Here is a 113,031-nt window from a genome sequence, read left to right as displayed (position 1 = left end):
AATATTGGCCCCGCCTTCTTGGAAATTAGAATAGTGGCCATATTGTGTGTCTTCAATAGCAGAAAACAATACGGAAGAAAATTGGTTAAATCCAAAAACGATAAATATAGATCCCAAAATTAGCAGTAATGTTATTTTACTCCAAGCTGGACTGCGAACAATGAAGTAAATAGGAATTAAAACTAAAGCACTTTTGTGAATGGTTGAAGCAATTAATATAATAAAGATGTATTTTTTCCAATCACCATTCATAATGTATTTGGTTGCACCGAAAATTATAGATGCTGCTAAGAATTGTCTTATTCCATTCATTGAGACTAAATATGATCCTGCAGTAATATAGACAAATAAGCTAATTTCAAATAACCTTGAGTATCTATATAAAACCACTACTATTAGCACATTTGTTATTAAAGCAGTAATTAAAACTAAAATTTGAGGATCCCTCGATATTCTTTGTAATATCATTTGATATAAATCAAATCCAAAATCACCTGAAAAATCAATGTCACCTAAAGTAAAATGTTTCAATTTATAAGAATGCATATAAAAAAAAGTGTCCCCAATATTATTTCTTAGTCCAGCAATTACCACTAGGCTAGTCAGTGCAATTGTTGCAGGTATCTTATTGGGAGCAACAACTGAAAAGTTTGAAGTTACCTTCGAAAAATATCTAGCACATAACGAAAATACATACACAACCACAAGATTAAAGTAGAAAATTGTCATTTTAAAACCCTTCCATTTGTAGAAACTAAATATTCTTTAATACTCAAGGTAGGTTTGTATATTTTAAGTAAAAATATAAAATAAAGCCTAAGGGTGTGGTCATTAAGGTAGTAAGTTTCCTTGGTGATTCAAAAATGAATTTACCATTCCCAATCATTAGATTGCTGGAAACATAATGGATGGACTCACGAAATCTATCCTTATAGGTGGGTGAATATTTCATTGCCTCTTTACGAAAAAAAGAAAAACCTCTAGGGTTTTTCTTATATTGACTGATCATATTTAAACTTGAGCCATCCGGCAGATATTCTACTGTACAAAGCACTTCATTTAATATCAATAAGGGAAATTTTTGATCAATCAAAATATATTTATAGCTTAAAGGACAATATTTTTCGCCAGGAAAGATTGGATATGGCGGCGTTTCTTTCATTAATTCTGTCCTATAAACAAGTTTTTTATCTCCTTTCACCTTATGTTTCCCATATAAATTGATTAGTGTCGATTCCTTTACTTCTTCGGGCATTAAAGTACCAATAACATTTCCCTGTCTATCTGCATCTAACCCTACAATTCCCGCAACATGAGCGCCTCCATACTTCTTCCAAAAGGATAAAATTTTCTCAACCGCATCATCTGGCATAAAGTCATCTGAGTCAATGCATACATTTAATTCGGATTCGATCAACTCATATGCTTTATTATGGGCACCATGCATTCCTTGATTTTGTTGATAAACGTATCGAATAGTGATTTTCTTTTCTTTAATCCATTTCTCTACAAGTGAATGAGTGTTATCGGTGGAACCATCATCGATAATCAGCCAAATAAAGTCTTTACAAGTTTGCCTGATTAAGCTTTCATAACACTGATGAAGAGTATAAGCTCTATTAAAGGTTGGTGTGAATACTGTAAGTGTCGGAACCATCCAGCTATTCCTCCATTTTTTATAATCATAATGCATGATCAAAATAATATTTCGTTAACCATTTACTCATTGTAAAAGTATCATAGCCTCTGTTCCGCAGCATGTTAGAGGTATCCAGGTGTTCATATGAAAGTGAAAGTATTTTTTTGGCCCATGTTAATGGCGGCGAGTTTAAACTCATAAATTCAATTCTATCCGTAAGATCGCATTCTTTTGTAATTGAATCTGAAACTACACATCTCAATCCTGCTGCTTGAGCTTCTACCAAAACCACTGGAAGCCCTTCGAATAAGGATGGGAATAAAAAAATGTCCATCGCTTGCAGTAGATTAGGAATATCCGATCGAACTCCTATAAACTTCACTTGATCAATTAATCCCATTTCCTTTACCTTTTTTTCTACCTTAGTTTTTAGATATCCGTCACCAGCAAGTAAAAGAATAGCATCTCCATTCAATGTTAATATCTCTTTAAAAATTTCGATAAGAAATATATGGTTTTTTTGTTTGTTAAATCTTCCAATATGACCTACTACTAGTTGTTCTTCTCTAATTCCAAGATCCTTTCTTAGTTTCAATCGTTTTTTGGGGTCATATGTAAACTCTTGTGTATTAACGGCATTATTAAGAATAGTAACTCGTTCAAGATTCAATTTTTTATTTCTTCCAAACAACCATTTTCCTGCATTTTTAGAACACGCAAAGTAATCACTTGGGTGATCTCTCATTTCATATCTGGCATATAACCGGAAAGGAAGTTTGTAGTCAATCCCTAAATCACTTAAGTGACTGTGGGCTATTCGGCAAGGAATTCCAGCTTTTTTTGCTGCCCTTAACACAAAACTACTATTCTCATTTATGTGTGAATGAACGATTTTATAATATGGGTGTACTTGGAAAAAATCATCGAGTTTAATAAAATATGATTTATAATTCCCTGGTTTTATTTGAGGCATTTTATAAATCTTGCCTCCAAGCTTTATTATTTCCTGGTCGTAGTGACCTTCTTCTTGTCGGTGAACCATAAAATCAAATTGAATTTTATCTCGGTCAATATGACGATAGTAGTTCATTAACATTGTTTCCAGACCCCCACGGTTCATCACCGTAACTACTTGCAGAACACGAAGTGGTTTCAAATCCGCACACTCCTATCTTAGATTCTTTCGCAGTATTTCTATGGCAATTAGCATGAAATATAAACTAGTTGCTGATCGTATTTTTGCACTAAAATAAAACACCTTCCAAATAAGTGGAAATTTTTTTAAGTCTAATTGTTTAAAAGAGTTTTTTAATTGTTCACTCTTAAGGATATGTTTTAAGTGTTTAATCTTTTTAAACGATGAATCTTTGTTTTCTTTACTTATAGTATTTAGTCCGAGACCAAGAGTCCCCAAGCACATGCGATTATTCAGTGCAGAATAATACTCTTCCGATAAAGAATTTTTTTTTATAAACTCTTCTATAAGGTGATACAGGTTTAGCCATTGGTCAAATAATAGTGGTTTAAACCCTGTTGTTACAGAACCGGAATTAGCTCGCCAATAATGATAGTAAGGTTTATTTAAGAAAACAAAGGTTTGTGCAAAATTAATTACTTGAATGTTGAATAATAAGTCCTCATTTGTTCCAATCACATTAAGATCTGTAAACCGAATTTCATTGCTTTTAATAATATCTGCACGAAATAACTTTGACCAAACAGTTCCCCATGCGTCCATTAGCTCTGGATTTGCAACCTCTTCATTAAGTGGTCCAATTAATTTACGCATGATGTTCGACTTAACTGATTGATTTTCAAAAATACTTTTTTCTGGAAAATTAAATTTCTTTTCTTTGGAATGGTTTGAGAACTCGCGAATATAGGAACACATGACAATATCCGCTTTATCAGAAATTGCCGTTTTATAAAGTGAGAGGTACATATCATGGTCAACCCAGTCATCTGGATCAACAAAGCCTATATACTCGCCTCTTGCTGCATCAATTCCGCAATTTCTTGCAGAAGATACTCCCCCATTAACTTTATTGATAATGTTAATCCTTTTATCAATTTCTTCGTATTTTTCTAAGATTGGAAGACTCGCGTCCGATGATCCATCGTTAACACATATTATTTCAATGTCTTTTAGGGTTTGGTTAAGTAAACTGTCCAAACACCTAACCAAGTATTTATCAACATTATAGATAGGAACGACTATACTTACTTTTGGATTCATTTTGATCCACCACCATAAAACTCGAATATATTTCCATTAATTCTCTACTGACCAACTTGAGGGAGTATTTCTTAGAATAGTTCATGAATTTTAATTTCATGTGATCAATAGGGCTAGGGTTTTGATATAGAGCAATTAAGCAATTCTCAAACTGCTCAGGATTATCAACACTGAATAAATAGCCATTTTCCCCATCAACAACCAGCTCCCGATGGCCGCGATTATTCGAGCAGATAACTGGCAGCCCACACGCCATTGCTTCCATGATGTTTACTGGAAGCCCTTCTCGAAGACTTGAAGATACTGCTGCATCACATATTGGGAGCAGTTGATCTACATCATTTCTGTATCCAAGGAAATCGACCATATTCTCAATGCCTAAGTGGACCACTTGTCGTTTGCATTCTTCCATTGTTATGCCTTCGCCGGCAAGCAGCAGTTTAGCATGAGGCATTTTTTCTTTTATATTTGCAAAAGCACGAAGTAGTAAGGAATGATTCTTATTTTGATTAAATTCTGCTCCATAAAATAATAAAAAATCATCAGGTTGATATCCTAATGATTTTCTTATTTTCATTTTCATTTGTTCGGTGATGGGTTTAAATCTTTCTGTATCCACCCCTACACCGTGAACATGCCTGATTTTTTTAGCTTTTAAATGATGCAACGCCCGTGCGTAGTCTTCCATATTGATAGTAATTAGGCAATCTGTATACTGAGCCAGCCATTTCTCTATAGGATAATAGAGAAGCCAATTTTTCAATGGCGCTCCTTTGCAAAAGTGGAAGCCGTGAGCTGTATAGATTAACTTGGATCCTTTTTTTCTTGCTGCACGTGCAGCTAATCGTGCAAGTACACCGCCCATCGGTGTATGGCAATGAATCAATTGATATTTCTCTTGATCAATAACTTTTTTAAGCTGAAAATAGGCTCTAGCATTTTCTGTGTGAACAGGTGACCGCTTAAATGGAATATTGAATTTTCTATCTGTGAATGGCAGTTTCAACTCTCCGGAAGCTGCTACATGAACTTCCCAGCCTTGTTCTTTGAACCATTTCATATATGGTATATGAAAGGCTTTAAAATGGTAATCTACAGTGGCGCAGAACAGTATTTTATTTGCCATCAATCATCTTCCTATCATTTTATCAATTGCTGATCCAATACTTCCTTAAAGTAATCCAGCAGGTGTTTATTTAAATCATCTCTTTTCAAGGCAAATTCCAATGTCGTTTTAATGAAACCCAGCTTTTCTCCAACATCATAACGTGTCCCCTCAAAATCATAGGCATACACCGCTTCATACTTATTTAATTCTGAAATGGCATCTGTCAATTGTATTTCGCCACCAGCTCCAGGCTTTTGACGGGAGAGGATTTCGAAAATTTTCGGACTCAAAATATAACGGCCCATTATGGCTAAATTGGATGGCGCTTCTTCTCTTTTAGGCTTTTCCACCAATTGATCAATCCCGTAGAATCGGTCACCGATTTGACTGCCTCCTACAATCCCGTATCTTGATACTTCATCTTCCGGAACAGTCTGCACACCTAAGATAGAAGATTTATACCGATTGAATTGATCAATCATCTGTTTTAAACAAGGCTTCTCTGCCTGGACTATATCATCCCCAAGGAGTACTGCAAAAGGTTCGTTGCCAATGAATTTTCTTGCACACCATACTGCATGACCCAATCCCTTAGGTTCTTTCTGGCGAATATAATGAATATCCACCATTTTAGATGTTTTTTGCACTTCGCTCAGCAATTCCAGCTTGCCTTTATCTAAGAGATTTTGTTCCAATTCAAAGGAATGGTCAAAGTGATCTTCAATCGCTCTTTTTCCTTTTCCTGTAACAATAATGATGTCTTCGATACCCGATTCAATGGCTTCTTCTACAATGTATTGAATCGTTGGCTTATCCACGATGGGAAGCATTTCCTTTGGCATCGCTTTTGTCGCTGGCAAAAATCTTGTCCCAAGACCGGCTGCTGGAATAATGGCTTTTCTTACTTTCATCTTATCCACCTCTTTAACTTGATAATGACGCTACTATGGATTTTCTCTTTACCCTCAAACGGTGATTGGCTAAGTTCAGCAGTCTTTCACGTAATTCTTCTTTCTCTAAAGAGGAATATTCAGCTATTAGTTCCTCTATCTCTTGTAAATACAGGTTTGTTGATCTACCAATAAAGATTTTGGGATAGATTTGTCTATCAAGGACTTCTTCGTCTTTTAATAATTCTTCATATAATTTTTCCCCTGGCCTGATTCCCGTGAATTCGATCCCAATATCTTCAACTGTATGTCCAGATAATTTTATTAGATTTTCAGCAAGATCAACAATTTTAACCGGCTCACCCATATCTAATACAAAAATCTCTCCGCCATTTGCCAGTGCCCCTGCTTGAATCACTAGCCTTGAAGCTTCAGGAATTGTCATAAAATAACGGATCATTTCAGGATGCGTAACGGTAACCGGCCCCCCATTTGCAATTTGTTTTTTGAACAGCGGAATTACACTTCCTCTGCTTCCGAGGACATTCCCGAAACGAACAACGACGAATTTAGTTTCACTCTCTTTGTTCATTTGTTGTATAACCATTTCCGATAGTCGCTTTGTAGCTCCCATTACACTGGTTGGATTAACAGCTTTATCCGATGAAATCATGACAAATGTATCAACATTATGCCAACTTGCAGCATTCGCAGCATTAATGGTTCCAATTAGATTATTTTTGACAGCCTCCTCTGGATTTCTTTCCATTAGAGGTACATGTTTATGTGCAGCAGCATGATAGACAACATGTGGATGGTATTCTTCCATTACACTCATCATTTTCTTTGAGTCTTGAAGGTCTGCAATTTCCGGAATAATTTCAATCGGTTCATTCTTATACGTTTCTTTCAGCTCCATTTCAATGGAGTAAATGCTATTCTCTCCATGGCCTAAAAGAATTAATTTTGCAGGTTTAAATTTGGCCGCTTGCCTGCAAATTTCAGATCCTATTGAACCGCCTGCACCGGTAACCAATACCACTTTATTTGTTATAGAATCTGCAATACTTGCGGTGTCTAATTCTACAGGCATTCTCCCTAGGAGATCTTCCACTTGTACATCTCTGAATTGATTGACAGATACTTTTCCAGAGACAAGGTCTTCAATCATTGGCAATATTTGCGTTTTAACCTTCGTTTTTAAACATTCCTGAAAAATAGTATTCAGTTCTCTTCTAGAAAGCGATGGAATGGCTATGACTATATGTTCAATTTGAAAAGTTTCAACGATTTTTTCTATATCCATCACGCCGCCAATGACGGGAATGCCTAATATTTGCAGATTTTGTTTTTTGATATTATCATCAATAAATCCAATCGGAAGGAGTTCAGAATCCTTATTATGCAGAAGCTGCCTGGCCACCATCGTACCTGCAGATCCAGCTCCGATTACCAGGGTTCTTTTCTGCGGATTTTGATTAAGAATCACTAAATCTCTATACAGTCTTATACAAAAGCGAGAACCGCTTATGATTAGAAATTGAAGAATTCCAGCAGTGATAATCACACGAATGTTTTTACCACCAAACATTGTTATAGAAAGGAGTGCGGACACGAGAGTGGTTATTGTCACTGTTTTGAAAATAATCATGAGTTCGCCAAGACTGGCGTACTCCCACGCCTTCTTATAAAGTTTGAAATAGTAGAATAAAAATGAGTAGCTAAGAATTATGGCGGATGATGTCACCATGAATGTACTATTCGATACATGAACTCCCCCATTTACTAACAATTGGGCGAATAAAATAGAAAATAAGATTATGAATGAGTCAATACAAATAAAAATGGATAATCGCTGCCAATATTTCATTGGTTCCCTCCTTATTATTGTTTTATAGGATAAATGATGTCTGATTGCATTCCTTTGATAAAAAATAAAGTTCTTAATTATACATTTTTTAACAAAATACATAATTAAGAACTTTATTAAAATTGGGGCATTCAACCCCCCCTCACACCACACTCCTGACGACAAGCGTCTAAGGTCTTTCAACCCACAGCATGATCGAGTGCCTCCATTGATAACGGTAGGGATGGCATCACCATTTTAAAATAGCGCTTTTTGTTCTTTTTAGAGAACGAATTGATTAAAAAAATAATTGCAGTTTTGATATTCAATCATGCAATATTACTCCAATAAATTTTGCTTTTGCAAATTCTAATTCTTTTTTCATTTCAATTGCTTTTTTAATCTTCGTTTTACTTCGATTGATGACCACAATGACCCCATTACTTTGATTGGCCAGCAGCTTTGTATCGGTTACTTCTGAAACAGACGGAGAATCGATTAGTACAATATCATATAATTGCAGAGCCCTATGTAATAAATCCTTAAGCAGCTGCGAGCCTAATAGTTCAACTGGATTATAAGGAATCGTTCCACTTGTCAGTACTTCAAGCCTCCCAATCTCTGTTCTGAACCTTGCTTCTTCTAATGTCACTCTACCTGTCAAAACATCCGTTAAGCCCGTTGTGTTGGGGATATTTAAGATTGTATGTAACATGGGATCTCTTAAATTCCCATCTATTAAAAGAACCTTCTTCTTTTGTTGAGCCATCGATACGGCAAGATTCGCAGCAGAGGTCGATTTCCCTTCCCCTTTTCCTGGGGAAGTGATAACAAAAGCACAGCTTTGTTTTTCAGGCATTGCAAACTTTATATTTGTCAAAATCGTACGATATTGTTCAGATATAATGGAATCAGGATGTAAGTAGGTGATTAATTTACTTTTTGTATTTTCATTTTTTAATTTTTTCTTATTTATGATCAAAGAACTCTCCTCCCCTCATGACTAAATTTAACTTTATATGATTCTTTCTTTTGCTGTTTCGCTTGTTCATTTTCGAAACGTTCCCAAGTATAGGCAGCCCCAGATATTCTTCAATATCGCTTTCTTTATACATCTTCTCATCAAGGGAATCCAGTAAGAAAACCACTCCAATGCCCAAAATTAACCCGATAATAAGATATTTCACATATGAGAGAGTACTCTTTTCATTTATAGGCCAAGCATTAACTTTTGCAGGTGAGAGCGGAATGACATCATTAAAATTAATAATCGTAGGGATTTCGTCCTTAAATACCTCAGCAGTTGTATTGGCAATGTCTGCCGCACGCTTAGGGTCAGTATCAATAACACTGATGCTCATCACTTGGGAGCTGTCGATACTGACTACATTTATCTTTCCTGCCAGGGCTTCAGGTGAAATAGGAAGGTTTAATTTCTTCGCTACTTCTTGAAGGACTCTGGAATCTTTTATGATTACTCTCAAGGTTTTCATATGATCCTCATCTGCTCCGACGATGATTTTTGCCGAAGTTTGATAAAGGGGAGTCGTATAATAGGAAAGCTGGATCCATCCAAGGATTAGCGAAATAAATGTGATTATTCCAATGACCCAAACTCTTTTCTTAATAACCCTATATAAATCTTTTAAATTGATTTCTTTCGCCATATTAGTACGACCACCTTACCTCTTTGTTTTTCCTCAAGAACTTTTCGTTCTAAATAAAGAACAACTTGAACAAAAAAAATACACCAATGGATTTTAGTTACTATCTTGCTATTATATTACCATTTTAGTTCTTTATAAAGAACGAGTCAACTACTTTTTGAATATTTAGTGAAGTTGTTAGTTTATCTATGGAATAAATTCTTCCTTTTACACAGTTGAAAATTTCGCGTATATTTCTTGTTGAACCGCCTTGCCATGATCCAAAACGATTACTTGATCCGCATTTTTAATTGTTGAAAGCCGGTGGGCAATAACTATGATTGTCATTGAACCTTTTAATTGATCAATTGCTTCTTGTATTTTTGATTCATTTTCTGAATCTAAGGCACTTGTTGCTTCATCCAAAACCAGGATGGATGGTTTTCGCAATAACGCTCTTGCCAGGACAATTCGCTGACGCTCTCCTCCCGACAATTTCATCCCTCTATCCCCTATAACTGTATCAAGCCCTCTCGGGAGATCTTCCACAAATTCATCTGCTGCAGCAAAATGCAAGGATTGCCAGATTTCCTCTTCGGATGCAGAAGGAGAAACCAATAACAAGTTTTCTCTAATCGTCCCATTAAATAAAAAAGGATCCTGTGGTACATAGCTAAGTGATTTTCTCAGTGAAAGGATATTTTGACTCGTTAAAGGCATTTGATCAATCAATACCTCTCCTTTTTCTGCTTTATTCAGCCCCATTAGAATATCTATCAATGTACTTTTGCCTGCCCCTGAGTGCCCTATTATTGCAGTCATGGTGTTGACGGGTATTTTAATAGTAATATCTTCTAATGTATAAGATGGAATTTGCGTATTATACCTAAAATAAATGTTTTTTAATTCGAATCCCTGAACAATTTTTAAGTTTTTTAATTCCCCTTCATTTACACCAATTGTTTCCTTGGCAGCAAGACAGTCCTCCTGCAATTTCTGAACAGTCGAAAAAGCAGGCATTGCTGTGAAGATTTGCTCCAAGTTGGCTTGAATGATTGTAAACCTTGGCCATAGCCTTGAAAATATGACTAATATCAGCATTAGTTCCTGGGATGAAGATTGGAATAGAGTAAGGGATATTAAAAGAAAAAAGGATACTAAAATGGCTGATGAAAGTTTATAGAAAGATTGAGAAGATGTTTTTAATGTAATGTATTCAATTTGTTCGTCCATCATTTGTTGTGTCAATAACTTCATCCACTTTAACTGTGTTTTCTCTAGATGGTTGCTTTTAATTTCTTTTATTCCATTGATCTGATCTGTGATTCCAGATAAATAGTTCAAAGAAATTTCAGAGGTTTGTTTTCCAATTGACCTGGATTTTTTTAAAAATCTCTTAGATAAAAAGACAATTAACATGCCAAAGATGACTATTAACAATGTGAGTTTTGCAGATAACATAAATGCAATTCCAACCTGTATTGTAGTGAAAATGACGGCAGAACAAAATTGAAGCAATAAATTAATACCGCTTGTCACTCTGGCGATGTCAGATGTGAGGGAATTCACTAGTTCTGATTTTCTTTTTGAAAGCAAGAATCCCCAATTTACATCGAGTATATCTTTATATAAATCCCGTCTTAATTTAGAACTGAATTCTTGTTGGATTTTTACGCTTCTAATAGTCAGTTTTCTTTGAACTGAACTTTGAAGAAAAACGAGGATGATATAGATTCCCAAAAAAATCGGCAGTCGAAATTGAACTGGAATCGGATGAATGAGTTCATTGAATTTTGCCATATAAAAAGATCCACTGCCATTCAATTGAAGAATCCCGGCTGCATGAATCATGGGAATAAGGAGAATGATGCCTATCCCTTCTAATAAACTAATGAAAACCATCCCTAGGAGATTATAATAAACTATCTTACCTGAAAAATGATGCAGCTTCTTTGCGAATTGAAATAGTGGCTTCAATGATAGTTCTCCCTCCTAAGAAAGTGCCTGTCTTTTTGATTTTCTCCAAATCCATAGAAATGGCCGCAATGGAAAGTAAAGAAAATGAAGACCTTTTGGCAAAGGCATAATCATACTATCTGAATGATACGGATATAGAAAATTTAAGAAGTAGAATATTTTCTGTGTAATGGATTTAATAGAATATAGATAGCGGCTATGGTAATTGGCTATATCTGTTGGGAGTGGCTCTGTATGCAGATTCACCAGCCTTTCTAAGTAAAACATAGTAATTTGGGCTAATTTAGCTGGACGATTTCCCCTAATTATATGCTGCAATTTCGTATTAATTGGTGTATTCAATAGTGATGATGCCAAAGTTAAAGCCTGGCCTGCAAGATGTGTGCAATGATATTTTTCTAAAAGGTTTTTTAACATTTTCCAGTCCAGCTCTTTCAGGAGTATCTGATGAATATCCATTAGCCATCGGAGTCTTGACCAACCGTGCCTTGCACCATGGGAAACCAAAAATAAAAATAAATCTTCTCTCCCCAAAACAAATAAAGGAGAATCAAATTTTTCACAAATTCTTTTACGCGCCCAAAGATCTTCAAATCGTGGTTCAATTCCAGGGCCAGGATTTAATCTCCAATGAATTTCAAGTTTAATCCCTTTTGATTGATCAAAGTATGTAAGATGATGATGCCTCCATTTCCAATCGTTTAAAACGGAAAGAATATAATCATCCTTTTCATACCCTTTTTCTAAAAGCAGCTTATCCACCTTTTCTAAGTCATGAATGGGAACGAGTACATCTAAGTCACTTGAGGTGCGAAGAGAAATGTCTCCATACAAGTCAACTGCTAAAGTTGGACCTTTTAAAAAGAGTAATCGAACATCACTTTGATTGAACAACTCATTAATCGATTCCATTTCTGCGCTTAAATACATCATTTGAAATATATTTTTTTTGTAATCATTCTTTAAAGTCTGTATAACAAATTCAGGGATATTCTCTTGTCCCACATTTTTTATTTTAGGATAAATTACTGGATAGATTCTATGATGCCTTGCCAATTTCAAAAAGGAATCCCAATGGATATTTAATAACGATTCTTGATTGATTTTTTGATCATCCTTCATTTTAAGAATGTCTAATAATAAATTTAATTCCCTCGGCAACCGAGAATAATCCGGTTTAAAGTTATGTATCATTTTTCTTCACCTCCTAAACAATCCCCTTACTTGCACTTATTTGCGAATTTTCCTACTACCGTGAATTCTTTCATCCTTTCAGCACCAGTAATGAACAAATTACCGCTTCGCAGCCATGCATGTGCAATGAAATCTCCATTCAAATCCTTTGCGGTGCCAAGATATAAAGTACTGTCAATTTTTCTTCTTTCCAGCATTTTCATACCAGCAATTGCCTGTACGAGACATTTGCTCTCCCAAAAAGTATGCCTGCTCATAATCTGAATCGCTTCCATAATATTCGTTAACAGTTCCGTTTGATTTGCATTAAGCGCATAAGGTGTTTCCATCATTTTGTCACCCAAGAACTTTGAAGTTTGGGAAAATGGGATGCTTTTAAGGATCCTGGCCCAGGCCAAAGAAAAGTATGCCTCAAATAGTAAAGCCCTTCTAGTACGATCCAACTGTAGGATTCCCCTTAATTTATTCACAATCATCTAGATTCCTTTCAATTAATAGCAGGATACTATTTATACAAAATATAAATTTATACTCTTTTGATTAATCCTTCTTTCATTAAAGTTTCAATAAAAGAAATAACATGTTCCTTACAAGTATTTTCATCAATTTCATAAGTTGAATGCAGCTTTGATAAGATGGTTTCTATTTTAATAGGTGTGTGAATTAGGTCCCATATTTCACCTCCCACTTTCCCTAAGTTGTAATATTTCCCATTCTCAATACTCAACATTACTTTTTCTCCATCCATATCACTTTCGATATAACCGCTGTTTTTCACGACGATCTCGCTCAAAGATATCTCCTTAATCTCAATCACTTTTTATCCTCCTGACCAGTTCCAATTTGTCTTATTACTTTCTCGACAAGCATATTTGCTGTAAAACCTTCCAATGGCCTTTGTAATTGATACATCTCTATTTGATTAATGATTTTGGTTGAAGCATGAAAATGCCAGTCCATTAAACCTAAGGGAGATAGAAAGGAACTTCTAAAAGTATGCTGGAAAAATACCGTTAATTTTGAAAGACTTTGAATTCGATTAAGAGTTATTGCGTCTCCTTCACCTTTTATAAGCTCAAAAACACCACCAAGCGGCAGTACAGAATTGAGAAACTTATCTTGAACGGGAATTGCATATTTTGTTTCCCTTTCAAATAATGGAAGATAGAATTTCTCATCCATACCAAAACCTTTTAAACTTTCTTCCCATAATTTTTGCTGTGGATAGGATGGCATCACGACTGGCGTCTGATTTCTCGAAAAAGCCACTGCAATGACATCATCACTGATCAGTCTGTATCCCTTTTCCAAAAAAGCCGCTGCAAGCGTGGATTTTCCTGCACCCGATTCCCCTACAAAAGCATATGCCTTGCCATTGATCTCAATGGCACTACCATGCAGCGGCATTGTTTTTCTCTGCATTAATATTGCTCCCATGCATGTGCCCAAAATATATAACCTTATTTTGTTTTCATCAGCTCCTGCTATTGGAGAGACGGCTATTAAGTTACCGTCCTGTACTGAGAAGATTGCAGTATCAGTAATGCAGAACATTACAAAGTTTTTTTTAACGACAACTTTTTGTGGAGGATTAGATAATAGGTCATTCCATTGGGATTGAAGATCCTGAAGCTTTATCTCCACATCTACAGAGGTATCCTTAACTTCAGCTGTCAGTAATTCAGGCAAAGGTATTTCACTTCTAATGGTTAGCCCAAATGCTTTATAAATGACTCTCGTTTCAGTATTTATCAATGTTTTCACTCCATTTAATTTTAAAAAAACCCTCATACTCATTTCTGTATAAGGGCGTTTAAGATTGCAATTTTCAGGAAATCAGCTGTAATGAACCGTTTCATCAACATCATCTTGAACAGCATCAGGAGTTGCTTTTCCAGGTCCAGCCATAGTCATCTTTACATCTAATACTTCTAATTTTGGTTCTTCCCAAACTTTTTTCATTCTTTCACCTCCTTTCAAATATTCTTTTTCATAAAACGGTAGAAAATTAAACTTCTCATTAATATCCTGAATTCTGAATCGAATACTTGATTTTCTTTAGGTTCATGACGCAATTTAGCTAATGCTTCTGAGAGTACTGATATATTTAGGTACTCTTTCATCTCTTCATCTAGCATCAACTTTTCAATTTCATGAATGAATTCAGCCCAGAAAGGCTTCATCCGATGGATGCCATCCGTTCCTTGAATCCCACGGGTACGCTGATTTAATCGAATATTATCAGGCAGGTAATTTTTTGTTGCTCTTCTTATGAGAGAACGATCTAGTCCATTTTGAACATATTGATGTTCTGGAACGGATAAACAAAATCGAATGACATCCAAATCATTTGTGGGATCACGTTCCCAGACCGAATATCTTAGGGACATTTTGGATCCAATTACACCGTTTAAATTCCAAAAGAATGATTTCTCAAATTGATGATTCCTCACTTCATAAGCACTACTTAAGTTCCCGGAAACTTTGATTCCTTCGTTTTCAATTTTTTCAATAACATTTGATCTTGATGCAAAATCAGGATTAATCATCATGGAGTTTTCATATTCGGCCACTTTTGAAAAATGCTGTGCGACTTGTGGATAGGCCTTCTTACCGACAAAAGATAATACTCTTGATTTCGTTACACCCACATTAGCAGCGTATAATCTAACTTCTTTATATAGTTTCAGCAAATGCATCCTTTTTAAGAGAATGGCATTATAGTCAAGGACCGGCCCCCAAGAAATAGTCCAATTTCCTCTTTGTCCATTTAACAATACACCTATATCTTGATTTCGAACTTTTTCATAGATTCCTTTAATCCAAAATGAGTTCTCAAAACTCTTATAGGGCATTTCCAGTAATTCTAGCCAATCATCAATTTCTGTAAATGAATTTTGATCTGCAAAATTTAAATAATTATCTTCTATATTTCCAACATAATTTACAGTTGACTTAATTAATGGCCTCTCATCAGCCACTCGATATCGGGGTGTCCAATCCACAAAATCATCCACTGGTACATAACTGAATGTATGTAGTTTTTTATTTTCTTTTGCCAATGACTTTGCAGCAAAACTGACTACGGATCCTGAATCCAATCCTCCGCTTAAGTGTGCCCCTACACTGCGGTGCGTTCTTAATCTAGCGTCTACAGCTCTTTGGAACACTTCTCGGAACGCTTCTTCATATTCTCCGTTTGACTTTAACTTTATTTTCGATTCACAATTTAACTTGCAATATCTATTAAACGAAATTTTTCCATTCTCGACTGTGACACTATGTGAAGGAGGAATTTGATTTACACGTTTATAAACAGTTGAAGACGTATCTACCGAATCTGCTCTCACAGGTATCGCCAAAAACTCCGCAATCCATTGTTCATTCAACTCTTTCTCTACATACGGCAATGTCAGCAGCGGCTTGATTGTGGTGCAAAACGCCATTCTCTGATAGTCCTTATAGTAATAAAGCGTTCTCGTTCCTGAAAAATCCCTTGCCCCAAAGAGCTTTTGATTCTTTTCGTCCCAAATCATGAATGCAAAATCACCGATGAGATGTTTAGGAGTTTCTTCTCCCCATTTAGAATAGGCGAGCAGAATCAATTTGCTGTCCGGCATTGATTTTCTTTCATCCTTATCAATTTGCAGCATTTCAAATAGTTCTGCTCGGTTATCGATGATGGCATCTGATGTGATAGCCAGCTGTCTTTCATAATCATAGTAGGGAACCACTTCACCAATCGATTCTGGAGTAATCCATTGGGCGTGGCATCCAAGAAAGATATTACTGCGACTCATCGCTTTTATATCATTTGCCGGAAAATGTTTTAGCGCATTCATCATTCCACAGCAGTCTTCAGCAGGTATCGGTTCATTATTGAAATGGTATATTCCAGCAATTGCACTCATAATGTTAATGGCCTCCAAAATCTATTTCGTTCTTGTTACAGAACGTTTATCGCATAGAATTCCTGAAAGAAATCAATTAAAAGGCTAATTTCAAATAATCTTATGAGGGACAAAGGTTTTATATGTATTAGCAATAAATTTAATTTCATTTTGTTCTTTATAAAGAACAATACTTTATTTAAAATTATCACTCACAGGAAAACTTGTCAATTGATTTTAGAAAATATTTTGATAATTACTATTTTTTTATCATTAACAAAAAAAGCGAATCCCTTATCTACGGGATTCGCTTTTTTTGATACCGAAAACTACTTCCTCTTAATGAAGGAATGTACGAGTTCGATGATAATGATAATTAAAATGATGAACCAAAATACGCAATAGATCAATCCCAGCACAAGGTTCCAAATTAATTTCTTAGAACGCATTTTGTGGGCGATCAATGGCCTGCGCTTGATTACAGGAATCAGGAAGAATAGGATGACAATGATTAAAATGAATAGGCCGAAGATCATTGTACCTGATCCGCCGCTTTCTTCATCTTTTGCACTTTCTGTCTTGGATGCCTCTTTTTTCACTGTTGCGGAAGGTGCTTGTGCTTTCTTTTCTGTTTTCTTCTCAGTTTTCTTCTCCTGTTTTACAACAGTAGATGTATCTTTTTGGTCTTCCTTTTTCTTCTCTTCATCAGATGATTTTTCTGCAGTCGTGCTTGCTTCTGCCGTTTTTGGCTTTAAGGATGCGTACATGCCGCGGTAGTTCTCTTTTGCATCATCCATGGCTGCACGAATTCGATCTTCGTATTTATACGTTCCATAATCGTAGAAATCCTCTACCAATCCTGCTTCTGTCACAGATTCCTGTTCGAGCTTCCCATTGACGAACACCCATGCAAGCAGGCGTCCATACTTGTCATAAAGGCTGCCGCCATCTGTTTCAAGGGTTATTTTCCCTCGTTTCAAATAACTGCAGGTAAATTCGCTTGCTTCTTTTCCAAAGGCCTCGTGTTCAATCGTGCTTTCTGGCGTGTCGATGAAAAGGAAGCGGGTTTTATAGACTTTGCCGTTCACATTGAAATTGGCGGTGTCGCCGTCAGTACATTTCACAAGTGTCGCATTATATGTATGCCCCATTTGAAGTGCAGGCGCAGTGGTGACTGCGGGCTTTGTGACAGTAGCTTTTGGTGTGCTTGTCTTTGGAGTAGATGCAGGCGGTGTACTTGCAGAATTGCCTGACAACGTGTGGCCTTCTAAATCAATTTTTGAGGCATTAAATCCTGTTGCACATTTGGAATTGCTGTTATTTTGTCTGATCAACGAAACCAACTGATCCATCGTTTTGGCGGTCTTTGCCAAAGGAGTCGGATCATGAAGCAAATAAGAGCAGTCGGCATTGCGGAAATGTCCGCCAAGTTCATCGCGTGCACCGGGATGAGCTTCTGCCGTGGTGGCTAAAATCGTTAACAAGATTAAAAGACTAGTAATTAATACAAATAAATGGCGTTTCAAGTTGATCCCCCTCTAAAATTCACATACTTGTAAATTTTAGCATACAGGAAAGATTTCAAGCATTGGTAAATTACGGATAAATTCAGGCCTGCGAAAACAGATGATGTTTGATACTTTTCGGGAGTTTATCCAGCTTGCCGCTTCTGATAAATAGCTGCTCGCTTCCATTGAAATGATTTGTCTGCCAAGGAAGATCTACGTCTTCAGGAGTAAAATGCAAAATGATTTCATTGACATCCGGTGTGGCAACGATCTTGAAAATCCGTTTATAGGACACAGGAGCTTTGCTCACTAGATCAAACAAATGCAATTCATCTTCATGAATCTGATAAACGGCCATCACATTTTCTTCTTCTATAAAATAAACGTCGCTGCCAAAACCATTTAGATAATAAAACATAAATAATTCTGCGGTACCCCTCGTTCCAAATTGAGAGGAAACCGTATTTCTTTCAGATACAAATTGATAAACAAACGATTCATCCTGCAATGACAGTTTTTTCACTGCCTTGTTACTATCAATACCTTTGAATGGAATATGAAATAGAGATTCTGTCACAGCTTTGAATCCAAACTTCGGGTAAAAATCCAACACACTGTTATTCGCGAATAAGTACATCCAATCCACGTTGGAATCATACTCTTCCAGTACTTTTTCCATCAGCTTTCTGGACAACCCTTCCCCCCGATAATCCGGGTGTGTCATGACCGTCCCGATTTGAATGGTCTTAAATGATTCGCCATTGACCATCCATTCCAAATGGTTGACGGATACATTGGCAACGATCTTTCCATCAACATGAAAAGAAAACGGTTCGTATTTTGAAGTCCAATATCCTTTTTCAAACCAGTATTCAAACTGGATGCCAAATGTCATTTCGGCCAATTGGTTAAATGATTGACGCAAGACCCTATCTTTTTGATAGCCCCTTGCAAATTCTAATTTTTCCATACATTTCTCCTAGTTAAGTCGCTAGCGGAATTTCCAAAAACTTGCGATATTTATTGGTTTCATATTCTTCATAAATTTGCACATGTTGAACTTCGAAAGTTGGGAATGGCGCCAAGACGTCCTTTGCTTTTTGCTCCATTTCTTGCAACTCCTCGTATGACATCCCCCAATAAGTCTGCCCAATAGTTAAATGAGGCGAGTAGTTCTCTCTTTCAAAATAGCGCTTAATCAACTCTTCAGGCGGAGAAATGGCTTCAACCAGCCTTAAGTGAAGATTTGTTAATTGGGGTGATTCCACCCTCAAATACAGGACGTCTTGGGCATAGTAAGCAGGCTCCCCCAATGTAATCTTGAAAGGAGACGTTTGCTGACAAACTTCCTTAATAGATGGCACCCAGGCAAGGTCGGCAGACAACCCGCTTTGAGCCTTGACTGTCACATGAGGCTCCACAACTTCTGGAAGTCTGTTGTTTTTCCAAAGTTTTTGCAGATGAACGATTTTTTCCGCATAGTCCCGCGGAGGCTGTATCCCAATAAAATATTGCAGCTTAATCATCTCCTTTCATTTTATTTTTTAAAATTATCCTAAATGAAAAATCGTCATGATACTTGCCGTTGCAAAAAATAAAGTGCCTAACGAAAACAGAATCATGCTTTTTATTCTAACCGATTCGTAAGACGCTTTTAAAAAGACAGCACAATTAAACGTGCTAAGCAAAAGAAGCCATAACGGACGAGATGCTGTACCAATAAAGAAATAAAGAGATGCCGCATATAGAATCAATACAACAACAGCAATCCAAACGATTTTCCCTTTTGTAAGCTCTCTTTTTACCTCTTTCCTTTCTTCCGTATCCACCGATCGACCTCCTATTCTTCTAATCTAATTTAATCCAATTTTCAAAAAAGGTATTGTCCTTTAATTGAAAATAGGCTTTTAAGAATCGGATGTACTCTTTTGAATCAACGGTCTGGTATGCATATGTTTCATAATACTTCTTCAAGAAAGCTTGTGCTGAGGTGAGATCGCCGGTCAGTTCCCAAAGTTTAAACGATGGAACATCATACGTATTTACAGTCCAATTTCCGTTTAGGAATTCTGTGACAGGCGTGTGGGCTAATAGGATTTCTCTCTTTTTGTCCATTATGACTTGTTCATCTCGATCTTTCGCTGACTGGAAGACACTTTCCGGCGCTTCCTTGGTCTGAGTCATCATAAATAGATAGGTGGCAAAACTGGTCATCCCCTCATCGATATATGCATCGATAAAAGGATTATTCGATACTGTTCCATAAAACCATTGATGGGCCATCTCATGTGCAACGACAAAATCGATGCCGTCTAATCCATCTCCTCTGCTGGCAGTGACAATTCCAGGGTATTCCATTCCACCTTCATCAAGGATAATATCGACCTGTTTGTGCTGGTACGGACCGATTTGATTAAAAAAGTGCATTGCTTTTTTAGCTGCTGTTAAAGCTTCATCCACTTTATCTTTATTTTCAGGAAAAGCTGTCACACGGATTTCGATTCCATCCACAGTTGTCGATTTGCTCACCATATTTTTGGTTAAGCCAAGGAAGAATTCTTTACTTTTGTCCAAAGTCAGCGTTCCCTTTTTACTTGATGTTTTAGGATCATTATCTGATGAACTGAAAATGTTATACTCATCCGGAAGGTCGTAAGATATTTGAAAGCTGCTGAAATCTGTGTGGTATGATTCCGACACTGGAGTATAGTTGCCCTTTACCCATCCTGCGTGATAGGTAGCCAGCATCGGATACCATTGCGCCAAATAATAATTATCCTTTTCCTTGGAAAAACGAGCTCCCATCTCGGGAACGGTAAACGAGTATTTTACTGTAACCGCTTTCTTTGTATTTTTCAGAAACGGGCTATCTAACGGTAATAGTAACGTATCGAATGCTAATTGGAATGGAACGGATTTACCATCCAATTCGACTTGTGTAATTTTCACATCACTTGCATGATTCATAAAAACAGGTTTATTCTTTTCTGTAAAAGCATTTGGAATGAAATAAAAAAGAATCTCAGACCAATCTTCTGAAGATAAATTTTCTACTTCAATATTTGCATTTGCTTCAAATTTCCCATCTGGGTTCATTTGAAGCTGAATATCATAAGCTGCTTTATTTTGATTCTGGACAGTATCCGGTTTAAGGGTTTTAATATTCTCAAATGAACTGGTTGTATCAATTGCCCGCTCTTCATAGCGAGGGTACTGGAAATTCGCAGCAGCTTCCAGCTCATTTTTCGACTCCCCTTTTTCGGAAGGCGCTTTTGTATTTTCTTCGGGTTTATCCTTTTTCTCTTCTGTATTTTCAACAGCTGGTTTTGCAGCTTTCGTTGAAATCACTTTTTCTTCACTGCATCCGTACAGCAAGACGGATGCAAGAATCGCCAAAACAACGGACTTATTTCTCAAATAGACCACTCCCCCATTACCAATCATCCCCATTTACACATTCTCTGTATTTAACTGAATATCCTTCATCCTTACATAATTATAGAATATTCTTCCAAAAATGAATAGGATTTTTAAGAAATATACGAACGCTTGTTCTTTACTTGATGAAATAATGGCAGGAATGGTGTATAATAGAAATACTACAGCTAAATAAAGCAGGATGAGCGGCGGCTCAACTCCCTACATGAAAGGGGGTGGTCGCTTAATGATTTCGACTTCAGATACTTTGCAGATCATGATTTTGTTTGCCTCTCTCGTCGTATCAATCATTGCGGTTACGCAAAAAAAGAAGTAACCGGCTCCCTGTAGGCTCTCCGACAAGCGTTAGGGGCTGATTACTTCCTTTTCGATTTGACTCTGGTGAGCCGCTGCACTTCATGCAGTTTATGCTGTAGTGGGACCCTGAGGCCAATCAGGGTTCCTTTTTAGTATCATTTGTTACTCCTATTATATACCTATTTACCCATATTCGTAAAGTAAAGCCCTGAAATCGGCAGGTAAAAAGTGAAAAATTCCTGCACGAGTTTACATAATATTATTATGCCCACCCCCCTTCCACTTTTTCCTCATAATTTTCTCCATTCAGCACATACTACTTTGTAGGAAAAGGAAAGGAGGGCTAAGCGATGACTAACAAAAATGACAATCGTGAGCGTCAAAACAAATACCCAAATAATAAAAATACGGATGCCGAGTTCTCAAAAGAACCAAATATGCGAAGCGAAATTACAAAAAAAGATCAAAAAGAGAAAAAATAAATCGCAATATGTCCTTAGCAGAAAAGCTGAGGACATTTTTTTTGGAAAAAAAGAGGAGAAATTAATCGAATATTGAAATAATATAGGGAGACTTTGTTGAAAGGGTGGTTATGTATTATGGATCGCGTTTGTTGTGTCGCTTACCTCCTCTACCAATCGGACAATGATGATGTGAAGAACATGGCCGTAAACTTAGTCACTGGAGAAATTTCTTTAAACAATGCAAAGAAAATGGATCGTTTCAAAGATGTGATCCTGCTCGCAGAAAAGAAGCTGAAAGAGTCCCCACCGCCACAGGAAAAGGTTTGTGAATTTGTAGAGAACTTTTTATTTACAGTGGTTTCGTAATATAAAGAAGCAGTGCCTTCCATCTCGGAGGCACTGCTTTTCTTTTTTTCATGGGACAATAACGGTACCCTGTTTGGATATCCATTCATCCACAGCCATTTTGGAAAAGTAAATCTGATTCCCGATTTGGATGTATGGCAGTTCACTTGTCACACCAGAAGAATTTGCTATGGGTCCTAACTGCTGAACCTCTTCAGTATTGATACCTAGATAGACGGCTACTTCATCTGCAGTCATGAGCAATTTTGGTTTTTGTACACCACGGTCTAAAACGGAACGGATGGATGCGGCGGCATCCTGTTTAATAAAATGATCCTGTTTCCATTCATTTGCTAACATCCGGCAGCCACAGTAAATCGAAAGTGCCAGCACTAAAATTGATATTGGAGTTAAATAATGCTTCATTAATGGCTCCTTCCTGTATCCCTAATTAACTTCCCTGTATCTCCTTTATGCTTTTACCGCTCAAAAATGCATGTCCGGTGATGATTTCCCCTACAGTTTGAAACCCATACCGCTCATAAACCTTCTCAACACGAGGGGTAATCGGCAAGATCCAAAGCTGTTCAATTCCCCTTGACCTTGCTTCTTTTTGAAGAAAATAAATTAATTCTCCAATCAAGCCTTGTCCCCGGAATTCAGGCACTGTTGCCACACTTTCAATCCTCGCCTGCTTCCCCTCGATAAATAAACACGCAGTGCTGCATGCGGTGCCGTTCACTCTGAGCAAATAATGTGCAAAAGCAGGATGATTGAACTCTTCATAAAACGTATTCCTCCTGCTTTCTCCTCCAAGCTCATCAATTTGACATTCTATCTCAACGGCTACTTCCGCATTCTCTTTTGTCACCAATTCAATTGTGATATCTGTTCTGTGCTCAGTTTCCCGGACCTTTCCATCCCAAATTTGGACAGCACCCGGCAACTCTTCAAATCCGAAGCCTTCTTTTTTTAATTCCGCCACTAATTTCTGCTGTTGTTCTAATTGATATATATAAAATCTAGGAACCAGATGTTTTGACTGATAAAATTCCTTCACCTCAGCAATGACTGCTGTAGGATCTGTACAAGGTTCAATTATCTGTGCATGGTTGGCGCTATAATAATCAGGGCTATTTTCATTTATAAAAAATGCTCCCCAAGATTTCGTTTCTTTTCTCGTAAATGTCTGAAGATAGACATCATCCAATTGAAGGACATCCATCAAATTAACAACTATATTCAATTTTCATCCCTGCTTTCACCAAAAATGGAGGCAATCACACCGGGTACCCGATTCTTAAATAAAAAATAATGATGCTCCCCTTCTTGCACAACTTCATATGTAAAGTTCCGAACCTTTTTCTTCAAAATCTCCGCAACGGCTTGATTGGAGTCGATAAATCCCTGCCAAGTCTCGGGATTTCCGCCTTCTTTCGTTCCCCAGTCCATATAGGCATACTCAATCGGAGACAGGTCAGATCCTTTAATGAATTCTTCTATCTCTCGCTGATTCCGATAAAATCCGGATGAAAAAGCAGCAATCCTGCTGAAAATTTGCGGGTATTTGCATGCTGCATATACAGTGATTAATCCACCAAGTGAAATTCCAGCCATGGCTGATTGATTCGCATCCGTCCGGTACTTTTGATCAATCAACGGCTTCAATTCATCAACAATGAAGGAAAGGTATGCATCCCCTTCGCCGCCTAATTCACTGGGCTCTCCAAGAAGCTTGATTGTATTATCCCCATTCACCCATGGACACGTTTCATTTACCCTTCCATCAAAATCCGGATGACGGTCTATCGTCACCACAATAACCTCTGTCCCGCTGTCATCCAGGTATTTTTTCAAGTTCAGTGAAACGCCGCCAAAAGCACCTTCATCTTCAAAAACGTTCTGACCATCATGCATATAAACGACAGGGTACTTTTTCCTGCCAGCTTCATATCCTTTCGGCAAATAAACCCGAATACTGCGCTCCCTGTTCCCTAGCGCTTTCATACATACCCCAAAAACCTCCAGCATCCTGATCCCCTCAATCCAGCTAAAATTCAATCGACAACAATTTCAGCTCTTCTGTATCATTCGGAAGTGTCACAAACGATTCGAACCGGAGCCCGATTTTCTCAAGTAGCTTTGTGGAACTTTCATTGTCCTTTGTCGTAATGGCAACGATTCGCTTCAATTTCTTTACATCTTTTCCGTATGCAAGTGCAGCCTCTGCCGCTTCAAATGCATAGCCCTGTCCGCGGAACTGCTCCAGGAAAGCAAAACCGATATCAATGTCTTCAAGTCCATCGCGCTTAATCAGACCGCAAATCCCAAGAAGGTCACCATCTTCTTTCATCTCCACCAAATACAAGCCAATTCCATGCTCCTGATACATTTTAATCGGACCATTAAGGAGGAAATTCCGTGCTTCTTCTTCAGTTCTGACGCCGCGGTCTCCAATAAATTGTATGTATCCCGTATCATTCAGAAGCTGCAGCATAAACCCCGCATCCTCTTCTGTTAACCACCTTAAAATCAATCTTTCTGTCTCCACTACTTTCATTCTATATATCTCCTAATCTTGTAAAAATATTATGGCAGCAAACTCCATTTGGAAATAAATTCATCTGATCAATTCCTTTTTATTATAAAGCTTTTCTTCTATTAATAGGTGGTTTTAATTATGAAAAAATCTTGAATAAGAATGATAATTATTATCAATACTATCTTTAAGAAAAGACAGCCACCGACTATGACTGCCTTATCAAAACAATGCTGATTACATACCTGGTTCAAACGTTTTGCAATCCGTTTCTTCACTGTTATGAGCCTGTTCCCCACGGTGGCTGACAACATAAATCTGTTCAGCTCCACACTTTCTTCCATCACGGTTGAACTTGCAGTTGCTCACTTCACATAATACATCCTGTGCCATATGTTTCACCTCCATCCCTTCCTTTTAGGTTTCTCCTTTTGACTTGTCTTCATTCATATTCCTGTCCCCGACTCCATATAATCCTTGTAGAAACAAATCATGCGGGGGAGGAATCAGATTGGAACAACGAAGACTGCATCACATTCAAAACCTTGCCTATGACATCATGGAAAAAATGAACGCGGATTCTAAAGAGCAAGATATGGAGCATATGCAAAAAATTATCGACTACCTATCAAGGGCCATCGGAAGCTTGACCGATCCGACGGGAAAATTTTCAATTGACTACGTAGAAGAAAAAGTTGCTTCTGCCCATTATCTTCTTTTTCAGAACGAGAAAAAACTATACAGGAAGTCATTTCATATATAGCGAAAAAGGGTTCCCGCCACGGGAACCCTTTTTGATTGGAAATTTACATCTTCACAGCTTTTATAATCATCGTTGTGGGAAATTGTCTTGCTTTATATAATGAATAGTACCGATCAGAAACTTCTCCATCGACCCCTTCAAATCTCTCTCCTACATCGCTTTCAATCACCTGTTCAATCGTAAATCCAGCTTTGATCAATTCATTGATATAGGTGCTTAATTTCCGTTTATGAAGCACCATGGGAGCATTTTCTCCCTTGAATCGTTCGATGGTGTATGGCCCTTCTTCCTGGTATGAGCTGTCCAGATAGATGCGGCCATTTTCCATCAGCAAGTGAGGATAAAGCGGATGATCCCAGCTGAAAATAAAGCAGCCGCCCTTTTTTAAATAGGAATGAATCAACTGGAACGTCCCTGGAAGATCGGTCGTCCAACCAATGGCATAAATAGAATAAACGATATCAAAATGTCCTTTAGGAAGACCAATGTCATCTTCCATCGGCGCACAGAACAAGTTGGCATTCAAACCATTAAGCGTCGATTCAGCTGCCGAACGCTGCTCTTCCGATAAATCAACGCCCCATAATTCACTTGCTCCCTGTTCCGCCATATATCGCAGTGAATGTCCGCTTCCATATCCAATTTCCAGAACGTTTTTGTCTTTTATCTCATTGAAAAGATGTAATTCATCTTCCGTTTGTGCAAATGGTCCGTAGCTTGGCAGCGCGTCAACCCCATTGAAATGGTGTGACACTGTATTCCAGCTCTTTTTATTTCCTATCAAAATTTCGTTCATATAAACGTTTCCCCCCCTTCCATTCCAATTCTCTAAGCAGCTCAAAAACTCCTTTAATTAAAAAATCATCCCACAAACGGAAAAATTCAAAAATCAAATTGTGGCTTTCTCCATAACAGATACTTCTCTTCTAAATCGTTCAGGATTCCGTTGGATGTAGAAATGGACCACAATCGCATAAATGGTCAATAGCAGCCCCGATGCGATGAACACAAAACTCATGCTGAACGTGGCTGCAAGAACCCCGCCTGCCATTGGACCGAGAAATACCGATAAATTGATGATGGAATTGGATGCTCCTGATACCCTCCCCATCACTTCTGGCAAAGTCTCCTTTTGCAAAATGTAGCCAAAAGGTACATAAGCACCTGAAGATATAATGCCGGTCAAAAAGAAAATAGAGATCCACATTATTTTCGGGAGAACCAATAAATCAAGGACACCAAGTCCAAATGAGCACACGAAAAAGCCAGTAAGAAAACCTGAAAACAGCATGATTTTCATCGGATTTTTATTCCAAAACGGCCATTTCCCCAATGCAACAGCCCCGATGACCATCCCGAGTCCGCTTGCTGATACAATATAGCCGAATTCCGCTTTTCCAAATCCCATCGTTTTGGCCCAAGGCGTGATCAGCGCTTCCTGGAGAAAAACAATGAACATTCCCGCACTCAAGAAAAAGATAGCAAAAAACAAAATGGAATTGGTACGTATATACCCGAATCCTTCTTTAAATTCATGTAAAAAAGAATTCCCGCTCCTCAGAATTTTACTCTTCTTTTCTTCAAATGTAGGGATGCCGAAGACGAAGAAAGCTGATAGCAAAAATCCTGCAGATTCAAATATAAACAGACTTGAAGGATTTATAAAAAGAAGTAAAGCACTTCCTGCAGCAGGTGCAACAATTTTAACGGAGTTCGTCATGATCTGGCTCATTGTGCTTGCATGAAGCAGATAGTTTTCCGGAACCGTGTATCTGATCGTTGACTGTCTGGCAGGATCAAACATAGCTCCAAAAAGGACTTTAAAGAATACGAGAACAAATAACACATAAATATTCCCAACCCAAACCAAGGATAAAGCAATGACCGCCCGTACGATATCACATGTCAGCATCACTGCTTTCTTAGGAAGGCGGTCCACCCAGACAGCCGTAACAGGCCCAATGAACACCACAGGCAGAGAAAACACGACAAGCAACGCCGCATTATAGGCAGGACCAAGCCCCCAAATATAGCTGATTAATATATTGATGGCAATGATGTCAAAAAAAGCTCCGAAGTCTGAGAAAAACTGTCCAAAAAATAAATGCCGATAACTTTTTATTGAAAGCAGACCCTTCATCACACAATCCCCTATTCATTTTTTAATTGGTTTAATGCCAATTCCTTTCTAGCCTTTTGCTCCGGTGCCATATTAAACCGATCCACACCTGTTGGCAGGTGGTTGGACTCTAACTTCTTAATGCATTTTTCCAGCCAGGCAAGCTCTGATTCCAATCTGTCCTGGCCAAACTCAAAGGCAAGTGCGCCATATTCGTCTACAAAACCATAATCCTCGCGCCACGTATCACAAACATGCAGCAGTTCCCTCGTTTTGACTTCCCTCGCCCGCAAGTGCCGAATCAGGCTTTCCTTATCATTCGGCCTGCTCACACCCCAAAAAATCATTTTTAAAACCAGTTCATCCCTTGAAACAGGATATTCAGGGGTCTCTCCCATCCATTTATCAAGGACAATCCATCCTTTGCCTGTTAAATCATATACCTTTTTATTCCGGTCTCCGCTTTCATCAGAAATATAAATCAATCCATTTTCCTCAAGCTTCTTCAACTTTGGATAAAGGTTACCGTAAGAAATATTTCCCCAAACAAGGATTCCCACCTTTTGTTCGAAATTCGTCTTTATTTCATAGCCTGTCGCCGGCCTCATACTTAAAAAACCTAAAATCAAATAGTCCAAAGACATTTTCAATCCTCCACATATCAAATTGATATATCATAATGATATGTTATTCTGTTATTTTTTTCCTGTCAATCTTTTTTAAAATTTCTTTTGGAAGGGTTTTTCATATCACATCTCGAAATGATACGGAACAAAGGAAAGGAGAGGTGAAATGAAACAATATAGAGTACATACATACGAAGAAGCAAAGGCAGTGATTGATGAATTAGGGATTTTGCCCCTTGCACATGTCATTCCGGATTATCCTTCATTAGACGGGATTACCAAAAAAGAAAATTGGTACACAGGATCGGAAGAAGATCCGTGGGGATGGAGAGCAAGATTTTCCACTGAGGGTGCAGCAGCATACGGGAAATTCCTGAAAAAGAAATCATTTTTGATCTCAACTGAGCTTCTCCCAGCCATACGAGCATTGCTTGGCAGTGAAAGTTCATTGGAAGAAAGGTATGAAAATGGCTTGGTATCCCGTGAAGCCATGAATCTTTTTGAACATATTTCGCAAAATGAAGGAATTGATACGAGAGAACTAAGAAAAATCTCTGGAATGAAGGATAAGGACTTTAAAAAGGACTTTGACCGAGGATTATTGGAACTGCAGGGCACAATGGATATCCTGGTATCTGGCACTGTGGGGAAAATAAATGCAGAAGGTGAAAAGAGTGGTTGGAGCAGCGCTGTTTATGAAACTATGCATCATTGGATGAATAAACATGACCTCATACATAACCCTATAGATAAACAAGACGCAAAAGAAATAATAAGAGAACATTTCAGTAAGTTCTGTTCGGAGCAAGCAATGAAAATGATCACAAAACAGTTTGAGTTAGATAAAACACCGGCAAAAGCATCTCGGTAAGAACAAAGACTGTCATCCTTCATCTGGATGACAGTCTTTTTAACTCTCTCGTAATTATTTTTTAATAATAGGAATGAGAATATCAAATTCAGGATCATTCACATCTCGATCTTTCGGATACCTTTCGTGTTTGATTGGAAGGTGATCAAAGTATTCTTTCCCTTCTTCTCTATAAGGTATGTAGTCATGATCATTGAACCAATTGTACACCTTTGTGTATGCATCATTGATATCGCTACCTTTTGAATGATGCATAAACAAATAAGTCATAGCCGGCACTCTGATTTCTACCATATCCTCCGGTACGTCTTGCTTCTCACTTACTTCATAAGCAGAATAATGCACAAAACCATCTACACGTGTATGATAGGACAAGCCTAATTGCACGTCCGGGTTGACTGCACCCTCCAGTTCATGCACACGTTCGGACATTTTTTGAATGACCGTCCCCAATGTACTTGCTTCAGAGTAAGCTCCATCCCATTTCAAACCAATTGCACGATAGGCAGGCAACTCTAAGATTTCAAATTCTAAATCAACCATTTCCATTCCCCCCTCTATGAATAATGCATACAAAACTGAACCTTGAAAGTTATTCGATCAAGATGTCACCTTTTCCTTTTTTTGTATGAATAATTATTTATCGACTGGAATGGGGAAAGCAATCGTACCTTACTGTTTCATTTCGTCATCATTCAAAAAATCATCTATCTCCTGCATATGTTTTTGATCGTGTTCAATAAGACCCATAAAATAATCATTCAATGTTAACGATCTCGAACCGATTTGATGCATGGAATCAAATCGCTCTTCCGGAATACTGTTGATCATTTGAACAAGTTTACTGCGGATAGAAGTGAATTCATCAATCAATTGCTCTTTGGAAATCCCTGCTCTTGCATAATCGGAAGCATCCTGATTCATCTTCTGTACATCAATTTTGAATGCAGGAAATGGTTCATGATTCATTATATATGGAAGTCTATGTTCTAGAAGAAATTCATCCCAAACGATGAAATGTGAAATGACATCCCCCGTCCCCCATGAACCTTCCTTTAAAGGAGCGAACCATTTATGATTCGATATACTTTTCTTATTCTCTGCCCAATGAGCGACAGACGCTTTTTCAGACAATATGGTTTGTTTATTCATACTTCAACCCTCCCTTTTAATCTAATTATTCATTAAGGACAGATTGATTCCTTCTTTAGTGGATGTGAAATTTTTCTTCTCATGATTCAATAGCCATTCTTTGCGCCAGACACCGCCTGCATAGCCGGTTAACTTTCCATTCGAACCAATGACACGGTGGCAAGGCACTACTATGCTTAATTGGTTTTTGCTGTTGGTGGTCCCGACCGCCCTCACTGCTTTTTCATTGCCTACATGAACGGCAAGGTCCTTGTAAGACCATGTCTGTCCATAAGGAATGATTGTGAGTCCTTTCCACACTGATTTTTGAAAAGGGGTACCTTCCATCCTGTATGGGAAATTGAAATCTTTTAAGTTCCCTTTAAAATATTCGTCCAACTGCAAATAACATTCCCTTACAGGATAGGGTGTATTTTCATCAGGAGGAACCGCCTGCTCCTGCTCTTCATCAAATAAAATGGATAGGACAGCATCCTCTCTGCCGTTTATTGAAAGCATCCCAATCGGTGAATCATAGTAAACCGTAAATATTTCATTCATATAATGACCTCCACAAATAGAAGACCGCATATGCCTGCCAGCCTTCCCAATTTTTTGACCATGATTTTAATTCAGCTAATTCCGGCTTACGGTGCATGTTGTTAATTTTTTTAATTGCATTATGAAGACCTGCATCAGAGATCGGAAATGCTTCCGGCTGGAGCAGGCATTTCATTAGAACGTAGTCTGCTGTCCATGCACCCACCCCACGAATCTTAGTCAATTCTAAATGCATCTTTTCAAATTTTCTTAAGCATAAGAGTTTTTTCTTTGAAAGATTACCCTTTTGCATATGCTTGGCAATCCCAATTATATACTCTGCCTTTCTGGAGGTGAATTGAAGCGCACGAAGCTGCTCAATTTCTAGATTTGCTATGGTTTGAATGCTCGGATAAGTCCAATAATGGCGTCCGTTATATACAACTTTTTGGCCGAATGATTCTACCAATCTTTTTTTGAGAGTATACGCAAATTTTAATGAAATCTGCTGCCCAATCACTGCCCAGGTGAGAGCTTCAAAAAGATCCGGAATTCCAATGATACGCAGGCCGTCATATTTTCCTGAAATGGTTTGAAGAATGGGATCTTGCTTCATTAAATCAAAAAAAACGTCCAAATCCCTGTCTAAATCAAACCACTCGATTACATAATCATTGATATATTGGCACACTTCGTCAGAAACTTTCCCTTCTAATATGACTGCTTCAAGACCATGTGCATTACACGTAATCTTCATTATGTATAATTCTTTATTCCACTCAAAAGCTTTATATATCGCATTCCCCTCGATAACATGCAAAACTTCTGATTCAGATCGGCCAAGAAACACAAGGCATTCTTCATAATTGAAATCATGTGGAACAGGAATACTGATGTTTTCCTTAAAAGTTGTCATTGTATGGTTGTCTCCTGGAATCTTTTTCGATAATCACTTGGAGTGAAGCCCTTTACTTTGCGGAAAGACTTATAGAAATTGGACGGACTTTGAAATCCTGCTTCATAGCAGATTTCCAAATTCGTCTTATCTGTACTCTTTAGCAATGATGCAGCTTTATCAATTCGGATGATTTCAAGCATTTCATTCAATGTCTTTCGCGTTTCCTTTTTAAAGAAGCGCTCCAGATAATACATGCTGACCCCAGCATGATCAGCTATATCTTGAAGCTTGATCCTTTCATTGTAGTGTTTATGAAAATAATCAAATACCGTAGATACCAATGTCAGCTGCGGAGAAAAAGGGGCATCCGGCTGGCACCGTTTGCATGCGCGAAATCCTGCATCTTTAGCTTCTTCACGGGTATCATAGAATTCTACATTTTCTTTTTTGGGCTTTCTTGACCTGCATGAAGGACGACAGTAGATTTTAGTGGTCTTGACAGCTGTATAGAACATACCATCATAATTCCCGTTGCATTGCAGGACCTGTTCCCATTTTTCGTCGAAAGTCATAGTGAGTATTTGCATCAGCCTATCCCCCGCTTCCCATTCACATTTCTTATTTATATTGTAGCAAGCGTGAAAAATAAATGCCTCCTAAATCTTGCCCTTATAGTCTTGAAACAATTGGAATGATTTTTAACCCAATTTCCAATATAATGAAATCAAAAATATAAAAAGTGGTGATTTAGTTGTTTTTAATCTTGGTGAATTATAAAGTACCTTTGGAAAAGATTGATGACTTCCTTCAACTGCATATTGAATTTCTAGACCGGCAATATAAAAATGGGAAGCTTATTTTTTCAGGAAGAAGGACGCCTAGAACCGGGGGAGTGCTGCTGGCAAACCTTGAAAAGAGAACTGATGCGGAAGAAATGGTAAAAGAAGACCCTTTTTATCAGGAAAATCTTGCAGACTATGAAATTATTGAATTTACTCCTACTAAGTATGATTCGCGTTTTCGGGTATTTATTGATAAATGAACAATTCAAAAAATCTTTGTGAATATAAAATATAGGGAGCTCCAAGATAATTCGGAGTTCCCTAAGTCTTATCTTATTAATTTAATAGAAGTTGGAATATTTTTTTCGTTTGTCTCGAATTTATTTTGTAATAACAACTGCACTTGTTACTAGTTATTAAGGTTGTATTCTTGCCGAAGTTCTCGTAAAAATGTAAATTTTCTTTCGTTTTGTCTCTGTATTCTAATTGAATTTTATACTTAGACTTTCCTGCAATTTTATACTTAGTAAAAGTGATTTTATTAGCCCTATTAAGAATTCCCATAATTTCTGCAATTTGCTTTTTATCTGTGGTTTTAATTCCAGCATTATATGATTTATCTGATTCCTGAATCTCTATACTATTAACGCCGAAGAATCCATTAAAAAAGATTGAATAACATATGATACTAAAAATGATCACAAAGATGGAAATGTTCACTTTTCTTTTCAAATCACTCCCCCTCCCTCAATCAATGGATTACAACACTATTTTTTATTCTTGATAGTTAGAAACCTCAATTAAATTCAAATCCGGATCTCTGAAGTAGACTGATTTGATTTTCCCCATGGCCCCCGTACGATCAACTGGTCCTTCTATTACCTCAATGGAACAATTCTTTAAATGATCCATCACCTTGCTTACTGGAACGGAAGTAATAAAACATAAATCAGCAGATCCGGCCGTCGGTTTATCAGCTTTCGGTTCAAATTCTTTTCCTTTTTGATGCAGGTTGATTTTTTGACTGCCAAATTTCAGTGCCTTTCTCCCTTCACCAAAGTCCACGACTTCCATTCCTAATGCCTCCTCATAAAAATTGCAGGTTTCTTCGATATTTTTAACAGTCAGTACAAGGTGATCCAATGAATCTATTTTCATGATTATCACTTCCTATATCACTTTATTCCAAAAATTGTAATAGCTATCGTAAATATTGTATACAACCTAGCCTTCTTATACAACTAAACTATTATAATTTTCAAAAACCTTTTGACTAACAAGAACGAATGTTCTAGTATTAACTTAAGGAGTGAATCAAAATGTTAATCAAAGACGAATTATACGGTGAGTTTCACATAGAGCCTGTTTTGGAGGAATTAATTAGAAGCAAGCCAGTTCAGAGGCTAAAGGGGATCTATCAAGGTGGTGCAAGCTGCTTTGTCAATCCTGAATGGAATGGAACAAGGTATGATCATTCCATCGGAGTTATGCTTCTCATTAAAAAATTCGGGGGTTCTATCGAGGAGCAAATTGCAGGGCTTTTGCATGATGTGTCGCATACCGCCTTTTCACACGTTATTGATTTTGTCTTTAAAATTGACCAAGAAGACTTTCATGAACAAATTTTCAATCAGGTTATTGAGGACTCAGAAATTCCAATGATTCTTCAAAAATACGGATATCACCACCAAGATATACTCAATGATATTGAACAATGGACCTTGCTGGAACAGCCTGCACCCGAATTGTGCGCCGACAGGATTGATTATACATTAAGAGATATGTACAGCTATGGAAAGATTTCAATAGAAGAAGTTCATGCATTTTTAGACAACCTGATAGTTATAAGTGGTTCACTATATATAAAAGACCTAAATATCGCTGAATGGTTTGTAAAAACGTATTATCTGGAAGTCATCGATTATTTCTTAGATCCAATGAACGTCTATGGTTATGAACTCTTGGCTAAAGTCATCAAGAGAGCGCTGGATAAAAAGCTGCTTCCTTTCTCCATTTTACTAAAGGCCGATCAAGAAGCCATGTATGCACTAAAGAATCTTCATGATCCTGAAATTCAAACTCTCCTTAAACAGCTTCATCCGAATGTTGTTGTAAAAGAGGATGATAATCAATATGATATGCACCGTAAAGGAAAAGTCAGACTAATTGATCCTTCTGTATTGATTGGAGCACGCCTTCTTCCTGCCTCTCAAGTATCTGAAAACGTAAAGCACATGAATGCTGAAGCCAAAAGCCGTTCAGAAAAAGGAAGATTTATTAAGGTTATTTCTACATAAGTTTCAAGGATTAGATCCATTACTTGTCGGCAAATTTATCTATATAAACGCTTCCATCAGGCTCCAGTTCCGCATAAAAAACCTCTTCAACAGCACTGATTCCCCTTTTGCGGAGCTGTGCCAGAAGCCATATCTCAGAAGCATTTAATTTTTCCAGATTGGTGAAAATGATTCTTCCGTTTTCAATTAGCTGCATGGCAACAGGATGTTGGCTTGTTTTTGATTGAAACACTCCTGCATCTGCCTTTGTTAAAGGTTCTTTCCCAGACTTTTTCTTAACTGATAGAGATCCGTCCATTTCAAAAATCGCTGTTTCTACATCATTCAAGGCAAACACATCTTTCTTTCTCAACAAGACTTGAAGGGAATCTATATCCAGCCGGCAGCGTTTTAATGCACTTTCGAAAATGTTCCCATCTTTAATCAGGACAACCGGTTCCCCATTAACTACATTTCTGACTCCTTTGGATTTAATATCAACATATCCGATGATAATGGTCAAAACAGACCATCCAACTATGGAGAGAAGCCCCATACCCAAGCTAAGCGAAGAATCTGTTATTAATGCCCCTCCCAAAGTTCCAATGACAATGGCAGAAACAAAATTAAAAAAAGTCATTTGACTGATTTCTTTTCTCCCCATTATGCGGGTAAGGAGAATCAATACAAAAAATGAACACAAAATCCGGACAGTCATCCCTGCTGCATCCAAATTATTCCCCTCCATATTTGAATTTTGTTATTTCTTGCATGAAGCAATGAGATTCAATTGCCCATGTAGAGCAAATAAAATACGGCACGATTATGATAAAAAATGTCGTTTTCACTAGTATTTACAACATTCTCCATCAGATGCAAATTGTTAAAAAATCTTATATAATAAAGTGGAATTCCATATTATTCATTATGCGGAGGTGGATGGAATGGCAAAGCAGCTGCATTTGTCTAAGTCTGCAGCAACTCATGCAAAGCCTATCTTGGAAGAGGCGATCCTTTGCATGGGGTGGACTATTAGTTGATTTGAATCGCCCTTAGAGCATCGATGCTTATTTCATAGATCGGCTTTGCACCTTATTTAGTTAGCGGACCATAAAATAAGGGGCTGAGTTGAGATGAAATATGTAAAAGCAGCGGCAGTGCTGCCTGATGAACTGCTCGTTGAAATACAAAAATATGTCCAAGGGGAAGCAATCTATATCCCTAAACCTGACAAAAAACGCACCCAATGGGGAGCGAAGTCAGGAAGCAGAAGACGTCTGGACCACCGTAATGAAGAAATCAGAAAAGCGTTCCTAACTGGCACGTCCATTGACCATTTGGCTGCGGAATATTTTTTGTCAATTGAATCGATAAAGAAAATTGTCTATACCAAAGCACGGAATTAACCCGTGCTTTTTTATGTAAATATTTTTTCTAATTGTTTATTACATATCCTTAAATCCAATGATTTAATATAATTTACTTATGGCAATTCCAGCTAAAGAAAGAAAAGGAGTTGAAAGCATGGAGCCATTTATCCGAAATGATCAATTTAATTTCATCCGCTATCAAACACAAATATTGATTAACGGCCATTCTACTGTGAATGATTCCTCAGTACTTGATGCCCTCCATTCCCTATCAACGGAAAAAGTTTCAGACCTCTTTCCGGAATGGACGGAAAGTCAAATGCAAGTCTTGAAACCACTAGGGAATTTAAAAAACTCAGATGAGGCAGAATCCTTTCTGGAAAGTTTGAAGCCTTATGTCATCCCTTTCAAGGAAGTCACTGAACATACATTAAAGAAGCTTTTCCCAAAAGCTAAGAAACTGAAAGTCCCCCCTCTTGATTCTATTGATTTTCGAAGTCTTTCCTATCTGAGCTGGATCGACCCGGGAAGCAATAAAAAATATATGGTCGTCCAGCTGGAAAATAAGTTAGTCGGCCTGCACGGGACATTCAGTACTTCCTCCAAAAAAGGGATCTGCACAATCTGCCACTGCCATGAAGAAGTAGGCATGTTTCTAACGGAAACAAAAGGAAAGGTCCAGGGCACCTATACAAAACGCGGCAATTATATTTGCAGTGACCAAACAAAATGTAATGAAAATATCCGCTCTTTGGATAAATTAAATGAATTTGTAAACCTTTTAAGAAAACAAGCTTAAAAGACGGGAAGCGAGTGGAAATTCCACTCGTTTTTTTCTATATAAATGATTCCTACAAATCTATGGTAAAATGGTAAAAAATAGATTAGGAGTATTTATTATGCTTACGATTACTAGACAAACAACACCCCAAGATAAGTCCCGAGTTAATCAAATGCTTTACTTCTTTAACGTAAAGCACTTTCCAGATGATCTTAAAGATCGTTATGAGGAAGTTTCACTCAGTCTAAAAGATGATGAAGGAAATGTCTGTGGCGGCCTACTCGGAGAGATTTGCTGGAACTGGCTTGAAATTCATGTACTTATGGTGAATGAAGATTTCAGGAAGACAGGATACGGATCAAAACTCCTTAAAGAAGCAGAAGCCATTGCCGAACAGAAAAAATGCGATTTTATAAAAGTCGATACGCTAAGCTTCCAGGCATTGGACTTCTACAAGAAACATGGATATGTGGTTTACGGAACACTTGATGGGGTTGGCAGGGAATTTCAACATTATTACCTAAAAAAAGAATTGGAATATAAGGAAGACGAGGTAAATCAGTAAATGACATTCAACTTGATCCCGGATTGCTGGACTACTAAAAATCTTACTATTCAAGACCTAAAGGAATCTGAAATTGAAAATGTTCAAGATTTGTATGAACAAGGGAATTACATTCATGAATGGGATGGGCTTCCTTTAGATAAAATTTATGTTTCCCGATGCTTCTACGAAGGGGATCTCCCTCCAAGCGGACAAAAAGAAAAATTTAAAATCCAAGTCATCCGCTTTAAAGAGAATGAAAATATTGTAGGAATGCTCAATTGCATTCACGGCCACCCTATACCTGATGCCTTTTATATCTGCTATTTTTATATAAATAGTGATTTTCAAACTAAAGGAATGGGCAAGGAAGTCATTCAAGAACTTCTTGAACTTGTTCAAAGAAATGGGTTTTCTGAAATCCGTGCTAACGTGGCATTAAAGAATTGGCCAGCCATTAGATTCTGGATGAAAATGGGAATGACAAATGTGAATGGTATTTACGGAGACAAAGTCCATGGCCCCGACAATTTTGCTGACATAGAACTTAGCAGAACATTAAAATAAATGCTCTTTTCGTAATGATTGTTGTTTTCAATAAGTCATAGGTAAATTTACCTTTTATAGTACTATTGTTATAGGAGATATCCAGCTAATGAACAGGGTATCGAGATTTCTAATTGAGTAAATGAGGTGAAAGTTCTTTGGAATTTAAGATAGAAAAATTAAAGGGGTTTAGCTCCCAAATGGGTCATCTTGTCTCACAAATGAACTATGCTAGAAAAACAACTTTAGAAGCCGTACATGGTTTAACTACTTCCGAATTAGACTATTTACCGAGCAAAGAAAGTAATAGTATCGGGTCCCTTTTATTACATATGGCTGCTGTTGAAAAAGGGTTTCAAATAGAGATTTTTGACGGTAGGAAACCCAATGAACAAGAAATGGAAGAATGGGGTATACCATACAGCCTAGGAGATATAGGAAGAACACATATTAAAGGACATCCGTTAGAGTTTTATATAGTCAAACTAGAAGAAGTGAGAAGTAGAACATTAAGAGAATTTGCTAATCTAGATGATGATTGGTTGTATGAAAACAGAATATGGGATAATCACCCATCTAATAATTATTTCATTTGGTTTCACGTATTTGAAGATGAAATTAACCATAGAGGACAAATAAGAATTATTAGAAAAATGTTGTCTCAGAATTCTTCCTTAACTTAATAACTATTTACAGCCGTTCCCTATTAGAATGGTTTTTTATCTCCCTTAAGAAATTCACTGTAATACTATTTGAGTTTTGGCAAGCACTGATAAGCATTTGGTTTATCTGCTCTTTTTTCGCCAACTTCTTACTTTGTTGAAGGAAACTGAACCAATAGAGGTATTTGTCCAAATACTTCGTCTGGCAAAGATGTCTTTAATCATTGAGAAACCGCCTCCTGATAGGTAATTTATCACTTCTTATAAAGGTGGTTAAAATAGCAACAATCTATCCGAAAAGCGCCAAAATAAAAAACCTCAGAATCCACTCTGAGGTTTTTGTACTTTATTGCCTAATTTTCAATTTAGAATCCATCAGTTCACGAATGGCATTGGCTGCCTCTTCTATGTTGCTTACCTTCAACCTCATTTGCTTTTCTTTTGGATATTGGCTCGCTGTATGTTCATAGCGCGGATCGTAATAATAGGCAAGCAGCATCTGGACGGCAGACTCGTACCGGCCAAGTTCAAGGTCTTTTTCGATCTGCGCAGCAATTGGGGTATGAATGCGCCTCTTAATTTTTTGAAATGATATCATGCACTCTTCTGCATGCTCCCACGGACGGTACTCTTCCAGGATATTTAACGCTCTTATCTCCAGGGGCATATCGATAAAAAATTGAATACCGTTTTCTTTTTTATCCATAATCCATTGAGGCAGCATGATTTTCCCGATTCTTTGACTTTCTGCTTCTATTAAAAAATATGGGCTATTCTCAAGACCCTGCATTTCTTCAATGAGCAGCGCTTCGAACATTTTTTGATTATTTGGCGTCAACCCAATTTGTCCGAAAATCGACCCCCGATGATTAGCCATCTGCTCCAGGTCCAAGACAGGGAAACCTTGTTTTTTCAAACGACGTAAAATGGTGGTTTTTCCTGAACCCGTATATCCATTCAGAACGAATGCATCCTGAGTGAAATTAGATTCTTCAAGTGCCTTCACAACCCATCTGCGGTAGGACCTGACTCCGCCTTGGAGCCGGCTTACAGGTATACCCATCAAATCCACCACTGTTGCTGAGGTTTTGCTCCGCATTCCGCCTCTCCAGCAAAATACCACCCGATCACCCTCCAGCATACTGAATTCTTTTATAAACTGCGGGAGTTTTGCTGATACGATTTCAAGTCCTCTTTCTTTAGCCGCTTCTACATTTACTTGTTTATAAATGGTCCCTATCTCTCCGCGCTCTTCGTCAGTGAAAATGGGAATGTTGATGCTGCCAGGGATGGTGGCAGTCTTGTATTCAGAAGGCGAGCGTACGTCGATCAGGGTTATCTTCTTATTTTTCCTAGCTTCCAATAGCTCTTGAATCGTCAAATCCTTAAACACATTCGTTCGCCTCTCTTACTACTTGTATGATTATATGACTGTGATATGCCCTTTATCTTCCTTAACAACTTCTCCAATTATTGCGGCTTCCACACCTGCTTCTTGCAATTTCTGATGAAGGTCTTCTGCTTGTGCGCCGGAAACGGAAATTAATAACCCGCCGGATGTCACAGCATCACATAGAATCCATTGATCTACTTGATCCATATCCTCTGGGAATGTCACGGATCCTTCCAGGTGAGCAAAGTTGTTCTTTGTTCCTCCAGGGATGACGCCTCTTTCTGCAATTTCTCTTGCCCGAGGCAGCACAGGCACCTTGGAGTGGTCGATCTGCAGAAGTTTGCTGCTTCCCTTTGCCATTTCAGAAGCATGGCCTAAAAGTCCGAAGCCAGTCACATCCGTACATGCATGCACATCAAATGGCTCCATGATTTCTGCAGCCGTTTTATTTAGTGTCGTCATCACTTTCGTCACACGCTCGATTTCTTCATCGCTTAGAAGATTGTTTTTAATGGCGCTCGTTAAAATACCGACGCCGATTGGTTTTGTAAGGATCAGCTTATCCCCTGCTTTGGCACCGGCATTTGTACGGATTTTGTCTGGATGCACGGTACCAGTGACAGCCATTCCGAATTTCGGCTCCTTGTCATCAATGGAATGCCCTCCGACAAGTGATGCTCCTGCTTCTTTCAATTTGTCCCCTGCTCCGCGGAGGATGTCGGCCAGTATTTCTTTATCCAACGAGGCGATCGGAAATGCAACGATATTCAGTGCCGTCAAAGGCTTGCCGCCCATCGCATAAATGTCGCTGATAGCATTGGCCGCAGCCACTTGACCAAAGGAATAAGGATCGTCTACAATCGGTGTGAAAAAATCAAGCGTCTGTACAATCGCCAGATCATCCGTCAGCTTGTACACACCTGCATCGTCACTAGTATCGAGTCCAACCAGGACATTCGGATTTGGAACGGCAGCCGGCAAGGACCGTAGCACCTGTGCTAAATCAGCAGGTCCGATTTTGCAGCCGCAGCCTCCTTTAGAAGATAAAGAAGTCAGTTTCACCGCATGTTTACTTGTCATATGTATCCAACCTTTCCTCCATTACTTACCTTTATTATAAATAAGGAGCTGCTATTATACGAATTTTTCGTCTCTTGAAAAATAGACAAAAAAATTACCCAAAGTAATTGGGCAATCATTCATGGTCCGGATTCAGATTATCCCGCATCATGTTTTGTACTTCTTCTATTTGTGCCACATGGGCAGGCAATACCTTATACCAGCCTTTTTGATTAAGGATATTAAACAATTCACGATGGATATCGAATGCATTATCCAGGCTTTGCCTGTACACGCTGCAAAGTTCTTCATTCGCACACTCTGTCAAGATATCGGTGATGCTGTGGCAGCGCGCCTTTTCAAGCTCCAGGCACAATTGAAGCATCTCCCGTTCGGTCAATCCTCTTTCTTCTATATTATTGGGCATATAAGCACCTCCCTGTTATTGGATCGGACCAGATTCATGAAAATATTTCGATAAGGCAGCAATCCTCAATTGATGCCGTTCCGCCATATCTGCCAGTGCATCCCTGAGTTCAATGTCCAGGCACATGGATGCACACCAGTTGAGAGTCTTCGCGGTAATTTCTTCCGCTCTGATTTCATCTTCGACATAAGATAATTCCTTTTGCGTCATTTCCTTCAAACCTACTCACCTCGGAATTTTTCGTTTCGTCACTTCAAAGCCTCCCTATTAATATGGATACTTTTGCAGTTGACATTCATTATTCTTTCCAAAAAATGCTTTGTCTAAAAAAACCGCTCAGACAAATTGTCCAAGCTGGTTTGTCACAGGCATTCATTTATTGAAAGGATGTTTCGGTCCAGCTCTTTCCTCCATCATCCGTTGTAAATAATGTTGAATGTCCATCTTCAATGGATATAATCTGACCATTTTCAGGTGAGTCAAAATGAATCTCGTGAATAAACGGGAATTTCGGGATATCCGAATAATTTTCCCATGACTCCCCGCCGTTCACTGTATGATAGATGCTGTTTTCCGTAAAGAGCCATCCATTACGCTGATCATAGAAATAGACTTTGTTAATGTAATAATCGGTTTTCAGAACAGGTTTATCTGCACTCCATGTCTGCCCATTATCTTTTGTTTCATATAGAAGGAAGGATTGGTCTCCCCGTACAGGAAATACCCCATTTCCGTTCGAAAAGAAAGTTGGGTTGGCAAGCGGCTGCTGCAGCTCTGGTTCAATTCCAGGATAAATCGGCAGCCCTTTTCGCTCCCATGTCGCCCCACTATCCTCTGTGTGAAAATACTGTGCTCCGGGATAATTGCTTTGAATAGCCATGAATCCGCTTTTCTCATCAACAAATGTAATATCAAGCTTACTTCCGGAAGTTCGCTCCTCATTCACTTTATCCCATGTCTTGCCTCCATCAGAGGAGCGATAGACAATTTGAGCGCTGCTGCCCATTCCTGCATCACCAATGCCAAGCAGCCATATCTCGTTTTCATTGATGGAAGTCATTTTCACACTTGTCATCATTTCTCCAAATGAGGTAGCCGACCACGTTTTTCCACCGTCTTGAGTAGAATATAATTTCACTTTAAAGTTATCAGGATCTTGAACAGCAATGACAGCACGCTCCTTACTTAGGAAAATGGCGCTGCCAGTTTCGGGGGCGTTCATATTATATGAAAATCCGCTAGGCGTCACTCTCGTCCATTTCCTATTACTTAAATGATAGACATCTTTTTCTCCCACAGCCCACAGGCCACCTTCGAAATCCATGAAAACAGGCTGGAAATCCGGATGGTCTTGATAAAGGTCATTGAATGTTTCCGCAGGGGATGGAACCTGTTTGACTGGATGATGCTGTTTGATTTCCCCAAGATCCTTCACATCGTTTTGCTGAAGGGCGAGTACAAGGAAAAGTGAAGCAGCCGCAGCGATCAATACACTGCTGCCAATCCATCTGAATATGGACTTTTTACGATTTAGTTTCTCCATTTTTTCATGCTCGAGCCGCAGTGCCTGAAGTATCTGGCTTTGTTTTTCCTCAGACAATGTTTTTCCCTGTGGCAGGCTGTTGATTTCTTTTACTACTAATTGATCTTCTTTCATAAATCGATCCATTCAGGATATCCCCCCTTTTCAATGAGATGGTCTCGGAGTGTTTTTATGGCCCTGTGATAGGTCACACTGACTTTATTCGTTTTCCAGCCAAGGATTTCTGCCGTTTCTTCAATGGAAAACTCCTTAAGTGCCCGCAGGAAAATGACGTCCTGATAATTTTGCTTCAGCGTTCGGATGGCAGCAATCAGCTCACTTTTGCGCTGATCTAATTCAAACGCCTCCTCAGGCGTAGCGGCATGCACATTTCCCACATCGATTTGATTTTGCAAAGCGGATACTTTTTGAAAATCGCTTTTCTCTTTTCGTTTAACATCCACGGCTATATTCCTGGCGATCGAAAATAGCCACGTTTTCGGATTGCTGTCGCCCCGAAATGTATGGATTCCTTTCAATGCCCGGATGAAAACCTCTTGCAGCATATCTTCTACATCGGTGGATCCCACATAATAAATCAAGAAGTTATAAATATCCTGATGATAGTCATGGAACCAACTCTCAATTTTTTGTATCGACATTCGTTCTATCCCCCTCTATGCCCTTATACATTAGACGGAATAAGCCACTGGAACTTTCACTTTGATTGACTATTTTTTGCGGTGGGTTGGATGTTTTGCGAAAGTCATCTATCTACCTTTGATTCTCTTTACCTTGATACTTCTGTTGAATTTCGATCATTTTTCTCTTTTTTTCTATTAAGATTGGATCTTTTTCCTCCTGCTTGTATTCTTCTTTTTTCTCCAGCCACTCTGGTATTTTTTCTACCCGTACCTTATTCTGCTTTCGCTGAGGAACTCTTTGCTTTTTGCTCTCTCGATGCTTTTTCTGCAAAACTTGTACATCTTCAAGGGACTGGATGTCCTGATCCACCCAGTTGATGAGAATGCACTCGGCGTATTTCCAGTTCTTCACCCCGCGCTCTAAAGCCATTTTCATTGCTTCTACCACAAGCTCTTTCGATAGATCCGTGCACCAATGCGTGATTTTCTCCCGAATATAATGGCCAGGATAGCCAAACCCATTTACCTCGAAAAAATGAAGTGGATCCGCAGCCTGCGCGGCATCTTCTACTTGTTTGGAATTCTCTGCTGGATTCTCTGAAGTACTCTCTGGTAATGGCTTGTCCATATTGACCAGGTCGTCTGTCCGATTTGATTCATCGAGCTGTTCAGTTTGATTCAGTTCGTGGTCAGGCTCGACATCAATGCCTTCCACTTCGGATAGTTTTTCGTAGCAAATGCTGTACCATTTCGTGTTATCCAATTTCGATTTATTATAATTCCTACTCTCGATCCAGCCATCTTTTTCAAGCTTCGCAATCGTCCTTCTTATTGTGCTGATAGACCAAAAAGGGAATTGCTTCTGCCATTGTTCGTAGGTGTTGTACACCCATTTTCTTCCCTCGTGTTCATGCCGGCTTGAAGAAATCCAGTAATGGAACTGCTGGAGGATGATGGCTTCATTCAACCCCGCCTTCACAGCCAATGAGGGCAGAACTAGAATCGGACTTTCGTGGACTAAACATTTCGTCATAAGTAATTCTCCTTTTTTTACCTCCTATATACAAGTCCAAAAGGAAAAAGGACACCCTAAAGTAAAAATTATGGAAAAAATAAAAAAAGGGCCAGCAAAAATGCTTAGCCCAAATCTAATCCCCTATCAATCCGTTCCGATCCTCCATCTGCGGAGGCTCTTCCATCCATCCATTTTTGATCAAAATTCTTATTCCCTCCGCTGCATACATATAAATGTCCTTTGATACCAAAGCATTATTCAAAGCTAAATCGGTTCGCAAGCTGAACATTGCTCCAAAACCGCTGCCCACCAGCCCGAAGCCGTTCAAAAGATACACGCAGTACATCATCAATCTTTGGGAAAACGGCGCGATCGTCGAAGTTGTAACCGTGCACCCGGAAGTTGCAGAAAATTGCACATCACTGTCCAGCAAAGTTTTCTGGAAGAGTTTAATCTGCTGCTTAGCCAAATCAAGCCCCTTCACAAAATATTCTTTGACTTCCTTATCCTCAGAACATTGTGCGAAACCTGTGACAAGCTGCATCCCAATGTTATTCGTTTCGATACCATGATGGAGGATCCCCAGTTCAATATCATTTAACGGCCTTTTTTCACTTAGAGTGAACAAACCTTTTAAATAACTTTTTTCATGGATGAAGTCTGTTGTTTTTGGCATAGTGACATGCGGCGGAACGGTTAGAATTCCTTTATCAAGGAGATAGAGAGTCGATAGTTTATATACACGCTGAGTAATCGTCGTTAACCCTTCATATAGAGACATGACGTCATCCCGATAGGACATATTTAAATTGATTGTATACATCCCCATGCTGACTTCCTTAAGGATTCGGAGAAACATGATGTCAAAACCATTGTCAAAAAGCTTCGGGGCATTGAGGTTAACATCCTTGCTTGTAAAACCGACCGGAATCGCAGCACCTTCTTCTTTAAAGATGTCTTTTATTTTTTTGACATAATAATCGAGCTCCTGCCACAGGCCACCCATGATATTCTTCGCCTGCTGGTCGTCGGCTTTTTCGATAAAATATTCGAGCACTCGTAATATCAGCGTCTTCTCCTGAAATGTTAGCCACAGCATCCCTAATTCAGATGAAGAAATCGGATTTTTTGATGCCAACCTAAAAACCTCAACCTTCTATAACCATTTTAATACTATTAAAATGTGCAGTTCAGGAAAAAATATGCAGGAAAAGGGAAAGTACCTTGATCAGCAAGAAAAAACCGATTCCCCAATGGGAACCGGCTCGTAATTATTTCTTCAAATGGAAAGGGACTGTGGTGACAATGACATCTCTCCGGTACAGAAGGAACGTCCGAATCAAAAGGCTTGATTGGTTGTGAAGGATGTTGTGCCAGCCTTTTTTTGGAATGAACTGCGGGATCACGACCGTTACCCTGTAGTTTCCTTCCTTCGCTTTTTTCTCGACCGTATCAACAAACTTCGTCAATGGGTTGATGATGCTCCGATAGTGTGAATGAAGGGTCACCAAACGAATGTCGGGCTGCCACTTCTTCCATTTTTCCTCGAATTCTTTTTCACTGTCCCTCTCAAATGCAATATACACAGCAATTATTTGATCTGGATGAAGGGATTTCGCATAATTCAGCGAATTCTCTACTACATGGGTCATTCCTGCAACAGGAACGATCATGACATTTCCTTCGATTTTGAATGCCGGTTCACAAGTACTCAATCTGAGCTGATCCCCCACCGCATCGTAATGTCGGCGGATCCTGTGAAACAGCAGCACAATGAGTGGAAGGAAAACCAGGATCGGCCATACCTTTGGAAATTTCGTCAGGAAAAACATGATGGTGACAATCAAACTGATGGCAGCACCAATCGTATTGATGGTAAGCTTCTGCCTCCATCCCTTCGGCTTTTCCCGCATCCATTTCACCATCATCCCTGTCTGTGACAAGGTAAACGGAAGGAAAACCCCCACCGCATAAAGCGGGATAAGATGTTCTGTCTTAGCTTGGAAAGCAAGGATGAGCAGGATGGAGAAGAATCCAAGTATGATGATTCCATTCGAATAGCCAAGCCTGTCGCCGCGGATCAGAAACATCCTAGGAATGAATTTATCTTTGGCCAAGTTCACAGCGAGCAGCGGAAAGGCAGAATAGCCTGTATTGGCTGCAAGAATCAATATCAAGGCAGTTGTCCCTTGAATAAAGTAATAAAACACATTCCTTCCGAAAATTTCTTCCGCCATTTGCGATACAACCGTTACCTTTTCATTCGGCACCGTTCCCAAGTAATAGGCTAAGTACACAATACCGGCAAACAGCGCAGCCAATAATCCCCCCATTGCCAACAATGTTTTTGCCGCATTGTTCGGTGCAGGGTCTTTAAAGTGCGGAATGGCATTGGAGATTGCCTCCACACCGGTCAACGCCGAACATCCTGATGCGAATGTCCTCAGCAAAATGAACAGGCTGATGCCGGCTACCGGTGTCCCGATTGGCGTATGGGCGCTGGCTGAAACGTCGCCCGTCACGATTTTGTAAATCCCCCCGCCAATCAGCAGGATAAAGGCCAGGACAAAAAGATACACAGGATATGCTAAAATAGAAGCAGACTCTGTCAGCCCGCGCAAATTTAAAATGGTGATCAAGATGACGAAAATTACAGCAATTTCCACAGTGTGACTGTGGAGTGCAGGGAATGCCGAGGTTATCGCATCCGTTCCTGCAGATACACTTACTGCAACAGTTAAAATGTAATCCACCAGCAGGGAACCCCCTGCGATCAGCCCTGCGTTGACTCCAAGATTGTTCTTCGAAACAACATATGCCCCGCCGCCATGAGGATAGGCAAAAATAATTTGTCTATAGGATAAGATAAGTGCTGTTAAAAGAATGATGACCCCGACTGCGACCGGTATGGAATACCAGAAAGCCGCAGATCCAATGACCATGAGCGCTATCAAGATTTGCTCCGGACCATAGGCGATAGATGATAGGGCATCTGACGAAAGAATGGCCAGCGCCTTCGTTTTGTTCAGCTTTTGTTCACTTAATTCAGTGGATTTCAACGGACGGCCGATTAAAATCCTTTTCATGATTGACATCAATTTGAATGCACCCGCCTAAGTAGTATGTAGCTTTGAATCTTTCTGAATGTTTGATGCATCGGCTCTCTTTTTTCACAAAAAAATGCCCACAAGCCATCATAAAAGACCTGTGGACATAGTAGAGACCTAGTCACAAGCTTCACCTTCCTTCTCAATCTAACGCTTACGAGGTTAGCTGACGGATTCGGGCCAATGAGTAGCCCTACCTTAAAAGGATTCACCCCATGGATCAACACATCGATCCCTTGAATGGTTCCCCCGCACCTGATGGTTTCAGCGAATTAGAAATTTGAAACTGTGATAATAATACTCCCGTCCTTCGAAAAAGTAAATCATTTTTTTAAGAGGTATAGCAAAAATAAATTTTGTGAAAAATGCTGATCAGAATAGAAAAACAAACCTTAGGAGGAATGACCATGAAAAAAGAAAAAAAGCCCCTTCTATCGGATGAATTTTTAGATGAACTGGCAAATGAAATCAACCGGCCGATAGACCGAGAAGAACGCAGCGATGAGAGTGATGGCAGTGACTGAGATGACAGTTGAATGACGACAGGCGGATTGCATGCAGCGATTCGTCTGTTTTTTCGTGGATATCTGGATGCGTATTCCGTTGCCGGATTGATTCGCATATGCATCAATTTTGGCTGTTGCTCTCTTGCGTGAGAATGATTGAGAACCTATTGTTCCCTTAATTGTAGGAAGTGCTTTCGGAGAGTTACGTATCGGAAGATTTTGTTCCCTTTATCGCTGGATGTACACGTGAACGGTCACGTTCCGGAAGTTTTTGTTCCCTTTACCGTGGAATGTATACTCGCAAGGGCACGTTAAGGTAGTTTTTATCCCCTTTACCGTGGAATACACACGTGCGCGGGCACAAACCAATCATACCTGTCCAAAAAACAATCGGCCGCACGATTTATTCCCCATGCGACCGCTTTAATATATTTCCTACATTAGATTCAATACTTTCCCCGTCTCCAAAAACGTCTTTAAGTTACTGAGGATCGCCGGCCATCCATTGTTGAAGCCGACGAACGTATCTTCATCTTCAATGTAGTCGGTTTCCAGGAGATTCTCATGCTTTAGAGTCAGTTTGACAGCCTCTCCCATCGGCTGAAATTTAAATGTAACAACCGTCGGGCTTGTACGGGGATATTTATCAGACGAATTGATCCACGTGTACGATAGAAGTTTGTATGGATCACACTTCAAAACTGATCCATAGTCGCATACCTGCCCTTCGCGGTAATAGTTGACATCAGATCCTTCTGTCCATTCAGACTCCACCCTTGTTCCAAAGAAATATTGCTCCGTGATGTCTCCATTAGTCAAAGCATCCCAGACCTGTTCTTTCGAAGCTGCTATGTATGTAGCATATACAAATGTTTGTGCAGACATTTTCAATCCCCCTTCTCCCATTTCCGGTCTATTTCTTATTCGACAACCAGATTGGCTAATCCTCTATGGAAATACAACATGGGAAACTCCCTCCAAAATCATTCCACATAGGAAATTGGCAGGATTCAGATCAACAAACATATAGGAAAATACTCCTCCGAAAAATTCAAATTCCGCTCTCTTTCTCCACTTTTCCTCTCTAGAATACATGATTCGACCTTAACCGCACGGCACCTGTCACATCCTGCGCTTTCCTGAGAAATAATGATGACGATATTTCCCCCGTTTTGACATCATTTCCACCGCCCGCAGAAACCCCAATCTATCAAATACAACCCTTTTCACTATATCTTCAATTATTTTAATCATGTTACAACTTGCCCTAACCCCTATCCAAATGATAGACTTTATGGTTAAATTAAACTAAGAAACTAGAAAACTTTTCTAAAGAGAGAAAATCTGCAACATGATAGGGGTAATAATGTGGGCTTCTTTACGAATGAATCAGAGTTGAGACAATTGTGCCTTGCGAAAACGCCTGCTGAAATTTTTCAATATGCCACTGGCAATCAGCCGAAGGGCATCGACATCATTTCGTTCAAGGGCATCGAAACAAGGAAACAGCTCCCGGATATTGTCGTAAACGTCCTGCTGCTGTATTTTTATAACGAATTTGCCGGTAAGGTTTATAACCGGACATACTTAACCAGAGTCTACAACAACTGGGTAAGTAAATTCCCCGTTTCCTATGAAGACGCAAAGTCATTGGCTAATATAGATATAAAGACAATTGTAGATACATTTTAAAAAGACTCACGGATTGATTCCCTGAGTCTTTTCTGTTTCTTATGCAACTTCATCTTCATTATCTGCATCAATCGGTGTTTTTTTATGGATTCCAAATACATAATAACTAATGACAACCAATCCCAGAAAAACAATTCCCGCAATCAAAGAAATGCGTGTATCCTCATTTACCCACATTCCCACCAAAACCACTAGCAGGAAAGCAATCGTTAAATAGTTTGTCAGTGGAGCGAGTGGCATCTTGAACGGATGATTCCCCATTTTATCCGTCTTCAATTTGCGGAAGCGCGTTTGGCTGATCAAGATGACAAACCAAGGAATCATCCCCGGAAGTACGCTTGCACTGTATACGTAGACAAATAGATTTTCAGGTGCAATGTAGCTAAGAATAACACCGATCACCAAACCTGCGAGAACCCCGATTGTCCCAACAAGTGGAACGCCGCTGGACGAAACCTTTTTGAAAAACTTCGGCGCCTGTCCATTGACACCAAGTGTGTAAAGCATCCTTCCAGCACTGTAGATGCCGCTGTTGCAGCCGGAAAGAGCGGCTGTAATGACAACAAAATTAATGAATCCTGCTGCTGCCGTGATGCCGATTTTAGCAAATGTACCGACAAACGGACTTCCAATGGAGCTCAGTTCATTCCATGGATAGACGGTAACGATGATAAAAATCGCCCCGATATAAAAGACAAGGATTCTCCAGATGATGCTTTGAATGGCATTTCTCAACGTTTTCTTCGGATTTTCAGCTTCCCCTGCCGTGATACCGATCAGTTCTACTCCTTGGTAAGCACCGATGACTAGCGACAAGGCGAAGAAGAATCCTTTCCAGCCTCCGGCAAAAAAGCCGCCGTGTGTCCAAAGATTAGAGATGCCGATGGCGTTCCCCCCGTTGCCGATGCCGAAAAAGACAAGTCCAAAGCCAGCAATGATCATCAAAATAATTGTGACAATCTTGATGAGAGCGAACCAAAATTCAAATTCACCGAATGATTTTACCGAGATCAAGTTCGCAGCACCGAGTAGAACCAGTGCAATCAGCCCCGGGATCCATGCAGGCAGATCCGGGAACCAATATTGCATGTAAGCGCCTACAGCAATAATTTCAGACATCCCTACAACCACCCATTGGAACCAATTGCTCCATGCTGTCAGGTAGCCGGCAAGCGGATGGATATACTTGTAGCCGAATGTCGCAAAAGAACCTGTGCTCGGTTCGACATAAAGCATCTCCCCCATCGCGCGCATGATGAAAAAGATGAAGATTCCTGCCAAGGCATACGCCAGCATGACAGATGGTCCTGTCCAGCGAATCGTGCTGGCGGATCCCATAAACAGACCTACCCCTATCGTTCCCCCAAGGGCGATCATTTGAATATGGCGGGATTTCAATCCCCTGTTCAATTCTTTATTTTCCACACCATTTCCTCCCTTTCCTTGCTCGATATGTACTTTTTAAAACAATAGTAAAATAATATTTACTATTTTAATAATAGTAAATATTTAAGGGTTAAACAATCAGAATTTGCAGAAAATCTGATAATAGTAAGATAGTATGAGAGTTTCCTTGTAATCAAATTAATTATTTTAATTTTTCGAATATAATAATAAAAAGCTCCCCGACGTAACAGGGAGCTTCATTTTTATGATAATTCTTTTATTTTTTGGCTGATCGGAGTTCTTGGCTTTGGTTCCGGAATTTCTTCGGGATATCCGGCTGAGATGACGCCGACTACATCATATTCGTCTGAGATATTCAATATGTCGCGGCTGCGCTTTGAAGCAGCTGCAGAAGACCAGAACGTTCCCACTCCTTCAGACCAGGCAGCAAGCATGAAGTTTTGGATAAAGCAGGCTGTGGCAGCCATGTTTTCTTCTCTTTCGACTTCTGTCTTTCCTTTTTTAGAAAGGATAACCATGACGACGGGAGCACCGCCAAAATCTATTTTATGGTTAATCTCTGCTCTAGTTTCAGGTCCGACGAACAGGATTTCCCACGGTTCTGTCATTTTATGATTTGGCGCCCATGACGCTGCATCGAGCCATTCCAATACTTTATTTTTGTCTAGTGGATCTGGCTTGAATTTCTTAATGTTTCTTCTTGATGTAATAAGATCTGCTATTTTCATTGTATTCCTCCTAGGTCAAATCATCTTTTACTATCTTATGCTCAAAACCTTAAGAAATCAACGGATACAGCCATGGCAGGATGATGGCGGTGATCATGGCAGCAAGACCCATGGCCGCACTTGATGCTGCCCCTTCAATCGGTCCTTCCATCCCGGCTTGGCTTGTCCCGATGGCATGGGAGACGGTTCCGATGCCAAGTCCTCTTGAAAAAGGATCCGTAATTTTGCATTTAGATAAGATAAACGGTCCGAACACAGCCCCGATGATGCCGGCAGTGATGACAAAAGCTGCTGCAAGGGATGGGTCTCCTCCAATTAACAACGCAGCCTGGATGGCAACAGGAGTGGAGACTGCTTTGACAGCCGCGGTTGCCTGGATTTTTTCAGGCAGTCCAAGCCAAATAGAAAACCATACAGCTGTCAGGATCGTAGAAATGGTTCCGATCAACAGCCCTGCTGCAGCAGGAAGCATCCGTTTTCTGATCAATTTACGATTCTGATAGATAGGAACTGCTAACGCTACTGTTACGGGTCCAAGCATAGATGATATGATGCGATTGGCTTCACTGTATGCTTTATATGAAATATGACACAATAAGAAAATCAGAATGATGACGGCTGTTGAAGTGAATATCGGTGTCGTCAGAGGCGATTTCACTTTTTGAGATACAAATCTTGCCCCGATATAGACTAAGATGGTTAAAATAATTTCAATCCATGTTAGAAGGTGCATGCTGCTTCCCCTCCTTCTTGGATAAAAAATGAGTCAATCCAGCTGTGATGAGGAGCCCAATGATCGTACTGCCGAAGATCATCAAGAACAATTGGGTGCCCATTTCCCTCACAAGAGTTCCTTCATTCATCAGCCCAACTGCTATAGGAATGAAAAAGAATCCCAAATGCTTATTCAAGAATCCTGCCCCTATAGAAATATATTCTAGCTTAATGATACCCGTTGATAGCAGGGCGAATAATAGGACCATGCCAAAGACCCCCGCAGGAACAGGGATATGCAGTGATTTTACGATAAAAACTGATACGAGATAAATAGCGGATATCAATGCAATTTGCCATAAAAATAAAATGGCTCTTTTCATGATGTCAAACAAATCCTTTCGTTTAAAGCTCCTTTCCCATTATATCGAAAAAAACTTTTTTCAGCTTTAATGAAAATTTCACATTTTTTTATGTTTAAAGGAGGAGAATAAAGGGTAGATGAGAATAGTTAATATATACTATTAAATAGAACCTTTTTTGAGGAGTGTACCTTACATGAACGCAACATTTCAAAATTGTGCAAATATCTCTCAATTTATTATTGAAAACAGGGGAAAATTTCAAGAAAAACTCTTATCTGAAGCGGTTAATGTTGCTTCAAAAATCAATGAGATCCTTTTGAAAGGCAATATAGATCTTTTGAAAAATGCAGAAACACTTGCTTTGAATGTTATCGAGGAAAGAGATGCAGAATTGGCAGCATTTGCACGTCAGGAAGGAATTGCATGGGCTCAGCACAATCTGACACTTGCGTTCAAACTAGAATGGGTCCAGGCGATTCGAAGGACACTCTGGGAATTCAATTATAAATGGGAGACTTTGAACGACATCGTCCCTACCCAAGAAGAATTCTATGCACTTGAGAAAAAAATCAATGATGGCATTGATGATTTCTTGAATGGATTTTTCCTAAATTATTCAACCTATAAAGATGAAATGATCAACGAACAGAGAAAGCTTGTGGAACACCTTTCTGTTCCAATCATTCCTGTCAGCCCAACTGTGGCAGTACTCCCTTTAATCGGCTCCATCGACACTTACCGAATGCAGACAATCGAAGAAAAAGCACTGATGGATATTTCTGCACAGCAGGTACAGACATTGGTTATCGATCTATCCGGGGTAGCCGATATGGAATTGGATGTCATGGACCATTTCCAAAAAGTTCTGACGGGGGTCAATATGATGGGATGCAAAGCCATCATTTCGGGTATGCGTCCAGAACTCACAAGAAAGATGGTCCACGCTGGCATCACGTTCGATAAAAAAGCTGAAACAAAAGGAACACTGCAAGAAACATTGCGCTTATACCTTTCATAATATATTCCTACGAAAAAAATCCTTCGCCCTAGAAAATGGCGAAGGATTTTATTTATACCCCTTTAATTCGTTCAGGCAGATTGACAATTGAGGCAACGATCGCATCCAGCTTAGTCTCAATCCGATAAAGCAGATACACTGTGACCGCAATGGGAAATCCAACCTCACTGATAAATGGGATGAATTGGTCCACTTTTCTCCCTCCTCTCATCTTAATGATGAAAGGCCTGTCCAAATGAACAGGCCCCCATGATTACTCAATCGTGTAGTCCGTGACATTGCGCTCAACTACTCGGGCACCCTTAATGCCTGAATAGGATGACCCTGCATTTGTGAAGAACACATCTGCTGCAATGATAGCCTCCATCGAAGCTTTGACCTGAGCTGTGTCAACAGGCTCGATTGGATTGTCAATCGAAACCTTCGCTGATTTGCCGTCAGCTGTTACAAATTGAAGTTCAAGTGATTTTGCCAAAATGGTTCACCTCCTTCCTGTTTTATTTAGCTTTCATGAACGTTATTACGCCTCAATGTCGTAGCTGTCGTCCCTTTCAACCTCAACAAGAGGAGAGCTGCAAAGAGCTTTTAGGGCCTGCGCCACTTGATCCAATTGATCCGGAGTGGAATCCGTTTTGATGTTATTGAGGGTCTTGTTCTTGAAAACAGGATCTCCATTTTCATCCACCCCTGCTTGGAACATCAACTTCAATTTGGAATCTTTCAATAATGCCTCTGCCATGTCGTATCACCTCCTTTCACACTCTATATACAATCGAAAATGAAAAAAGGACACCCCTAAAATAAAAAAACATCCACTGCCATCGACAGCGGATGTAAATTTTAATGCTATTTATTTATACATATACCCGTTAACAATTCCAATCAAATACTGTTCATTTTCGCCAGATACCTTCTCTGCGAGCCTGGCGCCTGCTATGATTGGTGCCCATTCCTGAATTTCCGTTTTGCTCAAGCCGCTTTTTTCACAATAAATGCTCAGATAGGCTTCAGCTAATTCACTGGAAACTTCTGAGTATAATAGGTAGGAACGATAGACATCTGCACGAACGTCTCCGGAACTTGCATCGACCCAGTCAATGATGGTGAAATTTTCAAGGGATTGAACCACATTATATAGATGGAAGTCCCCATGGCAAAGCTTTGGCTCATAGGTCATGGTGCTTAATTTCTTGATGAGCGCTTCTTTTTGCTCATTTGTCAAAATGGGAGCATTTTCTATTTGACGTCTCAATTTTTCGGACATATCAACAAGTTTATTCGTTTCTTTCTCATGCATGTTCAATTGAAGGTCAATGGAGGTTGAAAGATAGTATTTTGCCTTTTCCTCATTTTTCTGGAGGAGTTGTCCTAACGTCTCCCCTTTCACATACTCCATGATCAGCACTTGCCTTCCATTCACCTTTGCCACATCCCACATTTTTGGAACAGGAAGTCCGGTTGAGTAGGCAGCCATTTGTTTCTCAGCTTCATTCGCTGCTTCATTATCAGGCAAATGTTCTTTATAGAGTTTCACGATTTTATTTTCCCATAGATAGATGTCTGCTGTATTCCCTTTTGCAAAAGGAGTACCTAATTCCATTTCACTTAATCCTTTTGTCATTTAACAATTCCAAGTACAAATCCATCGTAGCCTTTGCTTCCGACAGTTTGAATCGCCGTAGAATCAATGTGGGGATTTCTAGAAAGAAGGTCGATAAACGATTGAACACCTTTAATGACGGCATCTTCTGTGTCTTCATCCACCACTTTTCCATCTCTCACAACATTGTCCCCGATGATGACCGTACCCGGTTTACTTAATTTCAATGCCCATTCCAAATAATGAGGATTGTTCGGTTTATCTGCGTCAATAAAAATAAAATCAAAATCCTTTTCCCCGCGTTCTTCTAACACCGGAAGGGAATCCAAAGCGGCTCCAACCATAATCTCAACCTTATCTGAAATCCCGGCATGCTCAATATTTTTTCTCGCTACATCCGCATGTTTTTCTGCATATTCCAAGGTGATCAATTTTCCGTTCTCAGGCAGCGCTCTCGCCATCCAGATGGTGCTGTAGCCACCAAGTGTACCGATTTCCAGGATTTTTGTGGCCCCTTTCATCTGTACTAAGAGATTCAGCAGCTTCCCTTGGTTCGGTGAAACATCGATGGACGGCAGTCCCGCTTCCTCGTTTGATTTCAATACATTATCCATGATGGATTCGGGTTCGTGCAGCTTCTTTGTAAAATACTCATCGACTTTTTTCCACGTTTCTGTGCTCATGTTCATTCTCCTATCAACATCTAATTAGGTTTGCTTATATTTTCGACACTTTTTGGATTCATTCCTTCATTTGGATAAATGTGTAATTTACTATGGAAGAATATGAAACTTAAAGTCAAAACATACGTACTATTAAATAGAGGATTATTTATCAATAAATAATCGCAAGAAAAATTCTTATTTCCAAATGGAGGTTTATAAAATGAATAAACATTTTTCTCCTACAGAAAGTATTCTTGTCCTATTTTTTAATATGATTTTTCTTTTTTCAGCATTTTCATTTAGGGATTATTCTTTTATTATCATATTCTTTGCATTAATCATCTATATCACTTACTTCAGCATCAAAATGAAATTAAATACATCTTTTCGAAAAACACGCTCTACAAGTTTTTTTATGGCAATATTAATTTGCATGCTGGTATATGTAGGATACAATGTCTTCTATTAATGCTCTTTTATTCGGAAATAATTACTTTAATATAGCCAATATTTTCAAAAATTTAATTCAATAAACAAACAGAATCTAGTAGTAATCATTATTTCAATCTACCACTTCCATTCCATCCGTACATCCGGCAGGTTTTCTTCATTCTCATGTCCTCGTGCAGTGATTTTAAAACCGTTGCGGGCATAAAACTGCTGGGCTTTCTCATTGATTTCAAAAGTATAGAGAGAAAGTGAGCCTGATGAGTTTTTCTTTGCTCTATTTAACAATTCCTTGCCAATCCCTTTTCCTTGATAATCGTTATGGATATAAAGCTGGCTGATTTCACTTTTGTTATAAGCAATGATTCCCACGACCTGCTCACCCAGCGTGGCAATATCAATCTCGAACTCTTTCGGCAGAATTTCATTTAAAAAATACAAATGACTATTAAAACTATGGATTTCCTTTTGTTCAATGGCTGCTTCCTTGCTGTCCCGCCACATTTGAACGGTCTGATCTGCATATTTTTTCTCATATGGAATAATTCGGTAGGTATCCTGCATCTTTCTATTCATTCCTTCACCCATTTATACATCAATATATCGTCGACATACTCGTCATCACCAAATTTGAATTCCCTGACTTTCCGTCCCTCTTCAAGAAAGCCCAATTTTTTATAAAGTGAGATCGCTCGTTCATTGATTGAAAATACGCCTAAACAAACCTTTTCTATATAAGGATTTTTTTCTGCCCAATCCAGCAGCTCTTCCAAAAGCATCCTTCCAAGTCCTAGTCCCCGATATTCAGGGCTAAGAAATAAGCCAAAATCCCCTTTATGAGCTGTTCGTTCTCTACCTGAATTGGTTTGAAAAACAATACAGCCTGCCACTTCTCCTTCCTTTTCAGCAACGAGGAGCGTGTCCCTTTCATTTTGAAGAATCCCTTCAATCCACTCCTTTTGCTGGTCGACTGTCTTTGAAAATTCATGTGATAATGCAATTAAGTACTTTCCTTCAGAAACCACCGTTTTTTGTATGGATAAAAGAACTTCTGCATCATTTAATGTGCCTTCACGAATAACAATTGACATCCTATTCACCATATCCTTTTTAAGAAGTTGTAATTATCTCTTCCAATTGAAAGAAGTGATCAGTAAGCCACATCATCTCTTCCGCAAACCTTATTGGTGGCCCTTTATGGTCAGCCATATCGTCAGTAATCCACCACGTACTTTCCATCAGCCACAATAGTTTTAAAGACTGAACCATTTTCTTTTCATCCATAGGACAGTGGCAATTGTAGCCGTCCATAAATGCACGTACTCGATCCACGTCCAGACGGCCATCGTTTAGAGCACCTGAAATGACAGCCCTTGCTGCATCCAACTGGGGATAGTCATATTTCATTCGGTCAAAATCCAAGATAGCGCAAAGCTTCTTGTCGTCAAATAAGAGATTATCCATCCAGAGATCACGGTGTGACCAGCCTCTCTCCCCCAGCACAAAATCATCCCAGTCGATAGAACTAGTAACAGAATGCAGCTTTTTAAAAATGGCAACCTGATGTTCATTCCCCGCTGATTCTGCAGAGAATTGCAATGTTCTCCAGTGCTTCAATCGGTCAATTTTATCAGGGATTGCGAATTGTGCTTTTTTCCGAATCTCTTGTTCATTTAACAAATGATGCATGAACCCTGTAGTCGTTCCTAGCTCGAACATCTGCTCTTCATTTGTTTTTCCTGGAGCCACAATTTTACCTTCACAGTAATCCATGAGTAAAAATAGTTCGCCATTCTTGGAAGACAGGAAATATAGTCCTTTATATGAGTGAAGCTTTGGACAGGGCAGCCCATTATCATATAGTTTCATTTGTAATTGAAAAGCTTCCAGCAGTGCTTCATGATCATATAGCTGCAGCCTTTTTTGGTTATATTGCTTTAATAGATAGCTGCCGGAATCCGTCGTCAATTTCCACTTTAAATTGAGGTAGCCCCTTTTAATCGGTGATGCATCACGCACTTCCAGGCCAAAATAGCGATCACAAGCCTGCAACAGGTCATCTAGAATCGCATCTTCTGACATCAATGTTTTCCCATAGATGAGAGTCATGGATTCAACAAATTCCGCAGCGATTCAATGACATCAAGTACTATTTCTTGGTTTTCAGCTGTTTTCATGTGATTCCTTGTCAGTGCGCAGCTTAAACATTCCACCTCTACCGTATGTCCATTTGCCAGTGTGATCGTTCTCATCGGTGAACCTCTTTTCCTGTTTCAGTCTCTTAAAACTATATTCTCTAAGGAATTCGAAATCCCCTTCACCTTTTTGAGCAAAAAAAATAGGCCGCTATGAGCCTTTTTGATTAAAAAATTTTTACTTTACGCATCGCTTTTGTGATTTCACTTTTCCATTTCTCCACTTTCCCCATGGCAAACCGATGAATTTCCCCTTTTTTCGTTTGGACAATCAAGCCCTTTGATAGCAAAGGAATTCCAAGAAATCGGCTTTTCATTGGGTAAAGCCCGTGGATGTCCCTGATACCGATCATGATTTCTTCCATTTCCTGATCCCGGTAGACAAGAGATGTACTCGTTAAGCACAATTGGCCGCTTTTTAAGGCTTCTTTTTCTAATCGGTTTGCCGCACCTTCATAGATTGCTTCATTCACTTCCATCCGGTCCACTCCTTTTCAGAACTTTCCATCAATATACCCAAATCCTTTTCCTCTCACACCTAATAAAGAAAAGAAGTATATTTTATACACTTTTTAACAACCTAATTAAGGTGATAGACAAAAGTTGAAAGAAGGTACCATCGTGCATATCGCCATTCTCCTTTGGTTACTCATCCAAAATATACGAAAAAAATCTTGGCTTATGCTCCCTCAAACAATTGGAGGGGTTCTATACACTGTATTTTTTAATTTTCTTTATTATTATCTATGCAAGTACAAACTTCTCTGGGAATATAAATCAAAATTATTTAAAGTAACTACATTGAGAGCCATCCATTTGTTTCTCATCATGCCGCTTTTCATTCAATCCTATCTATCAACATATCCCGAAAAATGGCCGCAAAAATTTTTCTATGTCCTTAAATGGGTAGGTACCTCTTCTTTAGTCGAGTCCATTGCCTATCGAAAGGGATATATTAAATTCTGCCACGGCTGGAATGCATTCTGGTCAGGGGCGATTTATGTTTTTATGTTCACTTTCAGCAGACTGGTCATGATCCGTCCTTATTTCACTTTATTTCTTTCAAGCATCTTTTCTATTGTATTAATGAAAATCTTCCGAATCCCATTAAAAAGGCGTTTTTTCAGGAAGAATGTTTGGGAAAGCTTTTTTGGGAAGTGACACACCGGTCGGATGAAATTAGGGTGATTTAAACAACGAGGTAATTAAACGATTTCCTGTCGGGCCATGCCTGGTGGTGGCGCATAAGCACAGGACTTTCGCGCATAGGGTTTGGACTTCGGCGCATAAAAAAAGTTTCAGGAGCATAAGACCAAGAAAGCAGTGCAAAGGATCCCATATTTGATGCATTGAGCTGTTATTCAGAAGATTTCACCTATATTTCCTTCCACATCTGAAACTCGTTTCCGACGGCAAATTGTTTTCAGACAGCTTTTTTTACCAAATCTAATGATTTTTTCTTACTAAACAACAAAAAAACCGCAAAAACGGCTTTTTCTGTAAAATTATTTGTTGGTTTTAGATATCTCGTTTTCAATTATCTTTTTCATTTCTTCATTTCCGACAATTCCACCACTAAATACATTTGATTTTCTCCAGTACACTTGTCTAAAGGAAGCTCCGTTATTTAATTCAATTCCTATAAAAACAGGATCTCCTTCATAGGCACCTTCTTTATATAGTTCATGATCGTCTTTAAGCTTTAGGGTTTCCCACGTTTTAATAAACTCTTTCATTTTGTTTGGAGTAAAGGTACGCAAGATACTGCCATCATTAGGACTTTCAATATAAATACTTTGAACCAGCCCAGCAAGTGGAAGAAATTCCTTAGCCGTCTTTGCCTTTTTATTTTGATCAGCGATATAGACCTTCTCATCCGCTGCAACCGCTAAATTAGTTGGGTATCCTTTTATTTCATAAATCGGTGTACCTTTTTCAAGATAAGCGGCATCCCCATTTTTGGTTTTATGATTACTGCACGCATTATCAGCCAATTTGTAAGACACTTTGCCGATCTCTTTCCCTTTTTCAATTGTTATTTGTTTTCTATCTGCTGGCGCAATAAAATGATGCTGGTATTTGATATCCTTTACCATTAAAACATCAACCCACTCAATTGCAGCATCTGGACACCCAGTGATTTGATTGTTGCATGAGGATAAAAATATGGTGAGGAAAACAACGCCGAACACAAATTTAAACGATTTCATATCAACCCTCCCACAATTACTCTATTTAATATTTTTCCAAATTATAACATACAACTTTTGGTACATGTCTCTAAAACGGTTATTCTTAATGAAAATTGATAACAAAAAACGCCGCAAAATGCAGCGTTCTTTCAAGAGAGTGAGTGGTTATTAGTAAAGCCTATTGTGCATTTACTGCCTGTTGCAGTATCTTCTCATAAAGCAGGTGCCACTCTGGGTAATAATCTTTTACTTCTTCCTCATTAATGAAGATTCGGCCATCAGACTCATAGGTCCCTTCGAAAGGATAAATTTGATCGATGTTCATCCGGTAAAATACTTGATATCCCACCATTGGATATGGACTGCTTTTGCTCCATAACGGATTTTCCTGATGATTTACTTCGATGCATCCTAACAAGTCTAGACGCCCCGACACATATCCTTCTTCAAAAGCTTCTCGAAGGAAACATTCCTCAGGTGTCTCGCTTCCTTCAATATGTCCACCAGGAAAATCCCATCCTCTATGATTCAGATTCACCAGCAGAACCTTCCCCTCATGAAAACAGAACCCATGAACACTTGTAATCAAATCTCTCGGAGGCAGTTCAAAACCCGAAATCCAAGTAAGCTTAACAATTGCCTTACCCCAGTTTACATATTGGGTTGTCATGCAGGTTCCCTACTTTTCTATTTATAAATGCCTATTTGTTCACGTGAAAATACTCTGTTAATGGAATCTTTCGTCCGTCCTCATGCCAATTTCGATAATCACTAAACAGTGCTAGTGGATTTTTATCTTTCTGTTTATCCACTAAATTTTTCACAGCCAGGTAGCTTCGCCAATAATCAAACATGATACTCGTTAATGTACCTTCATAAGCGCATTTTCCGAACTCATCTAAAGAGTGATTTCCATAATGATCCTTAAAAGTTTCGACTAACGTAGTTTCTACAAGTGTAATTTCATTGAATTCTTTTTCCGACAATAAAATGCGTCGAGGCAAGTAAAAACACATGCCTTCCTCAAACCAAATGCTGTCTCTCCGCTCATTATCAAATTCATCTAAGAATAGATCTGAGTGATGGGTAAGTTCATGTGCCAAAATGACCAATAAATGATTTTCTCCAAAACTCTCGTAGAAATTTTGGATGCTTGGTAAATCCCTCCCGTCCAGCTGCTGCTGGAACAATTTTCGCCAATGGTGCAATTCTGGAGAGATATAGATAAGATCTTTATTTGTAAAAGCAGGGATTGGAATTGAGGAGAATGTATTTACAGCTAATTCATGACTGGTCCAAACAATGCGCCTTGGGAGAATATTTAAATTATATCTTTCTTCTAAATGGTGCTGATATTCCTTTAAATTAAGACTCATTCTCTGAATAATTGGTTCGTACTTTTGGTAATCCTCTTTGTTTTCAAAAGCATATATGTTTTTCATTATAGAATCACCTGCCTTTTACCCTACTGTCGGATAAAATAAATCATTTCCGGGTCCCCTTCATCCAGGTTATGGACGATGCCGCTCTGTTCAAAGCCGAGTGAATCAAATACCTTTTGCATAGGGATGTTGGATTCATTGGTTGATGAAAATACTTTTTCAGTTGGAGACTGTCCTATGAATTCTTTTATCAATCGGCTTGCCAGTCCTTTTCTTCGTGCGGACGGGGAAACGATGACAAGTGAAATGAAACTGCACTCAAAGAAATCTGTATGAAATGTCAGGAACCCTTCAATTTTTCCCGATAGTTCCCCCACTAGACACTTTTGTTCCTGTATTGCTTTTTTCAAGATAAGTTTTCTACTATCATTTTGTATTACAGCACAATCTACAGCTGCAATCTGATCAAGGTCTTCTAAGTTTGCTATTCTAATATTTATCGTGTTCATTGTTTCAAAGCTCCTTCTGCTATTTGACCCTAACTGGGGATATGATGTGCATTTGATTTTCTGTATCAGTGGGCCGGATTAAAATGGGTTTCATCACCCCTCCGAAACTTATCATTACGTGATCTTCCTTTATGGCTTTCAAAGCATCGGACAAATATTGGCTGTCCACCGAAACGCTTATTCCGATTTCACCTTTATGCGATAGAATTTGTTGTGACTCTTCAATTTTTCCGATTTCATTTGAGTGGGAGGTTATTTTTAATAGGGAACCTTCTTTTACACTCAAGGAAATTGTATGATTTTTCGATTCATTGGCCAGCACTGCAGCCCGATCCACTCCCTGCCGAAGCCGCTCTCTATCCATTGTGATTTCCATAATCGCCCCAGATGGAATGAGGCCTCTGATTTCTGGGTATTTTCCTTCTATTAATCTCGTAGTGAGTGATATGTATTGGTTCTGAAAAACAATCTGTCTATCAGAAAAATGGATCAAGACATCCTCTGAATCTGTTCCCATCAGCTTTATGAATTCATTCACAGCTGATACGGGAATGATGGCTGATCGCTGACCAACTTTATCAAATGGCATTTTTCTAACAGCTAGTCGATTGGAATTTGTAGCCCCGACAGTGAGGACTGATTCATTTAACTCCATCAAAACACCGCTAAGAACTGGCCTTGAATTCGTTTTTGCTGCAGCAAAGGCAGTTTGAACAAACATTTCTAAAAGAGACTTTCCATTCATCTTTATCGAAAAATTCGAATCTGATGCCTCAAACTGAGGAAATTCAATCTCTTCATAAGCATTCATGTTGAAGATAACCTCACCTGATTGAATGGTAATGGAATGATTATCTTTTAATGTAAAATGAATATCCTCGGGTAATTTTTTCACCACTTCACTTACGTATTTTGAAAATAAAACACTCTTTCCATTTCGAAGTACTTGAAGGACGCTACTATTCCCTTCTTGAATGGGGATTTTCTTTTTAACCATCAGCTCCGAATTACAGCCGATGATCTCTAGTCCCTCTGCTTCAGCCTTGATCATGATTCCAGATAATGCAGCATGATGAGACTTGGTGGGAACCATTCTACTTACTTCATAAACAGCCTTTGCAAAAACATCATGATTGACGATAAATTCCACAATAATCTCTCTTTTCTAGACTTTTTTATTTAAAATCTGTAAATGGATTTAAACGGAAGCTCACTTTTCCAACAACTTCTTTTTGGTCTACAAATCCGATCCATGGCTTTCTGCTATCCGAACTTTTTAATCGATTATCCCCCATAACCCACAACTTTCCTTTTGGTACACGTGTTTTCCCGGTCAAAGCTTTTAATGTAAAGTCTTCTGTTAGAAATCCGGATTCAATTTCTGTTTTATATTTATCTAAATATGGTTCCGCAACTGGTTTGCCATTTCTATATAATTGGTCGTTCTTATATTCAATCGTGTCTCCCGGCAGCCCAATGACTCGTTTAACGTAATCATCAGTGGGTGTTGCGTGAAAAATGACAATATCCCCATGGCCGGGCTGTGAGAAATCATAGTTCACTTTATTTACAATTAATCGATTCCCGTCTTGGAGTGTCGGCATCATAGATTTCCCTTCTACTATATAGGAGGAGAAGAGAAAAACTTTAACAATCATTGCAATAACCAGTCCCAATACAATAGCTTTCAACCAGCTGTATAATTCATTTTTTAAACGATTTTCCATGCATTTTCACTCCAATTCATTTTTTATTAATTTCATTCTAGCATAATTTTCCTTTTAATCCTGTGAATTGTATGATAATTTAGAAAACACATTGCACAAAAAATGGAGTCCAATAGATACTAACCGGTTCTATTTTGAAAGAGAAACTCGTAATTCACCAAGGTTTTTAGCAGGTGAAATAGCATCTTAATTAGATATAAAAATAACAACAAAAACGACCAGATTTTTGTCTGGTCATTTTCTTATACCATTATTCAATTAAAGCACCCTTGAGTTAAACAACAGAATTTTTTTAACTCAAGATCCGTTTTCTAGGCTCAAAATAAATTCTTCAACAACCTTGCCTCTAGCGTTGGAAAAACCTTCATCTTCAGAGATGATTTTAAACCCGCATTTTTCCAATACCCTGATGGAGGGGAGGTTATCCTTAGCAGCACGCGCATAGAGTGGGCGTACCTTAATGTACTCAAGAAATTCTGACAACGCTTTAGTTGCAATACCTTTACCCCAATATTCCTTCCCAATCCAGTAGCTTACTTCGGGTTCGCCGAACTGTTCAAAGTTCGAGACGTGTCCTGTGACAATGCCATTGAATAATATAGTCTTAATAGTGATGGTCTCGTCAGCGATAATTTTTGTCCAATGGTCAAGAAATGCGTCCATATCGGTGGGGTCTTTAGTTGTAAAGGCAGCCATATAGTTCGCCGTTGAATCTAGTTGTTGTTCGAAAAAGATTGGAAGATCTTCCTCTGTGATATCTCGTAGTTCCACTTCGCATTTACCAATAGATTCCATATGATTCACGAGCTCCTCAACATATTTTGAATATAAATCCTTCCAAGTAAAAAGAAATTCCTTATTCAACTTGCTACGTTTACTGAATAAGAGGGTGTATATATTTATCCTTATTATATATTTATCCTTATTATATATTCCATTAAGCATCTTTGAATCCTTCTTCGTACTTAAAGAAAAAACCGCAACGAAATCCGCTGCGATTTATAGTGCTAATTGCTATGCGATTTAGGTTGTTTTTTCTTGTTTTCACCTTCAAAAGAGAACCCGTAAAATAGAAACTGGATTCCTCTTTTAATCAAATCATCTCCAGCTGCATTTCTTCATCTGCACTAAAAACTTGGTTGCGGCCGCTGTTTTTAGCTCTATAAAGTGCTTTATCTGCCGCCATGAGAAGATTTTCTTTTTTAATATCAGGAAGGGATGCGATTCCCACAGATACCGTGATGGCTGTAGAAATCCGATTAATCATAAGAGGTTCTTCTGCCAAAACGACCCGAATCCGCTCCATTACCTTTATGGCATCCTCCTCCGCGCAGTTTGGCAGGATAACAACGAATTCTTCACCGCCATATCTTGCCACGATATCAATATCCCGGAGATTTTCTGAGATGATGCTGCTTACTTTTTGTAATACTTTATCCCCGAAAATATGGCCATACGTATCATTCACTTTTTTGAAGTGGTCGATATCGATGAATGCCACTGAAAATGGAGGAATTTCCTCTTCAGAATCGGTGTAGTCATTGTAGTACCTCATAAACGCCCGGCGATTATAGAGCTGTGTCAATGGATCGATGCTTGCTTTTTCAATCAATTCAAGTTTGTAGACATATTCCATGGTCAAGTCTTTAACGATCCAAACCAGGAGCAAACTAAGTAAAATGTTGATCGGGAAAACGATCGGCATGATCAGTTTGAGGGTATCCTCTGCCGGAAGGACGCCAAATGCGACAATGAATGCCGTATTAATCACATTCAACCCAATGACCATCCACCACATTTTTTTCTGATAGCTCCAGCTTCTCGATACTAGTGAAAGGATCAATCCCGCCATCGAAATGAGGCAGACATTTAAGAATCCAATCCACGCTGCGTCGGTTACACCAAACGTAAATCTCATGAGGCCGATGCCAAGACCTGTAAAGATTAGCTGTTGTGCATTTCTAGCATACAAGGCAGCCAGGATAATCGGGATAAACCGCAGATCAAATATGACTGAACTCGTTAGATGGATGCCATAAATCATTGAAATCCAGCCTGTAAAAACGGCAATTAATACTAGGATATATTCTTTTAAACGGTCGTTGATTTTTACTAAGAATTGTTTATAGAAAAACCCCGTTAAATAAATGATGGTGATCATAAGTCCGAGATTGACGAAATACTCTTTGACGCTGATCATAGGATCCCTCCTCTTGTCAAAAAAGTATAAGACGAATGAACCATGCTGCTGAAAAAAAACCGTTCATGTTCATGCTGTCATAGTAAATTCTTCCTCAGACAAATATAGCGGCTTTTTCAACAAATTTCTACCATTAATACTCAGGTAGCCACAAAGAGGAAGGAATTCACCTTAATTTTTTCACCCTACTATTTTCCTATATTCCCGAATTCATGAAATTCACTCCTAATTGAGCACCCTTCTCTCAATTTATTTATATTTCAAAAAAATGAGTCGATTTTCATACGATTTTATTGGAATATTTTGAAAAAACACATCCTACGAACCTATGTTTCCCCCTCCTCTTCATGTTACGCTATAATCAACAACACGAGCAGCTTCAAGAAAATAGATGGAGGAGGGGTTTGCATGAAGAAATATGTAAAGCTTGTTCCTAACCAATTGATTGAGCAGCTGTCAGAAGTAAACGAAATTCCAAAAGGGGTCGAACTCATTAAAGCTCCCGAGATTTGGGGCCAGGCTAAGGGGACCGGCATCAAAGTGGCTGTACTGGACACTGGCTGCGACACCAGCCACCCCGATTTGAAAGACCGGATCGCTGGCGGCCGGAATTTCACGGAGGATGACAATGGCGATCCGAACAGCTTCATGGATTACAACGGGCACGGGACCCATGTTTGCGGTACGATTGCTGCCAGCATGAATGGACAAGGCGTTGTAGGAGTAGCGCCTGAGGCAGAAATCCTTATGCTGAAAGTGCTAGGAAAAGATGGATCCGGGCAGTATGAATGGATCACAAACGCCATTCAATACGCCATTGACCAAAAAGTGGACATCATCTCTATGTCGCTCGGTGGTCCAAGCGATGAGAAGGAACTCCACGATGTCATTAAAAAAGCCGTGCTTGAAAACGGCATCCTGGTCGTTTGTGCAGCCGGAAACGAAGGCGATGGACGAAGTGAAACGGATGAATTCGGCTATCCAGGAGGATACAATGAGGTCATCAGCGTCGGTTCGGTTAACTTGGAGCGTGGTTCATCCGATTTTTCCAACTCTAATAATGAGGTCGATGTGGTTGCACCAGGCGAAAAAATCACATCCACTTTCCTTGGCGGCAAATACGCCACTTTCAGCGGGACTTCCATGGCCACTCCACATGTGGCAGGATCACTTGCCCTGCTTAAGGAATTGACACAGAAAACGTTTGAACGCAAATTGACTGAGCCAGAGTTGTACGCCCAACTCGTCAAGAGGACTGTACCGCTCGGCTATTCCCCAAAAGAAGAAGGCAATGGGCTCGTGTATCTGACCCTCGTCGAAGAAATGAAAAAAATATATAACGAAAAGAAAATGGAATTGTTGTTTAATAGATGAACAGAGAACAAAAGCGCAAGCGCCTCGATCAGCATAAGACGGAACTCTAAGGAAATCCTGATTTCCTTAGAGAAGCGGCTTATGACTCGAGGGGCTAGGCGCTGGAGCTGGACGTCGACTACCTTGTATGAACTATCCGCAAGGTAATATTTTTTAATTTCCTAGACAACGAAAAAACCCCGTTTCCTCCTGAATGAGGATGCGGGGTTCTTTTGATTTAAGATTTCTTTATCAGTCATTATCCAAGTCCCTATCAAGAAAAGACGGCTTTCTTTCCACATCTTCTTTGAGACTGTCGCGGTAATCTTTTTCTTTTACTATGAGAGCTATGCCAATAATAACTGCCAGTAAACTCAAATAAAATGTAACATTCGAATACCCATTTCCGGAAATAGAAGCTAGTGCTTGCACAATGGCAAAAGCACTATATAGAATGGCTCCCATCAGGAAAAACATAACAGCAGCAAATGTTCGATTCACTCACTCCAACCCCTTTCTCATCTAGAAAGTTTTAATTCCCACTCCCCTTTAAGGATAGAATAAAGAAGAACATCCTCCAACTTCCCATTGACCATCCAATAGTCGCGTAGATGCCCCTCCTGCTTCATCCCGACCTTTTCCAGCAGCTTCACTGAGCCTGTATTCTCTGGCATCGTCTTGGCCCCGATGCGGTTCAGCTTCATTTTTTTGAATCCAAAGTCAATGACTTCTGTTACGGCTTCTGTCATGATCCCTTTCCCCCAGTATTCAGGCGACAGGGAGTAAGCAAGTTCAATCCGTCCATGATGTTTATGCCAGCGGACAAAACCGCAAAGTCCAATGACTTTCTTTTCTAATTTTAATTCTATAGCCCAGTCGCTTTCGCAGTCCGTCTGGTAGTTCTTTATTAGAAGATTGACGAGCTCCTTCGTTTTCCCCATATTTTCATGGTAATCCCAAGGGGTGTATTTCGAAATCTCCGGTATGGATGCATATTCAAAAATATCTTTGACATCATTCTTTGTCACTTTCCGTAAACGAAGGCGTTCCGTCTCCAATGTCGGCAGCTGCTGAAAAATCCCAATCACTCGAATTCCTCCCTTTTTACCCCATCATACCATAATCAGAAAAATACAAAAATACAGTGGTGCCATGTAAAAGTGACAGCATAAGACGGAACTCGGAGGAAATCCTGATTTCCGTAGAGTTTTGGCTTATGACTTCGAGGGGCTAGGCGCTGGAGCTGGACACCACCCGGGTTTTGTCGAATGATGTTAACAATTAGGGGGTCCGTTTTGTCATTGGCGCATAGGAAGACGGTTTTTGCGCATAAAACTCATCTGGCGGCGCATAAAACTATTTTTTCGCGCATAGGCCCTGACAGTCGGCGCATAGGCGTTTATTTCTGGCGCATAGCCCCCCAGCCGAGGCTGAAGACACCATGAATTTCATGCTTTTTCCGTAATTTGCATGAAGATAACGCGATTAAAAGAGATTCTCTAGCCATTAAATACCTAAACACACGAAAAACCGGACCTGAATCACTCAAGTCCGGCACAAATCATTATTTTACTCCAGGGAACCAGCCCGGTGAGTTCACAATTGCATTCCATAGCGGATCTGGAACAACAAGACGATCCTGTGCTTCCAAGTCCAGCTCCGTTTCGATCTCATTTTCGCGTCCACTTTCTACTTTCTGCACCCAATCAGGCTCAATGATCAATCCACGGCCAATCGCGACCAATGGTACTCCGCTTTCCATTGTCTTAAGAGCATCATCTGCTGTGTAAACGGAACCGACACCTATCACTGGAACTTTTTCACCAACGCGTTCTTGGATAACTTCTAAACGGGAACGGTCGATATCTGCCCCGCGGCGAACCTTGGAATTGTACTCCATGAGTGAAACATGAAGATAGTCTAAATCTTTTTTAGACAATTCATCTAAAAGGGCAAGCGTCTCATCCATAGTGATTCCATTTTCATAAGGCTCTTCAGGAGAGAAGCGGTATCCGACAAGGAAAGGACGATCTGCTTTTTCAGCCGCTTTTTTCACTTCATCCACAACTGCCAACGGGAACTTCATGCGTTTTTCCAAACTTCCGCCCCACTCATCATCGCGAAGATTGGACTCAGCGGAGAAAAATTGCTGAAGAAGATATCCATTCGCACCATGGATTTCAACTCCATCGTATCCGGCTTCAATGGCTCTTCTTGTTGTTTCTCCAAAGCTTTTGATAATTTCATGGATTTCATCAGACGTCAACGGACGAGGAACTTTCCGTTCACCAGCCTGGCTTGATTTCACGTCGCTCGCACTCACTACATCCCCATCTGGTACAAGGTTTGGAGGGCATTCGCGGCCGCCATGGAAAATTTGCAGGACAGCTTTCGCCCCTTTTCCTTTGATCGTGTCAGCGAGGTTTTTCAAACTTGGAATCATTTCGTCCCTGTCTCCGGCAAACTCACCTGGGAATCCTTTTCCATTAGGAACCGTATAGGTACAAGCTGTGATGACCATGCCAGGACCATCAGATCGACGGCCGTAATAGTTCAACTCATTTTCCGTAACTGTTCCATCCGGTTCGGAAAGGAAGTTTGTCATCGGCGCCATGACAATTCGGTTTTTAACCGTCATATTTTTAAAAGAAAACTCTTTAAATAAAGGTTTGAATTTTTCATTCATTCTTGTTGTTCTCCCTTCTTTTGCTCTAATTTTTCAGCATCATTTTCATGCTTACTCATTGTATTACGGGACTCGAAAAAAAAGCGAAACATCTGCTCACTCAATACTCTATTTTGGGTAAAGAATGGTTTGGGTATGTATTTAGCGGCCATTTACAACACAAAAAAACCAGCCCCAATCGGGAACTGGTTCGTTTGCATTATGTAGGAGCCGCCATTGCCGTAAATAATATAAGAAAGTTTTAAACCACCACTCCTCAAAGTGGGTGTTCGCAGAAACGTTCATGTATGTCCTCCTTGTCGTATAGACAGAGGCTTGCCAGTCCGGTTTCAATTAAAACTCCCTATTACAGCTTAAAGGTTAAAACTTTATTATCGTTACGTACAACGCAGCTTGTATTAAGTATATTACTCCCTTTTCGAAAAAATATCAAATATAATTCTCATACATTTTTTGACATATTTCTACGCAGCGAGCGGGAATTTAATCCTGATGCTCGTCCCTTTTCCTGGTTCGCTTTCAACATCGATCTTGCCTTTCATGGCATGGACGAGCTGAAACGTTATCGTCATTCCGACACCAGTCCCTTTTTCTTTCGTGGTATAAAAAGGGACACCAAGCTTCTTCAGCTGCGTGTGGGTCATTCCTTTTCCGCTATCTGAAATCTCGATCATGGCAGCTCCGTGCTTGTTAAAAACTTGGACCTTTAGTGTACCCCCATTATCCATCGCTTCAATGCCATTTTTCATGATATTGACGAGAATTTGCTTCACTTCTCCTTTATTGCCTTTCATATATAAATCGTCCTCAATTTCCGTTTCAATATGGATGTTCTGAATATTGGAATAGGACTTCATCAATTCAATCGTCTTCTCCACTTCCTCCGACACGTTGATGGTTGAAAGTCCTTCAGAACTTGGTTTTGCCAGGGATAAATAGTCATTGATGATAGATTGTGCATGATTTAATTCGTTCAGGGCTATTGAAATATAATGCCGCTGCGAATCCTTTAAATTGTCATCATCCTTCATAAGCTGAAGAAAACCATTTACGGAAGTCATGGGATTGCGGACTTCATGGGCCACTGAAGCTGCGAGCTGGCTGATGATATTCAACTTTTCGGCGTGCTGCATTTCTTCGTTGATCGCATTTTGCTGGTTCACATTTTCGATGATAAAAACAACAATGATCAAACTGATCCATGATGTGAGGTAAAAGAGAATCATAAAATGAATTTGTTCCGTTCTTCCAATTAATAAAAGTGTGGAGCTCATCATGATTGTTTTTATCCAATAGCATAAGCTTACCAGCATGACTTTTGCTCTCAATGTGAACCCTTCGTATTTCACAGATATAAACCACAATAGGGCTGTACTTAATGAATAACTAAGGAGTATGACATAAAAGCCGGTCCCTCCCAAAAAGAAGCGATACGCGAGCATAGTCATGAATATGAGCATCCCCGGCATTCTTCCACAATAGAAAAATGCAATAAAGTAAGGGATGACTCGAAAATCATACAAGTATCCTTTTTCAATTTCTATAGGAAAAGTCATTGTTAAAACAATCATCACTAAAAGAATGAATGTTAATTTGGATTTTATTCTTTTTCTATCAATGGATTTTTCATGAAAAAATAAATGGTAGATCAACATCGGAAAAAGAACAATCAGAAGCTGATTAACAATGGATGGAAAATTAAAATCCATGTTTGGTTCCCCTCAATTCCACAACAATTATATAGGTAATTCGATATATTTTTACATATCCCTTCTGAATTTGAAATCGTTTTCCAATTATTTTTTTCGGGTATAGAAATAAATGTCGAAAAAAGCTGGAAATAATCTGTTGACTTTATCTCGAATTCGAAATATAATTTATCTTGAAGTTGATTATTTTGAATTCGAGATAAAATTAAAAACAAAGGTGGAGAGTAATAATGACAAAACAAAAATGGGCAGTAGACGCAGCACACAGCAGCGTGGATTTTTCAATCAAACATATGATGATCGCAAATGTGAAAGGTGCATTTTTAAACTTTGAAGCAACAGTGGATGCCAATCCTTCTGATCTATCCGATGCAGAAATCGATTTCTCAATTGATTTATCCAGCATTGATACTCGCAATGAAGACCGCGACAACCATTTAAAATCTGCGGATTTCTTTGATGTAGAACAATATCCAAAAATGACATTCAAATCAACGAAAATCGTAAATAAAGGTGACCATGAATATGATGTCACTGGCGACCTTACCCTTCATGGTGTTTCGAAGCAAGAAACCTTCCATGTGGCATTTGAAGGTCAAGGCAAAGATCCTTGGGGCAATGAAAAAGTAGGGTTCAGTGCAGATGGATCTATCAACCGCAGCGACTATGGATTGACTTGGAACTCTGCTCTTGAAACTGGCGGAGTGCTTGTTGGAGACAAAGTCAAAATCAACTTGCAAATCGAAGCAGCAAAAGCAGAATAAGAATACTCGACAATATGAGTGTAAAAAAGCCGGAATCCAAAAAGATTCCGGCTTTTTCTTATCGACAACAACCGACAGAATTCGGGTGGTGCCTGTCACCTGTAGTGTTAGTACTGTGAGAATGATTGAACTGTCTTTTTATCCAGTCCCTGTACGATTGCGATCAAGAGCTTGACCGTGTTCTCAAGGTCCTGCTTACTGGCCATGGATACGTGGCTATGCATATAGCGTGTCGGTACGCCGAGCACGATGCTTGGAATTCCGGATTTGTGCACATGGAATTTACCCGCATCTGTTCCGCCGCCGAGCATCAAATCGATTTGATAAGGGATGTTGTTCTTTTCAGCTGTTTCGATGATAAAATTCCGGAACCGTGTATTCGGAATCATAGACGAATCGAGGAATGTGATCAGTGCACCCTTGCCTAGGGCCACGGTCTTTTCCCCTTTATGGCTAGGATCATCCTTGGATACACCCATATCCAATGCAATCGCAATATCCGGATCCATCACATGCGGAAGCGTTGCAGCCCCGCGAAGTCCTACTTCTTCCTGTACGGTCGCTCCTGCATAGACGGTGTTCGGATGCTCTACGCCCTGGAGCCCTTTCAATGTTTCCAAAGCAAGGTAGCAGCCTGCACGGTTGTCCATTGCTTTTGCCAAAATGGTATCATTGTCCGGCAGGATTTCAAATGGACAGATAGGCAAAACCGGATCTCCCACCTGGATTCCCCACTCTCTCACCATGTCCCTGCTCTTTGCGCCGATATCAATGAACATTTCCTTCATCGGATACACTTTTGAACGTTCTTCGGGAGTCAGGATATGCGGCGGCTTTGAACCGATGACGCCTGTAAATTCCTTTTTATCCGTAATGACCTTCACACGCTGGGCAAGAAGTACCTGATCCCACCAGCCACCGAGCGGGGCAAAATACAAATATCCATCTTTCGTAATTTCCTTTACCATGAACCCAACTTCATCCATGTGGCCTGCAAGCATGATTTTCACATCATTGGCAGTGCCGGACTTCTCACCAACGATGCTGCCCATATGGTCCGTCAATATTTTAGCGCCGGTCTTTTCAATTTCACGGTGCATGATTTTGCGGATAGCCCCTTCAAAACCTGAAGTTCCGTATGCTTCCGTCAATTCTTTCAATAAATCCATTGTTCCACCATCCTTCGATATGTATCAATATTAGAATGAGTAGTGAATGGATTTTTATACCTTCCAGCTTTTCATTTCATTTGATAGCCGATCTGCATTCCGGCAAACGCGAGCAGGATTCCGAATGTATAGCTGATAGCCAGGAACATGGTGACGATTTTCCATTTGCGCTTAAAATGAAGTTCAATGTTTTCCACTTTAAATGTAGAAAACGTTGTAAAAGAGCCCATAAATCCTGTTCCCAACAATAATGCCCACATAGCATCCGGTTCTTTTCCATTAATGATCCCAAGTAAAAAAGAGCCGATTAAATTCACCAGGAGCGTTCCCAATGGAAAGTCGGAAGGATACTTTTTCTTGGAAAAGCTGCTTAATCCAAACCTCGCCATTGCTCCAAAGAACGCCCCGATGGCCACGTACAATCCATTGATGATCATATGGTTTTTCCTCCCTTCGCTCTCAATTGGTTTTTCAAATATGCTTTATCGCCTATTTTGTAGCCGGCCCATGCAAAAAGAAGGCCGCCCCACATACTGAGAATCACATAAAGTAACGCGAGACCGATATGGCTCCCTTTTATCATCTCCACCGTTTCCACACTGAACGTGGAAAAAGTCGTAAAAGACCCTACAAATCCGGTTCCTATGCCTTTAAGCAAAAATGGGTGAAGAATCTTTAATTTGAATAAATGAGCAGTAAAGCCCCCCAGAATGAAACAACCAACTAAATTGGTGATTAGGGTCGCCAGCGGAAATGTGTGGGTCCAGTAATCTCCAATGAATATACCTAAATAATACCGGCAAAGGGCCCCAAGTATGCCGGCTGCACCTACAACGAAATAAACCATGATGTCACCTCTCACTTATTTTTCTCCAAAAAAATAGACTCCTACCAGAGAAAAATTAATCCGGTAGGAGTAATCAGTCTAAAAAAGACAATTATGGCGAACTCCATCGCCTATTTGAATAGTTGTATTATACCGTATTAGGCAGATTTTCAAAAGAAATTGTTTGGTTCTAGCAAATTCAGTGTATCTTCTAGTAAATATTCATGATCTTCTAGTAAAATTGCGCCTTATTCTAGCAAAACGGACAAATCTTCTAGCAAAACATCTTCACGCCAGATGGAAAAACCCCGAAAGAGTCGGGGCCCCTTCTCACAATTTAGCTGAAACACATAAAATTACGGATCTGGTTATAGCGGTAGCTCACTTTTTGCCTGCGTCCGCGGTTCCATGTATATCCGGAAACCCCGTTTTGTCTGATTTCGGTCGGGAAGAACCAGAAGTCGCGGCCTGGACGCCGAAGCCCCATATAGCCCCAGTTGCCTAGGCAGCCGCACATCATTCTTCTGATCTGGTTTCCTTGGACCCCGGATTTGAATTGCGCCGGCGCTTGTGGAATCTGAGCTGGCGGTGGTCCTGGAGGCGCATCTTCTGCGTCATCCGGACGGTAAATTTCTTCTTCCACGTCCCTTTCTGCGTATGGATCCCCATAGGCCGCATAGGGCCAATAGTATTGAGGCGGCAAGTCACTGTAATACGGGTATGGATACATTGGTTGATTGTTCATCATTCCATTCCTCCCTAAGCTAAAAATCACATCTGTGATAGCCTATGAAGAAATTTGAAAAAGGTAGCTAATTTATTTTATTTTCTCAAAGATTCTATTTTACTGGCCTCAACGATAATTCATTCACAATGGAATGGGATTTTAATAGGCTGATGCCTTTTTTAGCCATAAGTCTAAAAGAATTTTCCACCTTTTGATCGGTCCCTCCACCAACTCCATCCATGATCACTGTTGTATGAAAACCTTTTTTGATGGAGCCAAACGCTGTCGCTTTTATACATCCTTCTGCAAATACTCCCATTATAAAAAGGTGTTTCGCTTTATTATTACGCAAATAATTGGTAAGCATTGTATTGGTTAACGCATTTCCCTGTTTTTTTGAAAAATAAATGTCATTCACCCGCGTTAACCGGTCGTCCAGTTCCGCTCCCTGTGAACCTTTTAATGCAGCACCGTTGCGAAAAAAATTGCCGATTATTTGTTTTCTCTCAAATTCATTTCCTATATAGATGACAGGCAGATTGGATAAATGAAATAATTCCGACACTTCATTGATCCGAGATATGATAGGCAACATTTGGTGTTCTGCTATCGGGAAACGACCTGACGGCAGGACAAAATCTTTTTGAATATCTAAAATCAACAGTGCAGACGTCAAATAGATCTCCTCTTTTCAGAAGTACTTACCCTTATCTTCTATAATCCATTTGAAAATCCTGCAACCCTTACACTTTTAATTCTGGATGACTCAGATTGGATTTTTCAATTTGAATGGTACTGTGTTCGATTTTATATTCATCCTTTAGCAATTCAATCAATTTTTGCAGCAAGTCCTGCTCATTGCGTTCTTCTTCTATTTGAACGTGGCAGGTAAAAAGGTCCATGCCGGATGTGATTGTCCAGATGTGGATGTCATGCACTTCAAGCACACCGTCCACTTCTTTCAGCCGCTCGGTCATTTCTTCCTCATTGCAATGATCGGGAGTCCCTTCCATGAGAATATGCACGCTGTTCTGCAGGATGCCCCATGCACTTTTTAGAATCAAGAGGCCGACAATGACCGAGATGATTGGATCGGCTATATACCATTTGAAAAACATGATCAGAAGGCTTGCCCCAATCGCTCCTATGGAACCGAGCGTATCCCCAAGGACATGAAGATAGGCACTTTTTAAATTAAGATTCTCCTTAACATCCCCTTTTTTCATTAAGAACCAAGCGCTCAAAAGGTTAGACAACAACCCTAAAATTGCAATGATAAGCATGGTCCCGCTTGCCACCTCAGGCGGGTGGACAAAACGCTTATAAGCTTCGTAAAAAATGAATGCGGTGATAACAAATAATGTGATGGCATTAAATAAGGCCGCTAATATTTCAAATCGATAGTAACCATAGGTTTTATTAGGCGAAGGCGGCCGGCTGGCAAACCAAATTGCCAAAAGACTCAAGCCAAGCGACGCAGTATCGCTCAGCATATGTCCGCTATCGGAAAGCAATGCAAGACTGTTGGATACTAATCCCCCGATAAACTCGGCGATCATAAAGGCAAGCGTGATAATGAACGCAGCCAAAAGACCCTTACGATTGCCTTCACGTGCGGAATCAAATCCATGGTCATGATGATGGTGATGATGTGACAAAATAAACCCCTCCTCATATAGATTAATCGACAAAATTCGGGTGGTGCCTGTCACTTTGGGTGAGGCGCCTCCGCTTTTCTCCGAGACTGTCACTTAGGGTGTTAGTCAACAAATTCCGGTCCTCTCCTGTCATCTCTTGGATCTTCTTTAGCGATGACGGCATTGAGGATCCCCCCAAGGATGATGATCATCGCCGATAGATAAAACCAGAGCATCAGGACTACGATGCTGCCGACTTGTCCATAAAGGACGGAATAGTTATTTCCTTTCACATAGGACGCAAATCCGAGGGATCCAAGCTGCCAGCAGATGGTCGAAAATATGGCCCCTGGTATCACGTTTTTAAGCCTGAGTTTGATATTCGGCGAGAAATAAAATAAGCCCATGAAAAACAGAAATAAGAACAAGCTTCCCACACCCCATTGAATGATCAGTTGAATGCGGTAAAGCTGGTCGATCGGCAATGCTCCGTTAATCGTATGGCGCAGCATTCGTTCAAAGACCGGAACAAACACTGAGAATAAAATGGCTATCATAAAGCCGATTGTCAATAGAATTCCTTCCAACACTTCCTTCAAGAAATGATGTTTGCCTGTGATCCCATAGGCGGCATTCAACACCCGCTTCATGCTCTGGAATCCCATCGAAGACAGCCAAAGGGTGATGATCAAACTGAGCGGGAGTATATTTCCTTTTTGCTTCATGACGGTATATGTAAGGGTATCTTCAATTAACTGATACGTACTCACCGGCGCATACGGACGCAGCATTTCTAAGACGACATCCGCCCGGATCGGAACAAATGCCAATAATGAATAAATCAGCAGCAAAAATGGAAAGACAGACATCAAAAAATAGTAAGCCATCTGTGCGGATAAATCATACACCCGCAAGCTAAAAAAACGGATGCCCACTTCCTTCACAATATTCACTCTCATAAAACACCCCTCCCATTCTCAGGGCACTGAAAAAATTCAATCATTTCATAGTTTTCCCTGTTTGCATGAAAAATTAAACCAATAATGAGGAAGAGTTATGATTTCAGATCCACACGAACCCTTGAACTTTATCCTATTTTCAAGAAAATTGGACAAATTGTTCATACCTATTTAGGTATAGCTGAATATAATTTAGTAATCTACCGAAAGGAGACATGTTTTATGTCATCTGAACAAAATGAAAAGAAATTAGTGGAAGATCAAGATACACCTTGCGGGTGCGGCGTACCTGCAGCACCTCAACAGCCAAATCAAGAGGGCTGTACAAATGCTGTCAGCCAACAAGTTTGCGTTGAAGCGGTCGTCACCATTACTCCAACAGTAACCCCTGGAACACCTATGGTAGCTTGCGTTGGACTTCCTGCTGTCGGCACAACATGTGCGGACCTTGGATTTACACCAAGTACAACCGTACCTGGATCCTGTACAACTTCTTTTGCACAAGTACTATGCGTCACTATGCCTCTTACATTCAATGCTGATGTTGTCGCAACACCAGGCGGCGTAGGATGCGGGCCTGCATTCAATGCACCGAACTGTCCTGTAGTTTAATAGAAAACTTTTAATACATTTTCACTTAGAAAGGAGTAGAAATATGACAAAAGAAAATATTGTTGTTCAACAAGAACAGGGCTGTACGAATGCCGTCAGCCAGCAAGTCTGCGTTGAAGCGGTCGTCACGATTACGCCATCAGTCACACCGGGCACCCCAATGGTCAGCTGCGTAGGGCTCCCTGCAGTCGGGACAACCTGCGCTGAACTAGGCTTTACACCAAGCACAACTGTACCTGGCTCCTGTACGACATCTTTCGCACAAGTACTCTGCGTCACCATGCCACTTACTTTCAATGCGGATGTCGTTGCAACACCTGGAGCTGTGGGATGCGGGCCTGCTTTTAATCAGCCTAACTGTCCTATATCCACTGCATGTACATTTTCGAAGGGATATTTCGCCAATAATGAAGCAGTGACGAACGCCTTGATTGCATCCAACGGTGGTTCCATCGTTTTAGGTCAAGGAACAAGCGGTTTAAGTTTAACTGCAACTAGTGCCAATGCAAAAAATATTCTATTAGGGAATGCACCTATTCCCCCGACTCCACCAGATTCACCATTAAGAGGTCAATATCAAGCACTTTACGCCCAATTGTTAGCTGCAAGATTAAATCAACTAAACGGTGCAGATTGCACATTTGCGCAGAACACCATTAGTGGTGCAAATAACTTTCTGGCAACCTCACCTGCTGGAGGGAAAACTGGAGCTCCGGCATTTACATCAGCTTTAGATGGATTTAATCTAGGCGATGCAGCGGGTTGCCCAGGTTCATGCGAGGAATAACCACAAAAAAAGACAGTCCAAAGACTGTCTTTCTTCAATAATCATCATCCTCATCATATTCTGGTCTACCTGCATCATCTTCATCATAATGGGAGCATGGTCCAAGACCTGGTTTATCACAGGCCACTTTATCTGGCTTCACAAAAGCATCTGCACTAAAAACCAGCGGAATCGCAATACATAATTCCTGGCTGACAGAAAACGTACAATCATCCTCATGATGACAGTTTAAATCATACGATGTTGCTTTTCTCATCGTCTTAGGACCAGATTGGGACGAATGCGGATCATTATGATTCTTGGATATATGTGTTTTCCCGCATTTAATTTTCACCCTGTCTCCAATGGTCACCCTTGGTTTGATCGTAACGAGAGCTTCCACACAAACATTCTGATGAACAATGGAAACACATGTAGTCGTCTCTCCACCCTCATCCACTTCTATTTCCTCAATCATTTGCTCATCAAGACTTTCATCATGATCGTGGTGATCGGACATTGCCTTCATTCCCTTCTTTCACTATCCATAAAAAAATTCCTAATTTCATTAAATGATTAGAAGTTGGATGCCGGCATAGGCATTAGCGGAATTTTGGGCAAATTGGGCTTGTAAAAACTAATTTACTCCCCCTGGAACACTTCTTTTGCTGTGAAGATGGCATTCAACACTCTTGGAAAGCCAACATATGGGCCACAATGCATTATTGCCTCTACAATTTCTTTTTGCGTGAGCCCTACATTTAATCCTGCCTTTAGATGTACCTTGAGCTGAGGCTCACATCCGCCCAGTACCGTAAGTGCTGTTAATGTTACGAGCTGCCTCTGCTTTAAATCAAGTCCTTCTCGTGAATAAATATCCCCGAAAGCAAATTCCACCACATATTTCCCTAAGTCCGGGGCAATCTCCTTTAAGGACTCAATGACTCTCTGACCGCCTTCCCCATCCACTTCCATTAATACTGCCCAACCTTTTTCAAAGCGATTATCATCCATTTTCATTTCCCCTTTCGTTTAATCCTTTCTCAGAATAAACGTTAGAGTTCACTCTATAGCAAGCACGATTATGTTATAATTTTCCTATGAAGACAAAAATACTTACCATACAAAAAATGGCCGATCAAACAGGTTTATCGGTCCATACACTTCGTTACTATGAAAAAATTGGATTATTAAAAGATGTAAAAAGGGATGAAAATGGCTACCGCCAATACGAGGAAAAAGATGTTCTATGGACTGAGTTTCTGATCAGGTTGAAGGACACTGGCATGTCTATTGAAAACATGAAGATCTTCTCGGCACTACGGAGCACTGGGGATGAAACTATTTCTGCAAGACGGGAGCTTCTAGTATCCCATCAAAAAAATGTACAAAAGGAGATTAAATGGCTGCAAGAAAATCTGAAAAAAATTGAGGAGAAAATTGTTCATTATCAAACATTGGAGGAAAATAGGGATGGAGATACGACAAATTGAAAGTTCAGTTTATAATAATCTAGAACAGTTCTGTGGCCGGGTCAACGATTATGTGGGATATTATTTGCGGATATTTGGAGAGAGAATGGGGATATTCGCTATTATTGGTTTTTCAAAATGCGTTTAAAGTCTTTGATTTCACTTTCTTGTTTAATAGAACGGACTGCTAAAGTATCAATAACTCTTTGCTGGGGATTTAATGATTCTTTAAGTTCATCGGTTTTTACATCAATATGTTTCTCAATTTGTTCAAAATATGGACCAAGACCATTAATAAGATTATTTTTAATATTTGACATATCTACTTTAATATTTGATATATTTCCTTTAACATTCGACAAATCTACTTTAACATCTGATAAATCTCCTTTTACATTGGACATATCTACTTTAACATCTGACAAATCTCCTTTTACATTGGACATATCTACTTTAACATCTGACAAATCTCCTTTTACATTGGACATATCTACTTTAACATCTGATAAATCTCCTTTTACATTGGACATATCTACTTTAACATCTGACAAATCTCCTTTTACATCTGATAAATCTCCTTTTACATTGGACATATCTACTTTAACATCTGACAAATCTCCTTTTACATCTGATAAATCTCCTTTTACATTTATCATATCTACTTTAACATCTGATAAATCTCCTTTTACATTTATCATATCTACTTTAACATCTGATAAATCTCCTTTAACATTCGACATATCTACTTTAACATCTGATATATCTCCTTTAACATTCGACAAATCTCCTTTAACATTCGACAAATCTCCTTTTACATTTATCATATCCACTTTAATACCTGATATATCTACCTTCAGCTCATGTTGTCCTTCTTTAAGTTCTATTAATTCATTGAGAATTAATTTCAAAGTTTTTTCCACTAAAATCACTCCTTTCATTTTTTTAAATAATAACACTTTAGAAGAAACTTTGAAACTTCGATTTCCATTCTATTGTCTATCTATTCGACGGCCAAGCTCCCTGCAATTTTCTAATCTGCATGATCTGCCCTGTGTGATAGGCATCATGAAGAAAGATATCCATTAATTCCCCTTCCAGCTCACTTAGCTCTTCATCTGTTTTTTCCATCAGCAGGCTCTTGAGTTTCAAATGAGCATCTTCTACCCGTTCAATGACTTTTTTCCACTCATTCTCAACATTTGATTGCTTTGTAAAATCGAAATTCTCATTCCCACTGAGTTTGTATGGCCACTCGCTGCCTTCTAAGTTGGCGACAAGTCTCTCTTTATAATACATAATGTGATTCACATTCTGCCAAATCGATTTCGCTGCCTCCCCTGTCGGCTTCCAGCAGGCTTGTTCGGCAGTAGTGCCTTCAATGGAAGGTTTCAAAGGAGCATACCAGCTCTCTTGGTCAAATGTCGAACTCAAAACATTTAATAGCAATTCTTTTCTAGACATAACATCCATCTCCTCATTTATCATGATTTACACTAGAAAAATAATCTCTAATTTCATCTAGTTCCTCTTCAAGAATCAGTCGTCTGGCTTTCAAATCTTCCTCTTGCTTTTTAAGCCCCTCTGCATATTCCTCTAATTGATTAAGGACCTGTTTCAGCAACCCCAAATCCCCGCAGCCTAAAGCTTGTTTCAACTTAAATAATGATTGGATCTCCACGAGAGCTAGGCCAAGATCTTTCATCTCAAGAATCACTCGAAAATCGGCAATCTCTTTTTCCCCATACTTTTTATACGGACCATCCCACTCCGGTGTCAACAGCTCCAATTCCTCATAATGGCGCACCGTATGTTTGGTTGTTTTCATCAATTCTGCAAATTTGCCGATTTTCATGGAACTTCTTCCTTTCAAGGTGTTGACGTAGGGTCTACCCGACGGTGTTAACTGAAAATGAAAACTCTTGTTGGGGGGAATCAGAACATGAAATGGGAATGGATTGGTCTAGGGATGTGCGTAATCTACGGTGTTCTGACCATAGCTGCCTGCTTGGTACAGATGAAGGAGAAGAAAATCCCACTGTCATCTTCTATCATTCTGGGATTAATTGGTGCATCTATAATCGGGCTTAGTTTCTTTTACCGTACCTTTTTCGGGATGGCCACCCTAATTTCCTGCTTTATTGCCATACATTTTCTAGCAATGCTGAACGGATTTCATATGTATGGAAAAATAAATATTAAGCATCATATCATCCGGCTCATAGCAGGGGCATGTATTTTAATACTCTTATTCTATTTGTAAGGCTGTTTTCGTAACCTTTGTTGTTAGATCTTAATGCCGATTTTAACGTGAAAATACCTGTTTTGCGCGTTGAAATGTAGAATCTAGGCTCTTTTCGAGCTAAAGTCTCTGCATAGATTGCTTAAATTACCCTGTTTTATTGCTTAAAGGAACAAACTTTGAGAAAAGAGCCATTTGTATAATCAAAAAAAGCTCTCAGTCTAATTGAGAGCTTGACTTCCATTATATTCAGCAGCTGCAATTTCTTTGAATTCTGATGCCTTCAATCGCCTGGCAATCCAAAATGAGAATGGATCCCGCACACTTTTCTACAAAACTGGCACAGCAGTTTTTCTCATTCAAACAAACAAATACTAATCCCTTGATTTCTTTCGAGCCTTTCAAGAAAATGTCCACTTTTGTCCCTTTATGAAGGTTCTTCAGCAAATCGCAGACACAGCCTTCGCATTTCTTCTTTTTATCCTCATGATGTTCGTGGCACCCGCACTTATCGTACTCATGATAAGTATCCCAACTATCATCACAGCAATACCCATGTTCACCGTATGACATGACCAAATCCTCCTTTCTTGCGCAAAATAAGAGAGAATTCCCTTTCATTGATAGACTATGCGAAAAAAGAGAAAGAGCTTGGACAAATCTATTAGGAATTAAAAATGTGTACTTACAGAACCCCAGGAAAATACAAAAAAGACGCATTTTTAAGATGCGCCTTCAGAACGTGTGTTCGTTTTATGATACAATTCAAATAGAGCTGTTGTTATTCGTGTTCTATAATATTAGTATAGATAATTTATCAATATAAGTCTATATTTATTTGAAAATTTTCCATATAGTGTTGTTACCGGCCCGTTTTTAATTACATAAATAAGGAGAACGCTATGAAGATACGCTATTGGGATACAAATCTAAAAGTGAGGCTGATCGGGGAAGGGTTATTCAATATGCTTTTTTGGATGTATTTCCCGTTCATTACGGTCTATTTCAGCGGGGCTTTTGGAAAAAGTATAGCGGGGATGCTGATGACTGTCCCTCCTCTCTTCAGCCTTTGGGGAAGTTTACTTGGAGGAGCGCTTTCAGACCGGGTGGGAAGAAGGCCGGTTATGTTGTTCGGAGCCCTGCTGCAAACAATCATGTTTGCTTTATTCGCATTGTCGGGATCGCATTGGATTGACTACATTGCGTTCATCGGCATCGGGATTGGGGGTGCGATCTATCGTCCAGCAAGCCAGTCCATGGTGGCAGACCTCGCACCTCCTAAAGAACTTCGTGAGATCTTTGCCACTTTTACAACTGCAAATAACATTGGTGCCATTCTTGGACCACTGCTCGGCGCCATTTTCTTCTTCCATTACCGTCAAGAGCTCCTATGGACATGTGCAGTGGTGATGCTTGGCTATTTCATCGCCATCTACTTAATCGTCCATGAATCTATGCCAATTAGAGTAGATATTCAAGAAAAACGACCGATTTCAACCGAGTTGAAAGAACAATGGAAAGGCTACGGCATCATTTTTCGCGATAAAATATTTTTATTTTATATCATTGCAGGCATATTTTCGCTCGTCGCGATCATGCAGCTCGACCTGTATCTACCCGTCTACATCATCAACCACGTTCCAGGTCAGGCACTTTTCACCTGGAACCATTGGTCATTCCATATCAGCAGCACAGAAGTATTTGGGTGGGTGCTTGGATTCAACGGCCTATTATTTGTCCTGTTCATCCTGCCTGTCACCAAATGGTTCGGGAATTGGAAGGAACGAAATGTATTTATCCTCTCTTCCTTGATGGCGGGCGGCGGAACATTTCTCGTCGGACTGAACACAAACATCTGGTACTTATTTTTCGTGACCATCATCTTTACATTCGGGGAAATGGTCCGCTCCCCTGTCACCCAAAGCTTCATCAGCCGCTATGCACCAGAGCATGCCCGCGGACAGTACATGGGAGCCGACAGCTTACAGTACACAATCGGCAAATTTCTAGCTCCCATCACCGTGTTCCTTTCAAGCTGGATTGCACCAATGGGGATCTTCACACTCATACTCGGCTTTTCACTTGTCAGTATATTGTTTTACCACTTACTATTTCGCTTTTATAAGGAACAGCCATTAGCGTCTAAACTAAATTAGGGAACTTCATATTGAAGAAGTTTCCTTTTAAAATCCTATGTAAAATGGATGGCAGCTTTCATCTAAACATAACTCAATTCTTTGTCTGAAGTTCGCAATGGTCACCATTTCCAATGCTTGCTCAATCGGAAAGTAGCCAACCTCTATACTCTCTGGACTCGTTGTTAGTTCTCCGCCTACTGGTTTTGCCAGGAATAGTGTGTTGCATATCGATTTGTTTACGTTCTGAAAGATTCCACAAAATTTAATTACTTCAACATCGATTCCAGACTCCTCTTTTGTTTCCCGGATAGCTGCGTCTTTTAGAGACTCCCCTTCTTCCACTTGTCCACCCGGCATTTCCCAACCTCTTCTTGGACCTTTGATCAGTAAAATTTCCTTATTGTCATTAATGACAATTGTGGCTGCTGAAACAATATGTTTTGGTGGTGTATAGGTCATCTTATCCCCCATTTCAATCATTTAGTCCATTGTCTTCCCTAATTTTCCATCCAATTTAGTACCATATCTTCAAAATCCTTTTCCTTCCAAGCTGTGACGGCTTCTAATTCTCCTTTACTTTGGATCAAATTCTGAAAGAACATATCAGCGAGAAAATAGCCCAGGCGGTCATATCCAAACGTTTTCCCACCTCTGATAGAAAACCATTCAAGAAACAGGTTTGACGCAGATTCTTTCTTGTAATCTTCGAAAAACCTATTTTTAATCATTTCCTTGTTCGATTCAGCAAAAGAAAGCCATTCGTCTCCTTCGTCATTAAAATGAAAATAAACGGAAGGATATAATCCAGCTGCAATGATCCTCGAAAAATGAATAGCCGCTCCTTCTTGAATAAACCAAGTAAGAGGGCTGGCCCATTTCAATTCTCTCCAATTCATTCCTGCTTGGTCAGAAAGAATATTATGTGCTGCATGACCAAATTCGTGTGCGGCTATTACCTTTAGATGTTCTGAATTTGAAGATAGCCGTTCCAGCGCAAATGATATATTTGGAATCACTTGGCGGTAGGTATAGGCATTTGATCCAAATCCGCCAATGATCAAATTAACTTCAATAGGAAAGTGAACTCCGTAGAATTCCCTGTAGGCTTCTACAACCTCTTCAATAACGGGGACAATCACTTAATGCCCTTCCCTTATGGACTCCAAATGATGCTGGTATTTTTCTATGGAAGCCAGCAGCCTTTCATCTGTATTTTGACAATGATATGAAAAGTATTCATGGAAAATATCAGGGTAGCGAGAATGATAATTTCTAAGAAAATCCAATGAAGGTTCATAGTTTTTAATGAAATACGGCACAGTATCAATGATTTTCATATGAATCCACCTCTACTCGTTCGTTAGCAACTGCTAAAATTTCTTCCATCACTCTATTAACTTCCTCACAATTATTTATAGTAAATAAGTACTCCGCTTCCCCTTCAACTGGAACTTCTTCCCGCTGACTTTGCAGTAATTGTTCAAATGAAATGCTGTCATCTCTAAAAATGTTCGTACTCCTTTTCGTGGATGCCACCCTTTCATTCAAAACTTCTACCGGGAGATCAAAATGAACAAGAATGCGCACAAATTTTTGTCTATCAAACAACTCATTAAGCAAATATTCCCGATCAGTTCTGCTTAAATTGGAATTACAAATAATAAAATCGCACTCCGAATGCTCCTTCGCATAATCGACAATTAGTCTGGAAACAGCATGCTTCAAGGTATTTGCCCCTTGATTTGGCACGAGTGATTGATAATGAGTTTGAATGAATTGAGCATGATTGTCTTGATCTATGACAACACCATTCGCCAGTTTCTTTTCTAATTCCTTGGCAAAAGTTGTTTTCCCGCTATGTGTTTTGCCAACCGTAATAATGACAAGTCTTTTTTTCAATTTCAGTCTCCTTCTTCCCTTAACGGTCATTTGCATATAAAACGAATATTTGGTAAATTTTGATAATAACAGTCTATCATATTTATCAAATTGAAATCTGCTAACGAGGTGAAAAATATGTCCAACATCGGACTTCTGACCGTCACACATGATCCGAACGGCAAAAATATAAATTTTTTTAAAGCATTACAAGAGGATTTGGAAGAAATTTACCCTGCTCTATTTATTACAATCAGCGACCAGTCTTCCTCTGAATTGATAAAGGAAATGGAAAGAAGCAAGTTTAATGTGAAGATTATTCCTAAACTAGGAGCGGCACAAGCACGAAGAGAAGTGGTCAATTTCGGACTCTCAGGAGATAACGATTATTTTCATTACTGTGATTTTGACCGCTTATTAACTTGGGGGAAAACCTACTTGGACGAGTTAAGAACTATTGTTGCCGAAATTCCTCATTATGACTATCAGATCCTTGGCCGCACAGACAGAGCTATGAATACCCACCCTGAGGAATGGATAGAGACGGAGAAAATCAGCAATAAAATTTGTTCCTTGGAATTAGGAAAAACTGTTGATATTACTGCTGGATCTTGCTCTTTTTCCAGACAAAGTGCGGAATTAATAAATGAGCATTCAAAAGAAAAAATGACGGATGCTGAATGGGCTATGATTGTTCGTAGAATTGGACATTTGAGTGTCGAGTATTCTGCTGTCGAAGGGTTGGAATACCATGAAGAAATTAATGGCGTTTCAAGGCAAAATGGCACTTCACACGAATGGCTAGCAAGATTGAAATTGAGTTTAATCATCAGCGAGAATGCAATATATAGTAGTAATTCAAGTTCTCAAACGGAAAGGAGAAATTATGTCTCAAAGATATAATTTGTGGTCATTTTATTTAAGTTTGCTTTCGCTATTGTTTTTATTGAGTCTGATTTATTCTGACTGGTCGATAGCCCCTCCTTACATTTTTTGGTTCATATCTGTCATTTCCTTTATACTCGGGATAATAGGATTTAAGGATAAAACAAGTAGACGATCAAGATTTCGAAGTTGGTTTACAGTTATTCTGTCGCTGATGCTATCAGGGATTTTCTTTCTGGGTGTCATTCGATTTCTATTTATTTCAGAGGAATTAATTAAAACAGCGGTGTCTCCGGATGACAACTATAAGGTAGAATTCTATTTGATTAACGGCGGTGCCGCTACATCATTTAGTGTGCTCGGCAAATTAGATGGTCCCTTATGGTTAAAAAAAACGATATATTATCAATCCCCGATGGACCATGCCGATGTAAAATGGGTGGATAACCATACGATTTCAATCAATAATCAAATTTTGAACATAAAAGAAGGAGATACGTATTCTCACTGAGTGGGTGGTATTAAAAAGAAGGGAATGGTAACAATGGCGGCTATCTTTTCATTGATTGGCGATATCTTCTGTGCTATCGCAGCTTCACTAATGGGCAAAGAGGATAATAAAAACGAATAAATAATGGAGAGATAACAAAAAGTCTCTATTCGTATTATACTTAGGATAGATAAGTGAAACAGTTGATTTTAAAAGGACCACACATTTAAGTCATATCTAATTTGTGTGGTCCTTAATTTATCTCTTCTTTCTACTTCAACTAACGCTCACCGTTACTTTAAGTGCATTTTTTCACAAACTTAGATTAAGTCAATATTTCACCTATTAGTGGTGTAATATCTTTATCCTTCCTCGTCTTTTTGTCGAGTGATTTAAGCAAATCGTTTTCTTTAAAATCTGTTTTTGATTCAAAACGTGGGCTTTTATTTTTTATTATCTAAATAAGGTGGTAATTGAGATTTCAGTCTGCCACCTATAACTTAATATACGCTCGTATTGTTGATTATAATTTTTTTGTCAATGGAAACAAAACGCAATCCTTAATAGTATCACTATCAGTTAGCACCATTAACAAACGTTCAATTCCAAATCCCCAACCTGAAATTGGAGGCATTCCATATTCCATAGCAGCTAAATAATCTTCATCCATCTCCATCGCTTCTAAATCTCCATTGCTTTTAAGAAGAGCTTGTTCCTGCAGCCTTCTTCTTTGTTCAAGTGGATCAACTAACTCAGAATAGGCATTTATAATTTCAGCACCGTTCACCACCAATTGAAATCGATCTGTTATAGTAGGGTTTTTATCATTGGCACGAGCAAGTGGAGATAAATCAATAGGGTGCTGAATTAAGAATGTTGGCTTAATAAGGTGAGGTCTGCACATTCTCTTGTAAAGAAGATCAATGAAATTACCTCTCCCCAATGACTCAATATCAGGATGTTCTAAATGGAGATTTTTTCTCTTAGTTTCTTGATACAAATCTTTAACCTCAGGAAAAAGGTCAATATCAATCCCTGTGTCTTTTAAAATTAAATCTCGGAAAGAAACAACTTCCCACTTTAATGAAAAATCAATAGCTTGACCTTGTAACATTATTGTCGTTGTATTAAAGGTTTGTTGGAGAACATTCAGAAGCATTTCACGCATTAATTTCATTGTATCCTCATAATTCCAGTATGCCGCATAGCCTTCAACCATTGTAAACTCTTGAAGATGTTGAGGGCTGATTCCTTCATTTCTGAAACACTTTGCAAATTCAAATACTTTGGTAAAACCACCTACAATTAATCGCTTCAAATAGGTTTCAGGGGCTATTCTTAAATTTAATTCAGTGTCCAAAGCGTTATGAAACGTTTTAAAAGGTTCTGCTATTGCACCCGAAGATGTATGTTGCAAGACTGGTGTTTCAACTTCCAAAAAGCCTTTATCTTCAAAAAATCTACGAATTGCACGAACCATACTTGATCTGCTAAGCAATCGTCTTTGAGTGTCTGTTGTCATCAGTAAATCTAGGTAACGCTGTCTGTATCTAAGTTCAACATTACTTAATCCATGCCACTTCTCAGGCAAAGTTCTTAATGCCTTTCCAAGAAATACATAGCTTTCGATACGCAATGTTTTTTCACCTGTTTTAGTCGAATACATTCGCCCGTTAGCACCTATAAAATCCCCAATATCTACAAACTCAAAGAATTGTTCAAATGCCTCATCACCAACTTCTTCTCTTTTTAAAAGTAGTTGAAGGCTTCCATTGATGTTTGAGATCGTAATAAAACTCAGTTTACTAAAATTCCGGACACTCATTATTCGCCCAGCAACTCTTACTTCAGTTGTACCATCTTCAAGTCGTGCGGCTTCGCTAGGTTCGTAGTTTGCTGTAAATTTTTCGGGATAGGCTGAAATTCCCTGAGATATTAAAGTTTCTAGTTTCTCGATTCTTCTTATTCTTTGTTCGTTGGTCATTTTATTTACCTCCTGTTATTTGATCATTTTTCAATAAAACAAGGTATTTTTATCAACAAAAAAACTCCCACCCCCAAGATTGTTCATCTTGAGGACGAGAGTTTAGCTTCGTGGTACCACCTCAGTTTGTTGATATGTTACCATATCAACCTCTTCAGGTACGTCAATTAAATAAATGATTATACCTTATCTCTATATCGGGAGATCCCGTCGCAGTATCACTAAGAATAACCAAACTTAGATCCGTGCGAAGCTCCGAGGCTTTTTTCATCAAGTTAATTATTACTCCATTCCACCAACAGGAGCTCTCTGAAAATAATTAATCAAAATTACTCTTCTCTTCAACGCTGTATATTCCGGTTTTTATAATTAAAAACTATTTTAGTCAAATCAAATTGTTTAGTCAATAGGTTTGATATTATTAATTTTCTAAAAATTGTAATTGAACTAAACTGTTTTGTTAGAATAAGATTATAACTTTGAAAAGTAATCGGGAAGCGATGACGGCGTTTTGATTGTTTTCATCCCGTTTGCGTATAGAGTCTTTATATTAGAATTATCCAATCAACAATCCCCCAACTGCCCCTACAAAGACGATCACCCAAGGCGGAAGCTTCCAAAAAACAAGTAGGCTGAATAAGACAGCGGCGAAAGCAAAATCCGATGGTTTCTGAATCGAACTGGTCCAGATTGGTGTATAGAACGCGGCAATGAGTATTCCCACAACAGCCGCATTGACCCCTGCCAAGGAACCGCGGATTTTTGGATTTTTTCTCAATGCATCCCAAAACGGCAATGCTCCGAATATCAATAAAAAGGCTGGCAGGAAAATAGCGGCTGTGGCAATGAGTCCGCCCTTCCACCCACTGATCACCGCACCTAAATAAGCGGCAAATGTGAACAGCGGTCCTGGTACTGCCTGTGCTGCCCCGTATCCTGCTAGAAAGTTCGACTTCTCCGCCCATCCATTTGGCACTACTTCCCTCTCCAACAACGGAAGCACCACATGACCGCCTCCAAAAACAAGTGAACCAGAGCGGTAGAAACTGTCGAACATCGCGACTGCTTTTGAATCTGTCGCTTCCCTTGCAAGTGGAAGGAGCAGAAGGAGCGCCAAAAACAAACTTAAACAGATCGCTCCAAACTTTCGGGTAAGAGGGATTCTCATAATGGAGTCTCTTTCTGATGGATCATTATTTTTCAGCAACATATATCCGATCAATGCCGAAAAAAGAATGATTCCGACCTGTGTAAAGGAAGCTGGCAAAAGCAGTGTGATGACAAGTGCTATTAAAGCAATGGCTTTTCGCGTTAGATCAGGCGCTAATTTTGCCGACATCCCCATGATCGCCTGGGCAACGACCGCCACAGCGACGATTTTCAAACCGTGAACCCATCCGGCGTCCCCGAGTTCCCAGCCTTTCAACAGCAAAGCAAACAGAATCAGAACTATCACAGATGGAAGGGTGAATCCGATAAAGGCAGTGATACCTCCCAATACACCCGCTCTCATCACTCCAATTCCGATGCCTACCTGACTGCTTGCCGGACCCGGAAGGAATTGACACAGTGCCACTAGATCTGCATAGCTTTTTTCATCCAGCCACTTCCGCCGGCGGATGTATTCATTATGAAAATATCCTAAGTGTGCGATTGGACCGCCAAAAGAGGTAAATCCTAATTTTAATGAAACCAAAAATAGTTCGAGAAGCCTGCTAAAAGATTTTTCATTATTTTTCATGAATGCTATTCATCCTTTAATGTAATTTGAAGCGTTATAATAACATTATTACTAGTATTGAAGAATAAAGGAAGATTGGCAGCTGATTTTTTACATTATTTTTACATAGAATGAGAAGTAAACCAAAGAATCGCAACGATGATCAATGTGACGAGAGAAATGATTCGCTTCATCCTCTTATCGTCTCTTGAATCGAGCCAATCCGATAATCTTTCTAATCTCCGTTCCCACTTTGGCCCTCTCTCTACTAATCTCATCAAAACAGATGGCAAAACCGTCAAAAACAATACTAAAATACCAAGAAACCACAATAATTCCTTTGCGAACATCAACATCACCTTTGCTAAATAAACTCATTGATTTTAATTTAGCAAATGGCTGTACTGTTGTATGCAGGGATATCGTGGAATTTAAAAAGCCTTATTCATTCACAGAGTAAATGGGCATATGTAAAATAAACTGCTCCCCTTTGCGTCCATGGAATCTTCCGCCCCTATCTTCAAACCCTGCCTTTAAATATAAGGTTTTAGCCGGCTGATTGCCATGGTTCACCCCCAGTACGACTTCTTTTTTATCTGGAAAATGTTTCTGGACAAACCCCGGGAGCCGCTTCATGGATTCCTTGGCAATTCCTTTTCCTTGAAAGGAAGTACTGATGGAATAAGCCCTTAATAAAAGTGCGTGAGGATCATCTGTATACGTTTTTGGCCCATCCCCTTCATGCAGCACAAAGAACCCAGCAGGCTCTCCTTTGTACAAAATTACGATAGGATGGCGTTCCACATCTTTTTCGCACTTCTCCAACGCCCCCATCGGCATGGCGGTAAATTCTCTTTGTTCTGTGTCCAAATGATAGTTTTTTAGAAATGGTATGTATTCCGACTTCATAAAATCCAATTCAACCATAATGGCGCCTCCACATTCAAAATTAACTTAATCGCTTTTCAAAATAATACTGTTTATAGCCCTTCGGATGATCTTCCACAACTCCGAACTCCTGGAAGCCTAATTTACGATAAAATCCTGGAGCCTGGAAGCTGAATGTATCGACCACCATCAACCTGCACTTTTTCTCCCTTGCCCATTGCTCCATTTCCTTCATCAACTTTGTACCGTACCCATCTTCTCGGATCAATTCATCCACCCAGAGAAAATCGACATGAAGGTGCTGCCAGAACATCGTCCCCGTCACCCCGCCGACAATCTGTTCATTTTCATCCCGGACCACAAAGCTTACATTTTCCACCGGTGATTTCACTTCTTCCGGCAAAGACGCCATATTATGTTCAATCACATTTTTTCTAATAAACTCGCTGTCTTCGTTATTCCATTGCTTCACAATTTTCATCGTTTCAATTACCTCCTTACTAGTTAATCCCGAAAATTCAGATATTAATTATAACAATATTTTCTAATGCCGCCTATCAAAATAAGGAAAAAATGCATAAAAAAGAGGATGACATAAAAGGAAGATTCCTCTTTTCCCATCCCTTTAAAGATTAAAAAATATTCTGCAGTCCCCACATGATAATAGCAACAACAGGCACTAACACCCACACACCTGAACTTTTTGGAGCGTGTCTTTGCCCCTGCTTCTCAAGCCTATCCAGCCTCGTTAAAATCTCATCCAGTTTTGCTTCCACATTTCCCTGTTGGTATTTCGTTTCTTCCATCTTTTGATTCTCCTCCTTTGATATATTTACCACCATAAAGCCCCCTTTTTAATAGTAGTTATCATTTCTTATAAGACTGCTGATAGGACTCATAAAATGACTCATACATTTTCAGCTCGTTTTGGAACATCATGTGCATCTGGTGAAACATTGAATTGGAGCGTTCCCTCGTAATACTTGGGTTATTTTTCACCATCAATAGATAGCTCTCCATTTCAATACTATTTTCAAGAGCAATTTTCAAGTATTCTTTCGTCTCTTGAGGGTATGTTTCTCTAAATGCCAATTCCATTATTAGCGTTCGTGCATCTTGCACTTCTGTCAGGATATCATTCAATTTCATGCTGTCCATTGTGACGGGCTCGCTCGACATAAGCCACTTTTGATCAAATGCATTCAAGACAAATTCTGTTCGATTGTCTGTTAAACTGGCAAGCTCAACAGAATTCGAATAATAGTGTTGCCGAAAAGACTGAAAATCTGTTTTATATTCCTCTGCCACTTTTGGGTCAGGTTGGAATCGGATGGACTTTTTCACACTTATGAACGAATAAGGATACTGCCAATTGAGGAACAGGAAGAATGCCAATAAAAACAATGTAATCCCCGCTGCAGTCCATTTTCCTTTGTTCATTAGAGACTTCCCTCCTTCAAATTCTTTCTGATGGTGCTGGGAAAGTATTCTAAATATTCAACTTCATTATTATACCATATCTTTCCAAGAATTTTCGCAAAAAAAAAAACACATCTCCAACTAAGATGTGTTTTTTGGAAACGCATTTATTATTTAACAAAGACTAATTCTTTCATAGCCGTGCTTAAGTTCGAACGGACCATGATGGATTTAAAATCAAGCCCCAGCTGCACCACGGTTTGGGCAATTTCAGGACGGATACCTGTAATAACGGCTTGAACGCCTAAAAGCTTCAATGAATCGATCACTTTAAAAATCTGATCCGCTACCATCGTATCAATGATTGGAACGCCGGATAGATCGAGAATCAAATGGCTTAGCTGGAGCCTGCTTGCATGATTCAGCGTTTCTTCCATCAAGAGGGCTGCCCGCTCGGTATCGATGGTGCCGATCAACGGCAGGATGGCAATTCCCTTCGTCAATGGAACGACTGGAACAGACAATTCCAAGAATGAATGCTTGGCCGATTCGAGCATGACTTTATAGAAATGGATGTAGGTAAGGCTAAAGCAGTAAACAGCTTTATCCATCAAGGGATCGATGATATCCAGCACCTTGAATGCTTGATCAAGTGAGAGGGATTGCGCCTCCACCCCGTCCTTAATGGCGTCTCGGATGAACATACGGTAATACGTTGTATCTTTCAAGGCTTCATCCAAAGGAACACCAAGTTTATAAACAAACTCACCAGTCTGCTCACCCCAATTGAAGAGGTCGATATACGCTTTTTCCAATTCTGCATCCCCTTGAAGAGCTTCTCCGAAGATGGTGACAAAATTGGCGCGTACTTCAATCATTTCCTTTTCAGTTAACGGAAAGTTCTTTAATTGGTCCGGTGATAAATGGGATGTCCGTTCATGATGAACCCTTTTCGCTATTTCATATTTTTGCTCTAGAATCCTCTTGCCGATTAACTTCAGTTCCTTTTCCATCGCTGCTCCTCCATAATACCCAGATGGTATCTTATTAATAGATTCATATTACCATAACTTTCATAAAAAACAGCAAAAAATGCACAAAAAAACCGCGCGGCGTCACTAAAGTGACAAGCACCGCCCGGTTTTTGGCGAATTATGTCGAGGGAAATCCCCCTATCTAATCTAATTCTATCTTTTCAGTACGAACGTCGACAAAGCCGGCACCATTACTTTGTTACCATGAATCACTTTAACGGTTTTCACCCCTGCTTGCTGTCCGTCCACCAAAAGATGCCACGCTGCATTCTGTGGAAGTGACACCAGTTGCCCTTCTTCATTCGCATTATGAATTACTACAATTTCTTTTGCTTTATCATGGAGAGCTTTCGCATTAAGTGAATATGCTACCACACGATCAGGTGCGTCCATGAAGTTCAGATTCTTCTCGATGGCCGCAGCCGTCGTCATGCGGAACGATTGATAATGCTTCCTTAGATCAATCAATCCTTTGAAATAGTCCACTTCCGAATGGAATTCCGCAGCTCTGTTCCAATCCAATTGATTTACAGAATCAGGAGATTGATAGCTGTTGTGGTCGCCATTTTTCGTCCTCATAAACTCCTGGCCGGCTTGAATAAATGGAATGCCTTCAGAGGTCAATAGAATGGAAGAGGCTAATTTATGCATTTGCTTCAATGTTTCCGTATCTGATTCAGGGTTTGTCAGCTGCAGCTTGTCCCATAGAGTCAGATTGTCATGGGCTTCTGCATAATTGATCACCTGTTCCGGATCACGGTAAGTCGCCATAGAATCAGGATAGTGGATTCCGCCTTCAATCCCTTGCTTCAAGATATCCTCTACGCCCGCTTTTCCGTTGACGAATCCTTTATCACTATCATCAAAGACGCTTCCTTTTATCGCATCACGGATGCTGTCATTGAAATGGGCCACACCCGGCATGTCTTCGGCGTTCTTTTGATCAGCTTTTAAAGCCGGATCCAATGGAGTGTTCAAATCCCATCCTTCACCTAAAACGATGATACTAGGATCAATTTTATTTAATGCATGGCGCACTTCATTCATGGTCTTTGTATCATGGATTCCCATCAAATCGAAGCGGAACCCGTCCATATGGTATTCCTTTGCCCAATACGACACAGAATCCACAATGAATTTCCTCATCATTTTCCGTTCAGATGCGGTATCATTTCCGACACCTGTTCCGTTGGCAAACGACCCATCCTCATTGAACCGGAAATAATAGCCTGGTACAAGCTTTTGGAAATTGGATTGATTGGCATTGAATACATGGTTGTACACGACGTCCATGATTACTCGCAGCTGATTGTCATGGAGGGCTTGTATCATAGACTTCAACTCTGTGATTCTTTTATATGGATCTGCAGGATCTGTTGAATACGACCCTTCTGGCACATTATAGTTCTTCGGATCATAGCCCCAATTGTACTGCGGCTGATCAAGCTTCGTTTCGTCCACACTATTGAAATCAAAGATCGGAAGGAACTGAACATGGGTAACACCTAGCTTTTTGATATAGGAAAGACCTGTTGCATTTCCCTCTGTTCCCTTTGTGTTTTTATCCGTCATCCCCAGAAATTTTCCTTTATGCTCAATCCCGCTGTCTGGAGAAATGGATAGATCCCTCACGTGAGCTTCGTAGATGATCGCATCCTCGGGGTTTGGCAATTTGGCTTCATGATTGTTCCAATGCTTCGGATTCGTATTATCCAAATTAACAACCACACCTCGGTCGCCGTTAATCGTCGCGGCGCGTACATATGGATCTACGGCTTCTGTCCAAGCTCCACCGATTTTCACTTTATACGTATAGACAAGGCCATCCTGATCGCCTTTAAGGCCAGCGGTCCAAGTGCCTTTCTTTCCTTTTTTCATCGGAAATTCCGTTGCTTCATTTGACGATGTATCTTTATAAACCACTAGGTGAGCTTCAGATGCCGTCGGTGCCCATAGCGTAAAATCGGTTTTATTTTTTTGATACTGATTTCCGAGCCAGCCATCGTAATAAAATTGGTCATCAAACTCTTTGGAGCGGATGACTTTACCCAGTACAACCTCTTTTTCCCCATACCCATCCATCGAAATTTTATAAGATTTGGAGAGATCCAGGTTTTCTTTCGTAAAAATACGTACCTTATTGAGCAAATCCACATCTTCTGCATTGTATGGTGTGATTTTCTCGATTTCTGCTCCATCGAGCTTAATGCTTTCAGCAGAATCCTTCAAAGAAAATGGAACATTGGTTTCAAGCGTTATTTGATTGAATCCGTCCATTGAGGCTTGAGTGATGACCGGATTCAAGTCTACAAAACCGGGATCCTGGTAAACACTCTCCTGTCCCTGGACAAGCCAAACCTCTGCAGTTCCATCTTCATTGAAGCGTGTGATGAATCGGTCATGATCGATATCTTTGGCAGACCAATCGTTGCCATCTACACTCTTTCGGACAATGAATCCCAGTTTTTGAATACCGTCAGCATCATCCAAATTAAGCTCTGCTACTTTTCCGAAACTGTCTTCACCAGTAAAATTGACGCGCTGCCCATCATGCTCCGGATTCCACATCCACAGATTCCAGCCATCATACTTCTGATCGTACCGATGGTAATGCAATTTGACTTTAACATGGTCAAAACTTGGGAAATCCCTGTACTCTCCATCAGGCGGCGAAGTGTACGTCTTTTCATCACCTGCTTTGACCCAGACCTCACCTATTCCACTTGAAGTGTCGATCCAGCGGTCTCCGCCATCCTTTTCCCAACTATCCGTACGGACAATAAAGCCCACTTTCTGATGAATCCCGCTAAGTTTCACCTCTGCGGTCTTTCCAAATGCATCTTCCCCTGTAAATTCATACCTGGACCCGTCCCCATTTTCTGGCCAGACCCATAGATTCCAGTCCTTCTGGTTATCAGGAGATTCTTGATAATGAATGATAACTTTGGTTGTGCTTTCTTGTGCAAGCGTTTGCATTTGAGGGTTTAAAAAAGCCCCAAGCACCATGATGCACAACAGCATCATCGAGATTGATGATTTCAAAAACTTATTACCCATCCTTTTTCCTCCTTTATTTCTTTTCTCTACCATTTTACCAAACTTAAGTAAGCGTTATCAAAAATCAAAATACCCATAATTCAGAATTGATTATGGGTATTCTCATTCAACATTCATCCTTTTCTCCTATAGTTTCACTGAAGAGGCATCTCTAATGACTTTAACTAATTCCATAGGTTTATCCAGCATGATTAAATGATCGGTTTCTTCCATTTCAATAGCATAACCATTGTTCAGCTTGTAAAAATCATTCGCTTTCACCCGTTTAAACCTTCTCCTCTCTTCGTCTTCATTCAAACTATGGGCAATGAGCAGAACGCTTGGTACGGTTAATCGATTTTCTTCAGCTAACGGATCAAAATCCCATGCAGCCTTCATACAAGCTAACTGCGTTTCATCTTTCGCTTTAAATGCTACTTTCCCGTCCTCTTTAACTGTGATCTGATCCCTTACAGCCTTTTCAATTTCCTGATTCCAAAATTGTGGATTATCCGATTTCATAAATTCATAGTAACTATCCAGATCTTTCAATGCTTCCGCTGGAAATTCACCATTCTCAATCATTTCCCATTTCAATCCGGGGGTTTCTGCGATAGGATAGTAGCCATCATCCAATAAAACGACTCGATCCACATGATCAGGATAGAGACTTGCATATTTAACGACTACACCTGCGCCCCATGAACTTCCAACCAAAATGGGCCGCTCCACTTTCATCTCTTTCATAAGGGAGTGTAATTGCTCCGCTAATGTGTGATAATCATAGGCATTAGTCGGATCAGATTCACCGTGCCCCGGCAGATCCGGTGCAATCAACTGATATCCCTCCATAAACTTCGCCGCTGAACTCCAGATTTCACCCGTCCATCCAAGTCCATGAATGAAACAAATAGTCTCTGCTTCTTTCTCCAAAAGCCGCTCTCTCACAAAGTGATTCGTTCCTTCTACCTTAATGGTTTTGCAGTTCCACATGTGTAGTCCTCCTTCTGGCATAAGTTTGATAGGCGCCAATTCCCCACAGGAATGCTTCGAACAATGCAATGAGGATCGGAATCATCCCGTCCCAGAAACCAACTGTGTTGAATTTATAGATTAAGATTTGCCCCATCGCTTCTTTGAACGCAAACACTGCTCCGGGAATGGTATACATGCAATAGATGAAAATGGCAATCACCAGGCCTATCACATACATCCAACCATAGTTTTTCGCGAATGTTTTCTCAGTCGAGGATAAATGTTCATAGTTCTCTTTATATTTTTTTGAAATCGGGCGCAGTAAAAATGAGAGCGCATCCTTAGTCAAATCAGCAGCATTCAGTCTTGTGACAATGACATAATAGACATCTGTCCTAACAAAAATCAAAAACTGCCATAATAGTTTATACGTTTGAATGAGCATGATCATTTTGCAGGTTCCGAAAACAAACTCGTTTCCAGATATTCTCCCCGAAATGATAATTGCTCCACTCAAAATGACAGCATCCATTATCATTCCTGCGAGCAATGGGATATATCTGTTCCTCTTTGGAAGCGACCATAACCCATTCATGTCTGCTTCGACTACCACCCAAAACCAGCGGATGCTTAAATTGAACTTTACGGGCACTCCCTCTTTCGAAGCGGCAATATAATGGCAGGCTTCATGAACAATGGTCAAAACCCACGAGATTAAAAAGAAGTACAGAAGGCTTTTCCCTATCGAATCAAAGACAAATGCATCTTGATAAAGAGGAAAAGACAATCGAGAAGTAAGTCCTATCATGATCGCTGAAGCCGCCAACAAACCATAAATCATCAATGTAGGCTTCCCAAAGAAAATCATGCCGAGCTTCTGGGGCATTTTATTTTCATGCGCAGCCTCTTCCGTCAAAATTTCACCGTCCCATTTCGCTATAAGGTCTAAATCTAAAAGCGAATCGGCGAAATCCAGGACATCCACTTCAAATCCAAATTCATTCAGGAGCTTGTCCTGGACGTCTTGAATCGTTCTTTCTCCATTCAAACAGCGAACGACCTGTGCCCCCTCTTCAGGAATCCGGATAAAAATATTCTTTACTGGGTCGCCTATCGTGAACTCTTCTCCTTCCGGCTGTACGGATAAATGCGACGCATCCAGTATGGAGTCAAGCGTCAGTTTTCTCATACCATCATTTCCTTTTCCTTAGAAATGGACAGCAGCTGCTCGATATCTACAGGTTCAACTGAATGACTGCCATTATTCCCGCATGTCGGGCATTCAGGAAGCTTGTCCCATTTGTGTTCTTTTGTAATCTCGATTGTCTTCGTATTAAAGATATGGGAGGTCGAGGCAGGCATCGATGCTTCGTGTCCGCTGATGATTTTAGCCGCTTCTGAGATGATAAACCCGCTGAGCAAGGCCACATGAGGTGCTATTGCTGTGTTCCTTCTTTCAAACGTCTGGTTATACAACGCCATTAACTGATGCTGAAAATAAGGATCCACCCGTAAAAAATGAATGAGGAAGCAGTCATAGCAGCCGCTGGAGTTCGGAATGATTTTCTCCCAGATGATATTAGTGTTGCTGATGCCCCCTTGAAGGAACGGGATATTCAAGGCTGTGCAAGCAGAATTGACCCAACGAGATGCAATGATGCCAGGCGAATCGATTCCATTAATGACTAGATCGACATCTTTCAAGACATCCATTAGTCCTTCAGCATTCATTACTTTCATATTGAGGACTTCCATTTCTATGTCACTATTAAGCTCTTTGATTCGCTGAAGGGCTGCATTTGCCTTTAATTGCCCAATATTATTCTCTGAATATAAAAACTGACGGTTCAGATTGCTGATATCAACCGTGTCATAATCCAACCCGATGATTTTCCCGACGCCAAGTCCGGCCAGGCAAGCAGCGTCAAGGCTCGCTCCTCCTAATCCCAGCACCGCAACCGTAGCATCCTTCAATTTCTCCTGGAAGCTCTCACGTTTTGTAGTCATGTCAGCGTAGTTGGAGAAATAGGTAAGGTTTGCACGGTACCTTTCTTTCTGTTCGTTTGTCAAAACGATCGTTGGGTCATCATCCGCATCCTCCAGCAGGCCGATTTCATTGAACATTTCAACCGCCTCTAACACTTCTTCCACACTCACCTCCAGGATTCCCGCTAATTCTTCGATATTTTTCGTTCCATCAAATTGTTCAAGCATATGTAAGGTAAAGTTATCCGGATTATCGATATCAAAAATTTCTCCTTCAAAACCGATGCGAATCGACTCATCAACAGAAACAATCGGCTTCATGATTTCTTTGAATTTCGGTTTCATCGTTTCTCCTCCTTTTGTGGGAAAAATAAATATTGACCGTGTATATACCTATACACGGCCAATATTTTTCTCTTATCGGTAGTGGCAGATAAGAGGTACTAATTTTTCAACTTTTTTAATTTTGATTTTTTTCATTTCGTACACTCCCTTCTTTTACATATTTGTAAGTTATGTAAGTCATGGAGGACAAATATTTAATTGGCTAAATATTTGTTAAATTGATCATAACAGAAACCATCACCACCCCCATTCGCCATCTCGCAGGGTACAAGCCCCCAAATCTAGCATTTCCAAAAAATAACTCCCAAAACTTTAAATTATTATAATCTTAAGAATATTATAATTAGTCAAAAAACTACAAGAAAATCCCCTAAAGGTGACTGTCACCACCCGATATTTGGCGAATCATGTCGATGATGCTCCATAAGAAAAGCACCTTCCATATTAGACTGGAAAGGTGCATAGGTTTCTAAGTATTATTTACTTCTCTTGTACTTCAACGGAAGAAGCTCACTGATTTTGGTTTTGACGAGCTCCCCATCCACTTCTAATATGATGAAGCACTCAGGAGAGTAGTCTGATATAAGTTCACGGCACATGCCGCACGGGCTCACTACCCGCAGATCTTGAACAACCTCATCAGGGTGTGGATGCCTTACGGCTGCGATTGTATCGAATACCCTTTCACCCTCGGAAATGGCTTTCCCGATTGCAATGGCTTCGGCGCACACCGTCACCCTGCCGATGTAGGCTTCAATATGTACCGCAGATATCATCTTGCCCTCCTTTGTTCTGATGGCCGCACCTACGTGGTGTTTGTCTGGCGTAAATAGCCGCTTAATCACAGACTCCGCTTCTGTCACGAGCTCAATGTCTTCTTTGGTCAATTCATATGTATTCATTGTATACACCTGCTATCTTAAGAATGATCTCAATATGAGAATGGTTGATAAATTATCCAATGGTTCATGCGCGAAACTTTGCTCTAATGCGCCAGCGCCGCCTTACCCTGAATTCACAGGCTGGAGTTCACAAAATCTAGACGGTAAGCGAAGATTCTTCCCACTTTCAATGTCTCGATCGTCAAATCAAGAGGGAAAAGAGCAAAATTTGACCATTTGGTTTAAAAAGATAATTGATATCATGGGATTTAGTATGAAAATCAGGGGAAGCCCGCCGTTGGAATGGGTTCTATGCGCGAAAACCCCTTGGCTATGCGCCAAGCTTGATAGTCAATGCGCCAAACTCATCCCGCTATGCGCTGGAAATCAATCCTATGCGCCGGAACCACGGTTCTATGCGCCAAGCGCGCTCAAGGGCTCTACCTCAGTACCCTGGGTGGGACACCAAACCTGTCCCCGTGTCCCTATGAAAATCATCCCTATCAATCCCTTTATTCAACTACAGGATGGAAATCTCCTTCAAATTTACATAACAGGAATCCATATCTCTGAGTAATAATCCGCACTATATGGGTCCCCATCCGGATATACTTCCAATTCCGGTCCTGCAGCATGCTGATAGCCGCTGGACGGGAACCATTCCGTAAAAATTTCTTTCCACTTATTCTGGATGGCATGCGGCATGGCTCCATTTACGGCGAACACAGCCCACTTCAATGCAGGCACTTCATAGCTATCGAATTTCCCAGGGACCTCCCCATCACGTGCAACGGCCACCCAATAGTCCATCTCATTCTCTTCAGAAGACGCAACGCATACCCCTAGAAGCCCTTTTACTATACCGTTATTAAGCATAGCAAGTTCCTCGCTGGTGCCATCTCCATTCACCTCTTGCCACAAAAGAGAAATTCCTTTCTCATTTTCCCCATTCAATAAAGAAAATCGTCTACTCAATCCAGTGATTCGGAACGCTTCTTTTTCCACGATCGTATACTGCATCGGTTCTGCCCCTTTCAAATTCACCTGGATGACCAGGCGGTTATAAGAATTCAGCTTTCCCATGAACTTTCTCGCCTCACTCGGTGTGATGCCGTGCTGGCGGCGAAATGCTTTGGCAAAAGCTTCGGGAGTGTCATAGCCATACTTATAGGCGGCATCAATGATTTTAATATCGGATGTACAAAGATCCTGAGCAGCCAGCGTCAATCTTCTTCTCCTCAAATATTCCCCCACAGACGTCTCGGTCAAAATCGAGAACGTCCGCTGGAAATGAAACGGTGAAGAATTTGTAGCCTTAGAGATCTCTTCTATGCTGATATCTTCGAGCAAATTTTCCTCCATAAAATCAATTGCCACCTGCAGCGATTCCACCCAGCCCATAACTCCTCACTCCTTGCTTTCATACTAATGAAAAAAACTTCCTGCATCCTGTCATTTTCTGCTCTCTCATGTCCTCTATATCATTCGACAAAAACCCGGCCGTCCCTGTCACCGCCCGAAAAATCTTCGCACAAAAATAAGCGCCCTGAAGTTGTTCCTCAGGACGCCTGCTTCTTCATACTGTGTTTAATTATTTCATAATCTCCACCACGAATGGAAACACCCTCACTTTGCCGTCCTGCTTAAATTCCGCCCAGATTTTGTAGATTCCTGGTTCAATGAATTCCGTTTTAAACACGGGCTTCTTTTCATTAGCAGGATGAACATGCAGATAGTGCTCCCCTTGTTCATCAAGGATGACCACATGTCCTGCCGCGCCTAAGTATGGCTCAAGGCTCGATTCATCCAGATTGAACTTCAATGTGACAGGCGTTCCTGCTTTCGCTGAACTCATTTCCATTACGACTTTCTTGCCATCAACCGTTTTGGCTAAAATTCCATCAGGTGTCAGCTTATTGTCATGTCCATGGCCGCCTGTGGCAGATCCCACTTGGAATGATTTTGGCGACACGTGGTAGTTCATCTTAAAAGGTTTGATATCCACAAAAGCCTTGTAGCTGCCCTCCGGAAACTGAAAGGCTGCTTCGTATTCCCCAGCACCAACACGCTCAGGATGGAGGTGATAATATTTATCGAGATGCTCATCCACTACAATAAGATGCATCTTCTTCTCATGGTTGATCTCCAAATGATCCACTGGCTTACCCTGATCGTTCCTTAAAGAAATCCGCACCTTCCCATTCTCATAACCGACCTTCACAAATACATCTCCATAAAGCCCCTGAACTGCACCGTGATCATGGCTGGAGTTCTCCATACCATCCATACTCTCCATGCTTCCACTGGCCTCCTCACTTTTATGTGAAGTATCATCCGAACCCATCCCCATTTTTCCTCGTCCATCATCCTCTTTAAAATTCGCAGCATAAACAGAGTAGCCTACAACCACAAGAGCCAAATAAAGGACAGCCGCAATCGCCCATTTTTTCATCCACTGACGCCTCTCATTCCAATTATAATTTCACTCTCTGCAGCCTCAACGCATTAAGGACAACCGAAACCGAACTGAATGCCATTGCCGCTCCTGCCAGCCAAGGCGCCAAGAAACCAAGGGCCGCAATCGGGATTCCAAGCGTATTATAGCCAAACGCCCAGAAAAGATTTTGCTTGATGTTGCGGATCGTCTTTCTGCTCATCAAAATGGCGTCGGCAATGCTGTTCAAGTCGCCCCTCATCAGCGTGATATCCGCTGCTTCCATTGCGACATCAGCCCCCGTTCCGATGGCCATGCCGATATCAGCAGTAGCCAGTGCAGGGGCGTCATTGATCCCATCTCCAACCATCGCGACTTTTCCGCCGGCTTGCTGAAGCTTCTTGACCTCTTCGGCCTTCCCTTCAGGCAGCACTTCTGCCAGAACGTGTTCAATTCCGACTTGAGACGCGATGGCTCGGGCCGTACGTTCATTATCTCCCGTAATCATAAACACATCGATTCCCATATCCTTTAATCGTGCAATTGCTGCTTTTGATGTTTCTTTCACCGTATCCGCAACCGCCACCATTCCGGCGAATAACCCATCTACTGCTGCCAGCATGGCTGTCTTGCCGTTCAATTCCAGCTCAGCCATAGCATCCTCATAATCGGCAACATTGATTCCATTCTCAGCCATGAGCTTTCGGGTTCCAATCAATAAATTTTTCCCGTCCACTTCTGCTTTGATACCATATCCGGGTATCGCTTCAAACGATGCCGCATCTTTTAAAGCAACGCCCCTTTCCTTAATTCCATTTACAATGGCTTCAGCGAGAGGATGCTCGGATTGTCTTTCGGCAGAACCGACCAACTGAAGAAGCAGCGATTCATCCATGCCATCTGCAGTAAAAACATCTGTCAACACCGGCTTCCCATTGGTAACCGTCCCAGTCTTATCTAGGACAACGGTCGTCAATTGATGAGCTCTTTCCAAGTGCTCTCCTCCTTTAAAGAGGACACCATATTCTGCTGCACGGCCTGAGCCCGCCATGATCGAGGTCGGAGTGGCAAGGCCAAGCGCACATGGGCAGGCAATCACTAGAACGGCTATCATTTTTTCTAATGCCGATGAAAAATCGCCGGGATCTGCTGCGAAATACCATATCAAGAATGTAACCACCGCGATGCCGACAACAATCGGGACAAAAATCCCTGAAATTTGGTCGGCCAGGCGCTGAATCGGCGCTTTCGAACCTTGAGCTTCTTCAACTACTTTAATGATTTGCGCAAGAGCCGTATCCCTTCCTACTTTTGTTGCTTCCAATTTCAAAAATCCATTTTTATTGATCGTAGCGCCAATGACTTCATCCCCAACGGTCTTATCAACCGGTACACTTTCACCTGTCAGCATCGATTCATCAAGCGCCGATTGCCCTTCGATAATGACGGCATCCACAGGGATTTTCTCACCAGGCTTCACAAGAATTGTGTCTCCAACTATTACTTCTTCCAATGAAATTTCCTGCTCCACTCCATCCCTGACAACTCGAGCCGTCTTCACCTGAAGCCCCATCAATTTTTTGATGGCTTCAGATGAACGGCCTTTTGCCCTGGCTTCGAACAATTTACCAAGCAAGATCAATGTGATCAAAATAGCACTTGTTTCAAAATACAAATCTGTCATTTTCATCCCTTCGCCAATAGACGCAATCGTCAAGTACAGACTGTAAAAATACGCAGCTGACGTCCCGAGTGCCACAAGGACATCCATGTTGGCGCTCTTATTTCTCAATGCTTTATAGGCCCCAATATAAAATTGCTTCCCGATCAAAAATTGCACGGGTGTCGCAAGGGCAAACTGGACCCAGGGATTCATCAGCATATCGGGCAGATAAATAAAGGACAGGAAGGAAAAGTGACTGACCATTGCCCATAAAAGAGGCAAGGAAAGGATAAGTGAAAATACAAACTTGCCCAACTGCCGATCCATTTCCTGTTTTCTGTAATCAGCTGATTCTGCTGTGACCTCATTTTTCCGTTTTGCTTCATACCCCAACTTCTCCACTTTTTGAATCATGTCCTGAACAGTCACTTGTGAAGGATTATATTCGATGGAAGCTGTCTCTAACGCTAAATTGAGAGAAGCCGTCTTGATTCCATCCATTCGGTTAAGACCTTTTTCAATTCGCGCTGAACAGGCTGCACACGTCATCCCTAAAATGTCGAACTCTATTTTTTCTGTTGGGACTCTATACCCCAACTGCTCCACTTTTTGTTCAAAATCACTCATTCCGGCAGCTTCAGGATTGTACACCACCGTTGCTTTCTCCAATGCCAGGTTCACATTTGCCTCTTCCACACCGTTCATCCGGCTCAGCCCTTTTTCGATTCGGGCAGAACAAGCTGCACATGTCATACCCGAGATTAGGAACTGCACTTCCTTTGTCGTACCGCTCATTTCAATCATCTCCTATATATGAAAAAAATCCGTTTTCTATCTGATGCATCCATTTTCCCACTTCCACTGGACAAGTTCAAATATGTGGGATTTCCTTTCGTTATTTATATACTATACCCCCGTATAGTATATGTCAATCTGCAAAAATCGTGAGCTATTGCAAAATTGACAGGCATCTAGAAAAGCAGAAGCGCCTCGATCAGCCCCGACCAGCATAAGACGGAACTCGAAGGAAATCCTGATTTCCGTAGAGTTTTGACTTATGACTCGAGGGGCTAGGCGCTGGAGCTGGACACGCCCCGACTTTTGTCGAATCAATCAGCTGCAACACGCTCCAAGATCAATAAAAAAAGCCCCTCATATCGAGAAGCTTTCCTTCTTCAGCCACTATTCTTTGGCCACTTTCGATCCAGCTTCCATATGACTGCATTCCTCAACCGGCTTCAGCGGATTCCCAAGGTCATCCGTACACCAGGACTGCGATTGGAACGCAAGGAAGATACTAACCCACTTATCTTTGAATTGAAGCAGGAGGCCGCCATCCTGATAGATGCCGTTATCCCGCTCCCATCTGCCTTCATTCCCCTGATTCATATGGATATCATGAATGCCCTGACCCGGCACAAACCCAAAATATCCATCCACTTTCTTCTCCGGCCCCCATTTGGCGCCGAATGCATAGATAATAGCATCTTGCTGAAATGCCTCATTCAAATAGTGATTGATTTGATCATTCAAGTCGTTGTTCGGACCATCCACTTCAGGAGGCAGCGCCGTCATCTTCGAGGGATCAAACCAATTCCCCCTTATAAAATCGATGCCGATCGGCGGTTCATTATCACGAATATGGGTAAAGCCGTATGGCAGATTCATCAGTTCCTTCGTCTTTTCCATATCCACCTCTTCGTCCACGTAATAAAGAACATCAGAAGGATACCCCTGCGACTTGATATTAACCGCAATCCGATAAGGATTTCCGTTTTCCCCATGGACCAAAATCTGATAATGGGGGCTTTTATCGCTCCCAGGCAGCGCCCTCACAGGAATTCCCTTCAATACACCGTAGTTATATAATGACATGGCATTTCCTCCTTCATCCTCAAATGTTTGATGAAACAAATCCATACTGTCTTTAATACCCTTGAATCTGTTTTACAATCACTTCATTTTCAAAATGAATGGTTTCCATCTTTTTATCATTAAAAAGGTTAATATAAATGGAGGTCAGGAACAGCAGGAAACACATAAGTGCTTTAAGGTACATTGAGTACTTCGTATCCTTTTTATATAGCACTGCTGCATAAACCGTAAAGACAGCAGCACTAAGAATAATGACATCCTTCCACCTATTGTGCATATCTGTGATCAATGAACGAAATTCATAAATTTCAAGCTGCTTATCACTGGACAACTTGGCCATATCTACCTGATGAGTCAAATGTTCATCTGAAAATTGAATGATAGTACTTTTAAGAGATGGATCATACCAATACTCGGTGGGATAATAATGCCACTTATAAAAAATAATGAAGCATACCGTCAACATCAAAAAATATAAAAACAAAAAATGATTGATCCTCAATTCTTTTCTTTTCACCCATCACACCCCTTTATACAAGGCTGTTTCCTAAACATTGTTGTTAAAATCTTAATGCCGATTTTAACGTACAAATACCAGCTTTGGTCTTTGAATTGGAGTATCCAGGCTCTTTTCTAGTTAAATTCCCTGAATGGATTGCATAAGGTATCCTGTTTTAACGGATAAAGCAGCAATCTTTAAGAAAAGACCCTTTATAGAAAGAGGACACCAGCAAAAGCCAATGTCCCCTTTGATTATTTTACTAGGTAGGCATTTTCCACAAAGGAAACCTGTGCCCCTTCGATATCGCACATTTTAAATCCGGTTTTAAAGCGCTTATCAATCGCCTCTTTGAACTCCTCATTGACTTCAGGCGTGATGGATTGAGCCCAAGCAAGCTGCACCCCAAAAATATGGTCACTGCCTTGTTCAATAGGATTCATAGCCATCCCCTGCTTCAATACATTCATATTAGCATTCGCGCACAAATTTAATAAAAGCACATCCAATATCTTCAATTCTCGTTCAGAAAAATCATGCTGTTCTTTCACAACTTCCACATTTAACATAGAAACATTTTTAGACATTCAATCAACCTTTCAGTATGTTATTCTGATGCAGCCTCAACTGATAAGTGATTTGTATTCATATAAATTCCCCCTTCTCTGTAATACATTATTCTCCATCTTGGGTGAATTTTCCTTTTTTTACTTCAAAAAAATAGCCAAGAGCCTCAGCCCTTAGCTTATTGTCCAGAATTCAGCATCCTCCTGAATAACGGCCCCATCACCATCCTACTATAATAATTGTAGGATGCAGCTTGAATGGAAGAACATGCATATCATTTAAAACTGTTCGATGGCAGCTATAATATCTTTCAGCACATCAATTGATCCTAAAACATTTTCTCTGTATTCTAAATCATGATTTACATTCGGGATTAGCTTCTGCATGATATTAGCGTTCTCAACGATTTTCAAATATCTTTCTTCCCTGTAGCAAGGATCTTTGTCCCCAATGATGCATAATCCTTTGTTCATGCTGTTAACCATTGCCTCCCACACATCATCCCGATGAATCAATGGGGTCAGCCAGATGGCTTTTGCATCATGAAAAATCTCTCTATTTAATACCGAACTCATTGCAATCGTCCCTAATGATTTTCCGATGAAATAAAATTGATCATACGTATGATTGGCTAATAGTTCATCGAGGACAACATTCACATCCCATTTAATGGCTTCCCCTAATTCACGAAAACCATCGTAATCATCGTTATTGTATTGATAATTCACCTGCAGAACATCAAAGGATTTATTAGCAAATACAGCTTTTGCGTAATGAAGCAACGGTGCCTGTGAAGTATACCCAGACCCTGGCAGGATGATAGCTAAACTTGTTGAATCCTTCCGAAAAAGCGTAAAAGGAACTTCCATATCTTTATACCCTTTTACCGTTCGCTTCTCCACATTTCCCAACATATTCTCCCCCATCCAACAAATGAAAATTTTTCATTTTTACCAACTATACTCTATATTTCGATTATTGCAATATCTTCACACAAAAAAATAGAGCGCCAACCCCGAAAGGATAAGCACTCCATTTTAAAATCCGTTATTACTTCTTCAATTCTTCATACTGGCGAATCACTTCTTGTGTAATCTCGCTGTTTTCATCAAGGCCGCTCACTTCTTTCAGCACATAAGCAGGACCATTTTCTTTCATCATGTTTTGGATTTCAACTGCTTCTGGATCTTCTTGGTTGTCAAACAACAGGGCAGCCGCAATTGCTTTTGCTAGGTTGGAATAGGAAATTCCTGCTTTTTGCGCTTCTGTTGTCGGACGGACCAAACGATCGTCTGGTCCTAATTTCCGCTTCGGTGCACGACCTACGCGTGTCACGCCATCATTCAAGTAAGCGTTTTTGAAGCGTTCGATGTTTTTCTCGATATAGGCATCATGTTCCTCTTTATTCAACCCATATTGCTTCACAAGATAGGCGCCTGTTTCCTTAAGCGTTGCACGAACCTGCTCAGCGATAGCTGGATCCGCCAGCGTTTCATCAATTGTGGACTTCCCTTGAAGATAGCCGAGGTAAGCGATGACTGCGTGTCCGGTATTCACTGTAAATAATTTACGTTCAATGAATGGAGCCAAATCTTCCACGATGGTCATGCCCTCAACGGAAGGGATGTCTTCTTTTGACTCGACAACCCATTCGAAATACGGCTCAACCAAAACATCCAAGGACTCAGAGCTTTGAGCCGGCACGATGCGGTCGACTGCAGAGTTGAAGAAGAATACTTTCCCCTCCATTTTCGCCTTTACATCTTCAGAAAGCTGCTCCAGAATATGTTTTTTCAAGATATCCGTTGCACTAATCTGGTTTTCGCACGCAATCACGTACAATGGTTCCTCGGAATTTTCGATTCTTTTTTCAATCCCTTTTGCCATTAAGGGAGCAATTCTTGGAAGAATGTTCGGACCGATTGCCGTTGTCATGTACACTGCTTGTCCGATGGCTTCGATTACTTCGTCC

Annotated in this window: 136 protein-coding genes, 1 other RNA gene, 2 riboswitches and 1 other annotated feature (2 of these 140 cut by a window edge); of the genes, 25 read left to right on the top strand and 112 right to left on the bottom strand. The window is 40.0% G+C overall.

Going from position 1 to position 113,031, the window contains the following annotated elements; genetic code table 11:
- The 21 genes from DFR59_RS05115 to DFR59_RS05015 form a co-directional block, all read right to left on the bottom strand.
- Positions 1–729 carry the 5' portion of an EpsG family protein gene (locus tag DFR59_RS05115; protein WP_114744531.1) on the bottom strand. The gene continues 336 nt to the left of window position 1, outside the view, so only the first 729 of its 1,065 coding nucleotides appear in the window; its start codon is at positions 727–729; its stop codon lies beyond the left edge, outside the window.
- A 43-nt stretch (positions 730–772) separates the two neighbouring features.
- The gene (locus DFR59_RS05110; RefSeq protein WP_114744530.1) at positions 773–1,657 is read right to left on the bottom strand and encodes a glycosyltransferase family 2 protein; all 885 of its coding nucleotides are present in this window, start codon (positions 1,655–1,657) and stop codon (positions 773–775) included.
- A 25-nt stretch (positions 1,658–1,682) separates the two neighbouring features.
- Positions 1,683–2,795 (bottom strand): glycosyltransferase family 1 protein, encoded by a 1,113-nt coding sequence (locus DFR59_RS05105; RefSeq protein WP_114744529.1) that lies wholly within the window; start codon positions 2,793–2,795, stop codon positions 1,683–1,685.
- A 12-nt stretch (positions 2,796–2,807) separates the two neighbouring features.
- Positions 2,808–3,875 carry a glycosyltransferase family 2 protein gene (locus DFR59_RS05100; protein WP_114744528.1) on the bottom strand — a complete coding sequence of 356 codons (1,068 nt, stop codon included), beginning with the start codon at positions 3,873–3,875 and terminating at the stop codon, positions 2,808–2,810.
- Positions 3,838–5,004, bottom strand: coding sequence for a glycosyltransferase family 4 protein (locus DFR59_RS05095; RefSeq protein WP_114744527.1), 1,167 nt, complete (start codon positions 5,002–5,004; stop codon positions 3,838–3,840). The genes DFR59_RS05100 and DFR59_RS05095 overlap by 38 nt, the downstream gene beginning before the upstream one ends.
- A gap of 11 nt (positions 5,005–5,015) precedes the next feature.
- Positions 5,016–5,894, bottom strand: coding sequence for a UTP--glucose-1-phosphate uridylyltransferase GalU (gene galU, locus DFR59_RS05090; protein ID WP_114744526.1), 879 nt, complete (start codon positions 5,892–5,894; stop codon positions 5,016–5,018).
- Positions 5,895–5,907: 13 nt separating this feature from the next.
- Positions 5,908–7,743 (bottom strand): polysaccharide biosynthesis protein, encoded by a 1,836-nt coding sequence (locus DFR59_RS05085; protein ID WP_114744525.1) that lies wholly within the window; start codon positions 7,741–7,743, stop codon positions 5,908–5,910.
- 304 nt (positions 7,744–8,047) lie between these two features.
- Entirely contained in the window at positions 8,048–8,704 is a 657-nt protein-coding gene (locus DFR59_RS05080; protein ID WP_114744524.1) for a CpsD/CapB family tyrosine-protein kinase, read from the bottom strand.
- Positions 8,691–9,389, bottom strand: a complete 699-nt coding sequence (locus DFR59_RS05075; RefSeq protein ID WP_114744523.1) for a YveK family protein — start codon at positions 9,387–9,389, stop codon at positions 8,691–8,693. Before DFR59_RS05075 ends, DFR59_RS05080 begins: the two co-directional genes overlap by 14 nt.
- A gap of 207 nt (positions 9,390–9,596) precedes the next feature.
- Positions 9,597–11,345 (bottom strand): ABC transporter ATP-binding protein, encoded by a 1,749-nt coding sequence (locus DFR59_RS05070; RefSeq protein ID WP_245948381.1) that lies wholly within the window; start codon positions 11,343–11,345, stop codon positions 9,597–9,599.
- Between the two features lie 15 nt (positions 11,346–11,360).
- Positions 11,361–12,539 carry a nucleotidyltransferase domain-containing protein gene (locus DFR59_RS05065; RefSeq protein ID WP_114744522.1) on the bottom strand — a complete coding sequence of 393 codons (1,179 nt, stop codon included), beginning with the start codon at positions 12,537–12,539 and terminating at the stop codon, positions 11,361–11,363.
- A gap of 26 nt (positions 12,540–12,565) precedes the next feature.
- A complete protein-coding gene (locus tag DFR59_RS05060; protein ID WP_114744521.1) occupies positions 12,566–13,015 on the bottom strand; it encodes a lasso peptide biosynthesis B2 protein in 450 nt (149 codons plus the stop codon).
- Between the two features lie 50 nt (positions 13,016–13,065).
- Positions 13,066–13,356 carry a lasso peptide biosynthesis PqqD family chaperone gene (locus tag DFR59_RS05055; RefSeq protein WP_114744520.1) on the bottom strand — a complete coding sequence of 97 codons (291 nt, stop codon included), beginning with the start codon at positions 13,354–13,356 and terminating at the stop codon, positions 13,066–13,068.
- Positions 13,353–14,294, bottom strand: a complete 942-nt coding sequence (locus DFR59_RS05050) for a phosphoenolpyruvate carboxykinase (ATP) (RefSeq protein WP_114744519.1) — start codon at positions 14,292–14,294, stop codon at positions 13,353–13,355. The genes DFR59_RS05055 and DFR59_RS05050 overlap by 4 nt, the downstream gene beginning before the upstream one ends.
- An 81-nt stretch (positions 14,295–14,375) precedes the next feature.
- On the bottom strand, positions 14,376–14,501 hold the full coding sequence (locus DFR59_RS05045) for a paeninodin family lasso peptide (protein WP_114744518.1): 126 nt from the start codon (positions 14,499–14,501) through the stop codon (positions 14,376–14,378).
- A gap of 14 nt (positions 14,502–14,515) precedes the next feature.
- Positions 14,516–16,450, bottom strand: coding sequence for an asparagine synthase-related protein (locus DFR59_RS05040; RefSeq protein ID WP_114744517.1), 1,935 nt, complete (start codon positions 16,448–16,450; stop codon positions 14,516–14,518).
- 308 nt (positions 16,451–16,758) lie between these two features.
- Positions 16,759–17,955: a thermonuclease family protein gene (locus DFR59_RS20565; protein WP_425454693.1), complete on the bottom strand. Its 1,197-nt coding sequence runs from the start codon at positions 17,953–17,955 to the stop codon at positions 16,759–16,761.
- Between the two features lie 82 nt (positions 17,956–18,037).
- Positions 18,038–18,907 (bottom strand): GNAT family N-acetyltransferase, encoded by an 870-nt coding sequence (locus DFR59_RS05030; RefSeq protein ID WP_114744516.1) that lies wholly within the window; start codon positions 18,905–18,907, stop codon positions 18,038–18,040.
- A 13-nt stretch (positions 18,908–18,920) separates the two neighbouring features.
- Positions 18,921–19,463: a 2'-5' RNA ligase family protein gene (locus tag DFR59_RS05025; protein ID WP_245948379.1), complete on the bottom strand. Its 543-nt coding sequence runs from the start codon at positions 19,461–19,463 to the stop codon at positions 18,921–18,923.
- 24 nt (positions 19,464–19,487) lie between these two features.
- The gene (locus DFR59_RS05020; protein WP_114744515.1) at positions 19,488–19,766 is read right to left on the bottom strand and encodes a hypothetical protein; all 279 of its coding nucleotides are present in this window, start codon (positions 19,764–19,766) and stop codon (positions 19,488–19,490) included.
- A gap of 19 nt (positions 19,767–19,785) precedes the next feature.
- Positions 19,786–21,354 carry a M1 family metallopeptidase gene (locus tag DFR59_RS05015; protein ID WP_158538321.1) on the bottom strand — a complete coding sequence of 523 codons (1,569 nt, stop codon included), beginning with the start codon at positions 21,352–21,354 and terminating at the stop codon, positions 19,786–19,788.
- A gap of 247 nt (positions 21,355–21,601) precedes the next feature.
- Between DFR59_RS05015 and DFR59_RS20380 the strand changes: the two genes are divergently transcribed.
- From DFR59_RS20380 to DFR59_RS05010, 3 genes are all read left to right on the top strand, one after another.
- Complete coding sequence (locus DFR59_RS20380) at positions 21,602–21,691, top strand: putative holin-like toxin (RefSeq protein ID WP_245948378.1); 90 nt, start codon at positions 21,602–21,604, stop codon at positions 21,689–21,691.
- Positions 21,692–22,022: 331 nt separating this feature from the next.
- Entirely contained in the window at positions 22,023–22,154 is a 132-nt protein-coding gene (locus DFR59_RS20495) for a hypothetical protein (protein ID WP_281269336.1), read from the top strand.
- 117 nt (positions 22,155–22,271) lie between these two features.
- The gene (locus DFR59_RS05010; RefSeq protein ID WP_114744513.1) at positions 22,272–22,502 is read left to right on the top strand and encodes a hypothetical protein; all 231 of its coding nucleotides are present in this window, start codon (positions 22,272–22,274) and stop codon (positions 22,500–22,502) included.
- A gap of 48 nt (positions 22,503–22,550) precedes the next feature.
- Here DFR59_RS05010 and DFR59_RS05005 read toward each other — a convergent pair whose 3' ends face one another.
- The 5 genes from DFR59_RS05005 to DFR59_RS04985 form a co-directional block, all read right to left on the bottom strand.
- Positions 22,551–22,907: a helix-turn-helix domain-containing protein gene (locus tag DFR59_RS05005; RefSeq protein ID WP_114744512.1), complete on the bottom strand. Its 357-nt coding sequence runs from the start codon at positions 22,905–22,907 to the stop codon at positions 22,551–22,553.
- Positions 22,908–22,932: 25 nt separating this feature from the next.
- Positions 22,933–23,727, bottom strand: a complete 795-nt coding sequence (locus DFR59_RS05000; RefSeq protein WP_245948377.1) for a GNAT family N-acetyltransferase — start codon at positions 23,725–23,727, stop codon at positions 22,933–22,935.
- Positions 23,724–24,512, bottom strand: coding sequence for an alpha/beta hydrolase (locus tag DFR59_RS04995; RefSeq protein ID WP_114744511.1), 789 nt, complete (start codon positions 24,510–24,512; stop codon positions 23,724–23,726). The genes DFR59_RS05000 and DFR59_RS04995 overlap by 4 nt, the downstream gene beginning before the upstream one ends.
- Before the next feature lie 19 nt (positions 24,513–24,531).
- Entirely contained in the window at positions 24,532–25,041 is a 510-nt protein-coding gene (locus tag DFR59_RS04990; RefSeq protein ID WP_114744510.1) for a GNAT family N-acetyltransferase, read from the bottom strand.
- 216 nt (positions 25,042–25,257) lie between these two features.
- Positions 25,258–25,413, bottom strand: coding sequence for a DUF1540 domain-containing protein (locus tag DFR59_RS04985; protein ID WP_114744509.1), 156 nt, complete (start codon positions 25,411–25,413; stop codon positions 25,258–25,260).
- A 166-nt stretch (positions 25,414–25,579) separates the two neighbouring features.
- Here DFR59_RS04985 and DFR59_RS04980 point away from each other — a divergent pair, with 166 nt between their 5' ends.
- Positions 25,580–25,783 (top strand): AIR carboxylase family protein, encoded by a 204-nt coding sequence (locus DFR59_RS04980; RefSeq protein WP_425454696.1) that lies wholly within the window; start codon positions 25,580–25,582, stop codon positions 25,781–25,783.
- A 43-nt stretch (positions 25,784–25,826) separates the two neighbouring features.
- Here the strand turns inward: DFR59_RS04980 and DFR59_RS04975 are convergent, their stop codons facing one another.
- From DFR59_RS04975 to DFR59_RS04965, 3 genes are all read right to left on the bottom strand, one after another.
- A complete protein-coding gene (locus tag DFR59_RS04975; RefSeq protein ID WP_114744507.1) occupies positions 25,827–26,579 on the bottom strand; it encodes a class I SAM-dependent methyltransferase in 753 nt (250 codons plus the stop codon).
- 93 nt (positions 26,580–26,672) lie between these two features.
- Complete coding sequence (locus tag DFR59_RS04970; protein WP_114744506.1) at positions 26,673–27,923, bottom strand: MFS transporter; 1,251 nt, start codon at positions 27,921–27,923, stop codon at positions 26,673–26,675.
- Between the two features lie 11 nt (positions 27,924–27,934).
- Positions 27,935–28,546: a PadR family transcriptional regulator gene (locus DFR59_RS04965; RefSeq protein ID WP_114744505.1), complete on the bottom strand. Its 612-nt coding sequence runs from the start codon at positions 28,544–28,546 to the stop codon at positions 27,935–27,937.
- A gap of 148 nt (positions 28,547–28,694) precedes the next feature.
- Between DFR59_RS04965 and DFR59_RS04960 the strand changes: the two genes are divergently transcribed.
- Positions 28,695–29,399, top strand: coding sequence for an AlkZ-related protein (locus DFR59_RS04960; protein WP_114744504.1), 705 nt, complete (start codon positions 28,695–28,697; stop codon positions 29,397–29,399).
- Between the two features lie 54 nt (positions 29,400–29,453).
- Here the strand turns inward: DFR59_RS04960 and DFR59_RS04955 are convergent, their stop codons facing one another.
- The 5 genes from DFR59_RS04955 to DFR59_RS04935 form a co-directional block, all read right to left on the bottom strand.
- A complete protein-coding gene (locus tag DFR59_RS04955) occupies positions 29,454–29,942 on the bottom strand; it encodes a GyrI-like domain-containing protein (protein ID WP_114744503.1) in 489 nt (162 codons plus the stop codon).
- A 129-nt stretch (positions 29,943–30,071) separates the two neighbouring features.
- A complete protein-coding gene (locus DFR59_RS04950; RefSeq protein ID WP_114744502.1) occupies positions 30,072–30,551 on the bottom strand; it encodes a DinB family protein in 480 nt (159 codons plus the stop codon).
- Positions 30,552–30,572: 21 nt separating this feature from the next.
- Entirely contained in the window at positions 30,573–31,091 is a 519-nt protein-coding gene (locus tag DFR59_RS04945; protein WP_211318521.1) for a methylated-DNA--[protein]-cysteine S-methyltransferase, read from the bottom strand.
- On the bottom strand, positions 31,084–31,986 hold the full coding sequence (locus DFR59_RS04940) for a DNA-3-methyladenine glycosylase family protein (protein WP_114744501.1): 903 nt from the start codon (positions 31,984–31,986) through the stop codon (positions 31,084–31,086). The genes DFR59_RS04945 and DFR59_RS04940 overlap by 8 nt, the downstream gene beginning before the upstream one ends.
- Positions 31,983–32,555: a bifunctional transcriptional activator/DNA repair enzyme AdaA gene (locus DFR59_RS04935; protein ID WP_114744500.1), complete on the bottom strand. Its 573-nt coding sequence runs from the start codon at positions 32,553–32,555 to the stop codon at positions 31,983–31,985. The genes DFR59_RS04940 and DFR59_RS04935 overlap by 4 nt, the downstream gene beginning before the upstream one ends.
- A gap of 164 nt (positions 32,556–32,719) precedes the next feature.
- Here DFR59_RS04935 and DFR59_RS04930 point away from each other — a divergent pair, with 164 nt between their 5' ends.
- On the top strand, positions 32,720–33,010 hold the full coding sequence (locus DFR59_RS04930) for a YciI family protein (RefSeq protein WP_114744499.1): 291 nt from the start codon (positions 32,720–32,722) through the stop codon (positions 33,008–33,010).
- Positions 33,011–33,086: 76 nt separating this feature from the next.
- On the opposite strand, the gene DFR59_RS20615 is transcribed toward DFR59_RS04930, so the two are convergent.
- Together DFR59_RS20615 and DFR59_RS04920 are read right to left on the bottom strand one after the other, a co-directional pair.
- Positions 33,087–33,452: a YhfM domain-containing protein gene (locus DFR59_RS20615; protein ID WP_484078105.1), complete on the bottom strand. Its 366-nt coding sequence runs from the start codon at positions 33,450–33,452 to the stop codon at positions 33,087–33,089.
- A 72-nt stretch (positions 33,453–33,524) separates the two neighbouring features.
- Entirely contained in the window at positions 33,525–33,908 is a 384-nt protein-coding gene (locus DFR59_RS04920; protein ID WP_114744497.1) for a VOC family protein, read from the bottom strand.
- A 161-nt stretch (positions 33,909–34,069) separates the two neighbouring features.
- On the opposite strand from DFR59_RS04920, the gene DFR59_RS04915 reads away from it, so the two are divergent.
- Positions 34,070–35,047: an HD domain-containing protein gene (locus tag DFR59_RS04915; RefSeq protein ID WP_114744496.1), complete on the top strand. Its 978-nt coding sequence runs from the start codon at positions 34,070–34,072 to the stop codon at positions 35,045–35,047.
- A 19-nt stretch (positions 35,048–35,066) separates the two neighbouring features.
- On the opposite strand, the gene DFR59_RS04910 is transcribed toward DFR59_RS04915, so the two are convergent.
- Positions 35,067–35,759, bottom strand: coding sequence for a YetF domain-containing protein (locus DFR59_RS04910; RefSeq protein WP_245948376.1), 693 nt, complete (start codon positions 35,757–35,759; stop codon positions 35,067–35,069).
- Between the two features lie 400 nt (positions 35,760–36,159).
- Here DFR59_RS04910 and DFR59_RS04905 point away from each other — a divergent pair, with 400 nt between their 5' ends.
- The 5 genes from DFR59_RS04905 to DFR59_RS04885 all read left to right on the top strand — a co-directional run bounded on the left by DFR59_RS04905 (position 36,160) and on the right by DFR59_RS04885 (position 38,950).
- Positions 36,160–36,432 (top strand): CD3324 family protein, encoded by a 273-nt coding sequence (locus DFR59_RS04905; RefSeq protein ID WP_114744494.1) that lies wholly within the window; start codon positions 36,160–36,162, stop codon positions 36,430–36,432.
- Between the two features lie 118 nt (positions 36,433–36,550).
- Positions 36,551–37,195, top strand: a complete 645-nt coding sequence (locus DFR59_RS04900; RefSeq protein ID WP_114744493.1) for a FusB/FusC family EF-G-binding protein — start codon at positions 36,551–36,553, stop codon at positions 37,193–37,195.
- A 97-nt stretch (positions 37,196–37,292) separates the two neighbouring features.
- Positions 37,293–37,742, top strand: coding sequence for a GNAT family N-acetyltransferase (locus DFR59_RS04895; protein WP_114744814.1), 450 nt, complete (start codon positions 37,293–37,295; stop codon positions 37,740–37,742).
- Positions 37,743–38,288 carry a GNAT family N-acetyltransferase gene (locus DFR59_RS04890; RefSeq protein WP_114744492.1) on the top strand — a complete coding sequence of 182 codons (546 nt, stop codon included), beginning with the start codon at positions 37,743–37,745 and terminating at the stop codon, positions 38,286–38,288.
- A gap of 137 nt (positions 38,289–38,425) precedes the next feature.
- Complete coding sequence (locus tag DFR59_RS04885) at positions 38,426–38,950, top strand: DinB family protein (protein ID WP_170137263.1); 525 nt, start codon at positions 38,426–38,428, stop codon at positions 38,948–38,950.
- 325 nt (positions 38,951–39,275) lie between these two features.
- Here the strand turns inward: DFR59_RS04885 and mnmH are convergent, their stop codons facing one another.
- The 9 genes from mnmH to DFR59_RS04840 form a co-directional block, all read right to left on the bottom strand.
- The gene (gene mnmH, locus DFR59_RS04880; protein WP_114744491.1) at positions 39,276–40,322 is read right to left on the bottom strand and encodes a tRNA 2-selenouridine(34) synthase MnmH; all 1,047 of its coding nucleotides are present in this window, start codon (positions 40,320–40,322) and stop codon (positions 39,276–39,278) included.
- 30 nt (positions 40,323–40,352) lie between these two features.
- Positions 40,353–41,402 (bottom strand): selenide, water dikinase SelD, encoded by a 1,050-nt coding sequence (selD, locus tag DFR59_RS04875; RefSeq protein ID WP_114744490.1) that lies wholly within the window; start codon positions 41,400–41,402, stop codon positions 40,353–40,355.
- Between the two features lie 115 nt (positions 41,403–41,517).
- Positions 41,518–41,808: a spore coat protein gene (locus DFR59_RS04870; protein WP_114744489.1), complete on the bottom strand. Its 291-nt coding sequence runs from the start codon at positions 41,806–41,808 to the stop codon at positions 41,518–41,520.
- Positions 41,809–41,823: 15 nt separating this feature from the next.
- Positions 41,824–42,018: a hypothetical protein gene (locus DFR59_RS04865; protein ID WP_114744812.1), complete on the bottom strand. Its 195-nt coding sequence runs from the start codon at positions 42,016–42,018 to the stop codon at positions 41,824–41,826.
- Positions 42,019–42,184: 166 nt separating this feature from the next.
- Positions 42,185–43,477, bottom strand: a complete 1,293-nt coding sequence (locus DFR59_RS04860; protein WP_114744488.1) for a YCF48-related protein — start codon at positions 43,475–43,477, stop codon at positions 42,185–42,187.
- Entirely contained in the window at positions 43,462–43,992 is a 531-nt protein-coding gene (locus tag DFR59_RS04855; RefSeq protein ID WP_114744487.1) for an RNA polymerase sigma factor, read from the bottom strand. The genes DFR59_RS04860 and DFR59_RS04855 overlap by 16 nt, the downstream gene beginning before the upstream one ends.
- Before the next feature lie 112 nt (positions 43,993–44,104).
- The gene (locus DFR59_RS04850; RefSeq protein WP_114744486.1) at positions 44,105–45,007 is read right to left on the bottom strand and encodes a DnaD domain-containing protein; all 903 of its coding nucleotides are present in this window, start codon (positions 45,005–45,007) and stop codon (positions 44,105–44,107) included.
- A 115-nt stretch (positions 45,008–45,122) separates the two neighbouring features.
- Complete coding sequence (locus tag DFR59_RS04845) at positions 45,123–46,127, bottom strand: DUF3231 family protein (RefSeq protein WP_114744485.1); 1,005 nt, start codon at positions 46,125–46,127, stop codon at positions 45,123–45,125.
- A gap of 133 nt (positions 46,128–46,260) precedes the next feature.
- The gene (locus DFR59_RS04840; RefSeq protein WP_114744484.1) at positions 46,261–48,087 is read right to left on the bottom strand and encodes an APC family permease; all 1,827 of its coding nucleotides are present in this window, start codon (positions 48,085–48,087) and stop codon (positions 46,261–46,263) included.
- Positions 48,088–48,232: 145 nt separating this feature from the next.
- Positions 48,233–48,376, bottom strand: a riboswitch (cyclic di-AMP (ydaO/yuaA leader).
- A gap of 127 nt (positions 48,377–48,503) precedes the next feature.
- On the opposite strand from DFR59_RS04840, the gene DFR59_RS04835 reads away from it, so the two are divergent.
- On the top strand, positions 48,504–48,620 hold the full coding sequence (locus DFR59_RS04835; protein WP_114744483.1) for a hypothetical protein: 117 nt from the start codon (positions 48,504–48,506) through the stop codon (positions 48,618–48,620).
- A 417-nt stretch (positions 48,621–49,037) separates the two neighbouring features.
- On the opposite strand, the gene DFR59_RS04830 is transcribed toward DFR59_RS04835, so the two are convergent.
- Complete coding sequence (locus tag DFR59_RS04830; protein ID WP_114744482.1) at positions 49,038–49,487, bottom strand: SRPBCC family protein; 450 nt, start codon at positions 49,485–49,487, stop codon at positions 49,038–49,040.
- 483 nt (positions 49,488–49,970) lie between these two features.
- Between DFR59_RS04830 and DFR59_RS04825 the strand changes: the two genes are divergently transcribed.
- Positions 49,971–50,294: a hypothetical protein gene (locus DFR59_RS04825; protein ID WP_114744481.1), complete on the top strand. Its 324-nt coding sequence runs from the start codon at positions 49,971–49,973 to the stop codon at positions 50,292–50,294.
- A 39-nt stretch (positions 50,295–50,333) separates the two neighbouring features.
- Here DFR59_RS04825 and DFR59_RS04820 read toward each other — a convergent pair whose 3' ends face one another.
- The 4 genes from DFR59_RS04820 to DFR59_RS04805 all read right to left on the bottom strand — a co-directional run bounded on the left by DFR59_RS04820 (position 50,334) and on the right by DFR59_RS04805 (position 53,526).
- On the bottom strand, positions 50,334–51,719 hold the full coding sequence (locus tag DFR59_RS04820; protein WP_425454692.1) for an amino acid permease: 1,386 nt from the start codon (positions 51,717–51,719) through the stop codon (positions 50,334–50,336).
- Between the two features lie 224 nt (positions 51,720–51,943).
- The gene (locus DFR59_RS04815; RefSeq protein WP_114744479.1) at positions 51,944–52,429 is read right to left on the bottom strand and encodes a nitroreductase family protein; all 486 of its coding nucleotides are present in this window, start codon (positions 52,427–52,429) and stop codon (positions 51,944–51,946) included.
- Positions 52,430–52,478: 49 nt separating this feature from the next.
- Positions 52,479–53,162: an LrgB family protein gene (locus DFR59_RS04810; protein ID WP_114744478.1), complete on the bottom strand. Its 684-nt coding sequence runs from the start codon at positions 53,160–53,162 to the stop codon at positions 52,479–52,481.
- The gene (locus DFR59_RS04805; protein WP_114744811.1) at positions 53,140–53,526 is read right to left on the bottom strand and encodes a CidA/LrgA family protein; all 387 of its coding nucleotides are present in this window, start codon (positions 53,524–53,526) and stop codon (positions 53,140–53,142) included. The genes DFR59_RS04810 and DFR59_RS04805 overlap by 23 nt, the downstream gene beginning before the upstream one ends.
- A 175-nt stretch (positions 53,527–53,701) precedes the next feature.
- Here DFR59_RS04805 and DFR59_RS04800 point away from each other — a divergent pair, with 175 nt between their 5' ends.
- Positions 53,702–54,526 (top strand): STAS domain-containing protein, encoded by an 825-nt coding sequence (locus DFR59_RS04800; protein ID WP_114744477.1) that lies wholly within the window; start codon positions 53,702–53,704, stop codon positions 54,524–54,526.
- Positions 54,527–54,578: 52 nt separating this feature from the next.
- On the opposite strand, the gene DFR59_RS04795 is transcribed toward DFR59_RS04800, so the two are convergent.
- From DFR59_RS04795 to DFR59_RS04750, 10 genes are all read right to left on the bottom strand, one after another.
- The gene (locus DFR59_RS04795; RefSeq protein ID WP_245948374.1) at positions 54,579–54,719 is read right to left on the bottom strand and encodes a YvrJ family protein; all 141 of its coding nucleotides are present in this window, start codon (positions 54,717–54,719) and stop codon (positions 54,579–54,581) included.
- Between the two features lie 60 nt (positions 54,720–54,779).
- Entirely contained in the window at positions 54,780–55,001 is a 222-nt protein-coding gene (locus DFR59_RS04790; protein ID WP_114744476.1) for a DUF2922 domain-containing protein, read from the bottom strand.
- A gap of 45 nt (positions 55,002–55,046) precedes the next feature.
- Positions 55,047–55,265 carry a DUF1659 domain-containing protein gene (locus tag DFR59_RS04785; protein WP_114744475.1) on the bottom strand — a complete coding sequence of 73 codons (219 nt, stop codon included), beginning with the start codon at positions 55,263–55,265 and terminating at the stop codon, positions 55,047–55,049.
- Positions 55,266–55,376: 111 nt separating this feature from the next.
- A complete protein-coding gene (locus tag DFR59_RS04780) occupies positions 55,377–56,147 on the bottom strand; it encodes a phosphotransferase family protein (RefSeq protein WP_342768305.1) in 771 nt (256 codons plus the stop codon).
- Positions 56,144–56,809 carry an O-methyltransferase gene (locus tag DFR59_RS04775; protein ID WP_114744474.1) on the bottom strand — a complete coding sequence of 222 codons (666 nt, stop codon included), beginning with the start codon at positions 56,807–56,809 and terminating at the stop codon, positions 56,144–56,146. Before DFR59_RS04775 ends, DFR59_RS04780 begins: the two co-directional genes overlap by 4 nt.
- Positions 56,810–57,358: 549 nt before the next feature.
- Positions 57,359–57,814, bottom strand: a complete 456-nt coding sequence (locus DFR59_RS04765) for a GNAT family N-acetyltransferase (protein ID WP_114744472.1) — start codon at positions 57,812–57,814, stop codon at positions 57,359–57,361.
- Complete coding sequence (locus tag DFR59_RS04760; protein WP_245948373.1) at positions 57,811–58,329, bottom strand: GNAT family N-acetyltransferase; 519 nt, start codon at positions 58,327–58,329, stop codon at positions 57,811–57,813. Before DFR59_RS04760 ends, DFR59_RS04765 begins: the two co-directional genes overlap by 4 nt.
- A 19-nt stretch (positions 58,330–58,348) precedes the next feature.
- Positions 58,349–59,320: a phosphotransferase gene (locus DFR59_RS04755; protein WP_158538320.1), complete on the bottom strand. Its 972-nt coding sequence runs from the start codon at positions 59,318–59,320 to the stop codon at positions 58,349–58,351.
- A gap of 23 nt (positions 59,321–59,343) precedes the next feature.
- The gene (locus DFR59_RS20020; RefSeq protein ID WP_158538319.1) at positions 59,344–59,490 is read right to left on the bottom strand and encodes a hypothetical protein; all 147 of its coding nucleotides are present in this window, start codon (positions 59,488–59,490) and stop codon (positions 59,344–59,346) included.
- Between the two features lie 110 nt (positions 59,491–59,600).
- Positions 59,601–59,912, bottom strand: a complete 312-nt coding sequence (locus DFR59_RS04750; RefSeq protein ID WP_114744469.1) for a hypothetical protein — start codon at positions 59,910–59,912, stop codon at positions 59,601–59,603.
- A 337-nt stretch (positions 59,913–60,249) separates the two neighbouring features.
- Between DFR59_RS04750 and DFR59_RS19945 the strand changes: the two genes are divergently transcribed.
- Positions 60,250–60,594: a hypothetical protein gene (locus tag DFR59_RS19945; RefSeq protein ID WP_147278255.1), complete on the top strand. Its 345-nt coding sequence runs from the start codon at positions 60,250–60,252 to the stop codon at positions 60,592–60,594.
- 344 nt (positions 60,595–60,938) lie between these two features.
- Here DFR59_RS19945 and DFR59_RS04740 read toward each other — a convergent pair whose 3' ends face one another.
- From DFR59_RS04740 to DFR59_RS04705, 8 genes are all read right to left on the bottom strand, one after another.
- Positions 60,939–61,643, bottom strand: a complete 705-nt coding sequence (locus DFR59_RS04740) for a hypothetical protein (protein WP_114744467.1) — start codon at positions 61,641–61,643, stop codon at positions 60,939–60,941.
- Positions 61,644–61,803: 160 nt separating this feature from the next.
- The gene (locus DFR59_RS04735; protein WP_114744466.1) at positions 61,804–62,295 is read right to left on the bottom strand and encodes an NUDIX hydrolase; all 492 of its coding nucleotides are present in this window, start codon (positions 62,293–62,295) and stop codon (positions 61,804–61,806) included.
- A 31-nt stretch (positions 62,296–62,326) separates the two neighbouring features.
- The gene (locus tag DFR59_RS04730; protein ID WP_114744465.1) at positions 62,327–63,067 is read right to left on the bottom strand and encodes a hypothetical protein; all 741 of its coding nucleotides are present in this window, start codon (positions 63,065–63,067) and stop codon (positions 62,327–62,329) included.
- Between the two features lie 23 nt (positions 63,068–63,090).
- Positions 63,091–63,516, bottom strand: coding sequence for a GNAT family N-acetyltransferase (locus DFR59_RS04725; RefSeq protein WP_114744464.1), 426 nt, complete (start codon positions 63,514–63,516; stop codon positions 63,091–63,093).
- Positions 63,517–63,535: 19 nt separating this feature from the next.
- Entirely contained in the window at positions 63,536–64,666 is a 1,131-nt protein-coding gene (gene dnaN / locus DFR59_RS04720) for a DNA polymerase III subunit beta (RefSeq protein ID WP_158538318.1), read from the bottom strand.
- 25 nt (positions 64,667–64,691) lie between these two features.
- The gene (gene lepB / locus DFR59_RS04715; protein ID WP_114744462.1) at positions 64,692–65,243 is read right to left on the bottom strand and encodes a signal peptidase I; all 552 of its coding nucleotides are present in this window, start codon (positions 65,241–65,243) and stop codon (positions 64,692–64,694) included.
- Between the two features lie 297 nt (positions 65,244–65,540).
- Positions 65,541–66,038 (bottom strand): GNAT family N-acetyltransferase, encoded by a 498-nt coding sequence (locus tag DFR59_RS04710; protein ID WP_114744808.1) that lies wholly within the window; start codon positions 66,036–66,038, stop codon positions 65,541–65,543.
- A gap of 298 nt (positions 66,039–66,336) precedes the next feature.
- Entirely contained in the window at positions 66,337–67,443 is a 1,107-nt protein-coding gene (locus DFR59_RS04705) for a GGDEF domain-containing protein (RefSeq protein WP_114744461.1), read from the bottom strand.
- A gap of 408 nt (positions 67,444–67,851) precedes the next feature.
- On the opposite strand from DFR59_RS04705, the gene DFR59_RS04700 reads away from it, so the two are divergent.
- A complete protein-coding gene (locus DFR59_RS04700) occupies positions 67,852–68,817 on the top strand; it encodes a S8 family peptidase (protein ID WP_114744460.1) in 966 nt (321 codons plus the stop codon).
- A 231-nt stretch (positions 68,818–69,048) separates the two neighbouring features.
- Here DFR59_RS04700 and DFR59_RS04695 read toward each other — a convergent pair whose 3' ends face one another.
- The 5 genes from DFR59_RS04695 to DFR59_RS04675 all read right to left on the bottom strand — a co-directional run bounded on the left by DFR59_RS04695 (position 69,049) and on the right by DFR59_RS04675 (position 73,191).
- The gene (locus DFR59_RS04695; protein ID WP_114744459.1) at positions 69,049–69,297 is read right to left on the bottom strand and encodes a hypothetical protein; all 249 of its coding nucleotides are present in this window, start codon (positions 69,295–69,297) and stop codon (positions 69,049–69,051) included.
- Positions 69,298–69,314: 17 nt separating this feature from the next.
- Positions 69,315–69,884, bottom strand: a complete 570-nt coding sequence (locus DFR59_RS04690; RefSeq protein WP_211318519.1) for a GNAT family N-acetyltransferase — start codon at positions 69,882–69,884, stop codon at positions 69,315–69,317.
- Between the two features lie 476 nt (positions 69,885–70,360).
- Positions 70,361–71,482: an NADH-dependent flavin oxidoreductase gene (locus tag DFR59_RS04685; protein WP_114744457.1), complete on the bottom strand. Its 1,122-nt coding sequence runs from the start codon at positions 71,480–71,482 to the stop codon at positions 70,361–70,363.
- Positions 71,483–71,685: 203 nt separating this feature from the next.
- Positions 71,686–71,880, bottom strand: a non-coding RNA gene (gene ssrS / locus DFR59_RS04680) — 6S RNA.
- A gap of 66 nt (positions 71,881–71,946) precedes the next feature.
- Positions 71,947–73,191: an ATP-binding protein gene (locus DFR59_RS04675; RefSeq protein WP_114744456.1), complete on the bottom strand. Its 1,245-nt coding sequence runs from the start codon at positions 73,189–73,191 to the stop codon at positions 71,947–71,949.
- Between the two features lie 230 nt (positions 73,192–73,421).
- Between DFR59_RS04675 and DFR59_RS04670 the strand changes: the two genes are divergently transcribed.
- Positions 73,422–73,955 (top strand): YceI family protein, encoded by a 534-nt coding sequence (locus tag DFR59_RS04670; protein ID WP_114744455.1) that lies wholly within the window; start codon positions 73,422–73,424, stop codon positions 73,953–73,955.
- 107 nt (positions 73,956–74,062) lie between these two features.
- Here DFR59_RS04670 and DFR59_RS04665 read toward each other — a convergent pair whose 3' ends face one another.
- From DFR59_RS04665 to DFR59_RS04635, 7 genes are all read right to left on the bottom strand, one after another.
- The gene (locus DFR59_RS04665) at positions 74,063–75,124 is read right to left on the bottom strand and encodes a M42 family metallopeptidase (RefSeq protein WP_114744454.1); all 1,062 of its coding nucleotides are present in this window, start codon (positions 75,122–75,124) and stop codon (positions 74,063–74,065) included.
- 71 nt (positions 75,125–75,195) lie between these two features.
- Positions 75,196–75,561: a fluoride efflux transporter CrcB gene (gene crcB / locus DFR59_RS04660; protein WP_114744453.1), complete on the bottom strand. Its 366-nt coding sequence runs from the start codon at positions 75,559–75,561 to the stop codon at positions 75,196–75,198.
- Positions 75,558–75,971 (bottom strand): fluoride efflux transporter CrcB, encoded by a 414-nt coding sequence (crcB, locus tag DFR59_RS04655; protein WP_114744807.1) that lies wholly within the window; start codon positions 75,969–75,971, stop codon positions 75,558–75,560. Before crcB (DFR59_RS04655) ends, crcB (DFR59_RS04660) begins: the two co-directional genes overlap by 4 nt.
- Before the next feature lie 57 nt (positions 75,972–76,028).
- A riboswitch (Fluoride riboswitch) is annotated at positions 76,029–76,091 on the bottom strand.
- 196 nt (positions 76,092–76,287) lie between these two features.
- Complete coding sequence (locus tag DFR59_RS04650; protein ID WP_114744806.1) at positions 76,288–76,695, bottom strand: hypothetical protein; 408 nt, start codon at positions 76,693–76,695, stop codon at positions 76,288–76,290.
- A 94-nt stretch (positions 76,696–76,789) separates the two neighbouring features.
- Complete coding sequence (locus DFR59_RS04645; protein ID WP_158538317.1) at positions 76,790–77,353, bottom strand: cysteine hydrolase family protein; 564 nt, start codon at positions 77,351–77,353, stop codon at positions 76,790–76,792.
- Between the two features lie 67 nt (positions 77,354–77,420).
- Positions 77,421–78,335: a cation diffusion facilitator family transporter gene (locus DFR59_RS04640; RefSeq protein ID WP_114744451.1), complete on the bottom strand. Its 915-nt coding sequence runs from the start codon at positions 78,333–78,335 to the stop codon at positions 77,421–77,423.
- A 101-nt stretch (positions 78,336–78,436) separates the two neighbouring features.
- Positions 78,437–79,273, bottom strand: a complete 837-nt coding sequence (locus tag DFR59_RS04635; RefSeq protein WP_114744450.1) for a YihY/virulence factor BrkB family protein — start codon at positions 79,271–79,273, stop codon at positions 78,437–78,439.
- 222 nt (positions 79,274–79,495) lie between these two features.
- Here DFR59_RS04635 and DFR59_RS04630 point away from each other — a divergent pair, with 222 nt between their 5' ends.
- Positions 79,496–79,885: a hypothetical protein gene (locus tag DFR59_RS04630; RefSeq protein WP_245948372.1), complete on the top strand. Its 390-nt coding sequence runs from the start codon at positions 79,496–79,498 to the stop codon at positions 79,883–79,885.
- 43 nt (positions 79,886–79,928) lie between these two features.
- A complete protein-coding gene (locus DFR59_RS20310; RefSeq protein WP_211318518.1) occupies positions 79,929–80,672 on the top strand; it encodes a hypothetical protein in 744 nt (247 codons plus the stop codon).
- Between the two features lie 34 nt (positions 80,673–80,706).
- On the opposite strand, the gene DFR59_RS04620 is transcribed toward DFR59_RS20310, so the two are convergent.
- Together DFR59_RS04620 and DFR59_RS04615 are read right to left on the bottom strand one after the other, a co-directional pair.
- Complete coding sequence (locus DFR59_RS04620; RefSeq protein WP_114744449.1) at positions 80,707–81,171, bottom strand: hypothetical protein; 465 nt, start codon at positions 81,169–81,171, stop codon at positions 80,707–80,709.
- Positions 81,172–81,293: 122 nt separating this feature from the next.
- A complete protein-coding gene (locus DFR59_RS04615; RefSeq protein WP_114744448.1) occupies positions 81,294–81,665 on the bottom strand; it encodes a carboxymuconolactone decarboxylase family protein in 372 nt (123 codons plus the stop codon).
- Positions 81,666–81,751: 86 nt separating this feature from the next.
- On the opposite strand from DFR59_RS04615, the gene DFR59_RS04610 reads away from it, so the two are divergent.
- Positions 81,752–82,144: a MerR family transcriptional regulator gene (locus tag DFR59_RS04610; RefSeq protein WP_114744447.1), complete on the top strand. Its 393-nt coding sequence runs from the start codon at positions 81,752–81,754 to the stop codon at positions 82,142–82,144.
- Between the two features lie 101 nt (positions 82,145–82,245).
- Here DFR59_RS04610 and DFR59_RS04605 read toward each other — a convergent pair whose 3' ends face one another.
- From DFR59_RS04605 to DFR59_RS04595, 3 genes are all read right to left on the bottom strand, one after another.
- A complete protein-coding gene (locus tag DFR59_RS04605) occupies positions 82,246–83,043 on the bottom strand; it encodes a hypothetical protein (protein ID WP_114744446.1) in 798 nt (265 codons plus the stop codon).
- Positions 83,044–83,119: 76 nt separating this feature from the next.
- A complete protein-coding gene (locus DFR59_RS04600; protein WP_114744445.1) occupies positions 83,120–83,584 on the bottom strand; it encodes a DinB family protein in 465 nt (154 codons plus the stop codon).
- A gap of 13 nt (positions 83,585–83,597) precedes the next feature.
- Positions 83,598–83,975, bottom strand: coding sequence for a MerR family transcriptional regulator (locus tag DFR59_RS04595; protein ID WP_114744444.1), 378 nt, complete (start codon positions 83,973–83,975; stop codon positions 83,598–83,600).
- An 87-nt stretch (positions 83,976–84,062) separates the two neighbouring features.
- Here DFR59_RS04595 and DFR59_RS04590 point away from each other — a divergent pair, with 87 nt between their 5' ends.
- The gene (locus DFR59_RS04590) at positions 84,063–84,383 is read left to right on the top strand and encodes a hypothetical protein (protein ID WP_114744443.1); all 321 of its coding nucleotides are present in this window, start codon (positions 84,063–84,065) and stop codon (positions 84,381–84,383) included.
- Between the two features lie 228 nt (positions 84,384–84,611).
- On the opposite strand, the gene DFR59_RS04585 is transcribed toward DFR59_RS04590, so the two are convergent.
- Complete coding sequence (locus DFR59_RS04585; protein ID WP_114744442.1) at positions 84,612–84,935, bottom strand: hydrolase; 324 nt, start codon at positions 84,933–84,935, stop codon at positions 84,612–84,614.
- 329 nt (positions 84,936–85,264) lie between these two features.
- Between DFR59_RS04585 and DFR59_RS04580 the strand changes: the two genes are divergently transcribed.
- A complete protein-coding gene (locus tag DFR59_RS04580) occupies positions 85,265–86,518 on the top strand; it encodes an MDR family MFS transporter (protein ID WP_114744441.1) in 1,254 nt (417 codons plus the stop codon).
- Between the two features lie 27 nt (positions 86,519–86,545).
- On the opposite strand, the gene DFR59_RS04575 is transcribed toward DFR59_RS04580, so the two are convergent.
- Genes DFR59_RS04575 through DFR59_RS04565 form a run of 4 tightly spaced genes read right to left on the bottom strand, consistent with a single transcriptional unit; the run spans position 86,546 to position 88,399 of the window.
- A complete protein-coding gene (locus DFR59_RS04575; RefSeq protein WP_245948371.1) occupies positions 86,546–86,959 on the bottom strand; it encodes an NUDIX hydrolase in 414 nt (137 codons plus the stop codon).
- 38 nt (positions 86,960–86,997) lie between these two features.
- Positions 86,998–87,639 carry a hypothetical protein gene (locus tag DFR59_RS04570; protein WP_245948370.1) on the bottom strand — a complete coding sequence of 214 codons (642 nt, stop codon included), beginning with the start codon at positions 87,637–87,639 and terminating at the stop codon, positions 86,998–87,000.
- On the bottom strand, positions 87,640–87,837 hold the full coding sequence (locus tag DFR59_RS20375) for a hypothetical protein (RefSeq protein ID WP_245948369.1): 198 nt from the start codon (positions 87,835–87,837) through the stop codon (positions 87,640–87,642).
- Complete coding sequence (locus DFR59_RS04565; RefSeq protein ID WP_245948368.1) at positions 87,824–88,399, bottom strand: ATP-binding protein; 576 nt, start codon at positions 88,397–88,399, stop codon at positions 87,824–87,826. Before DFR59_RS04565 ends, DFR59_RS20375 begins: the two co-directional genes overlap by 14 nt.
- A gap of 117 nt (positions 88,400–88,516) precedes the next feature.
- On the opposite strand from DFR59_RS04565, the gene DFR59_RS04560 reads away from it, so the two are divergent.
- Both DFR59_RS04560 and DFR59_RS20015 read left to right on the top strand, forming a co-directional pair.
- Positions 88,517–89,281, top strand: coding sequence for a hypothetical protein (locus DFR59_RS04560; protein WP_114744440.1), 765 nt, complete (start codon positions 88,517–88,519; stop codon positions 89,279–89,281).
- Positions 89,265–89,774, top strand: a complete 510-nt coding sequence (locus tag DFR59_RS20015; protein ID WP_158538316.1) for a DUF5412 family protein — start codon at positions 89,265–89,267, stop codon at positions 89,772–89,774. The genes DFR59_RS04560 and DFR59_RS20015 overlap by 17 nt, the downstream gene beginning before the upstream one ends.
- A 502-nt stretch (positions 89,775–90,276) precedes the next feature.
- Here DFR59_RS20015 and lysS read toward each other — a convergent pair.
- From lysS to DFR59_RS04445, 21 genes are all read right to left on the bottom strand, one after another.
- On the bottom strand, positions 90,277–91,737 hold the full coding sequence (lysS, locus tag DFR59_RS04550) for a lysine--tRNA ligase (protein WP_114744439.1): 1,461 nt from the start codon (positions 91,735–91,737) through the stop codon (positions 90,277–90,279).
- 87 nt (positions 91,738–91,824) lie between these two features.
- Positions 91,825–92,091, bottom strand: a binding site (T-box leader).
- Positions 92,092–92,293: 202 nt separating this feature from the next.
- Positions 92,294–93,478 (bottom strand): chromate transporter, encoded by a 1,185-nt coding sequence (locus DFR59_RS04545; protein ID WP_114744438.1) that lies wholly within the window; start codon positions 93,476–93,478, stop codon positions 92,294–92,296.
- A 101-nt stretch (positions 93,479–93,579) separates the two neighbouring features.
- Complete coding sequence (locus DFR59_RS04540) at positions 93,580–93,807, bottom strand: hypothetical protein (protein ID WP_114744437.1); 228 nt, start codon at positions 93,805–93,807, stop codon at positions 93,580–93,582.
- Positions 93,808–93,898: 91 nt separating this feature from the next.
- Positions 93,899–94,384 (bottom strand): GNAT family N-acetyltransferase, encoded by a 486-nt coding sequence (locus tag DFR59_RS04535; protein WP_114744436.1) that lies wholly within the window; start codon positions 94,382–94,384, stop codon positions 93,899–93,901.
- Between the two features lie 22 nt (positions 94,385–94,406).
- Complete coding sequence (locus DFR59_RS04530; protein WP_114744435.1) at positions 94,407–94,826, bottom strand: GNAT family N-acetyltransferase; 420 nt, start codon at positions 94,824–94,826, stop codon at positions 94,407–94,409.
- A 151-nt stretch (positions 94,827–94,977) separates the two neighbouring features.
- A complete protein-coding gene (locus tag DFR59_RS20010; protein WP_158538315.1) occupies positions 94,978–95,151 on the bottom strand; it encodes a hypothetical protein in 174 nt (57 codons plus the stop codon).
- A 61-nt stretch (positions 95,152–95,212) separates the two neighbouring features.
- Entirely contained in the window at positions 95,213–95,785 is a 573-nt protein-coding gene (locus DFR59_RS04520) for a hypothetical protein (RefSeq protein WP_114744433.1), read from the bottom strand.
- Positions 95,786–95,934: 149 nt separating this feature from the next.
- Entirely contained in the window at positions 95,935–96,777 is an 843-nt protein-coding gene (locus DFR59_RS20490; protein ID WP_114744432.1) for an STAS domain-containing protein, read from the bottom strand.
- A gap of 174 nt (positions 96,778–96,951) precedes the next feature.
- On the bottom strand, positions 96,952–99,855 hold the full coding sequence (gene pulA, locus DFR59_RS04510) for a type I pullulanase (RefSeq protein WP_245948367.1): 2,904 nt from the start codon (positions 99,853–99,855) through the stop codon (positions 96,952–96,954).
- Positions 99,856–99,981: 126 nt separating this feature from the next.
- Positions 99,982–100,827, bottom strand: a complete 846-nt coding sequence (locus DFR59_RS04505; RefSeq protein ID WP_158538314.1) for an alpha/beta fold hydrolase — start codon at positions 100,825–100,827, stop codon at positions 99,982–99,984.
- A complete protein-coding gene (locus DFR59_RS04500) occupies positions 100,805–101,998 on the bottom strand; it encodes a hypothetical protein (RefSeq protein WP_114744430.1) in 1,194 nt (397 codons plus the stop codon). The genes DFR59_RS04505 and DFR59_RS04500 overlap by 23 nt, the downstream gene beginning before the upstream one ends.
- The gene (locus DFR59_RS04495; protein WP_114744429.1) at positions 101,995–103,140 is read right to left on the bottom strand and encodes a HesA/MoeB/ThiF family protein; all 1,146 of its coding nucleotides are present in this window, start codon (positions 103,138–103,140) and stop codon (positions 101,995–101,997) included. The genes DFR59_RS04500 and DFR59_RS04495 overlap by 4 nt, the downstream gene beginning before the upstream one ends.
- Positions 103,141–103,616: 476 nt before the next feature.
- The gene (locus tag DFR59_RS04490; RefSeq protein ID WP_114744428.1) at positions 103,617–104,042 is read right to left on the bottom strand and encodes a cytidine deaminase; all 426 of its coding nucleotides are present in this window, start codon (positions 104,040–104,042) and stop codon (positions 103,617–103,619) included.
- Between the two features lie 525 nt (positions 104,043–104,567).
- A complete protein-coding gene (locus DFR59_RS04480) occupies positions 104,568–105,422 on the bottom strand; it encodes an AraC family transcriptional regulator (protein WP_114744426.1) in 855 nt (284 codons plus the stop codon).
- A gap of 190 nt (positions 105,423–105,612) precedes the next feature.
- Complete coding sequence (locus DFR59_RS04475) at positions 105,613–106,473, bottom strand: hypothetical protein (protein WP_114744425.1); 861 nt, start codon at positions 106,471–106,473, stop codon at positions 105,613–105,615.
- A gap of 22 nt (positions 106,474–106,495) precedes the next feature.
- Complete coding sequence (locus DFR59_RS04470) at positions 106,496–108,913, bottom strand: heavy metal translocating P-type ATPase (protein WP_114744424.1); 2,418 nt, start codon at positions 108,911–108,913, stop codon at positions 106,496–106,498.
- Between the two features lie 387 nt (positions 108,914–109,300).
- The gene (locus DFR59_RS04465; protein WP_114744423.1) at positions 109,301–109,993 is read right to left on the bottom strand and encodes a YukJ family protein; all 693 of its coding nucleotides are present in this window, start codon (positions 109,991–109,993) and stop codon (positions 109,301–109,303) included.
- A 52-nt stretch (positions 109,994–110,045) separates the two neighbouring features.
- Entirely contained in the window at positions 110,046–110,510 is a 465-nt protein-coding gene (locus DFR59_RS04460) for a hypothetical protein (RefSeq protein ID WP_114744422.1), read from the bottom strand.
- Positions 110,511–110,746: 236 nt separating this feature from the next.
- On the bottom strand, positions 110,747–111,079 hold the full coding sequence (locus DFR59_RS04455; RefSeq protein ID WP_114744421.1) for a hypothetical protein: 333 nt from the start codon (positions 111,077–111,079) through the stop codon (positions 110,747–110,749).
- Positions 111,080–111,337: 258 nt separating this feature from the next.
- Complete coding sequence (locus DFR59_RS04450; RefSeq protein WP_245948366.1) at positions 111,338–111,973, bottom strand: alpha/beta hydrolase; 636 nt, start codon at positions 111,971–111,973, stop codon at positions 111,338–111,340.
- Positions 111,974–112,109: 136 nt separating this feature from the next.
- Positions 112,110–113,031 carry the 3' portion of a mannitol-1-phosphate 5-dehydrogenase gene (locus DFR59_RS04445; protein WP_114744420.1) on the bottom strand. The gene runs 218 nt beyond the window's last position, so the window shows 922 of its 1,140 coding nt (coding positions 219–1,140); its start codon lies beyond the right edge, outside the window; it ends in the stop codon at positions 112,110–112,112.

The organism is Falsibacillus pallidus (genome assembly GCF_003350505.1).
In the GTDB taxonomy this organism is placed as follows: domain Bacteria; phylum Bacillota; class Bacilli; order Bacillales; family DSM-25281; genus Falsibacillus; species Falsibacillus pallidus.
The sequence above is the reverse complement of the archived record's forward strand: the minus strand, read 5'-3'. Positions and strand labels throughout refer to the sequence as shown.

What these genes read in the sequence shown, in the direction of transcription:
- DFR59_RS05110 (WP_114744530.1), bottom strand. Translation starts at nt 1,657, where the DNA reads ATGGTTCCGACACTTACAGTATTCACACCAACCTTTAATAGAGCTTAT.
- DFR59_RS05100 (WP_114744528.1), bottom strand. Translation starts at nt 3,875, where the DNA reads ATGAATCCAAAAGTAAGTATAGTCGTTCCTATCTATAATGTTGATAAA.
- galU (WP_114744526.1), bottom strand. Translation starts at nt 5,894, where the DNA reads ATGAAAGTAAGAAAAGCCATTATTCCAGCAGCCGGTCTTGGGACAAGA.
- DFR59_RS05085 (WP_114744525.1), bottom strand. Translation starts at nt 7,743, where the DNA reads ATGAAATATTGGCAGCGATTATCCATTTTTATTTGTATTGACTCATTC.
- DFR59_RS05075 (WP_114744523.1), bottom strand. Translation starts at nt 9,389, where the DNA reads ATGGCGAAAGAAATCAATTTAAAAGATTTATATAGGGTTATTAAGAAA.
- DFR59_RS05065 (WP_114744522.1), bottom strand. Translation starts at nt 12,539, where the DNA reads ATGATACATAACTTTAAACCGGATTATTCTCGGTTGCCGAGGGAATTA.
- DFR59_RS05060 (WP_114744521.1), bottom strand. Translation starts at nt 13,015, where the DNA reads ATGATTGTGAATAAATTAAGGGGAATCCTACAGTTGGATCGTACTAGA.
- DFR59_RS05045 (WP_114744518.1), bottom strand. Translation starts at nt 14,501, where the DNA reads ATGAAAAAAGTTTGGGAAGAACCAAAATTAGAAGTATTAGATGTAAAG.
- DFR59_RS05040 (WP_114744517.1), bottom strand. Translation starts at nt 16,450, where the DNA reads ATGAGTGCAATTGCTGGAATATACCATTTCAATAATGAACCGATACCT.
- DFR59_RS05030 (WP_114744516.1), bottom strand. Translation starts at nt 18,907, where the DNA reads ATGGAAAAATTAGAATTTGCAAGGGGCTATCAAAAAGATAGGGTCTTG.
- DFR59_RS05025 (WP_245948379.1), bottom strand. Translation starts at nt 19,463, where the DNA reads ATGATTAAGCTGCAATATTTTATTGGGATACAGCCTCCGCGGGACTAT.
- DFR59_RS20380 (WP_245948378.1), top strand. Translation starts at nt 21,602, where the DNA reads ATGATTTCGACTTCAGATACTTTGCAGATCATGATTTTGTTTGCCTCT.
- DFR59_RS20495 (WP_281269336.1), top strand. Translation starts at nt 22,023, where the DNA reads ATGACTAACAAAAATGACAATCGTGAGCGTCAAAACAAATACCCAAAT.
- DFR59_RS05010 (WP_114744513.1), top strand. Translation starts at nt 22,272, where the DNA reads ATGGATCGCGTTTGTTGTGTCGCTTACCTCCTCTACCAATCGGACAAT.
- DFR59_RS05005 (WP_114744512.1), bottom strand. Translation starts at nt 22,907, where the DNA reads ATGAAGCATTATTTAACTCCAATATCAATTTTAGTGCTGGCACTTTCG.
- DFR59_RS04995 (WP_114744511.1), bottom strand. Translation starts at nt 24,512, where the DNA reads ATGCTGGAGGTTTTTGGGGTATGTATGAAAGCGCTAGGGAACAGGGAG.
- DFR59_RS04990 (WP_114744510.1), bottom strand. Translation starts at nt 25,041, where the DNA reads ATGAAAGTAGTGGAGACAGAAAGATTGATTTTAAGGTGGTTAACAGAA.
- DFR59_RS04985 (WP_114744509.1), bottom strand. Translation starts at nt 25,413, where the DNA reads ATGGCACAGGATGTATTATGTGAAGTGAGCAACTGCAAGTTCAACCGT.
- DFR59_RS04980 (WP_425454696.1), top strand. Translation starts at nt 25,580, where the DNA reads ATGGAAAAAATGAACGCGGATTCTAAAGAGCAAGATATGGAGCATATG.
- DFR59_RS04975 (WP_114744507.1), bottom strand. Translation starts at nt 26,579, where the DNA reads ATGAACGAAATTTTGATAGGAAATAAAAAGAGCTGGAATACAGTGTCA.
- DFR59_RS04970 (WP_114744506.1), bottom strand. Translation starts at nt 27,923, where the DNA reads ATGAAGGGTCTGCTTTCAATAAAAAGTTATCGGCATTTATTTTTTGGA.
- DFR59_RS04965 (WP_114744505.1), bottom strand. Translation starts at nt 28,546, where the DNA reads ATGTCTTTGGACTATTTGATTTTAGGTTTTTTAAGTATGAGGCCGGCG.
- DFR59_RS04960 (WP_114744504.1), top strand. Translation starts at nt 28,695, where the DNA reads ATGAAACAATATAGAGTACATACATACGAAGAAGCAAAGGCAGTGATT.
- DFR59_RS04955 (WP_114744503.1), bottom strand. Translation starts at nt 29,942, where the DNA reads ATGGTTGATTTAGAATTTGAAATCTTAGAGTTGCCTGCCTATCGTGCA.
- DFR59_RS04950 (WP_114744502.1), bottom strand. Translation starts at nt 30,551, where the DNA reads ATGAATAAACAAACCATATTGTCTGAAAAAGCGTCTGTCGCTCATTGG.
- DFR59_RS04945 (WP_211318521.1), bottom strand. Translation starts at nt 31,091, where the DNA reads ATGAATGAAATATTTACGGTTTACTATGATTCACCGATTGGGATGCTT.
- DFR59_RS04940 (WP_114744501.1), bottom strand. Translation starts at nt 31,986, where the DNA reads ATGACAACTTTTAAGGAAAACATCAGTATTCCTGTTCCACATGATTTC.
- DFR59_RS04935 (WP_114744500.1), bottom strand. Translation starts at nt 32,555, where the DNA reads ATGCAAATACTCACTATGACTTTCGACGAAAAATGGGAACAGGTCCTG.
- DFR59_RS04920 (WP_114744497.1), bottom strand. Translation starts at nt 33,908, where the DNA reads ATGAAAATAGATTCATTGGATCACCTTGTACTGACTGTTAAAAATATC.
- DFR59_RS04915 (WP_114744496.1), top strand. Translation starts at nt 34,070, where the DNA reads ATGTTAATCAAAGACGAATTATACGGTGAGTTTCACATAGAGCCTGTT.
- DFR59_RS04905 (WP_114744494.1), top strand. Translation starts at nt 36,160, where the DNA reads ATGAAATATGTAAAAGCAGCGGCAGTGCTGCCTGATGAACTGCTCGTT.
- DFR59_RS04900 (WP_114744493.1), top strand. Translation starts at nt 36,551, where the DNA reads ATGGAGCCATTTATCCGAAATGATCAATTTAATTTCATCCGCTATCAA.
- DFR59_RS04890 (WP_114744492.1), top strand. Translation starts at nt 37,743, where the DNA reads ATGACATTCAACTTGATCCCGGATTGCTGGACTACTAAAAATCTTACT.
- selD (WP_114744490.1), bottom strand. Translation starts at nt 41,402, where the DNA reads ATGACAAGTAAACATGCGGTGAAACTGACTTCTTTATCTTCTAAAGGA.
- DFR59_RS04870 (WP_114744489.1), bottom strand. Translation starts at nt 41,808, where the DNA reads ATGCCCAATAATATAGAAGAAAGAGGATTGACCGAACGGGAGATGCTT.
- DFR59_RS04865 (WP_114744812.1), bottom strand. Translation starts at nt 42,018, where the DNA reads ATGACGCAAAAGGAATTATCTTATGTCGAAGATGAAATCAGAGCGGAA.
- DFR59_RS04860 (WP_114744488.1), bottom strand. Translation starts at nt 43,477, where the DNA reads ATGGATCGATTTATGAAAGAAGATCAATTAGTAGTAAAAGAAATCAAC.
- DFR59_RS04855 (WP_114744487.1), bottom strand. Translation starts at nt 43,992, where the DNA reads ATGTCGATACAAAAAATTGAGAGTTGGTTCCATGACTATCATCAGGAT.
- DFR59_RS04850 (WP_114744486.1), bottom strand. Translation starts at nt 45,007, where the DNA reads ATGACGAAATGTTTAGTCCACGAAAGTCCGATTCTAGTTCTGCCCTCA.
- DFR59_RS04835 (WP_114744483.1), top strand. Translation starts at nt 48,504, where the DNA reads ATGAAAAAAGAAAAAAAGCCCCTTCTATCGGATGAATTTTTAGATGAA.
- DFR59_RS04830 (WP_114744482.1), bottom strand. Translation starts at nt 49,487, where the DNA reads ATGTCTGCACAAACATTTGTATATGCTACATACATAGCAGCTTCGAAA.
- DFR59_RS04815 (WP_114744479.1), bottom strand. Translation starts at nt 52,429, where the DNA reads ATGAAAATAGCAGATCTTATTACATCAAGAAGAAACATTAAGAAATTC.
- DFR59_RS04810 (WP_114744478.1), bottom strand. Translation starts at nt 53,162, where the DNA reads ATGCACCTTCTAACATGGATTGAAATTATTTTAACCATCTTAGTCTAT.
- DFR59_RS04805 (WP_114744811.1), bottom strand. Translation starts at nt 53,526, where the DNA reads ATGAAAAGAGCCATTTTATTTTTATGGCAAATTGCATTGATATCCGCT.
- DFR59_RS04800 (WP_114744477.1), top strand. Translation starts at nt 53,702, where the DNA reads ATGAACGCAACATTTCAAAATTGTGCAAATATCTCTCAATTTATTATT.
- DFR59_RS04785 (WP_114744475.1), bottom strand. Translation starts at nt 55,265, where the DNA reads ATGGCAGAGGCATTATTGAAAGATTCCAAATTGAAGTTGATGTTCCAA.
- DFR59_RS04780 (WP_342768305.1), bottom strand. Translation starts at nt 56,147, where the DNA reads ATGACAAAAGGATTAAGTGAAATGGAATTAGGTACTCCTTTTGCAAAA.
- DFR59_RS04775 (WP_114744474.1), bottom strand. Translation starts at nt 56,809, where the DNA reads ATGAGCACAGAAACGTGGAAAAAAGTCGATGAGTATTTTACAAAGAAG.
- DFR59_RS04765 (WP_114744472.1), bottom strand. Translation starts at nt 57,814, where the DNA reads ATGAATAGAAAGATGCAGGATACCTACCGAATTATTCCATATGAGAAA.
- DFR59_RS04760 (WP_245948373.1), bottom strand. Translation starts at nt 58,329, where the DNA reads ATGTCAATTGTTATTCGTGAAGGCACATTAAATGATGCAGAAGTTCTT.
- DFR59_RS04755 (WP_158538320.1), bottom strand. Translation starts at nt 59,320, where the DNA reads ATGTCAGAAGATGCGATTCTAGATGACCTGTTGCAGGCTTGTGATCGC.
- DFR59_RS20020 (WP_158538319.1), bottom strand. Translation starts at nt 59,490, where the DNA reads ATGAGAACGATCACACTGGCAAATGGACATACGGTAGAGGTGGAATGT.
- DFR59_RS04750 (WP_114744469.1), bottom strand. Translation starts at nt 59,912, where the DNA reads ATGGAAGTGAATGAAGCAATCTATGAAGGTGCGGCAAACCGATTAGAA.
- DFR59_RS04740 (WP_114744467.1), bottom strand. Translation starts at nt 61,643, where the DNA reads ATGAAATCGTTTAAATTTGTGTTCGGCGTTGTTTTCCTCACCATATTT.
- DFR59_RS04735 (WP_114744466.1), bottom strand. Translation starts at nt 62,295, where the DNA reads ATGACAACCCAATATGTAAACTGGGGTAAGGCAATTGTTAAGCTTACT.
- DFR59_RS04730 (WP_114744465.1), bottom strand. Translation starts at nt 63,067, where the DNA reads ATGAAAAACATATATGCTTTTGAAAACAAAGAGGATTACCAAAAGTAC.
- DFR59_RS04725 (WP_114744464.1), bottom strand. Translation starts at nt 63,516, where the DNA reads ATGAACACGATAAATATTAGAATAGCAAACTTAGAAGACCTTGATCAG.
- lepB (WP_114744462.1), bottom strand. Translation starts at nt 65,243, where the DNA reads ATGGAAAATCGTTTAAAAAATGAATTATACAGCTGGTTGAAAGCTATT.
- DFR59_RS04710 (WP_114744808.1), bottom strand. Translation starts at nt 66,038, where the DNA reads ATGGAATCTATTGGTAAATGCGAAGTGGAACTACGAGATATCACAGAG.
- DFR59_RS04705 (WP_114744461.1), bottom strand. Translation starts at nt 67,443, where the DNA reads ATGATCAGCGTCAAAGAGTATTTCGTCAATCTCGGACTTATGATCACC.
- DFR59_RS04700 (WP_114744460.1), top strand. Translation starts at nt 67,852, where the DNA reads ATGAAGAAATATGTAAAGCTTGTTCCTAACCAATTGATTGAGCAGCTG.
- DFR59_RS04685 (WP_114744457.1), bottom strand. Translation starts at nt 71,482, where the DNA reads ATGAATGAAAAATTCAAACCTTTATTTAAAGAGTTTTCTTTTAAAAAT.
- DFR59_RS04675 (WP_114744456.1), bottom strand. Translation starts at nt 73,191, where the DNA reads ATGGATTTTAATTTTCCATCCATTGTTAATCAGCTTCTGATTGTTCTT.
- DFR59_RS04670 (WP_114744455.1), top strand. Translation starts at nt 73,422, where the DNA reads ATGACAAAACAAAAATGGGCAGTAGACGCAGCACACAGCAGCGTGGAT.
- DFR59_RS04665 (WP_114744454.1), bottom strand. Translation starts at nt 75,124, where the DNA reads ATGGATTTATTGAAAGAATTGACGGAAGCATACGGAACTTCAGGTTTT.
- crcB (WP_114744453.1), bottom strand. Translation starts at nt 75,561, where the DNA reads ATGATCATCAATGGATTGTACGTGGCCATCGGGGCGTTCTTTGGAGCA.
- crcB (WP_114744807.1), bottom strand. Translation starts at nt 75,971, where the DNA reads ATGGTTTATTTCGTTGTAGGTGCAGCCGGCATACTTGGGGCCCTTTGC.
- DFR59_RS04650 (WP_114744806.1), bottom strand. Translation starts at nt 76,695, where the DNA reads ATGAACAATCAACCAATGTATCCATACCCGTATTACAGTGACTTGCCG.
- DFR59_RS04635 (WP_114744450.1), bottom strand. Translation starts at nt 79,273, where the DNA reads ATGAGAGTGAATATTGTGAAGGAAGTGGGCATCCGTTTTTTTAGCTTG.
- DFR59_RS04630 (WP_245948372.1), top strand. Translation starts at nt 79,496, where the DNA reads ATGTCATCTGAACAAAATGAAAAGAAATTAGTGGAAGATCAAGATACA.
- DFR59_RS20310 (WP_211318518.1), top strand. Translation starts at nt 79,929, where the DNA reads ATGACAAAAGAAAATATTGTTGTTCAACAAGAACAGGGCTGTACGAAT.
- DFR59_RS04620 (WP_114744449.1), bottom strand. Translation starts at nt 81,171, where the DNA reads ATGTCCGATCACCACGATCATGATGAAAGTCTTGATGAGCAAATGATT.
- DFR59_RS04615 (WP_114744448.1), bottom strand. Translation starts at nt 81,665, where the DNA reads ATGGATGATAATCGCTTTGAAAAAGGTTGGGCAGTATTAATGGAAGTG.
- DFR59_RS04610 (WP_114744447.1), top strand. Translation starts at nt 81,752, where the DNA reads ATGAAGACAAAAATACTTACCATACAAAAAATGGCCGATCAAACAGGT.
- DFR59_RS04600 (WP_114744445.1), bottom strand. Translation starts at nt 83,584, where the DNA reads ATGTCTAGAAAAGAATTGCTATTAAATGTTTTGAGTTCGACATTTGAC.
- DFR59_RS04595 (WP_114744444.1), bottom strand. Translation starts at nt 83,975, where the DNA reads ATGAAAATCGGCAAATTTGCAGAATTGATGAAAACAACCAAACATACG.
- DFR59_RS04590 (WP_114744443.1), top strand. Translation starts at nt 84,063, where the DNA reads ATGAAATGGGAATGGATTGGTCTAGGGATGTGCGTAATCTACGGTGTT.
- DFR59_RS04585 (WP_114744442.1), bottom strand. Translation starts at nt 84,935, where the DNA reads ATGTCATACGGTGAACATGGGTATTGCTGTGATGATAGTTGGGATACT.
- DFR59_RS04580 (WP_114744441.1), top strand. Translation starts at nt 85,265, where the DNA reads ATGAAGATACGCTATTGGGATACAAATCTAAAAGTGAGGCTGATCGGG.
- DFR59_RS04575 (WP_245948371.1), bottom strand. Translation starts at nt 86,959, where the DNA reads ATGACCTATACACCACCAAAACATATTGTTTCAGCAGCCACAATTGTC.
- DFR59_RS20375 (WP_245948369.1), bottom strand. Translation starts at nt 87,837, where the DNA reads ATGAAAATCATTGATACTGTGCCGTATTTCATTAAAAACTATGAACCT.
- DFR59_RS04560 (WP_114744440.1), top strand. Translation starts at nt 88,517, where the DNA reads ATGTCCAACATCGGACTTCTGACCGTCACACATGATCCGAACGGCAAA.
- DFR59_RS20015 (WP_158538316.1), top strand. Translation starts at nt 89,265, where the DNA reads ATGTCTCAAAGATATAATTTGTGGTCATTTTATTTAAGTTTGCTTTCG.
- lysS (WP_114744439.1), bottom strand. Translation starts at nt 91,737, where the DNA reads ATGACCAACGAACAAAGAATAAGAAGAATCGAGAAACTAGAAACTTTA.
- DFR59_RS04545 (WP_114744438.1), bottom strand. Translation starts at nt 93,478, where the DNA reads ATGAAAAATAATGAAAAATCTTTTAGCAGGCTTCTCGAACTATTTTTG.
- DFR59_RS04540 (WP_114744437.1), bottom strand. Translation starts at nt 93,807, where the DNA reads ATGTTCGCAAAGGAATTATTGTGGTTTCTTGGTATTTTAGTATTGTTT.
- DFR59_RS04535 (WP_114744436.1), bottom strand. Translation starts at nt 94,384, where the DNA reads ATGGTTGAATTGGATTTTATGAAGTCGGAATACATACCATTTCTAAAA.
- DFR59_RS04530 (WP_114744435.1), bottom strand. Translation starts at nt 94,826, where the DNA reads ATGAAAATTGTGAAGCAATGGAATAACGAAGACAGCGAGTTTATTAGA.
- DFR59_RS20010 (WP_158538315.1), bottom strand. Translation starts at nt 95,151, where the DNA reads ATGGAAGAAACGAAATACCAACAGGGAAATGTGGAAGCAAAACTGGAT.
- DFR59_RS04520 (WP_114744433.1), bottom strand. Translation starts at nt 95,785, where the DNA reads ATGAACAAAGGAAAATGGACTGCAGCGGGGATTACATTGTTTTTATTG.
- DFR59_RS20490 (WP_114744432.1), bottom strand. Translation starts at nt 96,777, where the DNA reads ATGGAAAAGGAACTGAAGTTAATCGGCAAGAGGATTCTAGAGCAAAAA.
- pulA (WP_245948367.1), bottom strand. Translation starts at nt 99,855, where the DNA reads ATGGGTAATAAGTTTTTGAAATCATCAATCTCGATGATGCTGTTGTGC.
- DFR59_RS04505 (WP_158538314.1), bottom strand. Translation starts at nt 100,827, where the DNA reads ATGTGGAACTGCAAAACCATTAAGGTAGAAGGAACGAATCACTTTGTG.
- DFR59_RS04500 (WP_114744430.1), bottom strand. Translation starts at nt 101,998, where the DNA reads ATGAGAAAACTGACGCTTGACTCCATACTGGATGCGTCGCATTTATCC.
- DFR59_RS04495 (WP_114744429.1), bottom strand. Translation starts at nt 103,140, where the DNA reads ATGAAACCGAAATTCAAAGAAATCATGAAGCCGATTGTTTCTGTTGAT.
- DFR59_RS04490 (WP_114744428.1), bottom strand. Translation starts at nt 104,042, where the DNA reads ATGAATACATATGAATTGACCAAAGAAGACATTGAGCTCGTGACAGAA.
- DFR59_RS04480 (WP_114744426.1), bottom strand. Translation starts at nt 105,422, where the DNA reads ATGGGCTGGGTGGAATCGCTGCAGGTGGCAATTGATTTTATGGAGGAA.
- DFR59_RS04475 (WP_114744425.1), bottom strand. Translation starts at nt 106,473, where the DNA reads ATGAAAAAATGGGCGATTGCGGCTGTCCTTTATTTGGCTCTTGTGGTT.
- DFR59_RS04470 (WP_114744424.1), bottom strand. Translation starts at nt 108,913, where the DNA reads ATGAGCGGTACGACAAAGGAAGTGCAGTTCCTAATCTCGGGTATGACA.
- DFR59_RS04465 (WP_114744423.1), bottom strand. Translation starts at nt 109,993, where the DNA reads ATGTCATTATATAACTACGGTGTATTGAAGGGAATTCCTGTGAGGGCG.
- DFR59_RS04455 (WP_114744421.1), bottom strand. Translation starts at nt 111,079, where the DNA reads ATGTCTAAAAATGTTTCTATGTTAAATGTGGAAGTTGTGAAAGAACAG.
- DFR59_RS04450 (WP_245948366.1), bottom strand. Translation starts at nt 111,973, where the DNA reads ATGTTGGGAAATGTGGAGAAGCGAACGGTAAAAGGGTATAAAGATATG.